The sequence below is a fragment of the Paenibacillus sp. YAF4_2 genome, from assembly GCF_052113225.1.
GTDB lineage: Bacteria > Bacillota > Bacilli > Paenibacillales > Paenibacillaceae > Pristimantibacillus.
In genome coordinates this window covers 402,165-517,507 of the sequence record NZ_JBFRCT010000004.1, presented here as the reverse complement: position 1 = coordinate 517,507, position 115,343 = coordinate 402,165, and the positions used below count along the sequence as shown (strand labels likewise).

General features: G+C 47.0%; 105 protein-coding genes and 1 pseudogene (2 of these 106 cut by a window edge). 86 read left to right on the top strand and 20 right to left on the bottom strand.

Going from position 1 to position 115,343, the window contains the following annotated elements:
* The 7 genes in view from AB4Y93_RS12810 to atzF are tightly spaced (at most 45 nt apart) and all read left to right on the top strand, a layout consistent with a single transcriptional unit that may run on beyond the window.
* Positions 1-997, top strand: partial view of an ABC transporter substrate-binding protein gene (locus AB4Y93_RS12810; protein WP_441892459.1) — the 3' portion only. It extends 29 nt beyond the left edge of the window; the window shows 997 of its 1,026 coding nt (coding positions 30-1,026); its start codon lies off the left edge, out of view; the stop codon is at positions 995-997.
* A gap of 45 nt (positions 998-1,042) precedes the next feature.
* Positions 1,043-1,828, top strand: coding sequence for an ABC transporter ATP-binding protein (locus tag AB4Y93_RS12805; protein WP_441892457.1), 786 nt, complete (start codon positions 1,043-1,045; stop codon positions 1,826-1,828).
* Entirely contained in the window at positions 1,825-2,577 is a 753-nt protein-coding gene (locus AB4Y93_RS12800; RefSeq protein WP_441892455.1) for an ABC transporter permease, read from the top strand. Before AB4Y93_RS12805 ends, AB4Y93_RS12800 begins: the two co-directional genes overlap by 4 nt.
* Entirely contained in the window at positions 2,574-3,641 is a 1,068-nt protein-coding gene (locus AB4Y93_RS12795; RefSeq protein WP_441892453.1) for a ring-opening amidohydrolase, read from the top strand. The genes AB4Y93_RS12800 and AB4Y93_RS12795 overlap by 4 nt, the downstream gene beginning before the upstream one ends.
* A 29-nt stretch (positions 3,642-3,670) precedes the next feature.
* Complete coding sequence (locus tag AB4Y93_RS12790; RefSeq protein ID WP_441892451.1) at positions 3,671-4,102, top strand: cupin domain-containing protein; 432 nt, start codon at positions 3,671-3,673, stop codon at positions 4,100-4,102.
* Positions 4,103-4,119: 17 nt separating this feature from the next.
* Positions 4,120-5,736, top strand: a complete 1,617-nt coding sequence (locus AB4Y93_RS12785; protein ID WP_441892449.1) for a PucR family transcriptional regulator — start codon at positions 4,120-4,122, stop codon at positions 5,734-5,736.
* A 17-nt stretch (positions 5,737-5,753) separates the two neighbouring features.
* Positions 5,754-7,505, top strand: a complete 1,752-nt coding sequence (gene atzF, locus AB4Y93_RS12780) for an allophanate hydrolase (RefSeq protein ID WP_441892447.1) — start codon at positions 5,754-5,756, stop codon at positions 7,503-7,505.
* Between the two features lie 45 nt (positions 7,506-7,550).
* Here atzF and AB4Y93_RS12775 read toward each other — a convergent pair whose 3' ends face one another.
* Positions 7,551-8,477 (bottom strand): ketopantoate reductase family protein, encoded by a 927-nt coding sequence (locus AB4Y93_RS12775; RefSeq protein ID WP_441892445.1) that lies wholly within the window; start codon positions 8,475-8,477, stop codon positions 7,551-7,553.
* A gap of 157 nt (positions 8,478-8,634) precedes the next feature.
* Between AB4Y93_RS12775 and AB4Y93_RS12770 the strand changes: the two genes are divergently transcribed.
* Positions 8,635-9,195 (top strand): TetR/AcrR family transcriptional regulator, encoded by a 561-nt coding sequence (locus AB4Y93_RS12770; RefSeq protein WP_441892443.1) that lies wholly within the window; start codon positions 8,635-8,637, stop codon positions 9,193-9,195.
* Positions 9,196-9,560: 365 nt separating this feature from the next.
* On the top strand, positions 9,561-9,881 hold the full coding sequence (locus tag AB4Y93_RS12765; RefSeq protein ID WP_441892441.1) for an FAD-dependent oxidoreductase: 321 nt from the start codon (positions 9,561-9,563) through the stop codon (positions 9,879-9,881).
* Between the two features lie 73 nt (positions 9,882-9,954).
* Here the strand turns inward: AB4Y93_RS12765 and AB4Y93_RS12760 are convergent, their stop codons facing one another.
* A complete protein-coding gene (locus AB4Y93_RS12760) occupies positions 9,955-11,157 on the bottom strand; it encodes an ROK family protein (protein WP_441892439.1) in 1,203 nt (400 codons plus the stop codon).
* A gap of 225 nt (positions 11,158-11,382) precedes the next feature.
* Here AB4Y93_RS12760 and AB4Y93_RS12755 point away from each other — a divergent pair, with 225 nt between their 5' ends.
* The 8 genes from AB4Y93_RS12755 to AB4Y93_RS12720 all read left to right on the top strand — a co-directional run bounded on the left by AB4Y93_RS12755 (position 11,383) and on the right by AB4Y93_RS12720 (position 16,019).
* Entirely contained in the window at positions 11,383-12,012 is a 630-nt protein-coding gene (locus tag AB4Y93_RS12755) for a chromate transporter (RefSeq protein WP_441892437.1), read from the top strand.
* An 18-nt stretch (positions 12,013-12,030) separates the two neighbouring features.
* Positions 12,031-12,570, top strand: a complete 540-nt coding sequence (locus AB4Y93_RS12750; RefSeq protein WP_441892435.1) for a chromate transporter — start codon at positions 12,031-12,033, stop codon at positions 12,568-12,570.
* 128 nt (positions 12,571-12,698) lie between these two features.
* On the top strand, positions 12,699-12,902 hold the full coding sequence (locus tag AB4Y93_RS12745; protein ID WP_167279001.1) for a zinc ribbon domain-containing protein: 204 nt from the start codon (positions 12,699-12,701) through the stop codon (positions 12,900-12,902).
* 26 nt (positions 12,903-12,928) lie between these two features.
* Positions 12,929-13,573, top strand: coding sequence for a uridine kinase family protein (locus AB4Y93_RS12740; protein ID WP_441892433.1), 645 nt, complete (start codon positions 12,929-12,931; stop codon positions 13,571-13,573).
* A 32-nt stretch (positions 13,574-13,605) separates the two neighbouring features.
* Positions 13,606-13,767, top strand: a complete 162-nt coding sequence (locus AB4Y93_RS12735; RefSeq protein WP_441892431.1) for a hypothetical protein — start codon at positions 13,606-13,608, stop codon at positions 13,765-13,767.
* A 171-nt stretch (positions 13,768-13,938) separates the two neighbouring features.
* Complete coding sequence (locus AB4Y93_RS12730) at positions 13,939-14,820, top strand: SDR family oxidoreductase (RefSeq protein WP_441892429.1); 882 nt, start codon at positions 13,939-13,941, stop codon at positions 14,818-14,820.
* A gap of 40 nt (positions 14,821-14,860) precedes the next feature.
* Complete coding sequence (locus tag AB4Y93_RS12725; protein ID WP_441892427.1) at positions 14,861-15,454, top strand: TetR/AcrR family transcriptional regulator; 594 nt, start codon at positions 14,861-14,863, stop codon at positions 15,452-15,454.
* Positions 15,455-15,467: 13 nt separating this feature from the next.
* Positions 15,468-16,019, top strand: coding sequence for a hypothetical protein (locus tag AB4Y93_RS12720; RefSeq protein WP_441892425.1), 552 nt, complete (start codon positions 15,468-15,470; stop codon positions 16,017-16,019).
* Positions 16,020-16,081: 62 nt separating this feature from the next.
* Here the strand turns inward: AB4Y93_RS12720 and AB4Y93_RS12715 are convergent, their stop codons facing one another.
* Entirely contained in the window at positions 16,082-16,531 is a 450-nt protein-coding gene (locus tag AB4Y93_RS12715) for an SRPBCC family protein (protein WP_441892423.1), read from the bottom strand.
* Positions 16,532-16,696: 165 nt separating this feature from the next.
* Between AB4Y93_RS12715 and AB4Y93_RS12710 the strand changes: the two genes are divergently transcribed.
* The 7 genes from AB4Y93_RS12710 (at position 16,697) to AB4Y93_RS12680 (ending at position 24,099) form a co-directional block, all read left to right on the top strand.
* A complete protein-coding gene (locus tag AB4Y93_RS12710) occupies positions 16,697-17,512 on the top strand; it encodes a DUF6597 domain-containing transcriptional factor (RefSeq protein ID WP_441892421.1) in 816 nt (271 codons plus the stop codon).
* A gap of 238 nt (positions 17,513-17,750) precedes the next feature.
* Entirely contained in the window at positions 17,751-18,488 is a 738-nt protein-coding gene (gene pyrH, locus AB4Y93_RS12705) for a UMP kinase (RefSeq protein WP_441892419.1), read from the top strand.
* A gap of 64 nt (positions 18,489-18,552) precedes the next feature.
* Positions 18,553-19,524, top strand: a complete 972-nt coding sequence (argC, locus tag AB4Y93_RS12700) for an N-acetyl-gamma-glutamyl-phosphate reductase (RefSeq protein WP_441892417.1) — start codon at positions 18,553-18,555, stop codon at positions 19,522-19,524.
* A gap of 69 nt (positions 19,525-19,593) precedes the next feature.
* Positions 19,594-22,191, top strand: a complete 2,598-nt coding sequence (locus tag AB4Y93_RS12695; RefSeq protein WP_441892415.1) for a hypothetical protein — start codon at positions 19,594-19,596, stop codon at positions 22,189-22,191.
* Positions 22,192-22,323: 132 nt separating this feature from the next.
* The gene (locus AB4Y93_RS12690; RefSeq protein WP_028552076.1) at positions 22,324-22,656 is read left to right on the top strand and encodes a winged helix-turn-helix transcriptional regulator; all 333 of its coding nucleotides are present in this window, start codon (positions 22,324-22,326) and stop codon (positions 22,654-22,656) included.
* 239 nt (positions 22,657-22,895) lie between these two features.
* Positions 22,896-23,618, top strand: a complete 723-nt coding sequence (locus AB4Y93_RS12685; protein ID WP_441892413.1) for an NAD(P)-dependent oxidoreductase — start codon at positions 22,896-22,898, stop codon at positions 23,616-23,618.
* Positions 23,619-23,637: 19 nt separating this feature from the next.
* Entirely contained in the window at positions 23,638-24,099 is a 462-nt protein-coding gene (locus AB4Y93_RS12680; protein ID WP_441892411.1) for a DUF2269 family protein, read from the top strand.
* Between the two features lie 157 nt (positions 24,100-24,256).
* On the opposite strand, the gene AB4Y93_RS12675 is transcribed toward AB4Y93_RS12680, so the two are convergent.
* A complete protein-coding gene (locus tag AB4Y93_RS12675; protein ID WP_441892409.1) occupies positions 24,257-25,000 on the bottom strand; it encodes an MBL fold metallo-hydrolase in 744 nt (247 codons plus the stop codon).
* 104 nt (positions 25,001-25,104) lie between these two features.
* Between AB4Y93_RS12675 and AB4Y93_RS12670 the strand changes: the two genes are divergently transcribed.
* On the top strand, positions 25,105-25,980 hold the full coding sequence (locus AB4Y93_RS12670; protein ID WP_441892407.1) for a LysR family transcriptional regulator: 876 nt from the start codon (positions 25,105-25,107) through the stop codon (positions 25,978-25,980).
* 56 nt (positions 25,981-26,036) lie between these two features.
* On the opposite strand, the gene AB4Y93_RS12665 is transcribed toward AB4Y93_RS12670, so the two are convergent.
* Entirely contained in the window at positions 26,037-26,246 is a 210-nt protein-coding gene (locus AB4Y93_RS12665; protein WP_441892405.1) for an H-type small acid-soluble spore protein, read from the bottom strand.
* Positions 26,247-26,452: 206 nt separating this feature from the next.
* Here AB4Y93_RS12665 and AB4Y93_RS12660 point away from each other — a divergent pair, with 206 nt between their 5' ends.
* From AB4Y93_RS12660 to AB4Y93_RS12650, 3 genes are all read left to right on the top strand, one after another.
* Positions 26,453-27,091, top strand: coding sequence for a hypothetical protein (locus tag AB4Y93_RS12660; protein WP_441892403.1), 639 nt, complete (start codon positions 26,453-26,455; stop codon positions 27,089-27,091).
* Between the two features lie 65 nt (positions 27,092-27,156).
* On the top strand, positions 27,157-28,269 hold the full coding sequence (locus tag AB4Y93_RS12655) for an MBL fold metallo-hydrolase (protein ID WP_441892401.1): 1,113 nt from the start codon (positions 27,157-27,159) through the stop codon (positions 28,267-28,269).
* A gap of 109 nt (positions 28,270-28,378) precedes the next feature.
* Positions 28,379-28,792: an organic hydroperoxide resistance protein gene (locus AB4Y93_RS12650; RefSeq protein WP_441892399.1), complete on the top strand. Its 414-nt coding sequence runs from the start codon at positions 28,379-28,381 to the stop codon at positions 28,790-28,792.
* Positions 28,793-29,259: 467 nt separating this feature from the next.
* Here the strand turns inward: AB4Y93_RS12650 and AB4Y93_RS12645 are convergent, their stop codons facing one another.
* The 3 genes from AB4Y93_RS12645 to AB4Y93_RS12635 all read right to left on the bottom strand — a co-directional run bounded on the left by AB4Y93_RS12645 (position 29,260) and on the right by AB4Y93_RS12635 (position 30,796).
* Positions 29,260-29,706, bottom strand: coding sequence for a hypothetical protein (locus AB4Y93_RS12645; protein ID WP_441892397.1), 447 nt, complete (start codon positions 29,704-29,706; stop codon positions 29,260-29,262).
* 200 nt (positions 29,707-29,906) lie between these two features.
* Positions 29,907-30,425: an SRPBCC family protein gene (locus tag AB4Y93_RS12640; protein ID WP_441892563.1), complete on the bottom strand. Its 519-nt coding sequence runs from the start codon at positions 30,423-30,425 to the stop codon at positions 29,907-29,909.
* Positions 30,422-30,796: an ArsR/SmtB family transcription factor gene (locus AB4Y93_RS12635; protein WP_441892395.1), complete on the bottom strand. Its 375-nt coding sequence runs from the start codon at positions 30,794-30,796 to the stop codon at positions 30,422-30,424. The genes AB4Y93_RS12640 and AB4Y93_RS12635 overlap by 4 nt, the downstream gene beginning before the upstream one ends.
* Positions 30,797-30,947: 151 nt before the next feature.
* On the opposite strand from AB4Y93_RS12635, the gene AB4Y93_RS12630 reads away from it, so the two are divergent.
* From AB4Y93_RS12630 to AB4Y93_RS12600, 7 genes are all read left to right on the top strand, one after another.
* Complete coding sequence (locus AB4Y93_RS12630) at positions 30,948-31,196, top strand: hypothetical protein (protein ID WP_441892393.1); 249 nt, start codon at positions 30,948-30,950, stop codon at positions 31,194-31,196.
* A gap of 552 nt (positions 31,197-31,748) precedes the next feature.
* Entirely contained in the window at positions 31,749-37,676 is a 5,928-nt protein-coding gene (locus AB4Y93_RS12625; RefSeq protein ID WP_441892391.1) for a rhamnogalacturonan lyase family protein, read from the top strand.
* 156 nt (positions 37,677-37,832) lie between these two features.
* Positions 37,833-38,519 carry a phosphatase PAP2 family protein gene (locus tag AB4Y93_RS12620; protein ID WP_441892389.1) on the top strand — a complete coding sequence of 229 codons (687 nt, stop codon included), beginning with the start codon at positions 37,833-37,835 and terminating at the stop codon, positions 38,517-38,519.
* 204 nt (positions 38,520-38,723) lie between these two features.
* A complete protein-coding gene (locus AB4Y93_RS12615; RefSeq protein ID WP_441892387.1) occupies positions 38,724-40,226 on the top strand; it encodes an FTR1 family iron permease in 1,503 nt (500 codons plus the stop codon).
* A 48-nt stretch (positions 40,227-40,274) separates the two neighbouring features.
* The gene (gene efeO / locus AB4Y93_RS12610) at positions 40,275-41,465 is read left to right on the top strand and encodes an iron uptake system protein EfeO (protein WP_441892385.1); all 1,191 of its coding nucleotides are present in this window, start codon (positions 40,275-40,277) and stop codon (positions 41,463-41,465) included.
* 21 nt (positions 41,466-41,486) lie between these two features.
* Positions 41,487-42,734 (top strand): iron uptake transporter deferrochelatase/peroxidase subunit, encoded by a 1,248-nt coding sequence (gene efeB / locus AB4Y93_RS12605; RefSeq protein ID WP_441892383.1) that lies wholly within the window; start codon positions 41,487-41,489, stop codon positions 42,732-42,734.
* A gap of 376 nt (positions 42,735-43,110) precedes the next feature.
* A complete protein-coding gene (locus AB4Y93_RS12600) occupies positions 43,111-44,898 on the top strand; it encodes an ABC transporter substrate-binding protein (RefSeq protein ID WP_441892381.1) in 1,788 nt (595 codons plus the stop codon).
* A gap of 56 nt (positions 44,899-44,954) precedes the next feature.
* On the opposite strand, the gene AB4Y93_RS12595 is transcribed toward AB4Y93_RS12600, so the two are convergent.
* From AB4Y93_RS12595 to AB4Y93_RS12585, 3 genes are all read right to left on the bottom strand, one after another.
* On the bottom strand, positions 44,955-45,419 hold the full coding sequence (locus AB4Y93_RS12595; protein WP_441892379.1) for a hypothetical protein: 465 nt from the start codon (positions 45,417-45,419) through the stop codon (positions 44,955-44,957).
* Positions 45,416-46,039, bottom strand: coding sequence for a hypothetical protein (locus AB4Y93_RS12590; RefSeq protein ID WP_441892377.1), 624 nt, complete (start codon positions 46,037-46,039; stop codon positions 45,416-45,418). The genes AB4Y93_RS12595 and AB4Y93_RS12590 overlap by 4 nt, the downstream gene beginning before the upstream one ends.
* Before the next feature lie 158 nt (positions 46,040-46,197).
* On the bottom strand, positions 46,198-46,950 hold the full coding sequence (locus tag AB4Y93_RS12585; RefSeq protein ID WP_441892375.1) for a hypothetical protein: 753 nt from the start codon (positions 46,948-46,950) through the stop codon (positions 46,198-46,200).
* 352 nt (positions 46,951-47,302) lie between these two features.
* On the opposite strand from AB4Y93_RS12585, the gene AB4Y93_RS12580 reads away from it, so the two are divergent.
* From AB4Y93_RS12580 to AB4Y93_RS12560, 5 genes are all read left to right on the top strand, one after another.
* The gene (locus AB4Y93_RS12580; protein ID WP_441892373.1) at positions 47,303-52,336 is read left to right on the top strand and encodes an S-layer homology domain-containing protein; all 5,034 of its coding nucleotides are present in this window, start codon (positions 47,303-47,305) and stop codon (positions 52,334-52,336) included.
* Between the two features lie 511 nt (positions 52,337-52,847).
* Positions 52,848-53,579: a hypothetical protein gene (locus AB4Y93_RS12575; RefSeq protein WP_441892372.1), complete on the top strand. Its 732-nt coding sequence runs from the start codon at positions 52,848-52,850 to the stop codon at positions 53,577-53,579.
* 12 nt (positions 53,580-53,591) lie between these two features.
* The gene (locus tag AB4Y93_RS12570) at positions 53,592-55,280 is read left to right on the top strand and encodes a VWA domain-containing protein (RefSeq protein WP_441892370.1); all 1,689 of its coding nucleotides are present in this window, start codon (positions 53,592-53,594) and stop codon (positions 55,278-55,280) included.
* A 21-nt stretch (positions 55,281-55,301) separates the two neighbouring features.
* A complete protein-coding gene (locus AB4Y93_RS12565) occupies positions 55,302-56,441 on the top strand; it encodes a toxic anion resistance protein (RefSeq protein ID WP_441892368.1) in 1,140 nt (379 codons plus the stop codon).
* Between the two features lie 365 nt (positions 56,442-56,806).
* The gene (locus AB4Y93_RS12560) at positions 56,807-57,421 is read left to right on the top strand and encodes a DUF1345 domain-containing protein (protein ID WP_441892366.1); all 615 of its coding nucleotides are present in this window, start codon (positions 56,807-56,809) and stop codon (positions 57,419-57,421) included.
* A 228-nt stretch (positions 57,422-57,649) separates the two neighbouring features.
* Here the strand turns inward: AB4Y93_RS12560 and AB4Y93_RS12555 are convergent, their stop codons facing one another.
* Entirely contained in the window at positions 57,650-58,384 is a 735-nt protein-coding gene (locus AB4Y93_RS12555; RefSeq protein ID WP_441892364.1) for an SDR family oxidoreductase, read from the bottom strand.
* 284 nt (positions 58,385-58,668) lie between these two features.
* On the opposite strand from AB4Y93_RS12555, the gene AB4Y93_RS12550 reads away from it, so the two are divergent.
* From AB4Y93_RS12550 to AB4Y93_RS12515, 8 genes and pseudogenes are all read left to right on the top strand, one after another.
* The gene (locus AB4Y93_RS12550) at positions 58,669-59,052 is read left to right on the top strand and encodes a MerR family transcriptional regulator (protein WP_441892362.1); all 384 of its coding nucleotides are present in this window, start codon (positions 58,669-58,671) and stop codon (positions 59,050-59,052) included.
* Positions 59,053-59,300: 248 nt separating this feature from the next.
* Entirely contained in the window at positions 59,301-59,624 is a 324-nt protein-coding gene (locus AB4Y93_RS12545) for a glycoside hydrolase family 95-like protein (RefSeq protein ID WP_441892360.1), read from the top strand.
* A 360-nt stretch (positions 59,625-59,984) separates the two neighbouring features.
* Positions 59,985-60,968 (top strand): ABC transporter permease, encoded by a 984-nt coding sequence (locus tag AB4Y93_RS12540; RefSeq protein WP_057304609.1) that lies wholly within the window; start codon positions 59,985-59,987, stop codon positions 60,966-60,968.
* Positions 60,969-60,983: 15 nt separating this feature from the next.
* Positions 60,984-61,865, top strand: a complete 882-nt coding sequence (locus AB4Y93_RS12535; RefSeq protein WP_441892357.1) for a carbohydrate ABC transporter permease — start codon at positions 60,984-60,986, stop codon at positions 61,863-61,865.
* A 62-nt stretch (positions 61,866-61,927) separates the two neighbouring features.
* The gene (locus AB4Y93_RS12530; protein ID WP_441892355.1) at positions 61,928-63,493 is read left to right on the top strand and encodes an extracellular solute-binding protein; all 1,566 of its coding nucleotides are present in this window, start codon (positions 61,928-61,930) and stop codon (positions 63,491-63,493) included.
* Between the two features lie 95 nt (positions 63,494-63,588).
* Positions 63,589-63,696, top strand: a pseudogene (locus AB4Y93_RS12525) (glycoside hydrolase N-terminal domain-containing protein); the annotation flags it as partial.
* A gap of 186 nt (positions 63,697-63,882) precedes the next feature.
* Positions 63,883-65,655 carry a histidine kinase gene (locus AB4Y93_RS12520; RefSeq protein WP_441892561.1) on the top strand — a complete coding sequence of 591 codons (1,773 nt, stop codon included), beginning with the start codon at positions 63,883-63,885 and terminating at the stop codon, positions 65,653-65,655.
* Positions 65,603-66,343, top strand: a complete 741-nt coding sequence (locus AB4Y93_RS12515) for a response regulator transcription factor (protein WP_028554791.1) — start codon at positions 65,603-65,605, stop codon at positions 66,341-66,343. The genes AB4Y93_RS12520 and AB4Y93_RS12515 overlap by 53 nt, the downstream gene beginning before the upstream one ends.
* Positions 66,344-66,450: 107 nt before the next feature.
* On the opposite strand, the gene AB4Y93_RS12510 is transcribed toward AB4Y93_RS12515, so the two are convergent.
* Entirely contained in the window at positions 66,451-67,203 is a 753-nt protein-coding gene (locus AB4Y93_RS12510) for a helix-turn-helix domain-containing protein (protein ID WP_441892559.1), read from the bottom strand.
* 228 nt (positions 67,204-67,431) lie between these two features.
* On the opposite strand from AB4Y93_RS12510, the gene AB4Y93_RS12505 reads away from it, so the two are divergent.
* Positions 67,432-70,527 (top strand): glycoside hydrolase family 2 TIM barrel-domain containing protein, encoded by a 3,096-nt coding sequence (locus AB4Y93_RS12505; protein ID WP_441892353.1) that lies wholly within the window; start codon positions 67,432-67,434, stop codon positions 70,525-70,527.
* A gap of 374 nt (positions 70,528-70,901) precedes the next feature.
* Entirely contained in the window at positions 70,902-71,282 is a 381-nt protein-coding gene (locus AB4Y93_RS12500) for a hypothetical protein (RefSeq protein WP_441892351.1), read from the top strand.
* 419 nt (positions 71,283-71,701) lie between these two features.
* Here AB4Y93_RS12500 and AB4Y93_RS12495 read toward each other — a convergent pair whose 3' ends face one another.
* Positions 71,702-72,943, bottom strand: coding sequence for an MFS transporter (locus AB4Y93_RS12495; protein ID WP_441892349.1), 1,242 nt, complete (start codon positions 72,941-72,943; stop codon positions 71,702-71,704).
* A 67-nt stretch (positions 72,944-73,010) separates the two neighbouring features.
* The gene (locus AB4Y93_RS12490; protein ID WP_441892347.1) at positions 73,011-74,144 is read right to left on the bottom strand and encodes a winged helix-turn-helix domain-containing protein; all 1,134 of its coding nucleotides are present in this window, start codon (positions 74,142-74,144) and stop codon (positions 73,011-73,013) included.
* 550 nt (positions 74,145-74,694) lie between these two features.
* On the opposite strand from AB4Y93_RS12490, the gene AB4Y93_RS12485 reads away from it, so the two are divergent.
* The 8 genes from AB4Y93_RS12485 (at position 74,695) to ybaK (ending at position 84,562) form a co-directional block, all read left to right on the top strand.
* The gene (locus AB4Y93_RS12485) at positions 74,695-75,264 is read left to right on the top strand and encodes a dihydrofolate reductase family protein (RefSeq protein ID WP_441892345.1); all 570 of its coding nucleotides are present in this window, start codon (positions 74,695-74,697) and stop codon (positions 75,262-75,264) included.
* Between the two features lie 241 nt (positions 75,265-75,505).
* Positions 75,506-76,462: a carbohydrate ABC transporter permease gene (locus tag AB4Y93_RS12480; RefSeq protein ID WP_441892341.1), complete on the top strand. Its 957-nt coding sequence runs from the start codon at positions 75,506-75,508 to the stop codon at positions 76,460-76,462.
* Positions 76,462-77,301 carry a carbohydrate ABC transporter permease gene (locus AB4Y93_RS12475; RefSeq protein WP_441892338.1) on the top strand — a complete coding sequence of 280 codons (840 nt, stop codon included), beginning with the start codon at positions 76,462-76,464 and terminating at the stop codon, positions 77,299-77,301. Before AB4Y93_RS12480 ends, AB4Y93_RS12475 begins: the two co-directional genes overlap by 1 nt.
* 75 nt (positions 77,302-77,376) lie before the next feature.
* Positions 77,377-79,128: a sensor histidine kinase gene (locus AB4Y93_RS12470; protein ID WP_441892336.1), complete on the top strand. Its 1,752-nt coding sequence runs from the start codon at positions 77,377-77,379 to the stop codon at positions 79,126-79,128.
* Positions 79,106-80,377 carry a response regulator transcription factor gene (locus AB4Y93_RS12465; protein ID WP_441892334.1) on the top strand — a complete coding sequence of 424 codons (1,272 nt, stop codon included), beginning with the start codon at positions 79,106-79,108 and terminating at the stop codon, positions 80,375-80,377. Before AB4Y93_RS12470 ends, AB4Y93_RS12465 begins: the two co-directional genes overlap by 23 nt.
* A gap of 113 nt (positions 80,378-80,490) precedes the next feature.
* Positions 80,491-81,843, top strand: a complete 1,353-nt coding sequence (locus AB4Y93_RS12460; protein WP_441892332.1) for an ABC transporter substrate-binding protein — start codon at positions 80,491-80,493, stop codon at positions 81,841-81,843.
* 90 nt (positions 81,844-81,933) lie between these two features.
* A complete protein-coding gene (locus tag AB4Y93_RS12455; protein ID WP_441892330.1) occupies positions 81,934-84,006 on the top strand; it encodes a glycosyl hydrolase 115 family protein in 2,073 nt (690 codons plus the stop codon).
* An 82-nt stretch (positions 84,007-84,088) separates the two neighbouring features.
* Positions 84,089-84,562: a Cys-tRNA(Pro) deacylase gene (ybaK, locus tag AB4Y93_RS12450; protein ID WP_441892328.1), complete on the top strand. Its 474-nt coding sequence runs from the start codon at positions 84,089-84,091 to the stop codon at positions 84,560-84,562.
* A gap of 40 nt (positions 84,563-84,602) precedes the next feature.
* Here ybaK and AB4Y93_RS12445 read toward each other — a convergent pair whose 3' ends face one another.
* The gene (locus AB4Y93_RS12445; protein ID WP_441892326.1) at positions 84,603-85,025 is read right to left on the bottom strand and encodes a GNAT family N-acetyltransferase; all 423 of its coding nucleotides are present in this window, start codon (positions 85,023-85,025) and stop codon (positions 84,603-84,605) included.
* A 149-nt stretch (positions 85,026-85,174) separates the two neighbouring features.
* Between AB4Y93_RS12445 and AB4Y93_RS12440 the strand changes: the two genes are divergently transcribed.
* From AB4Y93_RS12440 to AB4Y93_RS12335, 22 genes are all read left to right on the top strand, one after another.
* Positions 85,175-85,981: an alpha/beta fold hydrolase gene (locus tag AB4Y93_RS12440; protein WP_441892324.1), complete on the top strand. Its 807-nt coding sequence runs from the start codon at positions 85,175-85,177 to the stop codon at positions 85,979-85,981.
* A gap of 25 nt (positions 85,982-86,006) precedes the next feature.
* Positions 86,007-86,441, top strand: a complete 435-nt coding sequence (locus AB4Y93_RS12435; RefSeq protein WP_441892322.1) for a YciI family protein — start codon at positions 86,007-86,009, stop codon at positions 86,439-86,441.
* Positions 86,438-87,700 (top strand): RNA polymerase sigma factor, encoded by a 1,263-nt coding sequence (locus AB4Y93_RS12430; protein WP_441892320.1) that lies wholly within the window; start codon positions 86,438-86,440, stop codon positions 87,698-87,700. Before AB4Y93_RS12435 ends, AB4Y93_RS12430 begins: the two co-directional genes overlap by 4 nt.
* Before the next feature lie 5 nt (positions 87,701-87,705).
* Positions 87,706-88,131, top strand: coding sequence for a YciI family protein (locus AB4Y93_RS12425; RefSeq protein ID WP_441892318.1), 426 nt, complete (start codon positions 87,706-87,708; stop codon positions 88,129-88,131).
* A gap of 87 nt (positions 88,132-88,218) precedes the next feature.
* Positions 88,219-88,593: a VOC family protein gene (locus AB4Y93_RS12420; RefSeq protein ID WP_441892316.1), complete on the top strand. Its 375-nt coding sequence runs from the start codon at positions 88,219-88,221 to the stop codon at positions 88,591-88,593.
* 121 nt (positions 88,594-88,714) lie between these two features.
* The gene (locus AB4Y93_RS12415; RefSeq protein WP_441892315.1) at positions 88,715-89,158 is read left to right on the top strand and encodes a hypothetical protein; all 444 of its coding nucleotides are present in this window, start codon (positions 88,715-88,717) and stop codon (positions 89,156-89,158) included.
* A gap of 85 nt (positions 89,159-89,243) precedes the next feature.
* Positions 89,244-89,708, top strand: a complete 465-nt coding sequence (locus tag AB4Y93_RS12410; RefSeq protein ID WP_441892313.1) for a hypothetical protein — start codon at positions 89,244-89,246, stop codon at positions 89,706-89,708.
* 434 nt (positions 89,709-90,142) lie between these two features.
* A complete protein-coding gene (locus tag AB4Y93_RS12405; protein WP_441892311.1) occupies positions 90,143-91,684 on the top strand; it encodes a spore germination protein in 1,542 nt (513 codons plus the stop codon).
* A 16-nt stretch (positions 91,685-91,700) separates the two neighbouring features.
* Positions 91,701-92,882 carry a Ger(x)C family spore germination protein gene (locus tag AB4Y93_RS12400; RefSeq protein WP_441892309.1) on the top strand — a complete coding sequence of 394 codons (1,182 nt, stop codon included), beginning with the start codon at positions 91,701-91,703 and terminating at the stop codon, positions 92,880-92,882.
* Between the two features lie 20 nt (positions 92,883-92,902).
* Positions 92,903-93,127: a hypothetical protein gene (locus tag AB4Y93_RS12395; RefSeq protein ID WP_441892307.1), complete on the top strand. Its 225-nt coding sequence runs from the start codon at positions 92,903-92,905 to the stop codon at positions 93,125-93,127.
* Positions 93,128-93,141: 14 nt separating this feature from the next.
* The gene (locus AB4Y93_RS12390) at positions 93,142-94,281 is read left to right on the top strand and encodes a GerAB/ArcD/ProY family transporter (RefSeq protein WP_441892305.1); all 1,140 of its coding nucleotides are present in this window, start codon (positions 93,142-93,144) and stop codon (positions 94,279-94,281) included.
* Between the two features lie 104 nt (positions 94,282-94,385).
* Entirely contained in the window at positions 94,386-95,177 is a 792-nt protein-coding gene (locus AB4Y93_RS12385; RefSeq protein ID WP_441892303.1) for an NUDIX hydrolase, read from the top strand.
* Positions 95,178-95,257: 80 nt separating this feature from the next.
* Positions 95,258-96,184 (top strand): hypothetical protein, encoded by a 927-nt coding sequence (locus AB4Y93_RS12380; protein ID WP_441892301.1) that lies wholly within the window; start codon positions 95,258-95,260, stop codon positions 96,182-96,184.
* Positions 96,185-96,204: 20 nt separating this feature from the next.
* A complete protein-coding gene (locus AB4Y93_RS12375; protein ID WP_441892299.1) occupies positions 96,205-97,710 on the top strand; it encodes a nicotinate phosphoribosyltransferase in 1,506 nt (501 codons plus the stop codon).
* On the top strand, positions 97,707-98,339 hold the full coding sequence (gene nadD / locus AB4Y93_RS12370) for a nicotinate-nucleotide adenylyltransferase (RefSeq protein WP_441892297.1): 633 nt from the start codon (positions 97,707-97,709) through the stop codon (positions 98,337-98,339). Before AB4Y93_RS12375 ends, nadD begins: the two co-directional genes overlap by 4 nt.
* Positions 98,340-98,364: 25 nt before the next feature.
* Positions 98,365-99,204 carry an ammonia-dependent NAD(+) synthetase gene (gene nadE / locus AB4Y93_RS12365; RefSeq protein ID WP_441892295.1) on the top strand — a complete coding sequence of 280 codons (840 nt, stop codon included), beginning with the start codon at positions 98,365-98,367 and terminating at the stop codon, positions 99,202-99,204.
* 183 nt (positions 99,205-99,387) lie between these two features.
* On the top strand, positions 99,388-100,443 hold the full coding sequence (locus AB4Y93_RS12360) for a LacI family DNA-binding transcriptional regulator (protein ID WP_441892291.1): 1,056 nt from the start codon (positions 99,388-99,390) through the stop codon (positions 100,441-100,443).
* A gap of 269 nt (positions 100,444-100,712) precedes the next feature.
* Positions 100,713-103,466: a beta-galactosidase gene (locus tag AB4Y93_RS12355; protein WP_441892289.1), complete on the top strand. Its 2,754-nt coding sequence runs from the start codon at positions 100,713-100,715 to the stop codon at positions 103,464-103,466.
* A gap of 274 nt (positions 103,467-103,740) precedes the next feature.
* Positions 103,741-104,646, top strand: coding sequence for an ABC transporter permease (locus AB4Y93_RS12350; RefSeq protein WP_441892557.1), 906 nt, complete (start codon positions 103,741-103,743; stop codon positions 104,644-104,646).
* Positions 104,647-104,657: 11 nt separating this feature from the next.
* Positions 104,658-105,572 (top strand): carbohydrate ABC transporter permease, encoded by a 915-nt coding sequence (locus AB4Y93_RS12345; RefSeq protein ID WP_441892287.1) that lies wholly within the window; start codon positions 104,658-104,660, stop codon positions 105,570-105,572.
* 73 nt (positions 105,573-105,645) lie between these two features.
* Positions 105,646-107,262 (top strand): DUF3502 domain-containing protein, encoded by a 1,617-nt coding sequence (locus AB4Y93_RS12340; RefSeq protein ID WP_441892285.1) that lies wholly within the window; start codon positions 105,646-105,648, stop codon positions 107,260-107,262.
* 338 nt (positions 107,263-107,600) lie between these two features.
* Entirely contained in the window at positions 107,601-108,023 is a 423-nt protein-coding gene (locus tag AB4Y93_RS12335; protein ID WP_441892283.1) for a universal stress protein, read from the top strand.
* A 51-nt stretch (positions 108,024-108,074) separates the two neighbouring features.
* Here the strand turns inward: AB4Y93_RS12335 and AB4Y93_RS12330 are convergent, their stop codons facing one another.
* On the bottom strand, positions 108,075-108,869 hold the full coding sequence (locus AB4Y93_RS12330) for a Nif3-like dinuclear metal center hexameric protein (protein WP_441892281.1): 795 nt from the start codon (positions 108,867-108,869) through the stop codon (positions 108,075-108,077).
* A 54-nt stretch (positions 108,870-108,923) separates the two neighbouring features.
* Positions 108,924-109,520, bottom strand: coding sequence for a YdeI/OmpD-associated family protein (locus tag AB4Y93_RS12325; RefSeq protein ID WP_441892279.1), 597 nt, complete (start codon positions 109,518-109,520; stop codon positions 108,924-108,926).
* A gap of 141 nt (positions 109,521-109,661) precedes the next feature.
* On the opposite strand from AB4Y93_RS12325, the gene AB4Y93_RS12320 reads away from it, so the two are divergent.
* The gene (locus AB4Y93_RS12320) at positions 109,662-110,063 is read left to right on the top strand and encodes a hypothetical protein (RefSeq protein WP_441892277.1); all 402 of its coding nucleotides are present in this window, start codon (positions 109,662-109,664) and stop codon (positions 110,061-110,063) included.
* A 129-nt stretch (positions 110,064-110,192) separates the two neighbouring features.
* Entirely contained in the window at positions 110,193-111,443 is a 1,251-nt protein-coding gene (gene hmpA, locus AB4Y93_RS12315; protein WP_441892275.1) for an NO-inducible flavohemoprotein, read from the top strand.
* A gap of 11 nt (positions 111,444-111,454) precedes the next feature.
* Here the strand turns inward: hmpA and AB4Y93_RS12310 are convergent, their stop codons facing one another.
* On the bottom strand, positions 111,455-111,958 hold the full coding sequence (locus AB4Y93_RS12310) for a Crp/Fnr family transcriptional regulator (RefSeq protein ID WP_441892273.1): 504 nt from the start codon (positions 111,956-111,958) through the stop codon (positions 111,455-111,457).
* Positions 111,959-112,104: 146 nt separating this feature from the next.
* Here AB4Y93_RS12310 and AB4Y93_RS12305 point away from each other — a divergent pair, with 146 nt between their 5' ends.
* From AB4Y93_RS12305 to AB4Y93_RS12295, 3 genes are read left to right on the top strand one after another with little or no spacing between them, the layout of a single operon-like run.
* The gene (locus AB4Y93_RS12305) at positions 112,105-112,674 is read left to right on the top strand and encodes a nucleotidyltransferase family protein (protein WP_441892271.1); all 570 of its coding nucleotides are present in this window, start codon (positions 112,105-112,107) and stop codon (positions 112,672-112,674) included.
* Positions 112,658-113,239 (top strand): histidine phosphatase family protein, encoded by a 582-nt coding sequence (locus AB4Y93_RS12300; RefSeq protein ID WP_441892269.1) that lies wholly within the window; start codon positions 112,658-112,660, stop codon positions 113,237-113,239. The genes AB4Y93_RS12305 and AB4Y93_RS12300 overlap by 17 nt, the downstream gene beginning before the upstream one ends.
* 16 nt (positions 113,240-113,255) lie before the next feature.
* Positions 113,256-113,702 (top strand): NUDIX hydrolase, encoded by a 447-nt coding sequence (locus tag AB4Y93_RS12295; RefSeq protein WP_441892267.1) that lies wholly within the window; start codon positions 113,256-113,258, stop codon positions 113,700-113,702.
* A 70-nt stretch (positions 113,703-113,772) separates the two neighbouring features.
* Here AB4Y93_RS12295 and AB4Y93_RS12290 read toward each other — a convergent pair whose 3' ends face one another.
* Positions 113,773-114,222 (bottom strand): MarR family winged helix-turn-helix transcriptional regulator, encoded by a 450-nt coding sequence (locus AB4Y93_RS12290; RefSeq protein ID WP_441892265.1) that lies wholly within the window; start codon positions 114,220-114,222, stop codon positions 113,773-113,775.
* Positions 114,223-114,341: 119 nt separating this feature from the next.
* On the opposite strand from AB4Y93_RS12290, the gene AB4Y93_RS12285 reads away from it, so the two are divergent.
* A protein-coding gene (locus AB4Y93_RS12285) for a UDP-glucose dehydrogenase family protein (RefSeq protein WP_441892263.1) crosses the window boundary here: on the top strand, positions 114,342-115,343 show its 5' portion. Its footprint extends 357 nt past the window's final position; 1,002 of the gene's 1,359 nt are visible here — the first part of the coding sequence; it begins with the start codon at positions 114,342-114,344; the stop codon falls past the right edge of the window.

Below are 115,343 nucleotides of genomic sequence, written 5' to 3'. Positions count from 1 at the left end.
CGTTCTAGCGGCTCTGATGTTTGTTGTGACGGCTTGTGGTTCCAATCCCAAAACCAGCACCAACTCAAATACGGTCTCTTCTAACTCGGCAGCAGGAGACACAAAGAAACTGAAAAAAGTCGTGCTGCGGCTGAAATGGATTCATCAAGCGCAATTTGCTGGCTATTACGCAGCGGTAGAGAAAGGCTTTTATAAGGAAGCAGGCTTGGATGTCGAAATTAGGCCGGGTGGAGCGGATTTCCCTTCTGTTCAGATGGTCGCTTCGGGAAGTGAGCAGTTCGGCGTAACTGGCGCGGATCAAATTCTGATGGCTCGGGAGAAAGGCGTACCGGTTAAAGCAGTGTCGGCGGTATACCGCAAAACGCCATTTGTATTATTTAGCCTCAAGGACTCAGGCATTACGAAAATGGAAGACCTTGCCGGCCAAAAGGTAGGCGTGAAGCTTGGCGGCAATGAAGAGCTGACCTTCCGAGCGATGGTCAAAAGTGCAGGCATAAATGCCAAATCGATTGATGAAATGCCTGTGAAATATGATATGAGCCCGCTGCTCAGCGGCCAAGTCAAAGCATGGCCAGGTTATGTTATCAATGAGGTGCTGGCCGTTCAAGAGCAAGGCCATGAGGTGAACATTATTCAGCCTGGCGACTATGACATTAATTTTTATGCAGATACGTTATTTACGACGGAGTCATTGATTAAGAAGGATCCTGAAATGGTGAAAAGCTTCGTTGAAGCTTCAATGAAGGGTTGGGAATATGCGATCGCTAACCCGGAGGAAGCAGCCGGGTTTGGTCTGAAGTACGGCGATAAGCTGGACCTCGACCATGAGGTAGCTATGATGAAAGCAAGTATTTCGCTGCTGGAGCCGGATAAACTGCCGCTTGGCAAGATGGATGCCGAGGCTTGGGATGTTTTGCAAAAAAGCTTAATTGATTTGAAGTTTCTGAAGAAAGAGCAAGATCTGGATAAAGTGTTTACGAATGACTATATCGAATAGGGAGTGATTGATGTGCAAGCGACGGTTAGTGAATTGAGGAATGGAATGGCAAAGCAAGATCATACATCGGTTTCTTCGATGAACGAAATCGCGGTTACATTAAAAAATTGCTCCCTTTCGTTCGGAGATGTTCCCGTACTGAACAATGTTTCCTTGGACATCTATAACAATGAGTTTGTTTCCATCCTCGGTCCAAGCGGCTGCGGGAAGTCCACACTGCTGCGCTTGATGCTTAATCTCCTTCAGCCCAATGCTGGAGGGGAGGTTAAGCTGGCATCAAAGGATCTGTCGATTGGGATGGTGTTTCAAAAGCCGGTTTTGATGCCTTGGCTTACGGCCATTCAGAATATTGCGCTGCCGCTGACGATCGGAGAGAAGCGCTTCTCGAAGAGTGAAGCCCGGGACAAAGCGGAGGGGGCGCTGCAGCTGGTTGGACTGCAGGACTTTAAGAGTCATTTTCCCCATCAATTAAGCGGCGGCATGCAGCAGCGTATCGCCATCGCGCGGGCGCTTGCCGCTGATCCGGCAGTGCTCTTGATGGATGAGCCATTTGGTGCATTAGATGAATTTACGAGAGAGAAGTTGAATTTCGAGCTGCTGCGGCTGTGGGAAAGCCCGGATACAAGCTTAAGCACGGTCGTGATGGTCACCCATTCGATTCAAGAATCGGTCATTATGTCGAACAGAATCGTTATGATGTCGCCAAGGCCAGCAGGCGTGGATGCGATTATTCCCGTTCCGCTTCCTGCTCACCGTGAAGTAGGGATGGAGGAACTACCAGAGTACCATCATACCGTTAATGAATTAAGAAAGAGGGTCAAGCACTTATGATTAATAAAATAAAAAGCAGCATGTACCCTATCAGCTTTGCGCTTGGCTTTATTATTTTGTGGGAGTTGGCCGTTCGTTTGTTCAATGTCCCTGTTTATTTGCTGCCTGCTCCATCGGCTGTCCTTGCGGTTATTGACGGATCACTGTCGTCCCATATGCTCGTCACATTAATGGAGGCATTAGTAGGTTTTGTTCTCGCTAATATTTTGGGGATGGTAACGGCCGTTATTTTCGTTCACTCCAAGTCCATTGAGAAGGGAGTTTTCCCGCTCGCCATTGCGCTCAAGACGACTCCACTCGTCGCGCTGGCTCCGCTGTTGGTCGTTTGGATGGGCACCGGCTATTCCTCGAAGGTTGTTGCATCAATGCTCATTTGCTTTTTCCCGATTCTCGTCAACAGCGTTAAAGGATTGAAAGCAATAGAGCATGAAGCTTGGGAGCTGTTCTCGACTTATAAAGGCACAAAAGCAGAAATTTTCTGGAAGCTGCGCCTGCCGACGAGCTTGCCTTACGTGTTTTCGGCTTTGAAAATATCCTCGTCACTCGCCATTGTCGGAGCTATTGTGGGGGAATTTGTTGGAGCAAACAAAGGGCTTGGTTATGTCGTACTCGTGTCCTCCTATCATATGGATACACCAATTATGTTCTCAGCGATAATTGCTTCGGCAGTATGCGGGCTGCTGCTTTTCTGGGGCATTAGCTTGCTGGAGAAGAAAGTCGTATTTTGGCAAAGGGCGGATGATCTATGATGAAATGTTCAGTTATTAAAGTACCGGCTCGTTCTCCGAATGATACGGCTGCGCTGCAGCGCTATATTGATGAGTCGCTAATTAATCCAAAGGATGTTGTAGCCGTACTGGGCAAAACAGAGGGAAACGGCTGCGTTAATGATTTTACCCGGGGCTTTGCAGTTCTGGCTCTGAAAAATTTGTTCGCTTCTTATAAAGAAGCAACTGCTGAGCCGGTCTCGTACATTATGTCCGGAGGGACAGAGGGGATATTAAGCCCTCATTTCTCGGTGATTTCACGGAGTGAATCCGTTAACGATGCAATCAAGCAGGAGCAGCTTTCATTAGCGATTGGCGTAGCAAAAACACCTGATTTCAAGCCCGAGGAGCTTGGGCGTCTCGCTCAAGTTGATCAAGTGGCGGAGGCTGTTCGCAGGGCAATGGACGGGGCTGGCATCCATGATGCTGCCGATGTTCATTTTGTTCAAATTAAATGTCCGCTGCTGACAGCGGAGCAAGTGCAGGAAGCGAATCTGAGAGGCGCCTCCACTGTAACGGAGGATACTTACAAGTCAATGGGCTATTCTCGTGGAGCATCGGCGCTTGGTGCAGCCGTAGCGCTTGGAGAGATTGAGCGGGAGCGATTGCAGGATACGGATATTTGCCATTCGTGGGAGCTTTACAGCCATGTGGCATCTACGTCGGCTGGCAGCGAACTCGCCTATTGCGAGGTTATCGTATTCGGCAACTCCGCTTATGCGGAAGGGCCATATTTTATCGATCACGATGTTATGAAGGATGCCATTGACGCGGGGGCGTTGAAGCGGATTTTGGAAAAATACCCGGACGCCGAAATGGTGCAGGTGCTTGCTAAGGCTGAGGCTGATCCGACTGGATATATAAGAGGCCAGCGGCATACGATGCTCGATGACTCGGACATTAATCATACCCGTCATGCCCGTGCTGTCGTCGGAGGCGTCCTTGCTTCCGTATGCGGCGATCCAATGATCTACGTATCTGGTGGAGCGGAGCATCAAGGTCCGGCGGGCGGCGGTCCGGTAGCGGTTGTTTTTCGGCGTAACTAACAAATAGCGAATGATAGGAGACTGATCATATGGCAATTGCAAATGAGACAGAGGTTATTGTAGGAGAGCAAATGGAATGGGGGTTAATGCCTGACCATATTCATTTGTATCACAGGGAAATCGTATCTGCGGCGCAAGCAGATAAGCTGGGAATCCGTTCGAGCTCGATTCTTTGGGAGAAAATCGGTGTCGGCGGGCAAGTGCTGCCCCATTACCACGACGTCGCTGAGATCATTTATATTTCCGTTGGAAAAGTAAAGCTGCTATGCAACGGCGAGTGGAAAAGCTACAAAGCAGGCGATACGTTTCATGTACCAGCAGGGGTCATTCATTCCGTAGCGAACGATGATGATCAGCCGTCTGAACAAATCAGCATTTTCCTCCCGGTGGAGGAGAACGTGCCTGCCAACTCGTTTTTCAATACAACTCTCGTGGAAGATGTTTATTCCATTAAGAAATAGAATAGCGGGGTAACGCCATGGCGACTAACAATCAGGCAAGCTTCACATGCGGAGACATATTGCTAATACCCGACTTCAAAGAAGCAGTCGTACTAGCCGGTGCCGGCGGCATGCATCGGAGCATTAACCGGGTCAATGTCATGGAAGTGCCTGATGTCATCGATTGGGTGAGACCGGGGGAATTTCTCATTACGAGCGGTTTCCCGTTCCGGGATCAACCGGAGGCAATAGCGGACATTATTCCGCAGCTGGTTGAAAAAGGTGTTGCCGCGCTTGGTATTAAGACGAAGCGGTTTATTGAGGAGATTCCAAAGCGGGCGCTTGAGCTGGCGGACCGGCTTGCTTTTCCCGTGTTCGAGCTTCCGGCTACGACCGTGTTCTCGGATGTTGTCCGCGACATTATGGAGCGAGTGCTGGTGACCGAGGTGAGGGAGCTTTCATTGCTGCAAAGCCGCTTCCAAAAGCTGTCCCAGCAGCTCCTATATGGCAATGGGATTGAAGAGTTTTTGCAAACGCTGGATGGCATGCTGAATAATCCGATCGTGCTGCTGGACGATTCGGATCAGCTGTTTCTATCCCCGCAGGCAGGTCGGCTGGAGCAAGCGGCGAATGTTGAGCTCTGGTCGCATCTGCGGATGGAGACAAATCTTGGCGTCAGCTTTATATCTTTAGGTGACCGTCGTATCCGGGTATACGTCTCTGAGGTGAATGATAAGCAGCATGAAAAGTGCTTGCTTATTTTGCTGGAATGGAATCAGGAACATTCCATCGTCGATCAATTGACGATAGATCGGGTCGGCATTCTCGTCGGTTTGGAAATGATTAATGCAAACGCTCGGAGAGAGGTTGAATTAAAATATATCGATCAGTTTCTTCAGGATTGGATCTCTGGGCGGATCGTAGCGATGGAGGATTTGAAACTCAGGGCAGAAGCATCAGGCAGCCAGTTAGAGGATCAGCAGCAGCTCTTCGTAGCGCTTGTGCGCTGGCTGAATGGAAAACCTGCAGTTAAGCAGCTGCAGCAGGTAGTCAAAAGGCTTCGGTCCAAGTCGCTTCGCGAAGGGCTGCAGGTTACGATTGCGGAGGGAGAATTGATCTTTCTTATTCCGATTTCCGCGCAGTTATCGAAACAGACGGCACTTGACCGGGTTGCGGCAGACCTGAGATCGATTATTGGTTCTTCGAATGCGTTCTCGCTTTGTATCGGTAATGTTGCCAGCCGGCCTGACCTGGTGTCGGAAAGCTACGAAGAAGCTAAAAAAATTCATCACATCAGCACGATCTGCAACTATGAAGAGCCCTTTGTGGATATTAAACGGCTTGGAGCTTTTCAACTGTTATATCACCTGCCGTATTCTGAGGCAGTTACTGACTATCGGAATCAGTATATCGTTCCGTTGCTTGAATACGATCGAAAACATCAATCCCAGCTGTATGAAACGATCCGCGTTTATTTTAAATATAACCGAAATGTAAAAAAGACGTCTGCAGAGCTAATTACGCATTACAACACCGTTTCTTATCGGGTGGAAAGAGTATGCGAGCTGCTTGGTATTAACGTTGACGACGGCGACGATATTTTTCAACTGTATCTAGCAGTTAAGCTAAACGAGATGCGGCCGGTAGTGCTATGAGATAAAGGAGGCAGGTCATGAGTGAATCAGGCATTCCGTTCGAGCTGACCATCGAGCGGCTTCGAGACTTGTACGCAAGTGGTGCGCTTATGCCTGAGGCTGTTATTGCCGAAATTATGGAGCGCGTTCAGGCAGATGTAGACATGAATATTTGGATTACGCCACCGGCAATGGATAATATCCAGCCCTATTTGGACCGGCTTAAGGGGATGGACCCGGAAAGCTATCCGTTATGGGGTATTCCGTTTGCAGTTAAAGATAATATCGATGTGGCACAAATCCCGACGACGGCTGCATGCCCTGCATTTGCCTATACGCCGCAAGAGCATGCAACTGTTGTGCAACGAATGATAGATGCAGGGGCGATTCCGCTTGGCAAAACGAATCTGGATCAGTTTGCGACCGGACTCGTTGGTGTCCGCAGCCCGTATGGCGAGACGCATAATGCGCTACGTCCCGAGCTGATTAGCGGTGGCTCCAGTTCAGGCTCTGCGGTCGCCGTTGCGCGCGGTCACGCAGCTTTTGCCTTTGGGACAGATACCGCCGGCTCCGGCCGGGTTCCGGCAGCGCTGAATAATCTGGTCGGCTATAAGCCGAGCCTTGGGGCATGGCCGATCAAAGGCGTTGTTCCGGCTTGCGCCAGCCTCGATTGTGTTAATGTATTTGCCCATTCCCTTTCGGATGCACTAGTTGTAGATGAGCTTGCACGTGGTGTCGATGAGACTGATCCATGGTCACGCAGCATAGAGGGTAAGGCGTCGAAGCTCCCGCACAAAGTTTTATTGCCAAGCGTCAAGCCACAGTTCTATGGACCTTATGCGGCAGAGTATGAAGAAGCTTGGGATGCAGCAGTTGAGAAGATAACAAAGCTTGAAGTCGCTGTCGAATATATCGATTATGACGTATTCTTCCGGGTTGCGGCGTTGTTATATGATGGGCCGTGGGTCGCGGAGCGCTGGGCGAGCTTGGAGCCGTTTGTGACGGCTAATCCCGGAATGACGTATGAGACGACAGAGCAGATTTTAAGGTCGGGAGCTTCTGAAAAGCAAAGCGCAGCTTCTGTATTTAAAGCTATGCACCAATTGCAACAGTACAAGCTTGATACAAAGAAACTGCTTGAGCAGGCTGTAATGGTGATGCCAACCTGCGGAGGCACATGGACGCGCGAGCAGGTGGGGGCCGATCCGATACGTACAAACTCGGATATGGGACGTTACACGAATCATTGTAATTTGCTTGATTTATGTGCAGTTGCAATTCCCGCAGGCTTTGCCGATGAGAAGCTTCCGTTTGGCCTTACACTGTTCGCGCTTGCCGAAGAGGAGGCACTCATCGCAGGTGCTGCGGAGCTATTTCTTACGGGAGAATTTGTGCAGGCAGCGCCAGAGCAAGCAATGGTTTCTGTTGCTGTATGCGGACTTCATATGCGCGGATTTCCGCTGGAAAAGCAAATGCTGGAGCATAGCGCCCATTTTGTTCGTGAGGCGTCTACTGCCGCAAAATATCAAATGGTGAGATTGCCGACCGTTCCGGCTAAACCTGGTTTGATCAAAAAGGGGCGAGGCGGGCATTCCATTCAACTGGAAGTATGGGAAATGCCGAAGGCAGCTTTTGGTGCATTCACAGCCCTTATCCCATCACCGCTCGGGATCGGGAAGGTCGAGCTAGAGGATGGCACCGAAATTCCCGGATTTATTTGTGAAGGGTATGCGGAGCATACAGCCGAAGATATTACCGCTTCGGGCGGATGGCGTTATATAACTATTTAGAGCAAGGAAGGCTGCCGTCACATGATGACGGCAGCCTTGTTTTTTCTACCCAACAAACTTAGACATCGCTTGCTTCTCCATTTCGTCCCAATGGGGAGTAGCGACATTGGTTTGGCTTTTCAGCTTATTGAAGGACTCGAACAAAGCGGCAATTTCATGAAAAGAGCCATCTATCAATTTCATAAATGGTAATTTATGAATCATTTTTAGACCATAATAAACGATCTGCTTATGCTTTCGTACAAGGTTGACCTGACTAGCAGGTGTAATCGTGTAGTTCAGCTTTTCTAAAAGCTTGAATCCTTCGTCCATCATGTCTACTGCAAGCTTCAATCGTTTTTTGTCCCTCGATACTTGATTTAAATCGCCGTCGTTGAGAAAACTAACCGAGTTCAAGGCAACGATCGTAACGATATGGCTTTTAAGCCAAGCATCTATATCCTCATGATAAGCCAGTTTATATTTAACATTCTTAAATGCGTTCTCTAGGATAGGCTTTATGGAGATCTCCCCGTGTAAGCTGCCTAATACCATTTGCCCGCCCCCTCGGATGCAGATGATGCGTCCGCTTTCTTCCCGAAGTCCACCGCTAAGCTGAAAGCCATAAACGACGTTTTTCTTCATTTTTGCCTGAAGTATATCCTGCATCCCTAATGGATCTGCATTATTACCCACCATAACGATATTGGAAGACTGATTCTCAGCTAGAATAGGCAGAACGGTTGGGAAATCATTATATTTCATAACGACAAAAATAAGATCATAGAGATCATCGGCTGCAAGCTCACGAATGACGTTTACTTCATCAACCGTGTTGCGTCGCTGGAAGTAATGGCGAATGACAATCCCTTTCGTCTCCAACTGCTCAGCTCTTTTGCCTCTTGCCAGAACAGTAACCTCATTCCCGCCACGCACCAAAACATGAGCAAGATAGCTGCCTAGAACGCCAGCGCCGTAAACCAATATTCTCATCGCCTTATCTCCTTTATTCAACATTCGTTGTTTTTCGATCATGTATTGAATAAAATCAGAATAGCAGTCGCTTGAGCAGCCAGCAATCGCTAGATACATTGGTTTTGTTGGTTTTTCAACAGACTGTACAGGTTTGTTCAATAAAGGAGAGCTCTCTGTGGATAGAAGAATTAGAAAAAACCAATCCGCCATCATGAATGCATTAATGCAGCTGATCGCGGAGAAGGATTTCGAGAAAATAACGATTAATGAAATTGCGGAGCGGGCCGACGTTAATCGAGGCACTGTTTATTCACATTACTCGGATAAATACGATTTATTAGATAAGTGCATAGAGAATCAACTGATTCATTTGATGGAGAGCTGCTATTCCGCAGATGCGGCAGGCCCTTACCCAACGAAAGCACCGTTACTCCTTACGATCAAAGAAATTGAAAAGAATGCTCTAATGTATAAGACTTTGTTAAGCATTAAAGAGGTTCCGTCCTTCCGCGTTCATCTAAGCAGCATGATAAATAAGCAGATCATGGAGCATATGAAGGATAACGAATTAAGCTTAGATGAACTGGATAAATTGATATACGCGCAATTCATGAGTTCGGCAATTGTTGGGGTAATCGAATGGTGGTTCACCCAATCCATGCCTTGTTCTGCGGAAGAATTGACGGAACGGTTATGGTCTCTTCTAGAGATGAACCGGATGATTCTGAGCCCCTAACACTTGGAACGGCATTCCAATTCAATATATTGTTTTTTTATCGGACAGTTGTTCATTGGAAATCGAAGTTATTCACAAAGTTACACACATATCAACCATTACCTATATGGGATGTAATGTACTATTCACAATTATTATCCACATATCCACAGGCTTCATTATCCACAATAGGTGAAAAACAAGAGGAACAATATGTTGAATACCATGCTTTTTTTCAGCCCATTAAATATCACTTCCGCCTCCAAAAGAAAGCGTGTACAATTAGTTGCAACTAATTGGAGCGACTAGTAACGGGATAACGGGAGGACCGCTATGAAGGCAAAAAGGCTATTTTTTCCGATGAGGCTGAAGTTCGTTATTCTATTATGCGGTTCATTACAGCACCTTTCCTGATCAGCGGCATTATGACCTATTATCATTCTTGGATTGAGGGAGATGGAGCTTATGATATCCCTTACCGGAGCCTTCTTCCGAAGCAGATCGAGAACTTATTGGTAGGGGGAAGATGCATCTCCACCTCTCATGAAGCACTGGGTACAACCCGCTTGTCCCCAAGCTGTATGGCTACGGGACAGGCGGCAGGAACCGCAGCGGCAATGGCTTTCCAGCAAGACATTACCCCGCGGGATGTCAGCATCCCAGCACTTCAAGCAAGACTTAGAGAGCAAGGCGCCATACTTAACTAATAATAAGCTTTATAATTTAAAAACCCGGAATCTCGCGTAATGGCGAAGTTCCGGGTTTTTTTCATGAATAGGCTTAACCTTCAAAATTCAATTTCTCCCTGATGAGAAGGGCTGCCCCAGTTGCTACGGCATCCTCTCTTAGAGCTCCCTTGGAGAAGAGTGGTGTGTACTCTGGGTAGTAATAAGTATTTTGCAGGGCAGTTTCAATAGCTGTTTGATAGAACTGTTCATGAGAACTGATCATGGTCCCGCCTAAAATGATGGTTTCGGGATGAAAGGTGTTAATCAGATTGGCTAATCCAATACCAAGATGCTTTGCTGCTGTTAGAAACAGCTCAAGCACATGCGAATTGCCATGAGATAACTCTCTTAATAATTCGTCGTACGGAATAACTTCTGATTCGCCGCGGTACGCGGATTTCATCCCTTCTTCTTTTAATCTCTCATCGGTCAGGGCTTTCTTCTCAAGCGCTAGGAGAGAGGCAAAAGCTTCAAGAGYGCCGCTATTGCCACTTTCCTGCAGTCTTGGTCCATCCGCTTGTATGATCATTTGACCAATAGACCCTTCCATATCGACGGAACCATGAATGATGCGTCCGTGAGACATCATGGCAGACCGCAGACTGACACCAACGTGTACATAGAGCATATGCTGAAGCTTTTCCTGGCGTAAAGCCCAATGTTCCCCGATAAGTGCCGTATTGGCCCCGTTATCCAAAGAAGCTGGAATGCCGCACGCATCCTCAATCATTTGGCAAATAGGAACATTAATCCAGCCTTGAGCACGGAAGTGCAGCGGCTTTAAGATCACACCTCCGGTTCGGTCGAGTGGGCCAACTGCGCCGATGCCAATTCCGATAATTTGCTTGTGTGATAAATCATGATCCTTGAGCAACGCGTTGATCTGCTGAGCCGTATGTGTGACGAACCTTTCGGGTGTCATGTCCTCGTCCATCCGCCACCTGACAAATGACTTTGCATTCATCTGCATATCGAATAAGCCAAGTGAGGAGTAAAACCGTGATATCTCAATGCCAATGATATAGCCATAATCCGGATTAATCTCGAATAATATCGGTTTTCTGCCGCCAGTTGAAGAGCCACGGCCAGATTCTCTAATGATCCCATCGGAAGCCAGCTCTTCCAGCAAACGATTCATGGAGCTGGTCTTGATCGAGAAGAACGATAAAAGATTGGCTTTCGAAACAATGCCCCGATTGGCGATATATTGATAAAGCATTTTTTTGGACGTTGCTTTAGCGTGAGGAGTTTCCATTTCATTATCCCAACTTAACCTATTGAATTTGATAGATTCTATATAGCCATCTTAGCGTAAGCCATAACGAGTTACAACTGATAAAGCAGGCATTTTGCAAGATAAGAACAACCAATGATGATCATAAAAACGTTTGATAATGAAAATTAGGCAAACTTTCTTCCAAATTGGAAAAAAGCATGTATAATGAGGGTAGTGATGGTGGTACGGCTAGGGGGAAATACAATGGTAAACGAAAAAATGTGGATGTTAGTCCGGATGTTTTTAGTATTCCTACGCATTGGTCCATCTACGTTTGGCGGCGGTTACGCAATGATTCCGGTTATCGAAAAAGAAATTGTTACGAAGCGGGGCTGGTTACCGCAGTCCGAAATGGGGAACTTGATTACGATCGCGGGATCGGCTCCGGGCGGAGTCGGCATTAATGCCGCTGCTTTTATTGGATATCGGGTAGGGGGTATTCCTGGCGCCGTTGCGGCTGTAATGGGAATAACGATGCCCACGTTCATCATTGTCTGTGTGCTGAGTCTGTTCTATTCGTTATTTGAGCATCAGGTGAAGGTGGCCGCAGCTCTTAAAGGAATACATGGCGCTGTTATCGCCTTAATTATTCTTGCCGCTTACAAGATGGCAAAAACCGCTTTGTTTGATTGGACCACGAAGGCTGTATTCGCTGCCGCGCTTTTATTGCTGCTGTTTACCTCTGTGGACCAGTTAATTGTAATGTTAGGCGGAATCGGAATTGGGATTGTTGCCGTAGTGACCAAAGAAAGACGGGGTCATAAAGCAAAGACCGAGAAGGGTGAAGAGACGAAGGATGCTCATGGGCTAAGCTACCCTGAATACTATATTTAAGTAATGGAGGGATTAGTAATGGCATCCCTGTTTGAAATCTTTCTTGTTTTTATCAAAATCGGGATTGTATCTTTTGGCGGTGGTTATTCTGTCCTCTCCTTGATGGAGAAAGAGACGAGCGCTCATAGCTGGCTGGCGGACGGGAAGTTCCAGGAACTTGTCTCTGTTGCAGGGACGGCACCGGGGCCGATTGCAACGAATGCAGCTACACTCATCGGATACGAAGCGAATGGTCTTAGTGGAGCGATAGCGGCAACCCTTGGCATTGTATTGCCTTCGCTGCTCATAATCATTCTTGTTGCTGCGATAAGCTTCAGATTATTTGACAATAAGATAGTAAAGTCATCTCTCTATGGACTTCGCCCTGTAATTACAGGGGTAATCGCGTATTCGGCCATACATTTCGGGTTCTTATCCCATCAATCCTCCCTTTTGACTTGGCAGACGGTAGCTACTCTGATTATTTGTGCAGGAGCATTGCTTGCGGTTATCAAATATAAGCTGCATCCTATTATGGTGATTCTCGCTTCGGGAGTTGCTGGAATTGTATTATTTTAATAATTAGAAATGGCTGTTCCCAATAAGGGGGCAGCCATTTGTCATGTATGCAGGAATAATTTTTTTGCAACCTTCCAAGTATTGGGAGCGTATGGAGGATATATCATTAGTTAAGGAGTGAAATATTTATGAGTGAAAAAGGTTGTATCAAATGCGGAAGCCAGGATGCAAGGACAAAAGAAGTAGCGATGACCGGCACAGGTCTATCCAAGATGTTTGATATTCAGCACAATCAATTTCTCGTTGTATACTGCGCAAACTGCGGGTATTCGGAATTTTACAATAAAGAAGCGTCGGCGGGCTCGAACATTCTTGATTTCTTTTTCGGTTGAGAGGTTGGCGGGCAATGGAGGGCAACATGGAGAAGGTACTACAAGATATTGCAGACTGGATAAGCGGTGAAAATCGAAGAATCATTATTGGGATTTCGGGTCACGGTGCCTCTGGGAAAACGACGTTTGCCCACAATCTTATGAAGCTTCTAGGGCAAACTGCTGTGAACTATATCAATACCGACCCTTATATTATTGGCTCTCATCTTAGGAAGTACGCGTTTATCGACTTCGAATATAACAATGAACATTATCATGATAAAATGACGGCTTGCCATCCTGCTGCTCATCAGCATTTCGCTTTAGAGAGAGACATTCATATGATAAGAGATGGACTGGATCTCTATACAATCGGTACGAATTTTACCAAGAGCACGTTAATATCCTCACAAAACAAGATAAATATTGTGGAGGGTATGAGCGTTGCTTTTACCGATCCTAATCTGTACGATCTAAAAATTTACTTATATACGGATGGTGAAACGGAGCTGGCACGAAGGGGCATACGCGATGTTTCTGAAAGAGGAACTGATATGAGCTATCTAAGGAAATCTCATGCACAGCGTAGAGCTCAATATGATTTATTTATGCATCCTTATCATCAGAATTTCGATATCGTGATAAAAAATTCGAATGAAGATTATATCCTTGAGAATATAAATAAAGGTTAAATACGAGCAAGGAAGAGAGGAGGGCCGTACACATGGAAACGTTTGGAAGAGGGTGTCTCTGGCTCATTCTTGGCGCTGTAGGTCTGCTGGTGCTCGCCTTTATTACCCAGAGTTCGTTTCATATTCCCTGGTTCATATTTATCCTAATTGTGATTCTTGTCTTTTGGATGGCTTCAAAGAAAAGTAAAAAATAAATCAGTAGTACTAATGCAGGGAGCCAATCCGTTAATGGATTGGCTCCCTTTGTTCTCAGGTGTATAGGTGTACAAGCTTTCCAATTAAGCTGTTTACTTTTTCCATGACTTGGTATATGATCGAGTTAATAAATGAATGAATCGTTCATTCATTACAAAGGAGCACTGACAATGGAAACGAAAAGCTGGTCAGTAAAAGGTAAATACGTCATCATAACGGGGGCAACTAGTGGAATCGGTCTAGCTGCGGCAAAAGAGCTTGCGAAGCGAGGAGCCATTTTGGGAATTATCGCCCGCAACCCAGCGAAGGCGGAAGCGACAGTGGCGGTATTAAAGGCGGTGGCAGAAGATGCTAGGGTGGATGTTTTCCATGCCGATATGACTTCGCAGCAGTCCATTCACGATGTGGCGAAGGCCATTCAGAACAGCTGGCCGAGGCTGGATGTTCTGATCAATAATGCAGGCGCAATGTTCGTTAAGTATCTGACTACCGAAGATGGGATCGAGATGACGTGGGCGGTTAACCATCTGGCTCCTTTCCTGCTGACTAAGCTGCTGATGAACAAGTTAGAGGAAAGCGGCAATGGACGCATTATTACGACCGCCTCCCATGGGCACAAGATGGCGAGAAACGGTATCGGATTCGATGACCTGAACGGCCGGAAAAACTATCGCTTTCCGCATCTCTTGATGGGTGGCCCCAATTACCGTTATGGTGAAACCAAGCTTGCCAATATCATGTTCACAGCAGAATTAGGAAGGCGATTGGAGGGTACCGGTGTTTCTGCGGCCTGCTTCGACCCAGGACTTGTGGCGACGAACTTCAATCAGGACAACGGTGCTTTGGCTCGCATGACGATGTCGGTCATGAAGCGGTTTTCGCGTACACCGGAGAAAGGGGCCGAGACATTGGTATGGCTCGCAGACTCTGATGAAATGTCTTTATCAAGCGGGTCTTATTACAAAGATATGCAGCGCATCGTTCCTTCCAATCAGGCACAGGCTCCGGTCGCTGCGAAACGGTTATGGGAAATGAGTGAGAATCAACTATAATATTGGTATAAAGAAGCCGATCGGAAAGGAAGAAACGTCAATGAAGCAAGTACAGGATCAGAAGGCAGAAGCTGCAGCTGATGACCGAAGGGAACGTATTAAGAAAGCAGCTTTGAAAGTTTTCGCTAAGCGGGGGCTGCAGGCAACAAAGATGAGTATGATTGCTGAAGAAGCCGGCGTCAGCCAAGGATTGTCTTACCGGTATTTTAGCTCTAAAGAAGAGCTCTTCTCAATCCTTGTGCAAGAAGCACTCGACGAAGCGGAGACATCCTTGGCGGATGTCTCGCGGCTGCCGGGTTCGCCAAAGGAGCGATTAAGAGCATTCACGTTGACCATGCTGGATGAAAGCCACAAGAGCTACTTCATGCTTCTGCGATACGCACAAATCGAGGAAGATGTGCCGGAGCAGACGAAGCAAATCTTAGCGAGCCATTCTCCCGACCGGACAATCGGGCAACTGGTCCCATTGTTCCAGCAAGGACAGCAGGCAGGCGAGTTCAGTGAAGGTCAGCCGGATAAGCTGCTGTTCTTCTACTTGTCTGTCATAACCGGACTGATGTTACAAGATGTTCCCGGTATCCATAGCGATTGGCAGAACGATGTAGATCGGTTAATGAAGCTGATTTTGAAGTGAAAGGTTGGTCATCTTGAATAACATCATCAAGAAAAGATATTATGTAGCCTTTCTAATTTTGCTGTGTCTTGGATTTTCAATGAAGTATATGAATAAGTATCATATTGATAATGACAACATATCCATTCAATCAAGTTTGAAAGATGAGCTAAACAGAGGGTCTGTGGATGAACTCAACCCTAAACTTAAAGAGACTGTACGATTAGGAGAGTCTAGTTCCTACATTGCTTTATTTCAGCTCGAAAATAATGAAATAGGCTATTCGCAAATGATTAAAGGGTTAAACGGAAAGTTTAAGTTTGAACGAGCAGGATCTGGCACTAATATAGTATCCTATGAAAACATTCATACGAATAAAGGTGACTATGGAATATTGGTTGGTCACAATCCAGATCAAAAAATCAACCATATCTTAGCAAAGCTAATTAATGAAGAATTCGAGTTTAATGCAGATGTTTCTAAAGATCGATTATTCGTGAAGTACGAGAAGCTGCCAAGTAAGCTGAAAGATGCTTCCCCTGCTGAGTTAACGTTTTATGATGAGAATAATAAAGTCATTCAATAATGAATTGGATATATAACAATGGCTGCCCCCAAACCTGGGAGCAGCCATTTATTCGTTCATCACTACCAGCCGAAATCGAGCGTTTTCCCCGTCTCCGTGTACGTCTTGATGTTGCTGAGCATCATCCACCAGTGTTCCTTGGCATTAGCAAAAGAAGGGTGGTCTAACGTCCATTGATCATTGAGAAGTGTAAGCTTGGTGCATGTGCCTACCGTCTCCAGAGCGAAGGTCACTCGTGACTCAAGCTCGGCATGGTTCTCCCTATAAGATGGACCCGGATGTTCTAGATAGCTCAGCACTTTACCCGGATCAGCTTGAAGGATGGTGCCGTATACGTGTACGGTATCAGCGCCGTCATTACCGGGACCGATATATTCGAAGGAAGCTCCCGACTCTAAGGTCGAGTTTAATACGGTGCCAAAGAAGGTGCTCCGAGTGCCCTCCGGGCTGACAATTGTCTGCCAGACCTGCTCGGGAGTGGCGTTGATATAAAATTCATACTTTAGTTCCATGCTTGCTTTTCCTCCTTAAATTCGCTTGTTCTTTTTTACATATTTGTCAGGCTTGCTCTAGGTTGTATGGTAAACTCATTATAAATCTAGCTTTTTGAACCGTATTGTAAAAACGCGACAGGGCGGTGCCCTTGAATATGGGTTCTTCAGGACTGGAGTGAAAAAATGAATCAACCACAAGCTCGTCCCAGTATGGGTGTTTTGGGACTTCATGGAGCCGGAGACCGATTCCGACTGGAGCGTTACTCGGCGTCGGATGCACTGTCCCCTTTTATTAAGCATTACTGGATCGTTCAGTGGAATCTGGATGGAGATGCTCCCTATCATCAGCATGTTGTGCCTAATCCTTGTGCCAATCTGGTGGTTGAAAAGGACAAGACCTTGTTTTACGGACCTGGCAAAGAGCGGTTTTCCTACCTGCTTGAGGGAAGCGGGATTGTCTTCGGCGTCAAGTTTCAGCCGGGAGGGCTGTATCCCTTTGTAAACAGGGAGCTGTCCGAGTTGACGGGCAAACCGCTCGAGGTTGAGGCTATATTTGGGATCAAAGGCTCTGTATTGGAAGAGCTTGTGTTAGTCCAGCCAGATGATTTGCAGAAGATTCAGGTGATGGAACGTTTATTTCTTGCTAAGCTGCCGCTCTATGACGACAATATTACGCTGGTGAACCAGGTTATTGATTTTATAGCTGATACTCGGGAAATATCCAAGGTAGAACAGGTTGCCCTCAAGTTCGATATGAACATCCGGCGGCTTCAGCGTCTGTTCTCCAAATACGTTGGTGTTAACCCAAAATCGGTCATCCGATTGTTCCGGCTGCAGAATGCAGCAGAGGCGATGGATCTTGGACAGATGCAGGATCTAGTCTGGTTGTCTGCAGAGCTTGGGTATCATGATCAGGCGCATTTCAGCAAAGACTTCAAGGCAGTAATAGGCAAGTCGCCGGAGCAGTATTTGGCGGGGATGCTTAGGGATGATTCATGAATGAAGTTTCAAGATTAGAGCTGCCTAATCAAAATATTGCATTTATTTAAATGCAGCAGTTGCACAATCCTTTGACCGGGTATAAAATAAGCCGATGGAAAAAATATGAAGGGGTGAGAATATGAGAAGAAAACGGTGGAAAGACGTTCAGTCAGCTGTAACAACTCATATTTTCATTTCATTTAAACACTAAAGCATTTATTGCTTTAGTGTTTTTTATTTGACGGAGGTGTGGAGCTTGGTCAGGTATAGAAGAGTTCTTATTAAGCTAAGTGGCGGGGCTGTTGCGGGGAATTCGGAGTTTGGTTTCGAGCCGGAACGATTGGATCATATTGCAAATGAGATTATGTCCGTGGTGAATTTAGGTGTTGAGGTAACGCTGGTTATTGGCGGAGGCAACATCTTCCGTGGCAATATGGCGGAAAGCTGGGGGATAGACAGAGCGGAGGCTGACAACATAGGGACGCTCGCTACGGTAATTAACAGCTTGATGCTTCGTGGCGTTCTTAAAGCCAAGACCAATAAAGAAGTTCGTGTCATGACAGCAATACCCACTACATCAGTTGCAGAGCCTTATATCCGACTAAGGGCGATTCATCATCTGGAAAAGGGCTACATTGTTATTTTTGCAGGAGGCAACGGGCAGCCCTACGTGACAACAGACTACCCTTCCGTTCAAAGGGCAATTGAGGTGAATTGTGAAGCACTGTTAGTCGCTAAGCAAGGTGTTGACGGTGTTCTTAATGCAGATCCTAGGACCAACCAAGAGGTGAGAAAATTCAAATCGCTTCACTACAATGATGTTCTGAATCATAACTTGAAGGTCATGGATCAGTCTGCTTTTATACTAGCCAGAGACTACAACCTTCCGATGCATGTGTTTAACTTTGATAAGCCGGGGTCTATGAAAGAGATCTGTGAAGGGATAAATAACGGAACGATCATTAGTGGAGAATCGGCATTAGAATTGGAATGAATGGATTGTATATAAATACTACGTAACGTATAATTATTCATTATATGTCGCGGAGGTATTTTTCATGAAAGTATTTGTAGATGGCCAATATGGAACAACGGGATTAAAGATACATGAAAGACTTATTGCGCGAAAAGATATCGAGCTGCTATCCATTTCGGAGGAGCATAAAAAGAATCCTGAGATAAGAGTTAAGCTAATGAATGAAGCGGATATTGTGTTCTTTTGTTTGCCTGACGAGGCTGCACGAGAGGCTCTGACACTTATTACGAATCCGAATACCCGTGTTATTGATAGCAGTACGGCATTTCGTACTAATGATGCGTGGACGTATGGCTTGCCGGAATTATCTGCGTTCCAAAGAGAGAAAATCGCCAATGCTAGCCGTGTGTCTGTGCCAGGCTGTCATGCTACAGCATTTGTGCTGGCGGTTCAGCCCCTTGTTGAGAAGGGAATCCTGCCGCGAGACTATCCAGTCAGCTCCCACTCTTTAACGGGTTATAGCGGTGGGGGCAAGGCATTAATTGAACAACATGAGACAGCGAGCTTTGGAGATGGGAACAATAGCAGCCTGAAGCATCCACAGCACTACAGTCTAAACCTTAATCATAAGCATCTGCCCGAGATGAAAAAATTTACGGATCTAGCGTTCGAGCCTGTATTTCTTCCGACGGTTTGCGATTTCTATAATGGAATGGTTGTAACGGTTCCTCTGGTTACCCGTCAGCTTAATAATCAGCCTAGCCTTAAAGAAATACATACTGTTCTCACTAACTATTATCAAGGAGAAACATTCGTAAGGGTTGTCCCACTTGAGGATACAAAAGGATTTTCCCAACATGCTCTTGACCCGACACTCTGCAACGGGACCAATGCTGCTGAAATTTTTGTCCTGGGGAATGACGAGCAAGTGCTCCTGGCATGCAGACTAGACAATCTTGGAAAAGGATCGTCAGGAGCAGCCATTCAATGTATGAACATCATGTTGGGACTTGATGAGGGAGTTGGGCTTTGTTCAATTCTAGGACATTGCTAGAGGATTGAAAAATAGTCCAGACAAGTTGTGTGCCATAATCATATGTTGAATTAATAGGGGGGTGGAATTATGGGTGAACAAGGGCAAACGGGATTAACGGGATTAACGGGACTGACAGGTCCTCAAGGCCCCCCTGGACCACAAGGCATACAAGGACTTACTGGACTTACTGGTCTGACGGGAGCAACGGGGTTAACCGGCCCTACTGGTTTGACTGGCCCTGCTGGTCCTCCGGGTCCTTCGCAATTGTTAATCAATCAGACGGCATTTGTCGATCCCACATATGGAAATAATGCAACCGCCGTACTCGACGATGAAACGAAGCCATGGCAGACAGCAGCCGCGGCAGTGGCGGTTGCTCCTGCAGGTACGAGGATCGTTGTACGTCCTGGATTATATACGGAGACGAATTTGGCTAAAGACGGAATCATGTGGGAATTTGAGAAGGGCGCTGTTGTAACAGCTGTAGGGAATTTATTTGATGATCTAGGGGCTGCGATTAATTTTGATGTGATTGGATCGGGGCAGTTTCTAACCAATGAAGCAACAGCTGCCGGCAGTTCCATTCTTAGAAGCACAGGCGCGAGCACAATCCATTTTGCTTGTGAATCTATGAGTGATACGGTGGGCAATACAATCAATCTCTCGGGAGGCGGCAATTACAACGTCGACGTCCAGGAGAGTATAACGAACGGCTTCATCGGAGGTTCCGCGCTTATAATTTCAAGCGGAACCTTGTTTATGACTGCTTTTGAAATTACGAATAATACCGACGGGACTGATGATCTCGTCCTATTTACGGGAACAGAAATGATTAGCGTAAATCTTGAGGTCCAGATGCTTACTAGTGGGGGCAGAGCTGTTTTGGTGGACAACAGCGCTTCTGCTCAATCGACGGTCATCACTATGCGAACACGAATTATTCAGGCAAATTTCGGGTTAATTTTAGATGTTACTCCTATTTTCGCCGGTAACTTCATCAGCTACTCCATAGGTTTGGTTGGCGGTTCTCAAGGGGTATCTATCCAGGGCGGTTTGGTTAGCTTGAATTCTTATATACTGGTAGTCGCTAATTCCCCGGCTCCAGCACTTTTATTGGGTGGCACTACAATCTTTACAGGCAGTTTTGATCGTATATTTAGTCAAGATAGTTGTATTTTAATGCAAAACGGAGAAGCCGTTATTCAAGCCAAATCTTTGAACACCTTTATGACGGCAAGCACAGCTATCGATCTCCAAAATGGGCAAATGCGGTTGCAGGCGGATCTTATTTCCAGCCAAGCAGGCTGCATTCAAGTAACCGGAGGCAACCATAAGTTAACGGTCATGCAGATGTCTACAAATGGATCAACAGTCCCTGCTGTTCGCGTGGCCAACAATGGCTTCTTATTTATGAATTTTCAGGAAATTTTCGGCTCAGTCAACGGTCTTATTACGGTCGACAGCGGCGGTAATTTGAACATGATCGGAGATCGAATTACCACAAACCCTAACGGTGGCGGATTACTCACAGCTTTGTTGATCATGGATGGTCAAGTCGATGCTAACGTAAATGTGATCTCTGCATTTGGAACCTGCATTCATCTTTCAGGCGGCCTCAATCCTAACCTGCGATGCTACGTGGACGCATTGGTTAGCAATATAGACCCCGTATTTATAGGCACAAGTGTTATTCTTCAAGAAACAGGAAATGCCAACATTCGATTTAATCGAATGGATGCTTCATTTTCATCACAGATGATACAAGTAACAAACGGAAATATGGACATCGAAGGAGAGCTGATTTCCAATACGTTTACTCCCTCTACGGGAATTGTGGTTTCGGGAGGAACCTTTAACGGCAACATTAATAGAATCCTGATGGGCACCCGTGCATTGGAGGCGAGCTCTGGCCTCGTTACACTCACTTTTGGTGAGATTATGGTGTTTCAGCCTATCGTTGAGCGTATAATTGTAAATCTCAGAGATAATGTTATAGCCCAAGTTAATGGTGCTGTTATTCAAGGTGGTACAGACTATACCGGTATTTTGGTTTCAGATTCAGCTTCCATCGAGGCGCATATCAATGAAATAAGAGTTGGGGGGACATGCTTTCAATATCATTCAACAGCAGTTTCCAACCTTTTCTTCGATCGGATTTCCGTTCTTGGCGGTGTAACGATACCGGACACAGCAGCTATATTCGCAACTACAGGTACTTTGAGAGTAAAAGGAAGCCGAATTGAAAATGAAACCGGACTTAGCACTGGAATTGGTATTCTCCTTACAACTGAAGCCAACTTTATTGCGGATATTGATTTTATTCGCTCTTCGAACAATGGACTACGTACCTCCAGCACAGGTAGAGTTCAATTATATTCCGATGAGGTGGAATCGGATGTAGAAACGATTAATATAAACAATCTACCTATTGGTAACAATGCGGATTACACGTTCAAAGGTTTATACCGGACCTTTTCCTCAACCATCATAATCGACAGCCCGGAACCACCTGCCGTACTACGCTTAATCAATACCACGCTTATTAGCAATTTTTTTCCTTCCATATCCTCTACAGTTCCAGCATTAGTCAAAAATTACGGCATTCTTACTGCCACCATTCCTGCGGACGCTAATGTATCTTTTCTGTTCCCAGGTTCCGTAAATATTGATCCCTCAGTTAATTGAATTTACTAACGCATAGGTACGTTCATAGCCTTCTTTAGAAATTTTGTTGACCGGATTGCGAAAAACCTGTAAATTTTTGTTAAGTGCACTTTGAGGCATGAACTTACTCAAAGGTAAGGGGATGATTTAGTAATGATTCATCAGCTTGAATGTCCGGTGGAGACAATCATTCATGTTCTCGGCGGCAAATGGAAACCAATGATATTATGGCAATTGATACAATCCAATAAGCGATTTAACGATCTGGAAAAGCTTATACCTGATGTATCGCAAAAAATGCTTTCACAACATCTGCGGGACCTGGAACGAGAGGGCATAATCGATAGAACGGTCTACCCCACCGTCCCTCCAAAAGTAGAATACTCTCTTAGCGAATATGGCAAAACATTGATTCCTGTAGCAGAAGTCATGTGTGCTTGGGGAGAAAACCATAATAAACGGAAATATGAAGAATCTGCTTCTTAAAATAGGTTCCATTCATTTATAAACTTATTCAAGCGTTCCTAACAAAAGCTGCCATGGGATTTGACCTGGCAGCTTTTTTTTATTTACATTCAGCAATTCCTATCCCTTCCTGTTTAAAGCTTACCTTTAAGTAAGTACCCTACTTTAAAGTGGGTTCTTATCAAGATTTGGAAACGATGCTACGCTTAAGTCAATCCAAAGATGAAATATCGGGAGCATTTATAAAAGGAGGAAGAATGATGAAAATTATTGTTTTCGGAGCAACGGGAAATACAGGGAGAAGAGCGCTGGAGCAAGGGGGTAAAATGGGGCATGAAATGACAGCTTTCGTGCGAAACGTTGAGAAGTTTTATGAACAGCAAGGCGAGCGGTCCTTACATCATGTGAAGGTTGTCGTGGACGATATCCTAAACCCAGTAAGCGTCGGCGAGGCACTCTCGGAACAAGATGCCGTTATTATTGCTGCCGGCCATGCAGGTCAAGGAGATGAGTTCGTTCGTCTCGTCGATAACATTATAAGCCAATGTGAAATCAACCCTAATTTTTCCGGGAGAGTATGGGTAATGGGAGGTGCCGGTCTGCTGGATATTCCATATACGGACCTCATTGGCAACAATCTGCCCGGCTTCCCGCCCGCATATAAAGATCACAACCGTAATTTTGATCGACTCCTGCGGTCTAAGCTCGATTGGTCCATTATGTGCCCAGGAACGATGATCGATTCGATAGAGCCTCTGGCATCGGTTCATCTGCATGTGACAACAGAAACCTTGCCTCTATCCATTCCAAAGACGATTAAGGAATTTTCCGAGGCCGAAATAGCGGGTTACTTGTTCAGCCGGCTTCAGGAGCTGGATGTTGCTTATAATGATGTCGTGAAATGCATGCTGGACCATATCGAGCTCGAAGGACCTTTTAAGAGAAAAAGAGTCGGTCTCGCCTATCAAAGCGATTTCCGGTGAGCTAAGGAGCAAGAAGGGGATGATTAGTTTGTTTGGATGGCTTCTCGTTTTTCATGTATTGGCCTCAATCGCGTTAATCGGTCCCGCTGTCGTGGTACCCTTCATTCGAAGGACCGCTAGAACCGCCGACCAGTTGCGCTTTGCTTTTGATGTAACAAACAAGCTTGCCATCCTGCCTAAAATTGGCGGAACCGTCCTTATTATTACGGGGGTTTGGCTTATGATCATAACCAAGATGGGGTTGTCCCAAATGTGGTTAAATATATCGATCCTTTTATCGCTGCTCATGGTCGCTATAATCGAAGGATTGATCGGGCCGCGCATGAAAAAGATCATGGAGATTGTGGCTATAAGTCAAAGCAAAGGGGATGAATTACCCGCCGAACTTGGCCGATTGATGAAAAAGATCATACCGATCGAGACGGCGTCCCAGCTGCTGATGATTGCCATAATCGTGCTGATGGTCCTTAAGCCATTCTAAAAACAGCCTCACCGTTAGAATTCGCAATACAAATAGGTCTCAATAAAACAGCGGTTGTCTAGGACTTTGTTTTCTTGTCCATAGCTGCCGCTGTTTCTATTTTTACTTATTTTTTGATATCCGACCTAGTCTAAACCTGTCTTTTACTCATAACCATTCAGCTGTACGCCAGTTGCTCTATACGATATTTAACGTTTTCCTCGCAAAGCCCCCCGTGATAACAGATCACGCTTTGAATATCATAAGGAAGGAATTTTTTAATCGATGATTTTGCCAAAACCGCATCTACGCAATTGTCGGGTTCCACAAAACATCCGTTATCAATCATCATGGCGTCTCCAGCAATAAGAAGCTTGTGCTGCTTCAAGTAAAGGCTGATATGTCCGGGGGTATGACCCGGTGTATGAATGACTTCGATCCCGCCGAAGAGAGGGAGCTCCTCTTTGTCAGTTACTATTTGATCCACTTTTGCCGTCGGCGGCTGTTTCAATAAATGAAGGATTGCATCTCGTCTTTCAGAAGGCAGTTCGGCGGGGAGTGCAGCGCGAAACTGGTCGATGAATACGGGGGTAATCTTTAGATGAGGCCTCTCCCCCTGAATATAAGGTTTTTCCTCTTCGGTGGAGAGTACGTCGATCTTATGCGGGAAAGCGTTCAGAAGCTCCGTCAGTCCTCCGATATGGTCCAAATCATGGTGGGTTAAAATGATTTTTTTGAGATTATTAAAGGGGACTCCTGCTTGAGCCATGGCTTCTTGAAATAAGGGCAGCCGGAATGGAATTCCGACGTCGATCAAGACGGCCTCCTGATTATCCCAAATCAGCACGGGATGCAGCACTTCCTGTATGCCTCGAAAATTCGTATCGATATCAATCGTCTTTAAGTTCACTGTCGTTTTCATCTTCATCATCTCCTTTGCTCTAGCTTACGCTTGAACATTCATAACGTCTAATTTATTATAATAATAATTATCATGAATTAAACTAATGAATTGGGGGGATTACTTTGGAGCTTACTCAGCTCGATTATTTTCTTACGGTCGTTCGGTTTCAACATGTGACGAAGGCCTCCGAAGTTTTGGCGATTACGCAGCCGGCTTTGAGCCATTCTATATCCAAATTGGAGGAAGAGTTGGGGGTGCCGCTATTCGAACGAAGAGGGAGAAATATTCAGGTAACCCGTTATGGGCGAATGTTTGCTGAATCGGTGGAACGCGCGTTGTCCGAGTTGGAGAAGGGGAAGCAAGCGCTTGAAGAACAAGCTAATCCCGATTCCGGCGTTATCCGTGTCGCTTATCTGAATATACTTGGCGCAGAGCTCATACCCAAGCTTATTCGCGGGTTTCGTGAGCGGCACCCGAAGATCCGTTTCGAATTGGTACAGGGGAATCATACCTTCATCAGCGGGAATATGGAAAGCGGTGAAAGTGATCTTATGATTTCATCCGCCAGGCTTGAATCAGACGATTATGAATGGATACCGATGGTGAAGGCACCCTTGTATGTTGTGGTTTCTCCAACTCATCGACTTGCGCAGCAGGAGGCAGTCGAATTCATGGAATTGACCGGCGAACCGTTTATCGAAGTGAAACATTACTGCGGGCTTAAGTCGACACTGGAAAGCTGCTACAGCCAGGTTGGCTTTACACCGGCAGTTGCATACGAAGCGGAGGACTTGATGACAGTGGCAGGTTTTGTGGCTGCCGGACTCGGGTTATCGATTCTTCCCAAAACGAGCGGATTAATGCTGGAAGGTTTGGTGTGGCTGCCTATTAAAGATGAAGGAAGCATTTGTGAAATCGGCCTTGTGAAGAGACAGGATAGATTTCTGGCGCCAGCAGCGAAACGTTTTTCGGAGTATGTGAAGGCAGTCTTTCTCTGAATTTAAAGGAACAAAAAGACAGCTAATCTGATGATTAGCTGCCGTTTCGGGTCGTCTCACATTAATGGTGTATCAAACACGTCGTTGAATTCTTCCGCCAACACGTCGACCGGGACTGTCTGCTCTTCGTCTGGCCTGTCTAGCGGATGAATTCTAGCCGTACCAGCTCCCAGGTTGACATGTTCAATAAACACAGGAACACCAAAGTACGACACGATTATCACATCCGGAGATTCGGCAATCTCCTTCGCTCTGTACGCTTCCACGTTGTCATCACCTCTTGTAAAGTGTTTACAGAGGCCTTGTTGTTTATCCAAGTGCGCGGATAAGTTGATAAATGGCTATGAACGGTTATTAGACTGGAAAGATATTGAACTACATGATTTTATCCAAACGCTGAGGCGGTTCAATGGATTTCGTTGTTAAGATGGAATTTGCAAAAATCATTAGGTGTAAGTAGAGGTGAGGGGACATGTTGCACACAGGATCAGTTATTGCGCTCTTAATGATTCAAAACGTTTATATTTTAATGATGAAACCAGAATATCGATCAAAGCTAATTGGATTTAATTTAGTTGCAGGAACCATGTCGATCTTTATGGCTATTATTTATTATTGGAATTCTTATAGACCAAGGACAGGTCCAGTTGGAAATGGTCCAAATCATGATTTGATTTGGACGAATTTTCTTGTCATGACCATAACCGGAGGATGCTTTATCCTTGTTGGTATTCTCGGCTTTGTCATCACAAGAAAAGTCCATTCCATACCAAAAGGCTATTATTTAGGAGCCGTTATAACAGTACTTCTAATAAGTCTATTAGGCCCATTAATAACAAATCATAAAGACACTTACATATCAGCAGAAGAAGCTGAAAGTATAGCGCTTAATCAAGCTAGAGTGGATGGCTATAACGATGTGACGATTTGGAACCTGTTTGATGCGGAGACAAGTACGGCAAATATATTTTCCACAGAAAAAAACAAAGCTATTAAGGTGTGGAAGGTATATCTGGATGCTGCCGGGCATCCAGACAATCTGAATACTCCCACAATTATTTATTACATCGATCTTAAAGATGGTTCAATCGTGTCGAGTGTAAAGAGTTAGCTGAATGAGGTATGATTAAAGGGTTCCTGTTGTTATAAGCATTCGAAGATAAGAAGGTGATGTCTATGCTGGCCATTTTAATTCTGATTGGTGCCATTGCAGTGATCGTTATTGCGGCGATGCTCGTCCTGCGCTTTAACCCCGTGTTTGGGGGCAGGCCTTGTGAGGATACACAAGCACGTATGCACCGTTCCTCCCATTATGAGAGAGGAAAGTTTGTAAATATGATACCGACTTCGATGCAAATGTCGACGCGCGACAGTCTTTTGGTCCTTAGGGAGTTCGTCTTCGGGAAGCCAGGCAGTAAGCCGGAGAAGACAGTAGCGATTAAGTCGATTAATCCTAGATCATTGCAACAACAGGGAGATCCCGGTGCTAAGGTCACTTGGTTCGGGCATTCAGCGCTGCTCCTAGAGCTGGATGGAAAGCGGTTGCTGCTGGATCCAATGTTCGGACGCGCACCGTCTCCCTTTCCGTGGATCGGAGGGAAGCGATTCAGCGACAAACTGCCGATCGACATTGAGAGTCTGCCTGCTATTGATGCCGTTATATTTTCTCATGATCACTACGATCATTTGGATTACGGCTCGGTGAAACGATTGAAGGACAAGGTTGGCCGGTTTTTCGTACCGCTTGGCGTAGCTGCTCATCTCGAGCGCTGGGGCGTTGCCGCTGATAGGATTGAGGAGTTCAATTGGTGGGAAGAAATCGTCTGGGAAGGGATTGTATTGGCCTCTACACCAGCACGTCACTTTTCTGGAAGAGGGCTGACGGACCGCAATAGTACCCTATGGTGCTCATGGGTCATTCTTGGCAGAGAAGCGCGGATATTTTTCAGCGGAGACAGCGGTTATGGGCCGCACTTCCAACAGATCGGGGACAAATATGGGCCATTCGATCTCACACTGATGGAATGTGGGCAGTACGATGAGCGTTGGCAGGCCATCCACATGCTGCCAGAAGAGACGGTGCAGGCGCATCTCGATGTGAAAGGGAAGGTTATGATCCCCATTCATTGGGGAGCTTTCAAGCTGGCGCTCCATGATTGGCGTGATCCGGTGGAGCGTGCCGTGAAGTCGGCCAGAGAGCGGAGCACCAAGATCGCCACTCCGCGAATCGGAGAGCCCGTCATAATAGGAGCTGAGCCATATCCCTCTATTGCTTGGTGGCGCGAGTAGAGCAGGCAGCTGATCATTCTGATCGGCTGCCTTTTTCATTTATAGAAAAATGGGTAATTATATTCTAGGAAGCAAACACTAGCGCAAGGAAAGAGAGGGATTACGAATAATGAAAGAGCTTTATAAGACAAGTGTTAAGGCGGTTGGAGGCCGTAACGGCAGGCTGGAATCGGATGATGGCCAGCTTGCTATTAATGTGCTGCACCCGAAGGAGCTGGGAGGGCCGGGAGGGGCGACCAATCCGGAGCAGCTGTTTGCTGGAGGATTTGCGGCATGCTTTGAGAGCGCGCTGAATCTTGTGTGCAGGGAAAGGAAAGTCAAACCGGACAGTACGTCAGTGACCGCTCATGTGACACTTGGCAAAGATGAAGAAGATCACTTCAAACTTGCTGTTACACTCGACATTTCCTTGGCCGGTGTGGAACAAGGTCAGGCTCGGGAGCTTGCAGAAGCAGCACATGAGGTGTGCCCGTACTCGAGGGCGACACGTGGCAATATTGATGTTCAATTAAACGTGGTGTAACCACTATCTTGATGATTAAAGCCCATCCGACAGCAAGATCGGATGGGCATTTTCATGACTGCATATTCATCTAATACTCAATAGCTTACCTTCTGAGTTTTTAGCGCACGGTATAGTTAACTTGGTTAACAAGTAGTCGAGTCCGACAGTGAGATAAAACAACCTCGAGACAGTTTAAGGTCCTCGGAGGACCTTAAACTGTCTCGAGGTTGTGATAACGACGCACTTAAGACCCCTTGAGGACCTTAAGTAGTTGAGAAACGAGCAAAACAGTCAGGAAACAATGCCCTGCCGCGGAGATAAGGTCCCTAAAGGACCTTAAACTGACCGGAAGTGGCGATAACGATGTACTTAAGGTCCCTAGAAGACCTTAAGTGGTCGTGAAACGAGCAAAACCTAGCAAGATGCAGCGTTTTGCGTATAGGTATGTAGAATATTGCAGTTCATCTAAAAATTCTATGCAATACTCATTTAATCATTTTTCTGATTTGAACTAATTCATTAATATAAAAATCAAGCTGCTGCTGCATGGAATCGGTTTGTCGGAATTGATCCAGCCCACTTCGTGATTCTGAGAAGGTTGCCTCTTCCAGTGCTCGAAGGGCAATGCCTGCACCTATGGCTTGTATGCCATCTCCTAAGGTAGAGATAATTGCGCCAATGTAGCCTAACCGGGCAGCAATAAGATCCATGGATTCACCATTCTGATTGCTGCTATCGTCATTATTATTCTTGTTGTTCTCGTTGTTCTCGTTGTTCTCGTTGTTCTCGTTGTTCTCGTTGTTCTTGTTGTTCTTGTTGTTCTTGTTGTTCTTGTTATTCTTGTCGTTCATGTTGCTCTTGTTGTTCATGTTGTTCTTGTTGTTCATGTTGTTCTTGTTATTCTTGTTGTTCATGTTGCTCTTGTTGTTCATGGATCACGTTCACCCCGCACTGGAGATTGATCTCTTCCCTGGTAACAGCCTATGCATCATAAGTTGTCAGGGTATGGGCGTGAATGTTTTGACGAATTCTAGAAGCACAGAAAAAGGGTAGCCCGAGGCACAATGTCATTAAGTTAAGCCTTAACTTAATGACATTGGCCCGAGGCAACCCTTTTTTCTATTTTCTGCTATTATTTCACTTCGCTCAAACGCTCTTCCAGACGATCCCATGTTTCGGTAATGCCTTGCAGCATACCCATTTCCATAACGGTCTTGAGAGCTTCGCCCGACGCATACTCTGCGCGGTTGATCAGCTTTGTGGTACCGTCGCCTAGATCAACGAACTCGATAACGATATCGGTTGTAGGCAGTTCTTGATTAATATTGCCATCCGCATCGGAGAAGTAATCCGTGTAACTGAAGCTGTTTGGCTCATCGATTTCTTTATAAACACCTTTGCCCCAGGACTCCATACCGTAGAAATCGCCTTGGCTCTCATCCATACATTTCATGCAGTAGTGCCAGATGCCGCCTGGACGGAAGTCGATTGTACAAACCGGCACTTCCCAGCCTCTAGGACCCCACCATTGCTTCAGATGCTCAGGCTCTTTGAACATCTTGAACACGAGCTCACGAGGCGCCCCGAATATACGCTCAAGCACCAGTACATTTTCGTTCTCCACTCTTGAAACCATAGCGTTCGTCATTATAATTCCTCCTCATTATTTTTCGGTTGTTGTGATTGTTCCTTACTTTGCAGCTCCCGCAGGTAATTCTCCAGGTTGTCGTAACGTTCTTCCATGATGCGGCTGAAGGAGTTGACCCACGAATCCATAGCATGGAAGGGCTCGGGCCGCAGCTTGTAGATCCGGCGATTGGCTTCAGCCTTCACTTCTACAATGCCGCTTTCGCTAAGTACCTTCAGATGCTTGGAAGCTTGGGGCTGCCTCATCCCTAAGCGATCGGCTATTTCTCCTACCGTCAGGGGACCTTCACGCAATAGCTCGACTATATGCATACGATTTGGTTCGGCTAAAGCGCTCAGCGTCGTCATTTCCATGCCTGGATTATTCCCTGACATGCCCTTCACCTCTTTAAGTGTTAGTGTCGCCTGTTGTTGTTTTAAATATACACCATAAGGAATATTCCTGTAAAGGAATATTTAAAACTAATTTTTGTATGCAACAAAATCTAACAGGTACCCGTTAACAAGATAAAGAGGAGGGCATAGGATGAGAAAGCTGCTTCTTACTGCACTGGCGCTGTTGTGCCTGATGACGATTGTAGCCGCTTGTAGCCAAAAGTCAGAGGTGCCTGAACAATCCAACCTCAATCTTCAGATTAGTAAATCTGAACCTGATGGACGGAGTTACACGGTTTATAAGAAGATCGAAGATAACGATACGGTAGAGCAGTCCAAGTACGGAAAAGTGTCTAAGAAAGATACCAAGAAGCTGCTTTCGATTCTGGAAACGCATTAAAACTCTTCCTATACATACCCCGTATCCCGTAAAATAAACAAAAGCACTTGATACAATTGAATGAAATCGATGCTAAAATCTGTATCTCCCAAAGGGAGAAAAAGCAGATCTTCGTTTTCTCCTGTCGCCTCCGGCTTGGATGAAGAATTCAGGAGACATACGGCGTGGAGAACTAAAGAACGACCAGCCATACATCGATGTTTAAGGCAGCTGATCTCACGGATTAGCTGCCTTTTTGTTCAACCACTGATTTTTGATGAAAAATAGCTGATTTTTACATAGGAACTATTTTCTGAAAGCGATATCATCTTGTGTGAGTCAATTACATGGTAATGACTACCAAGCTTGTCAGTACTCGAAAGGAGGAAGGGGATCAATAACAGAGGAAGGCAGAAGTCAGCAAACCGATTGCTGGCATCAGCTGGAACGGTAGTTTTGAAAGCGGTTGCAATACAAAGGAATCTTGTAAAGCATCTCTAGATACTACTGACGAACTTAAAATTAGGAAGCGGGGATATCCATTATATGCGAATAAATAGAAGACCATTGTATATGTCATTGCTGGCCTTCGTGCTTCTCTGTACGACATTACTGCCGGGCATGCAGTTTGGTGCTCAGCAGGCTCATGCAAGTGCTGAAGAGCCAATCGTGAAAAAATTCGATTTTGGCACAGCTTCAAGTCCGGTTAAGGACGGCTATACGAAAGTGCATGAATCGCTGCTTTATACAGCAGAGACTGGCTATGGCCTGAAGCAGGCGGTAGCGTCCCGTAACCGTTCGGGCGGCGATGAGCTGACGAATGATTTTATACTTGGTACAGCTTATACCTTCCTTGCAGATCTTCCTAATGGTGAATATGACGTTACCGCCTATTCCGGAGATTTGCTCACAGGCACCAGTACAACAAAAACAACGATTGCTCTCGAAGGGATAACTGCAGGGACGATTTCCAGCAGACAAGCGGTTACCTCTGTTACATACCAGACGACGGTTAGTGATGGACAATTGACAGTAGACGTTACCGGAACTGGCGCGGGCGGCTATTTAAATGGTCTTGTCATTGAAGAGGTAGTTGAAGCAGCACCGGCTGCTCCGGCTTCACTTGCAGTGACTGGTCTGACCTCCTCCAGCGTGACACTAGCATGGAACAGTGTTGATGGAGCAGCGCAATATTCGGTATATCGTGCAAGCGGTACGGATAGCGAGCCAACACTTCTTAGCCAAACAACGGAAACAACTTATTCGGATACAACCGTTGCGGTAGGCAGCGGCTATACCTATTACGTATCCGCAACTGGCGCAAGTGGACTGGAATCCGAGCTTAGCGCACCGGCTTCAGTTAGCGAAGTTCCGGCTCCGCAGCCTCCAGCAGCACCGACGGGTGTGGCGGTGGATGAAGTGAAAGCCGATTCCGTGAAGCTGAGCTGGAATGTTGCCGAAGGCGCAGCCAACTACAAGGTACTCCGTTCCGAGGATGCAGCGGGACCGTTTGCCGAGATCGGGCAATCGACCAGCCCTTCTTATATGGACACGACTGCCGATACTTCGAAGCGCTATTATTATCAGATCATTGCGGTGAATGATGCAGGCGAATCTACGGCTTCCAGTACGGTATCGAGCACGGTTTATGTTCCGCCAGTTGAGCTCTCTGAAGGCGGGGTTCAGCGGTTTGACTTCGGCCCAGGAGAACTGGCTGACGGTTATATTCGTGTAGCAGCTTCTACGAAGTATTCGACATCGCAGAAATATGGTTTTACCGATCCAACGAAAGTAACAGCAGTAGACCGCAGCACAACGGATCCGATTAAATCGGATTTCGCTCAGGTGCAGGATACATCGTTTAACGTGGATCTGCCAAACGGTGACTACACCGTGTCGCTTGTTGCCGGTGATGCAGAAGGGGCAACCGACATCGCGATTAAGGTAGAAAATATCCAGAAAGTGCAGCAGACAGCTAAGACAGCAGGCCAATACCTGGAGATGGAATTCCCGATTGCGCTGGTTGACGGTCAATTAAATTTCGACTTCACAGGCACGGCTGCAAAAATCAATGCTATCGTGATTACGAAACAGAATGATCGTCAGCCGGGAGAGATTCCAACCGTCTATATTGCCGGTGACTCGACGGTACAGACTTACGATCCTTATTGGGAGCCGCAAGCCGGCTGGGGCCAAATGCTGCCTCGCTTCTTCAATAATGATGTAGCTATCGTAAACAATGCGATTGGCGGACGCAGCACGAAGAACTTCATTACTGAGGGCCGTCTCGACGAGATTTTGCGTGCGATTAAACCAGGTGATTATTTCCTCGTTCAATTCGGTCACAACGATGCGACGATCAGCATCCCTGACCGGTACGCATCTCCGGCGGATTATAAGAGCTTTCTGGAGAACTATTATATTGAAGGCGCTATCCAACGCGGAGCGACTCCTATTCTTGTGACCCCGATGGGTCGCCGTGACTTTAATGCGGAGACTGGCAGGTTCAACGTCAGCTTCCCGGAATACGTTCAGGCGATGAAGGAAGCGGCAGCAGATAAAGATGTTGCTGTGGTCGACCTTAGTGCACTCAGTGTTGCCTATTACAATTCCATTGGGTTTGAAGCTACAGCATCGGTATTCCTCTATGCCGATCCGGGTATCTATCAGGCTTTCCCGAACGGTTCGGCGGATAATACACACTTCCAGGAATACGGTGCGATTCAGCTTGCCCGCCTGCTGGCAGGAGGTATTCAGCAGCTGGATCTGCCGCTTGCACAAGCCGTGAAGGAAATTGAGCTTCCGGCGGATGTGCCGGCGAAGCTGACAGGCTTGATCGCAGGCAGCGTCAGCAATGCGGGTGCAGTTCTGAAATGGAATGCAGATGAGACAGCGGATATTTACAAGGTGTACCGCAAGCTGGCATCGGACCCCGAATCGGCTTATAAAATGGTAGGTTCAGCGACGGTTCCTACGTTCACAATGGGCGGTATGGCAGAAGGACAGAAGTATACTATCCGTGTAACAGCGGTTAATGGCCGGGGTGAATCCACACCTTCTGATGAGGTCACCATTTCGACCAAGTCGGCCAAATACCGGTATGATTTTGGCCCAGTTGGTGCGCCGGTTGCAGATGGTTATTCAGAGGTGACGCGCAGCGTCTTGTATACACCAGAGAGAGGTTACGGCTTAACGGACAGCACCGGGATGATCGACCGCGACCGCGGCTCAGCTACCGATGCTTTGCGTCGTGACTTTGTTGCTTACTTCGCGAATTCGTATGAGTTCAAAGTCGATCTTCCGAACGGCTATTATTCGGTGAAGACCTACACAGGCGACTGGATTGGTTCTATCAAAACGAATGTGGCTATTGAAGGCAAGGACTACGGCACGGTATCTTCCGGCAAGGAAAATATTGCCGAGAAAGTATACAACAACATCGCGGTGAAAGACGGCCAGATGAACCTCGTATTCAGCGGTCAAACGGCACATTTGAATGGCCTTGAGATTACGCCGATTTTACTTGCTCCAGCTGGACTAAAGCTTGATGAGCTCCAGCTTGCAACGGATCCGGTCGAAGTGCAGCTGTCGTGGACAGCGGCAGAAAGTGCAGCAACTTACCGTGTATACCGCAAATCTGCGGATGCAAGCAATGCTGAGCTTCTTGGAGAAGTAACGGGCACGACCTTCCGCGATACAACAGGAGATGTCGGGCAGCAATATGGTTACACCGTTACGGCTGTAGACAGCGCTGGCTTTGAATCGGTTGCTTCGAATGAACTTACGATCTCTACAATCGATCCAAGTGTACCGCTTGCTCCAGTTCCGCAGGATCTGAGTGTGGCTACGATCAGCAAGAATAGCGTAACGATTGTCTGGACCGGTTCGCCGGAGGCACGTGCTTATAATGTCTATCGTGCTTCGAAAGCAAACGGAGAGTTCAAGCTGATTGGCAAAACAAAAGAGCCCTCTTACACGGATTCTAACGTATTAACGACGGTTCCTTACTATTACAAAGCAGCGTCGGTTAACGCAGGCGGGATATCCGCTCAATCGGATGTACTGGTGACTGAAGCAGTAACAACGCTGTACCGCAGCATGGAGTATTTGGACCGCGCACCGGTTGCGGTTAAACAAACAGACGGTGTCTATATCGGCTGGCGTATGCTTGGCCTTGATCCGGATACGATCGCTTTTAACGTATACCGCGATGGAGTGAAGCTGAATGCGGCACCTATTACGGGCAGCACGAATTACCTTGATGCCGAGGGAACTAACCAGGCTCAATACCGCATTACGTTAATAATTAACGGCATTGAAAGACCAGCCACGAAAGCGTTTGGCGTATGGCAGCAGCAATATTTGTCTATTCCTTTGCAAAAGCCTGCCGATGCCTATACAAAAGACGGTCAGCCGTATACGTATAGCGCAGGTGATGGAAGTGTTGGTGATCTGGACGGCGATGGTCAATATGAGTATGTCATGCTGTGGTCGCCCTCGAACGCCAAGGACAATTCGCAGGCTGGATATACAGGTATCGTCTATATGGATGCTTACAAAATGGATGGCACACGTTTATGGCGTATTAACCTTGGTCCAAACATTCGTGCCGGGGCGCACTATTCGCCGTTTATGGTTTATGATCTGGACGGTGACGGCAAAGCAGAGGTTGTGCTGAAGACAGCGGATGGCACAATCGACGGACAGGGCAAAGTGATTGGCGATGCCTCCAAGGATAACCGCAACAGCTCGGGTTATGTGCTTCTAGGTGATGAATTCCTGACGGTGTTTAATGGCAAGACGGGCGGAGCAGTATCGACTGTCAGCTATGATCCTCCTCGCGGCGATGTTGGCGCATGGGGCGACACGTATGGCAACCGGGTCGACCGCTTCCTCGCTTCAGTCGCTTATCTGGACGGAGAGCATCCAAGTGTGATTTTCAGCCGTGGCTATTATACACGTACCGTGATCGTTGCTTACGATTTCAAAGACGGTAAGCTGACGAAGCGTTGGAAGTTTGATACGAACGATGAAGGCAATGGCAGCTATGTGGCGCAAGGTAACCATAATATGTCGGTCGGTGATGTTGACCAGGATGGCAAGGATGAAATTCTGTTTGGTGCACTTGCTATCGACGACAATGGCGAAGTTCTGTACAGTACGGGATTAGGACATGGCGATGCGATGCATTTTGGCGATCTTGATCCAACCCGCCCGGGTCTTGAGGTGTTTGGCGTACATGAGCATACGGATGCGGACTATGGCCTCGAAATGCATGATGCTGCTACCGGCGATATCGTCTGGGGCATTCACACTGGTATCGATACGGGACGGGGACTGTCCGCAGATCTGGACCCTAATCATCCAGGTGAAGAAATGTGGGCATCCACCATTACGAATGAACAGCAGATTCAGCTTACCGGTCTTTACAGTGCACAAGGCGAGATGATCAGCACGAATATTCCTGCTTCAACAAACAATGCGATTTGGTGGGATGCCGATCCGCTGAGAGAGCTGCTTGATCATCAGTGGGATCCGGTTGTGAAAGCAGGTACGGGTAAAATCGACAAATGGAATTACGAGACTCAAACAACTGAAAATCTGCTGACAGCAGAAGGTACGTTATCCAATAACTCGACTAAAGGTAATCCTTCTCTGCAAGCTGACTTGTTTGGTGATTGGCGTGAAGAGGTCGTATGGCGTTCGGCGGATAGCTCAGAGCTGCGCATCTATACGACAACGGACCTTACTGATTTGCGCATTCGGACACTGATGCAGGATCCCGTCTACCGCCTTGGTGTCGCTTGGCAGAACAGCGGCTACAACCAGCCTCCACATACAAGCTTCTTCCTTGGTGCTGGCATGGAAATGCCAGCTGCTCCACGAATTCAGTACACAGCACCGCAGCCCGAAGAGAATGCAATGGGTGTCCCAGGCAAGCCTGTGCTCTCGAGCGACAACGGCTACGATACGGGTTTGCTGGACGGCAGCTACAAGATTACGATGAACATGTGGTACGGCTACAACGGTACGACTTACAAGCTTTATGAGAACGGCGTTCTGATTGATACGAAAAAGCTGACTGACAACTCGCCTACTGCCCAAACGGCTGCTGCTGCTGTCAGTGGCAAGGCGAACGGTACGTACACGTATACTTGTGAGTTGATCAATTCGTTTGGTACAACGGCATGTTCGCCGCTTACCGTTACAGTGAAGGATGCTTCACCGGGTAAACCAGTTCTGTCGAATGACAATTGGGATAATAACGGCGACTATAAAGTAACGATGAACATGTGGTGGGGAACGAACGCCACGGCCTACAAGCTTTATGAGAATGGCATTCTGATCGATACCCAGTCGCTGACGGCGAAAACGCCAAACGCCCAATCTTCGGTTACGAACATCACGGGACGCGCGAAGGGGACATACGAATACCGTGTGGAGTTAATTAATGATGCAGGTGTAACCGAAAGTACAGTGATGAAAGTAACAGTGAAATAAATTTTAAATTGGCTGCCAGATTACGTCTGGCAGCTTTTTTTTCGTTATGACATACAGTATTGCTCTGAGTTCATAACACTTAGGCTTTTGGATAATTTTAATAACTTGGATTACAATAAGACAGTAACGAGTTGCACAAGAGCAGGGAGCAGTGGCATGAGAATTAAGAATGGGCAGAACCTTGTTTTATTTCGATCATTTATTTTTACTATCGTTGTTCTGATTTTCTTTTTTTGGATTGCGCAATTAATTAAGGCTCAACGAATAGTTGCTTTTGATAAGCATTTGTCAGATGCAATCCAAGGTCTGCGTTCCAGTGGGCTTACCTTCTGGATGAAGGGATTTACGAACTTTGGTTCAGGCTTGTATGTCAGCATTATTATTGTCATCTTTGCGGTGGGGCTTGCTGTTATAGGCTATCGAAGAGAACTAATATTTTACCTCGGTGTAATAGGCTGTTCCCTTCTGTTGAATCTTTCGCTCAAGGGGATTTTTCACCGGGCAAGACCAGATATTCATCGGATTATCGATGCTTCAGGCTTTAGCTTTCCAAGCGGGCACTCCATGTCGGCCTTTACGCTATACGGGATTACGATTTATTTCATATGGAAGCATTTGAAGTATGGCTGGCTGCGAATAGGTGTTATTCTGGCTGGAATTGCGATTGTACTGATGATTGGAATCAGCAGAATATATCTTGGGGTTCATTACCCAAGCGATGTGATCGGTGGTTATTTGGTAAGTGCGGCTTGGATGTCCATTAGTATCGCGTTATATGAACGATTTTTAGAAAAAAGATGGATGTCTAAAAAAATGCGGCAGCGAAGTGAGAATAAATCCTGAAAACGTTCTTAGCGTTATAAAAGGGTTCTCTAAAATCATGTTCTGAGCATCAGCTTAAACATGATTCCTAGAGGACTTTTTGTGCTGTGAAAAGGATAGGATATCCCATTGACACTCCATATCAATGTAACTATAATAAATACTTGGGTTGAGATTCATTATCATTATCAATTATTTTATTAAAGTGTGAGCAAAGGGGCTGTCATGATGACTAACGAGAAACGGTGGAAGGTAAACAGTTCACTCACTGTGATCCGTGTAGTCTTTATGATTGCCCTTCTTTTATGCAGCTGCAGCCCTGCTTTCGCGGCGGCTCAAGACGATGCCAATGGGGATGCTGTTGCAGCAGCTGTCTCGAATACGGAGCACATGGTTACCGAGCTTAACGTTGGAGATATGGAACTGGCTTCCAAAGATTTTGCGCTTGTGAAGAAATGGTGGAGTACGAACAAGAACGAGGTTAAGCAGGATTCTTTGGATATGTCCTTGGAAATCGATCGTCAGATCGCAAGCTTATCCCTGGCTTTCCTTAACAAAGATTTGAAGCAAGCATCCGAAGTTGCCGGAACGCTTCATTTCTCATTACGCAATTACTCGGACGGTGCTTACACGGACAATACGGGCAAGAGCGAAATGACGTTAAGTACATATATTATGAAGCTTAGACAAGCCGGCGATCTCATGAAAAAGCAAGCATGGCCTGAAGCCCGCAATGAAGTAAAGCTGCTGCAAAGTCAATGGCTGTCCATCGAAGGGGATGTCGTCAGTCAGTCACAGGCCAAATACAATAACGCCGAGCGTGACTTGGTTCTCATGGATGCTTATCTGTCCAGTCCGGAGAAGCAAGACCAGGCTTTTTCTATAGCAAACCGATTGATCGAATCCTTGACGCCTCTAGTTGATGCACAATATTCCTGGTGGGATGCGGCATTAATTCCGCTTCGTGAAGGTCTGGAAGGTTTATTAGTTGTAGGAACGCTGCTCATGTATGCCAAAAAGTCGGAGTCCGTTGCTGCCAAACGCTGGGTTATTGGCGGATCGGCTGCAGCCCTTCTTGTATGTGTGGCTGTAGGCTTTATCGTCACTGTGTTGTTATCGTCCAGTGCGTTTGGCCATAACAATTCGCTTATCAACGGTTGGACCGGTGTCCTGGCGAGCGTTATGCTCCTGTATGTCAGCTACTGGCTGCACCGCAATTCCGATGTCAAACGTTGGAATAAGTTTTTACAGTCGAAGAGCACCGAAGCGCTCACGAGCGGCCGCATGATATCCATTGCACTGCTTGCCTTTTTCGCGATTGTGCGTGAAGGCTTGGAGACCGTTATTTTCCTTGTTGGAATGGTGGGCAAAATGCCTGGTACGGAGCTGGCAATCGGAATAGCGGCAGGCTTTGGTATTCTGGCCTTATGTGCAGTTGTTATGGTGAAGGCGGGAACGCGGCTGCCTGTTCGGCCAGTATTCCTGGTATCAAGCATTATCGTCTTTTATCTGTGCTTTAAGTTTATGGGTTCGGGAATTCACAGCTTGCAAATGGCGGGAATCATTCCTTCCACCGTACAAGATTACTTGCCTGAGCGTATGACGTTAAGTATATATCCTTCTTGGTACAGCACCTTGCCGCAATTATTGTTCCTGATCATTGCCGTTGCTGTTGTATTGCTTCAAAAGCTGTCCAGTCAACGCATAAGAAATAGTAAAGCTGTTTAAATCAAAGGCCATACAGATAAATGGTCCAAACAATGGGGGAAACCAGAAGTGAAAAAAACAGTTACAATCGCAGGGTTATTCGTAGCGTCCGCTTTAGCTCTTAGTGCATGTGGAAACAACAACAATGAAGCTTCGAACAATACTGCAGCAACTAACGCGGCGGCAACTAACGCGCAGCAAAGCGACGCTCCAGCTGGCGGCAATAGCGCCATTAAAGACGGAACCGTTAAGCTGCAAGAGCTTACAACACAACTGCAAGCTGCAATAGACAAGCAAGATACGGAGCAAGTGAAAACGCTGGGCAAATCGATCAACGATGCGTGGCTGTCCTATGAGAACGCCGTACGCCAAACATTCCCACTCGAATATACAGATGTTGAGAAATATGAAATGCCGATCTTCTCAGCTTCGGCTTATGATAAAATAGATTTTGTTGTGCTGAAAGACACTGCAGCTAAACTGCAAGAGGCATTAACGACGCTTCTTAACGCGAAAGAAACAACAGGCAGCACTTCAGAGCTGCTGACGAAAGCCGTGGCTAATTACAAAACTTATGTTGAAGAGCAAACAGCCCAATTGACAGATCAAACGAAAGCTTTCGTTGATGCTGTGAAAGCAGGCAATGCTGATCAAGCGAAGCTGGAATATGCGAAAGCACGTGTATTCTATGAAGCCATCGAGCCAATCGCGGAAAGCTTCGGCGAACTCGATCCGAAGATCGATGCTCGTATCGGTGACGTAGAAGATCCGGCAACTTGGACAGGTTTCCATAGAATCGAAAAAGCCCTGTGGGTTGATAATTCCCTCGCAGGCATGGATGTTATTGCTGACCAGTTGTTGAAAGATACGCAAGACTTACAGGCGCAAGCGAAATCGTATGAGCTTGATGCTAAAACGGTTGTTGCCGGAGCAATGGAACTGCTGAACGAAGCGGCTACTTCGAAGATTACAGGGGAAGAGGAAATTTACTCCCACCTAGATCTGGTCGATTTTGCTGCTAACGTTGATGGTTCGAAAACGGTGTACCTGGCTATTATTCCAGCACTTAACGAGAAAAATCCTGATCTGGGCAATCAGCTTGATCAAGCGTTCCAACAACTGGAGCAAACCTTGCTTACTCATCAATCGAATGGACAATACGTAACTTACGATAAATTGACAACAGACGAAATCCGTACGATCAGCGATCAATTAAGCCAACTTTCTAACTTGATGTCGCAAACAGCCAGCATTTTGTAAAAGGATAAGGAGGAAGACGGCATGAGTGGAAGTCCCAATCAACCGAAAAACGAAGGATTATCGAGACGTGATTTTCTGAAACTAACAACGTCCGTCGGACTCGGATTAGCGATCGGGGCTACGGGAATGGCCACTATCGAGAAAGCGATCGCTCCGGCATCAACGGCGGCAGCAGATAGCACTCCCGAAGATGACGCCATCTCCATGTACGGTGAACATCAAGCAGGTATATTAACGCCACAGCAGACGTACATGTACTTGGCCAGCTTCCGAATTACGACGACTAATAAAGCGGATGTCATTCGCTTGTTTAAAGACTGGACGAAATTCAGCGATTTAAGTACTTCCGGGGGAACGATGAAGACGGGTGATAACCCGCTGCTTCCTCCTTCGGATACGGGGGAGACGGTGGATCTGTCGGCCTCGAGACTGACGATTACGCACGGATTTGGTCCCACTTTCTTCAGCCAGGACGGGAAGGATCGTTTTGGTATAGCTAGTAAGAAGCCGTTATATTTGAAGGATATTCCCCGAATGCCTAGAGAAAATCTAGATCCTTCCATGTCAGGCGGGGATGTATGCATTCAAGTATGCGCGGAAGACCAACAGGTGGCCTTCCATGCCGTACGTAACTTTATTCGCCTGGCAACAGGCTACGCCACAGTGAATTGGCTGCAAGAGGGCTTCATCAGCGGGAAGGCTGGAACGACACCTCGCAATCTGTTTGGTTTCAAGGATGGTACCGCGAACAAACTGCATGACAATGCGGAAGGATACGATAAGGTTGTATGGGCCGATAGAGACGAACCGGCATGGATGAAGGGCGGCAGCTATATGGCATATCGTAAAGTACGTATGCTGCTGGAAGTATGGGATCGCTCCTCCTTATCTGACCAAGAGGCAACATTCGGCAGGTACAAGGAATCAGGTGCCGGGTTTGGTAAGAAAGGCGAATTCGATACGGTCGACCCGTCGCAGATGCCAGTAAGCTCTCATGTGGCGATTGCCAAACAATCGAAGCAGCTTATTCACCGCAGAGGGTACTCTTATACGGATGCGGTTGATCCGAGAACCGGCAACGTAAACGCTGGACTGCTGTTTATCGGTTTTACACGTAATCCTGACGAGCAGCTTATTCCGATGCTTAAGCTTATGCAAAGCCAAGATAAGCTTAATGAGTACACCTCTCATATCGCTAGCGGGATGTTCGCATGCCCGGGGGGACTTAAAGAAGGTCAATATATGGGACAAAGTATATTGGAATCATAATTTAAATGTTATCCAGGAGCTGGACGATCATCGTCCAGCTCCTTTTTATTTGCGAATATCCTTTTTATTCCACCTTTGAGGCCTCATGAGGTGGAGAAGTCGCAATAGGAATGACTCTCGGCGTGATTCTTGCATTTTATCATCATGTTTGACATAAAGTCCTGAACGGATCGCTTTATTCATTTCGGCTTGGCGCATTTTGTAGAGCAGCTCGGTGGTGTGGTAATTATGGTACGGCATATGAACATCCCCTTTTGATCGAGGTCCGTGTACCTCATATCGTGTTATTGATTTCATTATGCAGGTGAAAGAAAGAGGTAAAAAGTGTAGAATATGCTCAATAGATTTCCCCTTTTATGCGAGGTGAGGAATAACGATGTTAACGATCGAACGTTACTTGACGCTGTACGGGCGGTTTGCAAGTGAGCTTGGCGCGGGTGCAGCGGCGGAGGCGTCCCTTGTGCAAGTGGCTGAAGCGCTGTATTGTACGGAACGTAATGCCAAGCTTGTTCTCCGCAAACTGTCAGAGGAAGGCTTCATTGAGTGGAAGGCAGGACGAGGCAGGGGCAACCGCTCGCATATTACATTCCGGGAAGACCGGGAGAAGCTGCTTCTCGACCTGTCACGGCAATATGCAGAAGACGGCGAATATAACAAGGCTTTTCATCTTCTTCAAACCTTTGGGGAAGGGACTGCTGCGAATGAAAAATTTATGGATTGGATGAGCGATAGCTTTGGCTTCCACAAGCAGTTGGGGAAAGAGGCCGATGTGCTTCGGCTGCCGATTACGAGGGTTATTATGACGCTGGATCCGGCGGAATGTGTTTTCTCGTTTGATTCCCATGTGATTCAGCAGATCTTTGACAAGCTTGTTGTACTGGAGGAGAATACGGGACGGATCTTGCCGGGAATAGCCCATGATTGGGAGTGTAATGAAGACGCCACGACGTGGACCTTTCACTTAAGGAAAGGGGTATTATTCCATGATGGAACGGAGTTAACTGCTTCAGATGTTGTCTATACGATAGAACGCCTAAGAAACGGGAAGTTCAATAGCTGGATTATGCGATCGCTTGGTAAAGTCGAAGCGGTATCCGATCGGATTGTTCGTTTTAAGCTCGATAAACCGAACTGGTTATTTCTCAAATACGCCTGCTCGAACGTAATGGCGATCCTGCCCTCCGGGCTGCTGGGACAAGGTGAGGAAGTGTTCTGGAAGAAGCCTGTTGGAACAGGTCCTTTCCAGATTGAAGAGTGGACCGGCGGAAGATTGCTGCTTGGAGCGAACTTGCATTATTTTCAAGGACGTCCTCATCTTGATCAAGTCGAGATTGTACCTGTGCCGCAGCATGAGGCGCTTATGGAACGAATGGTTACCTGGCAGCAGCTGATCTGTGATCCAAAGCAGCAGGCGGTTACGGTGGAGAACGGCTGGATCAAGCTTGAATCCAAGAACGTCTGCACCAGTATGCTCAGCTGGAACATGCAAAGGCAAGGGCCTCAGCAGTCGGAGCTGTTCCGAAGCCTAGTAGATCAGCTGCTTGACCGGAAGCTTATGATTCAAGAGCTGGGAGGTTACCGGCATTTTCCAGCGAATGGATTTTTTCCGGTGTCAGCAGATCCATCGACCTCATTAACGCAGCATATTCCGTTTTCTCCGGAGGAGCTGCGGAAGCAGGTTATGGATAATGAATTTGATCAAGCACCGATTACGTTATGTGCGCATACGGCTCATTCGGCTGATGCCTATTGGATCCAGAAGCAGTGTATGGAGTATGGCATTGAGGTAAAGGTTCGTATTGAAGGGCCGGAGACGATTCATAGTGTTCTTGACGAAGTAGATCTCACGTTTCATTCGCTCGTATTTCCGGAGGATGAAGTCAGCTTAATCGAGAGCTGTGAACAGGATAATAGTTTCTTGAAAAGACTAATGACGCCAGAGCTGTCCGTCTGGACATTCGAGAGATTTGATGAGGCGCTCGCTTGTGAAAATTCGCTAGACCGAATGGCTATCTATGCCGATATTGAAAGTAGACTTCGCGGGGAGTACCAGGTCTTATTCCTTCTTCATAACCGATTTTATACCGACTATCACCAAACGCTAAAAGGCGTTCGGATCAATTCGCTCGGATGGATTGATTTCAAACACATTTGGCGTGCCTAACAATTAGCATGATTAACAGCCTGCATCCAACAGGCTTTTTTGTATGCAATCAGCAGCTATTCGGCTGAGGCAGGAGCAAGACCGACCGATAAGGCACGGCTTCCCCACATGACTTTTTGTACAGCATCAGCTTGAAAGTCCTGGCACTGCACAATGACGGTAACGTCTGACTTATGCTTGTCTGGCTGCCGTCTGTTTTTTTTCTTAGAGAGAATGGCATGTATTCCGAATCCCAGACTAAAGCCAATAAAGGCGGCGATAATTCCCCAGATGACCGGACCCCACGTCCATTTAAACCCCAGGCAGGTTCCAATGACAGACAGTGCTGTAGCGCATGCAATGCCAATCTCAATTCCCTTGGAATGAGAGCTCTCCAATATAGGCTGATTGGATTGAAAAGCTTGTGACTCCTTGTCCATGCATACGACTAGCAGCTGCTCTCTGGCGATTCCTATACTCTCTAACCGACACAGCGCATACTCAAGTTCAATGGAATAGTGGAAGCTGCCAATGATAATCATATTTTTTCACCTGAATGGCTAAAGATTTGTACAGCGGAGGAATGGTAACGATCACGCAAATACTGGCGTTGCTCCAGGTTGAAGAGCAAATTATGCTCTTTCGCTTTGATGTAGGCATGATAAATAGATCCTCCCATAACAGAAGGTATAAATAACAGCCAGTGCATTCGTAAAACAGCGATAGATTCGGTTAATCTGCCGGTAAGGAGATCGATTAGTGATACATGAACATGAGACAGCGAGAGATACATCCACCACCAGAACATCGCATAGAAGGCAAGTCCGATCCGATGGTTATACAGTTGACCCATACCGGGGAAAAACAAGGAGAACACGGCTGCAACGATAGGGCTCTTTGGCTGGATATACTGCACTTCTGATGCATAAATCTTCAGACTAGGCAGCGGTTCGTCCTCAAGCTTTGCGATTTGGTAAAGCTTATTCTGATATATCGCAGAACGGTAGCTATCCCACATAACGATGAAAAAAATAATGATATACCCAAGCACCCACTGGGGAGCCAAGATTGCTCTGGCCTGCTCGAACTTCCCGCAAAAACTGTAGATGATTGCCTCGTTGATATGGCCAAGCGTATTGAATATAACCTCTGATAAAGTCAATAAAGTTCCTCTCAAATACTGGTTCAGGAGAAAATGACCAAAGCCGGGGAAAGCAGCCGACCACCAAAGGACCATGTACGGACTACGTTTATACAGAGAAGTGATGCCAAATAGGCTTAACTTGGCCCTAGGCCGACGAGATGGGTTCATATAGTTCATTAGCATTCCTTTCCAGCAACAATGCGATAAATGCTGCCTAATAGTTGAATTATAATGATTTGCAGCAGAATCAACAGAATCACGGACCACATACTCGCAGCGTATAAAATGTCTTGTCGGATTAGCCACAGGTAACCACAGCCCAGTAAGCCAATTACTATTGTTTTCCACATCCAGTTGCCCCGCAAGGAAATTAACCATGCAAAGAAGACGGAGTCTATATGGACGATTAGCGTTGCGAATGCAAGGTTGTCTCTGGAAGGGTCCTCGAACCAGCCTGGTTGAAATACAATCTGATGAAAAAAGATCAAATAGATAGCTATGGCGGATCCCTGCAAGGAAACATTAATGATATACAGCAAGATCAACTGGAACAGGTAAGGGAGTTTTGAATGGCATAGTTTGTGCCAGAGCCACTTACCTATCGAGAGCAGCAGAATTATACCGATGCCTGTATAGATGACTTTCCACCAATGATGCTCGAAAATGCCTAAATGAATAAAGGTTAGTTCAATTCCCATAAAGCCCGCTGCAATGATCAGAATCCAGCCGAAGCTAATGCCGTAGACTGCTACCAAAGTGCACGTGGACGGAACAATAAAGCCATTAGATACGATAGCACCTAAGGCGCTGTCATAAAACGGATCCTTGAGCAGACCGGGGTGATAGGTATAGCTGTTGAAAATAATGAATATGATCAGCTCGAAAATATAAATAGTCCCGGCAACACAAATATAATAGGGGATGATCATGGAACTTCGAGCTTTAACCCAGGAAAAAATAAAGAATACAATACTGGCTATTGTAAGGAGCAGATAAGGGACATAAGAAGGGATAAGATCAACTCCTAAAGCAAGGTGTAGACTTATTTTTCCAATCGCATCCAAATTTATTCCATTGATATTCTCTTGAGGGCTGAAGATAGTATGATGACGATCACATCAAATTCTTTATCCGTCTATTGGAAGTGGGGAAAAGCAGAAATAGTGAAAGAATTGTGTTCATTCCTCCACTATCAACCTCCTTTGGGAGCTCTATAATAGGAGTTGCCTGAATAAATGAAAGCGCATTCTACCTGTGGAATGGCTTGAGGGAGGAATCTAATTGCGTGCATCTAAGTTAACTAGACAGAGCATCAAAGGTATTTCAATCACTATGGTGTTGATCATTCTGATCAGTATAATCAGTACAATCGTTCCCCAAACAACCTTTGCATCTACTGGTGCAGGGACAACGTATTATGTTGATTCAGTGGGAGGAGACGACACAAGCGATGGTCTAAGTGCGGATACAGCTTGGAGGTCGCTGACAAAAGTAAGTGCCACGACATTTCAGCCTGGTGACCGAATTTTGCTTAAAGCCGGAAGTGAGTGGACGGGAGAGCAGCTGCATCCGCTTGGCTCAGGTGCTGAAGGAAGCCCGATAACGATGGATATGTACGGCGGAGCGGCTCCACTGCCGAAGCTTAACGGCGCCGGAGTTATTGACTCTGTTGTCGAGTTCTATAACCAGCAGTATTGGGACATTAACAATCTCGAAATTACGAATACAGCAGCTGGAGCACCTAATGATCCTTCCAAATTAGCGGATCTTAGGGGCATGCATGTGACCGGTAGAGACGCCGGAGTGCTGAAGCATTTCTATATCCGTGGTGTGAATGTGCATGATGTGACCGGGTGGAATATGTGGATCAGCGGAAGCACGGCTGATGATGAGCCGGGAAGCGGGATTTACCACGGCTCAGGCTGGGACGGCTCCAAACGGACCGGCGGCATCCTGTTCGAAACGCTGAAGCCAGGTGAAACGCCTGTTCCAACGAAGTTTGATGATGTGGTGATCGAGGACAGCAAGTTCCAGAATAACTCGTTTGGCGGCGTTATTTTCAAGCAGTATGAAGGTGATGTGCACTGGGCGTCCCGGGATGACGGCAAGAATCATTCCTCGCCTACAGATCCGCTTGGCCAATGGTACGATCCGGAATGGTACCCGCATACGAACATTACGATCCGTGACAATTACTTCAGCCAATATGACTCGAATTTTGCCTGTGACACCATCTACCTAACAAGTGTGAAGGACGCATTGGTTGAACATAACGTTTCGGCCGGTGCCGGTACAAGCGCAATTGAGATGTACTACACCGACAATATTACGGTTCAGTACAACGAGGTATACGACACGCTAGCGAAAGCAGGCGGCGCCGATTCCAACGCGATCGATCCGGATAAGGAATCAACGAACATTCTTATTCAATACAACTATATTCACAATACAGGCGACGGCATTCTGCTGTGCGGCTTCGTCTTTGGTACAGCAACAGTCCGTTATAACATTATTCAAGACGCGGCTCCGGCCAAACGTTTCTTGAATCCGCATGGTGACAAAGGAACGCAGCTGGTCTATAGCAACATTTTCTACAACACACAAGCTGGATCAAATGTGACGTTCGTCAATTCCTCCGGTGGCAGCGCGTATTTGAATGACTCGGATTACGCCGTGAAGATGTTCAATAATATTTTCTATAACGCGGCAGGCGGTCCTGTTAAACCAGTAACAATCGCATCAGGTACCGGTGTGACTTACGATCACAACCTGTACTTTGGGCAAAATGTAATCCCTGCGGCAAACGAAGCGCATGCGATTGTTGGGGATCCGAAGTTTGTTGGCCCGATCCCAACGACACGAGGGGATGCTTCGACTGGTCCGATTCTTGATTTCACCGGCTTCAAGCTGCAGCCAGGCTCTTTGGCAATCGGCAACGCTCTGGATGAGATCGGCATGAACCTGAGTAATTCGACGATGCTCATTACAGATAACGGCGGCAAAGATTTTGCCGGTGCAGTTCTGTATAACGGCAAGCCTGATATTGGAGCTTTCGAATATTACGGTGATGTGAACAGCGGAACAGAATCTATCACTGGTCAAGTGAAGGATGCTGCAGGCACGATGATTGATGGAGCAGAAGTGAGTCTGACGGCAGGCGGTACGAAATATTCTGCACTAACGAACACAAGTGGATTCTACAGCATTCCGGATGTACCTGTTGGTACGGATTATACGGTTACAGGCAGTAAGGAGTTTTATACGACTGCCGCGGCCGAGCATGTTATCGTTGCTGCCGGGGACACCACGTCGGGTGTAGATTTGACCGTTGTTTCGACGAATCCGACCGGAACGATTGAAGGTACGGTTAAAGATACGTCAAATGTATCGAATCCCCCAGCCATAGCGGGAGCGGAAGTACGCATCAGCAATGGCGCTGCGGTGTATGAGACGGTAATAACAGATGCATCAGGCTATTTCTCGCTAGGCAATCTGCCTGTGAAATCAGGCTATACGGTGACGGTATCAAAGCCGGGCTATCAGTCATGGACGGTTACGGCGAAAGCCGGGTCTCCGCTGGAAGTGAAGCCGGGCATTACCTTAACACTCGCGGATGTCTATTTATCGCCGGGCAAACCGGCTGCGGTCATTGATGACAACTTTGATTCCAGCGCAACAGGGACAGCTCCAGCAGGCTGGACGGTTGCAGCAACGGTTGCCGGCGGCAGCGTGGCCGTGGCTGAAAGTCCAAGCGCGACGAACAAGAGCGTGCTGATTTCTCAGCCGACAGCCGGTAAGAACGGCAATAAAACATCGCTTTATAAAGCTTTGGACAATTTGAGCGGTATCGTTACCGTCGAGTATTCGCTCAGCAAGAGCAATACGAATCAATATTTCACCGTACCAATGATATATGGCGATAACTCTTCGCATATGGCGGCAGCTGTAGGGATGGACAGTACGGGCATTTTGTACAAGGATAACGGATCTTCCGGTACAGCCCATGTTGTACAGCCATATACGGCCAACACCTGGTATGATTTCAAGCTGGTACTGAATACAATCAGCAAGAAGTTTGATATGTACATTGATGGAGTTAAGAAGGTTGATCAAGGCAGCTTCCGATTTGCCGATTCCACCACGAATTATTTGACGGGCATCGATTTTAACTCCAATTATAATGTGACGGGTTCTGTGAATGTGGATAATGTGAGAATCAGTACGGGGATCGCTTATCCGAAGAATGATGCGGAGCTGGCCGATCTTCAAGTCAGTACAGGAACTTTGACGAAGGTCGATCCAACGAATTATGTCATGGATGTACCTAATAGTGTAAGTCAGATTACACTGACTCCGACGGCAGACAGTGAATTCGTTAAAGAGATTACCGTGAATGGCAATACGGTAGTGAGTGGCGAAGCATCGCCAAGCCTGTTTCTTGTAGACGGGGAAAATGTTATCCCTGTTGTGGTTACTGCGGAAGACGGTGTAACAACGGTTACCTACTATGTGACTATTAACCGCATTTCGGGTGATATTGACAGCACCTTGCAAAGTCTGACGGTAAGTAAAGGTACTCTTGCCCCGGCTTTCTCAGAGAATGTCACTGAGTATACGGTCAGCGTACCGTACAGTGTAAACCAAATTTCTCTTACACCTACAGCTAGTGCGTCAAAGGCTACTCTGAAGCTAAATGATGTCAGTACGCCAAATGGTGCGCCTTCAGCGAATGTACCGCTTCAAGTAGGTGCAAATACGATTACAATAAATGTTGCGTCTGCTGACGGAACAAACTACCAGGATTATACGGTAGTCGTGACCAGAGAAGCTGGGTCAGCACCAGAGCTGACGGCTGTCACGGTTACGGGGACAATCCCTTCGTTAACCGCTGGCGGTACCGGATATGATTTAAGCCAGTTAACCGTTAACGGGATGGACCAATACAATGATCCGTTTACCTTGAACGGCCAGTCTATCACTTGGGCGGTAGCTTCAGGAGACGCCTACGCGAGTGTATCCGGAAGCACGCTGACTCCGATCAGTGCGGGAGGCGGCACCATTACAGCAACTGTAAATGGCGTGACCAGCAGTCCGGTGTCATTCACCATCACGGCAGCCGATAACACCGGCGGCGGTGGTAATGGCGGCGGCAATACAGGCAGCAATAGCGGCAGTACTGGGGGTAGCAGTAATGTGAACCAGGGAACGGTTTCGCTAACGGCTAATGATCAGGGCACTGCAACACTATCGGATTCCGATTTCACAGCAGCCTTGCATTCCGCGACGACCGATCCTTCAGGCCATAAGGCGGTTACGATTAAGTTTGCGGGTGGAACGAATCAGAGTGCAGGTTTGACAATCCCGGTTTCCTTGCTGAAGACAGCTGACTACACGTATGATATCCTGCTTCAAACAAGCTCGGGAACAGTCCGCTTACAGTCAACGATGCTGAGCACAGCAGATCTTCAATCAGGTACAGTTGAGCTTCGTTTGACACAGGAAAATGACAAGAATGGTCATCCTGTTATTGACCTCTCGCTTGTGAGGGACGGCAGTGTTATTCCTTGGAGCAACCTAGATGCGCCTGTGACGGTTAGCATTCCGTACAAGCCAACAGCGGAGGAGCTTAAAGCACCGGATCACATCGCAGTCTTCTATATTGATCCGCAAGGCAACCGCATTCCGGTGCCAAACGGACATTATGATGACAAGGCCGGTCAAGTGATCTTTACGACCAAGCATTTCAGCCAATATGCGGTTCAGTTTAATGTAGTTAGCTTCGATGATTTGTCCAGTGCAGCTTGGGCTAGCGAGGCTATTGATATCCTTGCGGCCAAAGGCGTTATCCAAGGCAAATCGGAAGGGATCTTTGATCCGCAAAGCAGTATTACACGCGCGGAGTTTATTACGCTTTTGATGCGCACGTTGGAACTGCCACAAACCGCAGCCCCGGCAGGCTTCAGCGATGTAAGCGAGTCAGCTTACTATTACAATGCGCTGGCTAGCGCCAAGCTCTACGGAATTGTTACAGGTACAGGCGTTAACCGTTTCGAACCAAATAAGCAGATCACTAGAGAAGATACGTTTGTCATGACAGCACGAGCATTGCAAACCGTACAGCTGCTATCAACGTCCACCGACGGTGATGCATCCCAGTTCAAGGACACCGGCGATATCGCAGGCTACGCACAAGACAGTATCGCCAAGCTTGCAGCAGCGGGAATTGTTCAAAGAGATGCCTCAGGCATCCATCCTAAATCCAATCTGACTCGCGCAGAAGCAGCGGTCATGATCTACCGCATTCTTTCCAGGTAAGTAACTTTAAATACAGTTGTCGGCAAATAAGACCCTCGGAGGGTCTTATTTGCTTTAATTGCTCTACTACTGCTATCAATAAAACCCCCTCAGGGTCTTATTATTCTTAAGAATAGGGATTTCCATGGCCATATCACCTGTTCATTGGAAAATAAGATCCTGAGAGGGACTTATCCACGATGGGTCGTCTAATTCTTGAGCAATAAGATCCTGACAGGGTCTTATTGCTTTTAAGAAAGGCACAAAGAACAATCCTCATTCTGCAAGCCTTTAGACCGGTCAAGATCGGTAACTTGGGTAACTAACCCAAAGCGATTTTCCTGAAATCGGAAACGTCAGCTGCATCACACGCGTATATGCCCAATAATGGCTATTGATGCAAGTTTTTAAAACGCTAGACGAGTTTACTAGGATTTCAACTTATATCCATAAATTACTCGCCCCAGGATTTAACATTATTGTACAATGATAATGAGATATGAGTATTCTTTTGGCAGAGGGGGTTCAATGCGTGACAAGATACATAAAGCTGCTTGGTTTGACACTTGGTGTCGTAGCGTTAAATACTGTCGTTTTCTCCCGCGGTTTTATCGGGATCGAGATTGGCGACAATGCGCTTTCTTCGGCAATCGGCGTAACATTTCTCGTCGCCAGCGCCATCACGCTGACCTATGGGTGTTACTTTCTCCTATTTAAAGCCCCGGTATCTCTGCCGGTGAAGGAGATTAAGACGCATGACGATTATATTGAGGCATTATCTCGCTTCAGGCGTACTAAGGTTTTAGAAGAAGATATCGGTTTGGCTTTGCGTCAACTGGAACGAATGCAGAAGAAAAAAAACATGCTGCTCGAGGTCTTGAAACAGCGATTCGATCCCGCGGAATTGAGCTATAAGAAGTTTTCTTCCGTCATTTACGAAGTGGAGAAGCTCTTCTACCTGAACGTCAGAAGCATCCTCAATCGGCTGCATACGTTCGACGCGTCGGAGTTCGAAAGCATCTCGGGCCAGAAGCCGTCGTCATTATCGCAGGAGCTGCTGCAAGCCAGAAAGAACGTGTACAGCGAATACCTTTCCTTCACCAAGCAATCGCTGGGCACGAACGAGGAAATCTTGTTAAAGCTGGATCAGCTCATGCTGGAGATCTCCCGCTTGGATAGTTTGGAGCCAGGCGACATCGATAGCATGCCTTGCATGCTGGAAATCGACACGTTGATCAAACAAACCCAATACTACAAGAATTAAGAGGTGGCCTGGATGCAAAGAAAGAGTAAGTTTTTGTTGATCTCTATTGTTCTTCTAGCGGTCGTCTTCGGGCTTGTTTATGCCGGGGTAACCTTGACCTCCAATCTGGGCAAATCGAAAGCGGAGGTGACGGTAGAGAATGCTGGGGATCGTTTGAGCAAGCTGTTCAAAAAAATTTCCCCGACTACCGAAACACCCGTTAAAGGCCAGATCGACCTGGACCCCGTCGATGTCGCTGCGTCCTTGCCCGACATCAGCAAGTTTCCCGTCACGGTCAACAATACGAACGACAATTTCGTCGAGATTTTCTCGTCAACGGAAAAGTCGGGAACGGGCGTCGACGGATGGCTGACGGACGTGGCAACCGAGTTTAACAAAGCGAATATAACCGTGAACGGAAAACCCGCGTCGGTCAAGATTCGCAATATCGCCTCGGGCACGGCCGCGGACTATATCAAATCCGGCAAGTACGTCCCCGATGCGTTCACCCCTTCAAATGAACTATGGGGCGAAATGGTTCAGGCAAGCGGGGTTAAAGCGCAGCTCGTGACCAAACGTTTAGTTGGCAATGTTCCCGGAATCGTCATCGCCAAAGCGAAGTACGACGCCATGATCGACAAGTACGGCTCCGTTAATATCCAATCCGTCACGGAAGCCATTGCAAATAACGAGCTTTCCATGGGGTATACCGACCCCTTCGCAAGCTCTACGGGCTTAAATTTCCTAGTAACTGCACTTCATACCTTCGATAATACGAATATATTGAGCGATAAGGCGGTACAAGAGTTCGAAAATTTCCAGTCCAATGTGCCGTTTATCGCCTCCACGACCATTCAGATGCGTGATGCAGCCAAGTCAGGCGCCCTGGACGGATTCGTCCTTGAATACCAGACGTACGTCAACGCCGCGGATTTGAAGAGCGGGTACGTATTTACGCCGTTTGGGTTCAGACACGATAGTCCGCTCTACGCATTAGGTGATCTGCCGCAGGAGAAGCTGGATATTCTCAAGAAATTTGCGGAGTTCGTGACGCAAGATAAGTATATGAAAACCGCGGAGGAAAAAGGATTTAACGGCCTTGATACCTACAATTCGGAACTTGCTCCCGTGGATGGCGACCTGCTTATATCCGCTCAGAAGGTATGGAAAGAGAAGAAGAATGGCAGTAAGCCGATCACGGCAGTTTTCGTCACCGACGTTTCCGGCAGCATGGATGGCGAGCCAATTAATCGTTTGAAAGAGTCACTCTTGAAAGGGCAGAAATACTTAGGCAGAGATAACAGCATCGGTCTCGTCTCGTATTCGGACGGTGTCACCATTAAGCTGCCGATCGCCAAATACGACACGAATCAGCAGTCCTTGTTCGTTGGAGCTGTGAATAGTCTGCAGTCCGGTGGTGGGACGGCCACCTTCGATGGGATTGTCGTAGCGCTGAAGCTCCTCGAAGATCAATTGGCCATCGACCCGAACACCAAGCCGATCATCTTCGTCCTAAGCGACGGCGAGACGAACCAAGGCTATACGCTGCAGGACATCAAGGGATTAATCGAGACGTATAAGATTCCGATCTACACGATCGGCTACAACGCTAATATTCAAGCGCTGCAGAATATCTCCAGCATCAACGAAGCGGCCAGCATTAACGCAGATACGGACGATGTCGTGTACAAGATCGGCAATCTATTCAATGTGCAAATGTAAACAATCCGAGGGGGAATTTCAATGGCATTTTCGATGAATGTATCTAATCCAGAGGAGCTGACGGCCGAGATCGAGCCTACTATACGGCCATTACCGGAGGAAGTGGCTAAGCTGAAAGAAGAAGCAGATTCGAACGTCGAGATGATTATGGCGATGGATGTCGAGTCCCTGGACCAGCGCAAAGAGATTCTTCAATCGATCGATGCCTACGGTCTGAACACCATGAAACGATCTTCCGACAAAAACACGCTGCTGCAGGTATCGGTCGGCAATCTTGCGAAATCGGGTGATGAGGGAGGACCGGTTGCGAAGGGACTGGCCGAATTGCACACGCAGCTGAAAGATCTGGATCCGAGCATGATCGACTTTGCCAAGAAGGGATTTCTCGGCAAATTATTCAATCCGCTGCGGTCGTACTTCCTTAAGTTCGAGAAGGCCGATGATGTGATTGCCGATATTGTGGTGTCGCTGGATAAAGGCGGTGCCGTGCTCAGAAACGACAATACGACGCTGGAGCTCGAACAGCATGATATCCGAAAGCTAACCAAAACGCTCAAGAAGGAAATTCAGCTCGGGATGCTCATGGACGAATCCATCGAAGCCCAGATCGAAGCGGCTAAAAGGAACGGTGAGGACCCCGAGAAGATTAAGTTCATAACCGAGGAAATCCTGTTCCCGATGCGCCAGCGCGTCATGGATTTACAGCAAATGCTGGTCGTCAATCAGCAGGGGATCTTGGCATACGAGGTCGTCATCCGCAATAATAAGGAGCTCATTCGCGGCGTGGACCGAGCGAAGACGGTCACGATCTCTGCCTTGAAAATCGCCGTTACGGTGGCGAGTGCCTTGTATAATCAAGGCATCGTTCTCAAGAAAATCGAACTTTTGAATCAGACCACTACGAACCTAATCGCCGGTACATCCCGAATGCTCAAGGACCAGGGAGTCGCCATTCAACAGCAAGCTATAGAAGCCACGGTCTCGGTCGATACCTTGAAACAAGCTTTTGCAGACGTGCTGTCCGCGTTCGATTCGATCAGCTCGTACAAACAGCAAGCTCTTCCGAAAATGAGGGAAACCATCAACCAGTTCAGGACATTGGCCGACGATGGCGAGAAGCATATTTTGCGGCTTGAGAAAGGCAATGCTTTGGGGCTATAAGATGCGTTGGATTCCGTAGTCATGTCCATAGAGTACCTGAATAGAGAACAGTTCCAACAGATAAGCGACCGTATCGGTCGCTTTTGTTTTCTGTCGTTTAAGAAGGCATTGGATTCGTTCCTTATCGTATCGTCTATACTCGAAGGGACATGGCGGATCTTCTGCAACTGGCCTGAGGTAGCTTTAAGCTCTAACTGAAACTTTATTTCAAAAAACACGACAGCAGCCGATAGGTAATCGGCTGCTGTTTGTGTTGAAGTAACGGGCAGGATCGTTGAAACATAGTATTCTTTATAAGACTAAACAACTCATCTTAAAAATACGAATATGATGGGGAATTACGAGTAAGAAGGGGATAAAAGCGAGTGAAACGACATTCGTCGAGATGGGGATATTTTACTATTATTATTGTGATATGTATCTTACTAAGTTATCTACCAGAAAAACTGACTGTTTTGCAGAGTTGGACATTGCCGGTCCTTGCTGTTTCCATGCTTGTAACCCTCATCATTCCCATTTTAAGGCGACACCACGAGTGGATAAGAACATTCGCGATCATTACAAACAGCATGGTGATGCTAGGGCTTATCAGTAGTGTCGTTATCCTCTTGCACCAACTTTTTACACATGTTGCAAGTGCAAGTGAGTTATTCGGAAGTGCATTGGTACTTTGGGTGACCAATATATTCGTGTTTTCTGTCTGGTACTGGGAAATCGATCGTGGCGGACCAAATGCGAGAAATGAACAAGAAGAACGGGTTCCAGATTTTCTTTTCCCGCAAATGACTCGTGAGGATTTGAAAACCTGGAGACCAGCTTTTTTTGATTATTTGTTTCTGGCCTTTAACACAAACACCGCGTTTAGCCCAACAGATACACTTGTGTTGTCGAAAAAGGCCAAAGTTCTAATGATGATGCAGGCATCCATCTCATTCGTAATTGTAGCGGTACTGGCGGCGCGGGCGATTAACATCGCATAATCATTCAAATAACTCGACAGCAGCCGGAATAATCGGCTGCTGTTTTTGCTGAAGGGCAGGTTAGTTTAATAAATGATATCGAAAATATCACCAAAGAACCGTTTTATCCTCGGGGAACAAGAAATGCATGGTGAATAATAGGTTCCCAATCGGCAAAGTCGATTGGGAACCTATTATTTCTTTACTATTCTACGGATTCACGATCATCAAGCCGCACCTCCTAATGTATTACCACGGTATCACTCCGGTTTCATCAAAGAAACTGCCGGTGGAACCATCGTTGGGAAGGGTGGCGAGTTTCACGACAATAGAAGCGCCCTGTTCAACGGTACGATACCCTGTATGTCCATTCAAATCCGTAGCTGTGTACCCTGGATCTGCTGAATTTATCTTAATCGCCGTATCTTTTAATTCTCTGGCAAACAAAACAGTCAGAGCATTGACAGCCGTTTTAGAACTCATGTAGGCGAGTACATTTACTCCGTATTTTTCAGCATCGGATTTCGGGTCATTATTCAAGGTCAAGGAAGCCAAGCCACTTGAAAGATTAACAATTCTGCCAATAGGCGATTTTTTAATCAAGGGAAGCATTACCTTAGTCACAGAGAACATCCCGAAAACATTGGTCTCATAAGTATCCCTTAAAACGGTCAATTCCAGTTGACTCGGAGGCAGACCTCTATCCAAGTTCACACCGGCATTATTGATTAGAACATCAAGCGAACCATACTGATCTTCAATTCGTTTAGCGGCAGATTGAATTGTGTCTAGGTTTGTAACGTCAAGCGTAATTGCCTCGGCATCTATATTCTCGTTCTTCAGTGAAGCTGCTGCTTCTTGCCCTTTAAATTGATCTCTTGAACCGATCAAAATAGTGAATCCTAGCTTGCCCAATTGTCTAGCACTCTCGAAACCGATACCTTTATTTCCTCCTGTTATTAGAACAGTCTTCGAAGTATTCATGATGATTACGCCTCCTGTATGAATGAAATTTGATTCTTTTAAAGCTTAAATGTTAAAGTGTACTTGAAGTCAATTTTTTTTATAAAATGTATACAATCTAAGTAAACACTGAACCAACCAAGGTGTCTTCTCTCCTTGTACATTAGAGTTTAATTCTACTTTCAAGTACTTTGAGAAGTACTTAGACATTGTCAAATGCATGCCACGGTTCAATTGACTGTCGTTGCTAACTCTGTGTGTTATTGAAGTGTACTTTAACTCTGGAATGGAGGAGTTACTAAACTATGATAAGTATAAGAGAAGTCACCGAATTGACCGGTCTGTCAGCTCCCACACTTCGATACTATGAAAGCGAGGGGTTGATTCCTTATGTTAAGCGCGATGAAAGTGGAAGACGCTTATATGATCACGAAGCTCTAGAGTGCATCCGGTATGTCACTCTACTTAAAACAACAGGTATGCCAATTTCACAAATTCGGAAGTATGTATGTTTGTATAAGGAAGGAAACTCCACAATTTCTGTGCGTAAGTCGATGTTGACTAATCACAAAGAAGAGATTGAGAATAAAATGAAAGAACTTTACTCTAATTTAGACAAAATAAACTATAAACTGGCATTATACGATATTCTTGAAAGTCAAATGAACAATACAACAATAAAAATTTGAAAATGAGGGACTAGTAAAGAAGTCATTGTAGTGAGCTTGAACAAACTAGGACGATAGCTCAATATACAAAGAAAACAGCGTTTAGTGATGGTGAAATGTATGACGCGGCAGAATTAGAAGTGCTATTTAAAGGCTTCTCTGATTAGCTGGGTTATGTAGTATGTTACGCTAAACGAGGGACGGGAGACATTAGCTCAACAAAGACAGTACGGCAGCTCACATATGATGAGCTGCCGTTTTCTCAACTAATGGGCAGTTTACTGCAACTAATGGTGCTGCTTCAGATTCATGCGGACGAGCTTCATCTGCTCCCGGCACTTCCGGCAGCTTGGTCAACGGGCTACGTTCAAGGGCTGCGCGCTAGAGGCGGCTATACGGTCGACTTGGAATGGAAGGACGGCAGTCTGACGAAGGCCGTAATTGCCTCTACTGCCAGTGGACCATACTGTATCCGAAGCTCGATCAGTTGTTCGATTACAGTGGAAGGGAAACCGGTCGAATCCGAGAGGCCGGCCGGCCTTCTCCGCTTTCATGCGGATGCCGGCGTCGTCTACACCGTGCTTCCGGATTGAAACGATTGCTTGCGTCAACGCCAATGCCCAAGCAGGGAAAAGTGAAATAAAACCGCTTGTCGCTGCAGTTTAATCCGTGATCAAAGCAGAACTAGGCCGTACTAGCAATGGCCGGTAGATGACCCTCGGAATTCGTCAATTCGTCGGGGGTCATCTATTTTTTGTCCAGAAACGGAAGCGTACGAGGGACGATATCGCCGCGTTCTATGCGGATAGCAAACCGATTTGAACGGCGGCAACGGGATGCTATTGTCCGGGCACCTTGCCATCCGATCTTCAAAAATGACAACGCTTTCTTAAGAATGTTGGCTTTCGACGCTCTGATTCGAAGAGTACACTGAAAACAAAGGAGGAGCAGATATGGAGTTGGATACACGCGTAACCGGAATTAAGGGAAAAACAGAACAGCGAACGCAGTTTTGGAAGCGGTTTAAAAAACAAAAAACGCTGCACCTGTTCGTTGGGCTCGGCATGATATTTTTGCTTGTCTTCGCCTATACGCCGATGTTCGGCATTCTAATGGCATTTAAGCAGTATTCCATCTCTACCGGAATTAAGGGTATTTTTACAAGCGAATGGGTGGGATTAAAGCATTTCAAGGAGTTCTTTAATGACTATCAGTTTGGAACAATCGTTCGAAATACGCTGGCATTGAGTCTGCTAAAAATCCTTTTTGCTTTTCCGGCTCCCATATTGCTGGCCATTCTATTAAGCGAAGTAAAAAATTTGAAGTTTAAGCGTTTTGTCCAAACGATCAGCTATTTGCCCCATTTCATCTCGTGGGTTGTCGTCGCAGGCATCGCTTTCGCCTTCCTGTCGACGGATATCGGGATGGTCAATAAAGCGCTTCTAGGGCTAGGTATAATCGACAAGCCGCTTGACATATTGACGAACCCCAACTATTTCTGGGGACTGGCGACTGGAAGTGCCGTCTGGAAGGAGATGGGCTGGTGGACGATTATCTTCCTGGCCGCCATAGCGGGCATTAACCCGTCATTATACGAAGCCGCGCAGATCGACGGAGCGGGCCGCTTGGCTCGAATTCGCCATATTACGTTCCCTGGAATGAAAGGAACGATCGTCGTTGTACTTATTCTGACGATTGGAAGCATTCTGGGCGGAGGACTGGTGGGCTCCAACTTCGAGCAGGCGTTTCTGTTCGGCAACAGCATCAACAATCCGACCTCGGAGATCGTGCAAACTTATGCGTTTAAGGTCGGATTAAGAGACGGGAGATTTTCCTATGCGGCAGCGATTGATTTGATCCAGTCCGTCATTTCCGTCATCCTGATTTTCTCCAGCAACTACATTGCCAAACGCACTTCGGGATCAAGTCTATTCTAGGAAAGGGGAGCGTGCATGCAGCTCAGCCAAAAACAAAAAGATCGTATCATGGACGCTATGATTTATGCATTACTAGCCATTCTGACGTTATCGATGCTTTATCCGTTCTATTACGTCCTGATTCTTTCCTTCAATAAAGGAACCGATTCGCTTCTTGGGGGCGTCTATCTATGGCCAAGGACCTTTTCCTTTGAAAATTACGCGCGATTTTTGGATGACCCCCACTGGTACCGTGCTTTTTTGGTCACGATTATGAGAACGCTTGCTGGAACCGTCCTAGGCGTCCTTTTTACCTGTTTGGTTGCTTATGGACTGTCTCACCGCGATCTTCTGTTTCGCAAAGGTTATTTCACGGTCATTATATTCGCGATGTACTTTTCCGGCGGTTTGATACCGTATTACGTCGTTCTGCGCTCACTGGGGCTGCTGAACACGTTTGGTGTCTATGTCATTCCTTCCATGTTAAGTACGTTTTTTCTGCTGATAGCCATTTCGTTCTTTCAGGAAATTCCGAGTGAACTCAAGGAGTCGGCTTACATGGACGGGGCTACCGAGCTCGTTATTTTCTACCGGATCATCCTTCCCGTCTCTATGCCGCTGATCGCAACCATGTCGCTTTTCTTGGGGGTTGGTCAATGGAACTCTTGGCTGGATTCCGCTTACTTCGTGCAGTCGGAAGGTCTGAGGACGCTCGCTTTCCGGATGATGGAGGTTATCAACAAGAGCAATGCGCCGATGGACGCTATAGCCGTTGCGAACAGCGCTTCAGCGGGCGTCACCAGCTATTCGCTTCAGGTAGCGGCTATGGTTATATCTATCGCGCCTATCGTGTGCGTCTATCCGTTCCTCCAGAGGTTTTTCATTCAAGGCATTATGCTGGGTTCCGTGAAGGGTTGATTTTGTTGGCAGATATTAAAGCGTTTGCTTTAATATAAACATCACTTGTTGGAGGGGTTATTTTGAAAAGAAACAAAGGGAAGAAGGCACTGCTCTTATCGCTCATCCTAATGATGACGATAGCGCTGATGTCCGCATGCGGAAATAGCAACGATGGTCAAGTCAATAACTCGGTGGGGAGCGAACCGCCCGCCAAAAGCAACGAGGTGAAGGAGCTATCCCTGTTTATCGATGCCTCCTGGTATCCGGTGAAGGAGTGGAAGGGGTCGGTTGCCGAGAAAATTACCGAAAAGACGGGAATCAAGCTGAAAGTGACAGTAGCCACGGACGACAAGCAGCTTCCGCTCATGATCGCGTCCGGCGATCTCCCGGATCTGGTTTTTACTAACGCGAACATCGAACGGATGTCCGATTCGAAGCTTTCTTATCCTTGGAACGAGCTGATCGAGAAATACGCGCCTGACTTTAAGATCGATCCGATACGAATTGCGATCCACACGATGGATGACGGCAATTTCTATACGGTGCGCAACTCCTTCGCGACGCAGGAGGAAATGGCGCAGAACAAATACTCGGTCGGCAGCGACGGCAACCCGGGTATCGCGGTGCGCGAGGATATTCTGCAAGAGCTCGGCAATCCGCCAATAGACACCATTGACGACTTTATGAAGGTTTTGGGCATGGTCAAAGAAAAATATCCGGACATGATCCCTCTGATCATGGACAAAGATTGGATCGAGCAATACTTCCTGACGCAGTTCGGCGTCGAGGGCCTTCTGGACGGCTGGTATGAGCGGGACGGAAAAGTGGACTATGCGATCAGACAGCCGGAAATGCTGGATTTCTTCAAGTTTATGAACCGTCTGTACCGCGAAGGGGACATTCTGGCGGAGAACTTCGCCTATACGAACGATCAGATCGACGATCAGTATGCGACCAGCGGGAAGGCATTCGCGCATATGCATACGGTCAGCATAGCAGACTCGGACAATATCAAGGTCAAAAACGCCGGCGGTTCGTATACGTTCCAAATGCTGCCTAGCTCCATTTCGAAAGATGCGAAAGCGGTCAGCTCCGGACTGGGCTTTGCAGGTACGTTTATCACGAAGAAAAACAAGGATCCGGAGGCGTCGATCAAGTTCCTTCAATATCTGGCGAGCGACGAAGGCAAAAAGTTAACGATGTTCGGCGTCGAGGGCGAGCATTGGACCTGGAACGACGAAGGGTATCCGAATTTGAAATACGATCCGTCCGACGCCGATTTCGTCAACAGCAACGGAATCAAATGGTGGTACCTGTACAACGACGGCGTTACGGAAGGCATGTTGAGCTACGTACCGGGAGCGCAGAAGACGAAAGCGTTGATGGAAAGAAAGGCGTTCACGGTTTACAAGCCGGAGCTCGGCTTGATTCAGCTGCAGCCGGATTCGGACGAGAAGACGATCAAAACGAAGATCGACGAGATGATCAAAAACGAGAAGGTTAAAATCTACTTGGCGAAGTCGGAGGAAGAAGCCGTGGCAAACTACGAGAGCATGGTGAAGAACGCCGAGAAGATCGGTCTGGATCGCTTGGTGGATTGGGCTAACCAAACCTATCAGAAGAAGAAGGATTTGTTTAAAAAATAAGACTGGGTCCGTCAGGAGCGCTGCGCGTTCCTGACGGACTTTGCACGCTATATTGCAGGTGAAGGCAAATGGGAGAACGGAATGGCGGGAAAATGATGAAGCTGGAGTACGATTCGCCCGGTACGGCATGGAAAGAGGCTCTTCCGATTGGCAACGGACGGCTGGGAGCAATGGTGTTCGGAGCAGCGGAAACGGAAAGAATCTAGATCAACGAGGAGACGTTGTGGTCGGGGGCGCCGCAAGATTATAACCGGCCGGACGCGGGGCAATAACCGGGGTTTGCGGAATTGCAAATCTGGAAGGGATGCGCCTCTATCGGAATTCTTTAGTGCATGATATGTTAACGATATATGGATTCCGCATCGGAGGGAAACGCCGCCTTGAGCATCATGCGCAAAATCGTGCTTGGTTACGTGATTATGATCTTTATCCCTGTTCTGGCATTCGGTTATCACTATTACACGCAAATCTACGGCAACCTGACGCAACAATTCGTGGAGAGCAGGCAGAAAATCCTGGAGCAGGCTTACGCCAATCTGAAAACGGATTTCGCCCGAATTCAGTCGGTCCACCGGGTGCTGCAATACAATCCATACTTGACCGATTATCTGGACGGCGTATACGAATCCGACGCGGACAGCATCTACGCACTGACCCGCTATATTCTCCCGCTGAACACGCAATCGATGTTCGCTAATCCGGAGATCGAATCCATCGTCATTTATAAGATGAAGGATCGGGTATTGCCCATCACCAATCTGTTTCGCGATCGGTCTATGCTGGATCCGCAAACGGAACAAACCGTCTCGTCTCTGAAAGCCGGACAGGGAAAATGGCTGCGCGCCGATCCCGCGGCGTCGGATCCGGACTTGATCTATTACCAGTACATTTACAATACGCAAATTACGGAGCGAATCGGCCTTCTTGAAATTCGGGTACGCAATAGTTTAATCCATAACTTCTATGCGGCCGCGGGTGTGGAAGGAAGTTGGAGGGCATTGCTGTTGTCCGGACAGGGCGATCCGTTGACGAACGAAGCGCCGGCGTTGGACAAGAAGACATTGCGTCTTCTGCGAGCGGATGACAGGAAATTTTTTATCAACCGGCAAACGATCGTCAATCAGCTGAAGCTCGAGCCGCTGGACGTTCGTGTCATCGTCACCGGTCAGGTGGGAGACGTATTCCGTTCCGTGAAGAAGAAGGAAATCATCTTGGTGACGATGATCGTGCTGCTGTTGATCGCTTTATCCATCGCCTATTACCTGCTGGCTTCGACAATTACCAAACGGATTCTTCGGTTGGCCCGGCATATGCGTACGCTGAACGACAATAACCTCAGGCAGCTGACGATCAAAAACGGCAAGTTCGAAAAGGATGAAATCGGCTTCCTGATCGTCACCTATAACGCGATGGTCCGGCGAATGGACGAGCTCATCAACAACGTCCACCGAGCTGAAATGCGCAACAAAGAAGCGGCATACCAGGTGCTGCAAGCGCAGATCAAGCCTCATTTCCTCTATAACACGCTCGAGACGATCCGCATGGTCGCCGAGGCTAACGACGACAAGGAAGTCGCCGATATTTCCTTCTGGTTCGGGAAACTGATGCGGTACAGCTTGTCGTCCGCGCGGGAAGAAACGGTTCTTGCGAAGGAAATCGAGATGGTTTCCTTTTATATGAACATCCACAAAATGAGGCTCCAAAGCAGGCTGACTTTTGAAATTCAAGTTGCGCTGGATGCCGAACGGCTGGCTTGTCCACGATTCCTTTTGCAGCCGCTTATCGAAAATGCGATCGTGCATGGAGCTTCCGCCGTCCTTCGACCCGTCCATATCTCGCTGCAGGCGACGGAAACGGAAAGCGAGATTACGATCGACGTTACCGACAGCGGCAACGGGATTACGCCGGAGAAGCTTCTCGCGCTTCGCGAACGGCTGTCCAGGCACGACGAGCCTAGAAAGGCAGAGGAGCGGGTCGGCGTAGGTTTGAAAAACGTCAACGAACGAGTCAAAAGCTTCTTCGGAGGAGAATCCCGACTGGAAATCCTCAGCGAGTCGGGCAAAGGAGCCTGCTTGCGCATTATCATCGTGAAAAGGAAGGTGGCGGACGTTGAAGATCTTGATCGTAGACGACGAACCTTTGATTCTGAAAGGGTTAGTTAAAATCGTCGAGGAAGTCGCGCCTGTCGGTTCCGACATTTGCTCGGCTCTCAATGCCCCGGAGGCATTAGAGACAATGAAGCGCTTTATGCCCGATGTGACGATAACGGATATCCATATGCCGGAGAAGAACGGATTCGAATTAATTCAGGAGGCCAGGCTTGAGGGGTTATGCGATCGATTTATTATCCTGACCGGCTATGACGAGTTCGACTATGTCCGTCAGGCCCTTCGCTCGGGCGTCGTAGATTACTTGCTGAAGCCTTTGGACAAAAAGGAAATCGCGTCCCTGCTGAGCCGCGTGAAGGAGGAGCTCCCCGCCGCATCGGATTCGGATTACAGTCGGCACGCCGAACGGATATTGGCCTATTTGCAAATGAACTATATGAACGATCTGTCCCTCGACCATCTTGCGGATCGCATGAGTCTGCATCCGAATTATATTAGCAGCTTGTTCAAGAAGGAGACGGGAGACACCCTCGTCAATTACTTGAATGCGTTACGAATCCGGGAAGCGCAAAAGCTGCTGAAAACGCAGCCTCATTCGACCGTTTGCGCGATCAGCCGGCAGGTCGGCTTCGATACCAAGCACTACTTCGCGAAGGTGTTCAAAAAATACACGGGAACGACTCCCGGCACCTACCGCGAAAATCAAGAAGAAATCGAACGTCATGAATCGCCTAATACCTGAAGGTTTTTTTCATTCGCGCTTCACAGGCGAACAACTTAACAATTCCTTGCTTCCTTTTCTGATTTTTTATTAAGCAAGATCCTCCTGCCCTTTGCTTAGTTTCTTGCTTATCTGTGGCGGTTACGGATATAACGTCCTGGAGGCATTCCTTCTGATTTCGTAAATTGCTTGGTAAAGGAATAAATATCCCCATAACCAAGACTAACGGCTACGTGTTTAATGGGGAGTCCGGAGAGGAGCATCATTTTGGCTTGTTTCATTAAATGTTCAATGTGGTACCGCTGAGGGGAAACTCCGGTTGTGGCTTTAAATAGCTTCCTGAAATTCTCATAGCCCATATTTACGGCTGCTGCGGCTTCCTTAATATCGTAATGGATATCATTGGCGCCGCCGATTAGTTGGCAAGCTTTTGAGATTTTATGATCATTGTGCTCTCTCTGAGTATGATGTACGCTGCCGTGCAAACGGATAATGAGTTCTTGAGCTTTCATCAGCAAATAGGGGAGCCTTTCATCTACAGCGGCTTTAAGAGAGTTCAGCAGGGAGGCAAATTCATTCAAAATATCGCTTGTATGTCGTGTCGGCTGAACCTCTTGGTCGGAATTTATGATGCCTAGCGTTTTGAGGTAATGATAGACAGGATAACCTATGCTGATATAAAACTCGATCCATTCCCCATTCGGCTCGATTTCGGTGGAGTGCATACGATCGGGCAAACGTTGTACCAGATCCCCTGCTTGCATTGTAATAACAGTGCCTTCATTTGAGATAAATCGTCCGTTGCCTTGCAGGACCAACAAACAGCTGTAATATCCGATCCTGAAGTCATTCTGGGAGCGCTCTGCCGTTCTTTTTCTCATAAAGCCGCATGACAAAATGCCCTGGTCGAAATCGTCTCCGATACACCGGTATACGACATCGTTTTCTTTTATAGCATCGAAATTCATATCGTCACCGCACCTACCAAAATGGATAAATGAATTACCAGACCTAACATTTTATATGAAAACTTGTCCTTATATTATAAGGGTATCGACTTTCATAGCACAACCAATTAAGACAATTTATGAGGGGGTTATTCGAAACGTATGAAGCTGAACAGAGACTGGGAGAATCCGCATGTCGCTCACAAGAACCGTCATCCCATGCATGAGCCGTATGGAATATACGAAACCGTGGAACAGGCGCTAAGCGGCGACCGGAGAGCGTCAAAATACGTAAAATGCTTAAACGGCACTTGGAAATTTAAAACGTTTTCATCTCCGGATGTAGTAACTGATGAGTTTTATCATCCTGCATATGACGTGTCCAAATGGGATGATATCCCTGTTCCTTCCAACTGGGAGTTGTTCGGATACGGGAAACCTATATACACTAATATTAAGTATCCCTTTGCGCGGAAGGGGGCGGACTCTCATCACGAAATTCAACTGAAGCAAGATGAATTTGTTTTGAATCCGCCTTATGTGCCGGAGGATAACCTCACCGGATGTTATGTCCTATCGTTCGAAATTCCTGAACATTTTAATGGCAGAGATTTGTTTATCGATTTTGCCGGTGTGGAATCCTGCTTTTATCTGTGGTTAAACGGGAAGTTCGTCGGTTATTCGCAGGACAGCAAGCTTAACGCTTCTTTTGATATTACCGATTACATCCAAACGGGGCAAAACCATTTGGCCGTTCAGGTGATGCGATTCGGAGCCGGTTCTTATCTGGAGGATCAGGACTACTGGCATCTATCGGGTATTTTCAGAGATGTTCTGATTTATGCAAAACCGCGAATGCGAATTCATGATTATAAAATCGAAACGCTTTTCCCGGGTGATTATGACAATGCCGAATTAGCCGTGACGGTTTATCCTAATAATCAAGCAAGCTGTTATGGGGAAGCTCACGTGCGTCTGTCTCTTTATGATCACGATCGAAAATTGGTTACGCAATTTGAGACGCCGAAGTTTGCGGATTTCAGATCCTACCTGCAAGACAACTATGTGGCGAAAGTCAAGCAAACCATTAAGAGTCCCCAATTGTGGAGCGACGAAATTCCTTACCTCTATAAATTGGTATTGGAAATGATCGACCCTGACGGAAATGTCGTTGACATCGAGAGTGCAAATGTCGGCTTCCGAGAAGTCAGCATCGATAACAAAGGGATATTGAAAATTAACGGCAAACGTCTCATCATTCGCGGAACCAACCTTCATGCATTTTGTCCCGAAACGGGGCGCGTGGTGTCAACGGAGTATATGAGTGAGCAGATCAAGATCATGAAATCGCTAAATATCAATGCGGTAAGAACGAGTCACTATCCGCATGCCGTCGAATGGTACGACCTTTGTGATGAACTGGGCATATATGTTGTGGATGAGGCCAATATTGAGACCCATGGCATCGGCGGCCAGCTCAGCGCATCTCCTGAATGGACGCATGCTTATATGGAACGTGCAGCACGGATGGTGTTGCGAGATAAGAATCATCCCTCGATCATTCTGTGGTCCTTGGGAAATGAGTCCGGTTACGGAGCGAACCATGCTGCCATGTACGGGTGGATGAAGGAATATGATAAAACAAGATATGTCCAGTATGAGTCCTTGAATCCTCCGGCCAATATCTCCGATATCCTGGCGCCCATGTATCCTCAGAAGGATTGGATCGTGGATTGCATGACGAGCAGCGAAGACTTGCGGCCGTTTATTATGTGTGAATATGCGTACGCGAAAAGCAACAGCAACGGGAATTTCAAGGAATTCTGGGACCTTATTCATAAATTCCCGCGGTTTCAGGGCGGCTTTATTTGGGATTTTCAGGATAAAGCACTTGCCTTGCATGATGAATCCGGGAACAAAAAATATGTTTATGGCGGCGCCTTCCAGGAAGAGATTATTGATTCCGCGCCCGATATGTGCCTGAACGGCATTGTATTTCCGGATTTAACGCCGAAACCGGCTGCCTATGAAATCAAAAATGTACAAGCTCCCGTCCAGATCGATTATTCTGAACGGCATTATGATGATAATAAAAGTTATCGAATTTATAATCATTATACGCATCGGGACTTAAGCCACCTGGACATCGGTTGGGAACTTGTTTGCGACGGGAAGGTTGTGGAAAACGGTACATTACCCCGATTACACACGCCGGCCGGAGCTATCGAAAGTCTTCAGGCACCATACGATCCAACCAAGGTCTCTAGGGAAGCGTTCCTGAATTTTTATGCTTATCTGAACGAGGATACCTATTATGCAAATAAGGGAACCTGTATCTATGCATGCCAGGTCGAGTTGAAAGATTCCGTATATGAAATACATACCGGGGATATTGAAAGCGGGAGCCTGGTATATGAAGAAGCTGCGGATCGAATTCATGTTTATAATGAAAATACGAACGTGGTCTTCTCGAAAGAAACGGCGGAGTTCATTTCTGTCAGATACAATAATCAAGACTACTTTAAGGGCGGAGCGAACAATTTCTATCGGCCACCAACGGGGATAGACGCAGGTGTGCCTGGTGAGACGCTAAACTATGCGGATGATTGGAGAAGCCTCGGACTGGACTCCGACCAGAAAGAGATCAAGCGTATCCGGGTATATGCGGCGCCTGCTTCCGTCATCATTCAGGTTCATGCTCTGTATCATGGATGCATTGAAACACGAACGGAGTATGCGATTGGCGGGAAAGGCATTGCAATTACTAACACGGTCGTGAATAATGCCAATGTCGATACCTTACCGAGAATCGGTCTGAGCTTTACCTTCCCTGCTGCCTGGAAGAGTATCAAATGGTATGGCCGCGGGCCATGGGAGAACTATGCGGACCGTAAATCGGCTGCCTTCGTCGGTATCTATGAAAGCTCCGTTGAAGAACAGCATGTTCCCTACATCGTGCCGGTTGAGTGCGGGGGCAAGGAAGATGTCCGTTATTTGTATGTGTCGGCGGATGACCGCAAGGTAAAAGTTACCTCGGCGGGTCACTTCCATTTTGACATCCATCAGTACAGCATCGGACAGTATGATAATGCCGCCTATGAGGACGAGCTTGGCACATCCGATTCTGTTTTCCTTCATATCGATTACAAACATGCAGGTCTTGGTGGAGATACTGGATGGACCAAAAATATTCACGATGAATATAAAATCGAAAAGGGCATCTATGTATACAAGATCACTTTAGAGATCGTGGATTGAATAGCAGATCCTCGAAAGCGAAGGATAGAAGTGAATTTTTGATAAAGGCACTGCCAAAGTCAGAGGTCTGTATTGATTAACGACGATTCATTGGCATTGGCTTCTAGTACATATGGAAGAGTGGGATATCCCACTTATCTTTCATGCCTACTGGGTCATAGGAGTTCAACGAGGGACGAGGAACGTTAGTTGAATAGCCAGATTGATGAAGCTGCCGGTGAAAGATCGGCAGCTTTTTTACGTTAAGTTACAGACAGAATAGGACAGCTATATAGATGGAACTTTTCTCGTGTAATAACGTCTAGTACATAACACATTCAGGGGATATTGGTTCAATTTGATTTTGCTTTACCTAAGAAAAAGGTGGTGGTTAGGTGATAAGGATTACTATGGTCATTAGTATAGCTCTAATTACTTTTCTAGCTGGTTGCGATTCACCTTCAAAAGTCGTTGACGACTATGATAATAGTCAGTTAAGTGCCAATTTCGGTGATAAAGAAGCCTATGAAATAGGAGCTAATGCGAAAGGAATGCCCATTTTTAAAGATCCTGAGATGGCATTACAACAAGCTCAAAACGATTATAAAAAAGGTTTTGATGCAACTAGGGTTGAGTTTAATTTAATGCCCATAAGTAATAAAAATTATAAAGACTATATGACATATGCTTGGCAACTTGAAACTAAAGATGAAACGGTTATAAAACAGGGTATATTGGTATCTAAGTTCCTTGATATTTATGAAAATAGTTTCTAATTGAATTGAACAGAGCACAGATCCTCCAACTCAACTAACGTAAGAACGATAGTTGAATAGTCAAAAGTGAATGAAGCTGCCGAAGTATGATCGGCAGCTTTCTTAAGTTAATGGGCAGTTTACAGCAACAAATCAATATACTTTTGCATCTTTACAAAGGAAAATTATCCATTTAGTTTCGATGAAGGTGGGGAACGCGTTTGAGAATGATATTATTAGTTTTGTTAGTGTCTTCAATCTACATAAGGTCTTAGTGAAACTGAACGGTGCTGCATTCGGTAAAGGGCGGCAGATTACTGTAATGACATTGTAGCAGAACACGTCAAATAACCTTCATCACTTGGTGAAGGCCTTTTGACGTTCATGATATCCATGCTCTAGACGTTGCTTGTTTGTATCTGGCCATATTACAAACCGATTTAAGCGCTGCGCGAAACCTCCGGCTTCCGGGCATCCGTCCTTCCCCACAGTTGCCAACGCAGCACAATTCCGACGAAACCAATTATTCCAACCGCGAGCCCGGCGATCAAGAATGTGCGGCTCACCCCCATGAGACCGATCAGCGCACCGCCGCTGAGCGGAGCGATGACGAAGATGACGCTAGTCAAGGATTCAAATATGCCGCTGACGCGGCCTACGGCTTCGGGTGGCGTTTCCTTCTGCAAAATGTAGTTCATGCCCGAGGAGGTAAAGCCGGTACCGATCCCTCCAATAAAGAATACCAGCAGCATGAGCCAAAGTGGACTTTCTTGCCGGAAAGCACCGGCTGCCGCGAACATCAGGCCGATCAGCGCCACGCCCCCTCCGAGCAGCAGTCCGTACGCCGTAAGCTCTTGGTACCGGCGAAGCCAAGTTACGCTCGCGAGTCCGCCAGCCCCGATCGCGGTCACGAGCCAACCCATCAACTCGGGTTGTTCTGGGGCAATCTCGCGGAAGAGAACGGCGAATTGGGCATCAATCATTTGGATGCCGGCCAGCCCGATCAAGCTGAAGAGAAGACTCATGCGCAGGATGCGGCTGTGCCAGAGAAGGCGCCATCCTTCACGCCATTCGCCCCGCAGCCCCCCCTTCTCCCTGATTGCGGATGCAGCGGCGGGTACGCGCCCATCGGCGGCGGGGACAAGCAGGAGCAAAAAGGCGGACACGACGTAGCAGCCTGCATTCACCGCCATACTGACGGAGGGGGTGAATGTAGACGCCAAGGAGGCGCCAAGCAAAGGCCCTAGTATTTTGGACAGCTGGAAGACGGCTCCGTTAAGAGAGGTTGCCTGCAAGAGCTGATCCTGTGCAACAACTGCCCGAGTCATCGATTGTTGTGCGGGATAGTGGAAGACGCGGGCGGTCGATCGGATTGCGATCAAGCCGAGCAGTAATCCCGCATTAGGGGCGAAGATGAGCATGACGGTTAATCCCGAGCGCAGGAGATCGGTGGCGATCATCAGGTTCCGTTTGTTCCAGCGATCAGCCAAAATGCCTGCCAGCTGGCTGAATGCAATGCCGGGCACGGCAAAACAAAGAGGCAGCAGCGCGATCGTCATCGCATCCGCCTTCCAGATGAAGCCGAGAAGAATCGTGACTGCCATAAAGTCGAAATAATCGCCGAAAGCCGAGAGGCCGTAGGCGGCGAACATTTTTGCGAACGAGCGGTTTTTTCTTAACATCGGAACGGCAAACCCCCTGATTGAAATCGTTATGATCCAATCGTAGCAGGGGAATGTCAGAGAATGATCAGAGATGCATTTTAAGTAAATGCTCCGTTCGAGGCAGCAGCTCTTCAAAGCGGTAACGGACAGCAAGCTGGTCCAGCTGCCGTTGATAGGCTAACCGATAAGTTTCGTCGCACTCGTGGATGGAGAGAAATCGCAGCATTGTATTTAAGCTAAAGAGCAGATGGGGGAGGAATTCCGTATGGCGGAGCGTCTCCAGCCCTTCATCCAATATAAGTCTCGCGGCGGGAATATCTCCTTGCCCGTATAGGAGCATTGCCATGGCCACGAGATAAGCTCCCCGCTCGCGCTTGATCGGATGACTTATCAGGAGCTCGTCGCATTCGCGTAGCTTGGCGTCCGCAGTCTCTAGTTTCCCCGTCCATATTGCCAGATAAGTCTCCTGCAGCAGAAAGACTGCCTTGAAGCTAGGGGAGTTGAGCCCTTCAATCTCCTGCCGGATCGCTTCGAGAACATTATGCGCATTATCCGGCTTGCCGGCTTCCGTATAGAGGTGAATGAGGCTTAGCTGCAAGTCATATCGCCATTCCAGTGTGTCGGCCTTGGCAAGAAGCTTTACGAAGTAAGGGAGCGTAGCTGCGGGCTCCGGTTGAATAAATGAGTGGATATATACGGCATACGTCAGCTTCTGCCAAAGGGAAATGTGGTCCAATGTTAGGAGCCATTCGAAATCACCGCGAATAAAACGGAGATAGGCGTCATTATAAGGGTCGCCCGGCAAGCTTAGAACCTCACGGTTCTCCGCCAGCAGTTGCATAGCTGCTCCCATGCCAAGGCCATGATACCTGGAAAACAAACGCTTCACGTCAAACGCGAACTCTTCGTCGAAGCACAGCGGATTATCTTTCGACTCGGGAGCGCGGCGCACGAGCTTGTAGCCCTGACCGCGGACGGTCTCCACGCGGAATAGATGGTTCCATCCGGTCAATTTTCTCCTAATGCGGTAGATGTGGTCGTCTACGGTCCGGTCGGTCGGGGCTTCCATCGGCCATACGGCATCAAGCAAAGCCTCCCGGGTGAACGAGCGTCCGGCATGCTCGTATAGAAATTGGAAGAGCACGAACTCCTTGGGCAGGAGATGAACACGTTCTCCCGCGTATACGACTTGATAAGTATCCGAATTGAAATGAATCATGTGAAACTCCCTGCCCTTTCATTACGCTTGCCAATACTTCTTTTCTTGATGATGGCATGGCGGTTCGGAGAAAGCAAGCGAACGTCTTCCTTCCATTGCAGATGGTATGTTGCGGCTGCAACTGGCGCTGCTGAACTGGCAGCTATCGCCCCATACATGAGTCAGGATGTAATTGACGATTGCTCACAAAAACGTTTTAGTGCGGGAAATGGTGGTGTAGCCGGATCTCCTCATTTATAAGTAAGTCTGCCATTGACGCATGTGCTAAAGAAATTATTGAACGAGAAGGTAAAGGGAAGTTGTTTTTATTGCCTCGGTCATGAGCAAGAATGCAAACGACGAGTGCGAAAAATGATTGTTAAAGGTCTGCTGCCGTTGTTATTGGAGTAAGAGCAGATTTGCGCAGCATTGTTGACTTCGAAGAAAATTCAGAATTTCCACTTGAACCTTACGTAACGTAATGATTTATAGTGATCGTAAGAGTAGGACGAACCACGGGCCTACTGCCAAAAATCGAATAACTAAATTCGAAATCGGAGGAGAAGCAAACATGAGAAAACTCGTATTGTTCATGCATGTATCATTGGACGGGTATGCGTCGGATTCGAACGGAGGACTAGATTGGATTCCGTACAACGAGGAATTAGAGAAATACGCCGAGGAGGTCGTAGCCGAAGTCGGCTCTCCCGTATACGGACGCACGACGTATCGAATGATGGAAAGCTACTGGCCCGCGGTGATGGACAATCCGAATGAGTCGAGGCACAGTCTAGAGCATGCCAAATGGCTGCAGGATGTTAAGAAGATCGTCATTTCCGGCTCGTTGGACAATGCGGAATGGAACAATACGATGCTGATCAAGGACAATATCGCAGAGGAAATCAAGGCGCTCAAGGAGCAGCCTGGCAAAAATCTCGTTATCTTCGGCAGTCCGGGGGCGGCGAAGACGCTGCTTGAGCTCGGCCTGATCGACGAATTCCTGCTGACGATTTGTCCGGTCATCTTGGGCGGCGGAAAATCGGCATTCCACGGCGACGGTGAGAAAATCAGGCTCAAGCTGCTGTCCAGCCGAACGCTCAAGTCGGGCATTATCGCCGCCCGCTATGAGTTGGAGAAATAGCCGTACCGTAATATCAATTAGTAGTGGTTGAGCAGATTAGTGCTCAACCATTTTGTTGTCCCCAGAAAGCTTACTCACTTGCGCAGTTTGCCACAGCTAGCTAGCACATGCACAGTTTTACCCCGGCTATTTATCGTTAAATAGTGAAAGAATCCGATTCATTGCTCTCCTTCAAGCATTCGGGACCCGATTCTATAATGAAATTACAGGTCCACAAGAATGAAAGATTGGAGTAACCCACATGAATAATGCTGCTGTAAAAGAAACTGCCGGTTCTGTGAAGCTGGATCAGGTCCAAAAAATTCGCTCGAAGCGTTGGGAGACCCCTGTCACCGGTTATCTGTTTCTATCGCCTTGGCTGATCGGCTTCCTGCTGCTGACGCTTGGCCCTATGATTATGTCCTTGTACTATTCCTTTACCGACTATTCATTACTTGCAGCCCCGAACTGGGTCGGCTTCGACAACTACAAGCAGATTTTCACCGATGATGATGTATTCCCGAAATCACTTAAAATTACGATTACCTTCGTGCTGCTGACGGTTCCGCTTCGCTTGATGTTTGCTTTATGTATCGCGATGCTGCTGAACCGCAAGATGAAGGGGATGTCGTTCTATCGTACGATGGTGTACTTCCCGTCGCTGATTGGTACAAGTATCGCGGTATCGATTCTGTGGAAAAACATTTTCAGCCGTAACGGTTTTATTAATGATTTCCTGGGGATATTCGGCATTAAAGGCCCGGCATGGATCGCTGATCCGAAGTATGCGCTTGGCACGCTCATTATATTGATGGTATGGCAGTTCGGCTCGTCGATGATCATATTCCTCGCCGGACTGAAGCAGATTCCGACTGATCTGTATGAAGCTTCATCGGTTGACGGAGCAGGCAAGTTCCGCCAGTTCATCTCGGTGACACTGCCGATGCTTTCGCCGATCATCCTGTTTAACGCGGTACAAACGATGATTAACACGTTCCAGATGTTCACGCAGTCATTCGTCATTACAAATGGTGGTCCGGTTAAATCGACCTTCGTCTACGTGATGTATCTATATGAAGAGGCCTTTACGAAGTTCCATATGGGTTATGCTTCCGCACTGGCTTGGATCCTGCTGATCCTAATCGGCTTGTTCGCTGCACTACTCTTTGGCACTTCGAAATATTGGGTGTTCTATGAGAACCAAGGAGGGAAGAAATAATGAAGTTATACAAACGTTCCTTTAATCATATTTCTCTCCTGATTGTCAGCCTGATTATGATGTATCCGATCTTCTGGTGGCTTGGTGCATCTCTAAAGACAAACGAGGAGATGGGCTCAGCGAATCTCTTCCCGAAGGTGCCGCATTGGGCGAACTTCTCGGACGGCTGGGTATCGACGCCAAACTTTACGTTTACCCATTTCTACCTCAATACGTTTGAACTGATCCTGGGCGTCCTGTTCACGAGTATTGTAGCCTGCAGTCTGGTTGCGTTTGCCTTTGCCCGTTTGGATTTTCCGCTTAGGAACTTGTGGTTCGGCATTATGCTTGTTACGCTGATGCTTCCGACTCAGGTTACGGTTGTGCCGCAGTACGTCATGTTCAGCAAATGGGGCTGGATTAACACCTACCTGCCGTTCTATATTCCTCATCTTCTCGCAGGCGGAATCGGGGGTCCGTTCTTCATCTACCTGCTTGTCCAGTTCATGCGTTCCGTACCGAAGGAGCTGGATGAAGCAGCCAAAATCGACGGATGCTCGTGGTTTGGCATCTACTGGCGTATTATGCTGCCGCTAGTGAAGCCGGCTCTCGTAACGGTTGCGATCTATTGCTTCCTGTGGAACTGGGATGATTTCTTTGGACAAATGCTATATATTAATAGCATTAATCATTACACCATCAACCTTGCCTTGAAGCTGTTTATTGACTCGCAGGGCTCCGTGCCTTGGGGACAATTACTGGCTATGTCACTTTGTTCGATTGTGCCGTCTGTCGTCATTTTCTTCCTGGCACAGCGTCATTTCGTCGAAGGGATGTCGGCAGGAGCACTCAAAGGATAATAGCCACTAATATATGGGAATTGAGCTGCGGTCAGTCGCAGCTCTCTTTGCATTCCAAGGCCGGGAGGAATAGTCTTGCGAACCAATCCGTTCAAGACCATGCGAATCGAGTTTGTATTCTTTTTTGGTTTTGCACTTATCGTTACCATCCTTGTCGCCATTGTTGTCTCCTTCAGCTACTATAATGGCTCAAAAGAAATTGCAGACAACACCTCCTATTACCAGCAAAAGGTGCTGGTGGAGATCCATAAGAAGCTGACGACCAATCTGAAGGATATTGAGCAGAGCTCCAATACGGCTTCGCTCAATTTTACCGATATGTATGAGGAGATGTCGGGCGGCAATAAATATGATCAGGTACGTGGACAAGCCAACATCAGGGCACAGCTCAACAACTTTGTATTTGGCATGCCGATTGTTCAATCCATCCATGTCTATTCGGATCTGACCCCTTCTTATAATGTACAGGAATTTGTTCAGTTTCTGCCGATGGACGGTATAGAGAAAGAAGCTTGGTACAAAGATTTGGTCAAATCGGATGAGGCATGGCTAAGTGAGCGGATTATCAAAACAAATACAGGTGATACGCCAGTTATCAGCTATGCACGCAAGGTATATAACCGGTTCAACAAGTCATTCGCGGTTATGGTCTTTAATGTCAGAGTGCCAGATTTCCAATCTCTCATTACAACCGAGGACAGCCGTTCTAACCTTGCACTGCTCGACTCGACAGGCAAACTGATTACCTATATCGGCAAAGCTGATTTCTTTACAAGTCATCAAACCGAAATTGAGGAGCAGCTGGAGCAGCAGACCTCCGGTGCCAAGCGGACCGGCGACGAGTTTCTTGTCTGGACCTCATCGCTGGATTCGAAGTGGTCACTGCTGGAGGTTACTTCCTGGAAGCAAATTACGGCAGGCAGTCTGAAGCAGACACGGACCATTCTGGCCTTTGGTATTGTAACGATCATTCTCATCCTGCTGCTTGCCGTCTTTTTGTCCCGTCAATTCATCAAGCCGATTGGACAACTGCTGAAAGCGATGAGCAACTTCTCTCTAAATAAGAAGAGTCCGCTGCCAACCGATTATAAGAATGAGTTCGGCACGCTTTTCCAAGGTTATGACAAGCTCATCTCGCGGATTGAGCAGCTGTACGAAACGCTGGAGGTGAAGCATGAGCAGCAGCGTGCAGCGGAGATTAAAGCTCTTCAAATGATGATAAACCCTCATTTTTTATATAACTCACTGGATCAGGTGAACTGGATGGCGATTGAAGCAGACCAGCCGCAGATCAGCAGCATGCTTTCGCATTTGGGGCAGTTTTTCCGCTTATCGTTAACGAATACGAATAGCCTTGTTCCCTTAACGGAGGAGCTGACTCATATTGAGAGCTACCTGCAATTCCAGAAGATCCGCTGGGAAGACCGGCTGTCTTACACGCTCGAGGTTCCGGAGGAAGCGGGCAAGCTGTACGTACCGAAAGTGATTTTACAGCCATTTGTAGAAAATGCCTTTGTGCATGGCTTTCACGGCAAACAGCATGCCTCACTAGTCATAACTGTCAGTGTCAGTAATGACCAGCTTCTTATCGCGATAAGGGATGACGGCCGGAAGCTGCGTGAGGATTGGCAGGAGAAGCGAAGTGCAAAAGGTGGATACGGGCTTCGTAATGTAAGGGAGAGGATCGAAGCTTTATTTGGCCATAAGTATGGATTTACACTTGGTAATTCGCCCGAAGGAGGTACGGAGGCGGTTATTCGTCTTCCGAGATTAGAGACGTTAAGGCAGAAAGGGGAACGGCAGCATGTGGAAGATAGTCATCATTGATGATGATTTTCAGGTCGTAAGAGGGCTTCGCAAAGCGATTCCTTGGGAGGAGCTCGATGCGGAGTTTGCCGGTGAAGCCATTGATGGGGAAGCTGGTCTTAAGCTGATTGAAGAAGTGAATCCGGATATCGTTCTGACGGATATCTATATGCCGGAGATGAACGGGATTCAGATGATAGAAAGCTTGAAGAGCAGAGGATTCACAGGCCGATTCGTTATTCTAAGCGGCTATAATGACTTCGAATATGCACGTACCGCTCTCCGGCTTGGAGTAGATGACTATTTGACGAAGCCGGTGACGGTTGATCAAATCCGTAAAGTGCTGGCTGAGACGATTCTTAAGCTTGAGGAAACTTATTTGCAGCGCCTGGAACAGACCGGTGAGCAGAACGTCCCGGCGGTGAACTGGAGGCAGGAGGAATGGACGGCGTCTATTCTGAACGGGTTGAGCCAGCCCGAGGAACTGCCGGCAGCGTTAGCGGAATGGCAGAGCAAGCAGTTCACCGTTATGGTTATCGAAGTCACGTGGACGGAACGGACCCGTAATATCTCGATTGCCGACTGGAATCTGTTCCGGTTCGCGGTGTCAAATATCAGTGAAGAGGTGCTTGGAGGAGAGTGGCAGACAGCAAGCTTTGTCTGGCTGTTCGGCAATTATGCGGCAGTTCTTCTGCGTTCGGAGCAAGGGACAGATGGACAATTGGCGGCTGCTTCTGCTGGACGGCTGGGCGGGATGATCATTAACAATCTGAAGAGTTATATCGGGCTGGATGCGCGGTTTGGTCTCGGCAGGACGAAGGACTCCTGGCATGAAATCAAGGCTTCCTGCGATGAAGCTTTGCAAGGGCTGCTTGAGGACCCGAATCAAGAACAGGAGGCAGAAGGCGAGGAAAGTGGAGGCAGTGAGCTCTCTTTCAACACCATTCATGAGAAGCACCGGAAAGCAGTCCAGTTCATGATCGAGTATGTCCATACTCATTATGCTGAGGATATTACACTAGAGCAGCTCGCTTCTCAGCTGTATATTTCGAAAAATTACTTGAATCAGTTGTTCAAAAAAGTGACAGGCGAGACGTTCACCAACTATGTTATCCGGGTGCGGATTGAGAAGGCTAAGGTGCTTTTGCTCGAAGGAAAACATCTGATCTACGAGGTATCGGAAATGGTTGGATACCAGAATGTTCCTTATTTCACTACATTATTTAAAAAGTATTGCGGCGTTACGCCAAGTGAACTTATGAAGCAGTAAACTGTAATAAATACTGAAAGTTTTGTGTTCATTACTCTTCTATACGGTGATTTTGACGGGTGGTAAGATTCATTTATAACCGCTAGCCCGTCTAGCGCAAGGGGGTCAAGATAGTGAAGAAGTCTACTAAAAAAGGGATTCTTGCAACCGCTTTAACTCTAATGATGGTTACATCTGCAGCTTGCGGCAACAATGGGGGTAACAACTCCAATAACGCGCCTGCTGACAGTGCTGCGCCAAGCAACGCTGCTGCCAGCAATAATGGCGGAGCGGCAAGCAGTGACGAACCGGTAACACTTACAGTTGCCTGGTGGGGTTCGCAAGCACGCCATGACGCAACACTGAAAGCACTTGATCAATACAAAGAGCTTCATCCGAACGTATCGTTCCAGACTCAATTCTCCGGCTGGGATGGTTACTATGACAAGCTGGCTGTTCAATACTCGGCGAAAAATGCACCGGATATTATCCAGATGGATGCTGCGTACGTGAATGATTACGCAGGCCGGAATCTGCTCGCGGACCTGAAGGATCTTAATGTAGCTGATATAGATACGGCTACTGTTGACGGTGGTAAAGTAAACGGTACCTTGTATGCGATGCCTCTTGGTGTGGCAGCGCTTGGTATGGTCTATGATAAGACAGTTGTAGAAAAGCTTGGTCTGACAGCTCCGACATTCGGTTGGAACTGGGATGAATTCTTCGCTTTTGGCGAAGCGGCTAAAGCGAAGCTTGGCAAAGACAAATATGTCTTCGTTGACCAAAGCGCTGACCTCGTTGACTACACTTCGTATCAATACAGTCAAGGCAAAGGATATATTTTCGATGCAGAAGGCAATTTGACCATTGATAAAGCGACTTGGATTGAATATATGACGAAGATGGGTGACCTTCGTAAGAAAGGCATTCTGACACCTGCTGACATCACGACAACGGATAAAGAGCTTGATCCACAGCTGGACAGTGTGATTAACGGCAACGCCGTTGCTCGCCATCTGTTCTCCAACCAAGTAAGTGCGATTGAAGCTTTGAAGCCGGGCGCATTTGGCTACGCCTCGATGCCAAAAGGAACAGAAGCGGGCGGCTGGCTCAAGCCTAGTATGTTCTGGAGTGTTAACGCACAATCCAAGCATCAGGCAGAAGCGATTCAATTCGTAGATTGGTTCATTAACAATGAAGAAGCAGGCAAGACGCTTGGTCTAACACGCGGTACACCAGTCAGCTCCAAAGTGGTTGCAGCGATTGAGCCGTCCTTCAGTGATGCAGATAAAGTATCCCTTGATTTCCTTGGTAAAGTAACACCGGATGCTCAGCCGTTTATTAACGATCCTAAAGGATGGGGCACATTCAAGAACGACTACAAGACGGTTGTTGAAAAGCTGCAATTCGACCAATCAACGCCGGATCAAGCGTATGATGAGCTGATGAAGGTAGGAGCGAAATATGCAGAAGAAGCGAAAAAATAAGCAATGAATGCAGAGAGGATTGGCCGATTCCATTGGCCGGTCCTCTTGGCTTTAAGGGGACCTTTTTACGGGGATGGGAGATGGAGAAAGATGCGTGAACGTTTAAGTGGGTTAACGATTAATGAGGCAACAGAATATGACATCCGTACGGGGTGGAATACCCCTGTTAAGCATGTCTGGAATATGATTAAGCGGGATCACGAGGCCGTATTTGGAGCTGCTCCTAAGCTGGGCAATAGTGCAAGTGTTGTAGTTCGTTATGCAGAAGAGGGAGATTCATGCCCGGCTTGGGCAGAGGGCTTTTGTTTTCAATTTGCAGATGGGGAAGAAGGATCTGTGCTGCATATTATCGGCAGGGATGAATTAGGAGTCATCTATGGTCTTCTTCATTACAGCCATACGGTGCTTGGCGTCGACCCGTTCTGGTTCTGGGCAGAGCTTCCACCTGCGAGACGTGATGCAATTGAAGTACCCGCTGTCCCGTATGAAAGCGTGAAGCCGAAGGTTCGCTACCGCGGCTGGTTCGTAAATGATGAGGTTTGTCTGATCGGCTGGAAGGAGCAGTATCCTCCAACGGAAGAAGTATGGGCGCCGGTATTTGAAGCCTTGCTCCGATGCGGCGGCAATATGGTTATTCCGGGTACCGATCTGCCCAAGACCGGCATCCATGCGAAGCTTGCTGCGGAGATGGGACTTTGGCTGACGCATCATCATGCAGAGCCGCTTGGTGCGGAAATGTTCCTGAGGGCTTTCCCAGGTAAACAGGCCAGCTACAAGGAGCACCCGGAATTATTTGAGCAGTTATGGCGTGAAGCGATTAAGCATCAGAAGAACGATAAGATTGTCTGGGTGCTGTCGTTCCGGGGACAAGGTGACAAGCCATTTTGGGAAAACGATCCGGCATTCGATACACCTGAGAAACGAGGGGAGCTGATCTCCTCCGTTGTACAGAAGCAGTATGACATGATCGCTGAACAAGTGGATCAGCCTGTCTGTTCCATGGCAATGTACGGGGAGATCGCAGAGCTGTACAAGCAGGGCCATATCCAAGTGCCAGATGGTGTTATTAAAATGTGGGCAGATAACGGCTACGGCAAAATGGTGTCACGAAGACATGGCAATCTGAATCTGCGTGTACCCGCGCTGCCGGAGATTGGGGATGAAGGGAAGAACGGTGTGTATTATCATGTGACGTTCCATGATCTGCAGGCATCCAATCATTTGACGTTATTCCCTTCACCTGCACAGCTTATCATTGATGAGCTTGGTGATGCCTTTGCCGCGGGGGCGAGCGAATATTTGCTCGTTAATTCAGGCAACATTTTGCCGCATCTGTTTACACTCGATTTATGTGCGAAGTTATGGCAAGACGGTGCAGCTGATGCTGATACGCAGCTTTATTCGTTTGTGGAACGCTTCTACTCCTCGGAGCAGGAGAGCATCATTCGGCTGTATCAGGATTATGCGGCGAATACGATCCAATACGGGCCTAATGCCGATGATCGTGCGGGAGATGAGTTCTATCATCATCCTGCCCGCATGATTGTGGGGCACTGGCTGCAGGGCAGGAAGGACACCGACAGCCGTCTGATTTGGGCGGCAGGAGCGGGAAGCTTCCTTGAGCAGGTCCGTTGGTTTAGACAGAAAGCGGAGCAGGCGATCCCTGGATGGGAGCAACTGTTAAAGCAAGGTTTAGCAGTGGCGGACCGATTAACGGATGTTGAGCATAATAGGCTTACCGTTCAACTGCTCGTACAGATTGAACTTCATCTGAGCGGATGCAAAGGACTTGCTTCTATCTGTTCGGCTTATGAGAGCTTTCATGCAGAGCAATATCCTCAGGCATTTATACATGCATCTAATGCTGTATGGAATTACAAGGCTGGACAAGCTGCACTGGATCGTGCGGCAACAGGGCAATGGGAGAACTTTTACCGTGCGGATTGGTTGACCAACATAGCCAATACCGTCGACCATTGTGAGACAGCTCGTAAATTCCTGCGTCTGCAAGGAGACAGCCCGGATATGTTCCTCTGGTACAAGGAATATCTGATGCCAGAGACTGAGAAGCATATCTACTTGGAAAATACACATCGCAATCCGCTGCCAGATGATGAGCTCGCAAGAATGTTAGAGGCAAAGTTCAACGGATCTACGAACTGAGAGAAGGAACCTTAGTTGGTTTCCGCCTCAATTCCTTGGTATAGTCAATCTATGACTATATGAAGGAATTGAGGTTTTTTTCATGTCTATCAAAACAAACGCCTGCCGTAAACTAGATTCGATGCGTATCTCCTACACCCTGCACGAGTACGAGTGGGATGAGGATCAGCTCGACGTCGATACCGTTGCTGCCAAGGTGGGCTTACCGCCCAGCCATTTATATAAGACATTAGTTTTAAGAGGAGATAAGACCGGAGTAATCGCTGCCTGCATCCCTGGAGATAAGGAACTCAACCTGAAGAATCTCGCGAAAGTGAGCGGCAATAAGAAGGTGGAGATGGTCGCGGTAAAAGAGATCGAGGCTCTTACCGGCTACATCCGTGGCGGAGTATCACCTCTTGGAATGAAGAAGAAGTATCCATTCTACTTGCAGGAATCTGTGCAGTCGATGGAGCTGGTCAGTATCAGCGCAGGTAAACGCGGATTACAGATCTTCCTCAGTGGAAACAATCTGGCAAAGGCTTCAGAAGGAAGATTAGTTAATATTGTGGATTAAAAAGGTTGAATGATCCTTAAAACGGTGGGAGCGATTCTTTTTAGAATCCTCCCTTGTTCCGCCGCATATAGATGCTTCTTTCTCTGAATCCAAGCGATTTCCAGAAAGCATAGCCCGTCTCGTTTCCATGCATCACTTCAATATCGATATCCTCTGTACTTAACCGCTCAAGCAKCATCTCGAAAGCCAGCTTGCCATATTTATTCCTCCTCTGATCACGACAGATGAAGAACTGTCTTACATACAAAGGCTTCTTAGTATGGTCTACTAAAGCATAGCCTATCATTTCGTCTTCCCTCTCAAACAGGTAGGCGTTATAATCTGTACGAATAAACTGCCGCATTCTGACTTTTAATTGTTCAATATTCATCGTATTATCATGACGCTCATCCTCAATAAGCTGCTTATTCAGCTCAGCCAGAAGCGCCAAATCTTCCTCCGTACCTACTCGCAACGTTAACATAAGAATCACCTCAATGAACCATTCGTGAAACGGAGAGATAACCCTGCAAAAACTTTTTTGAAATTCTTTTCATATCGATGTCGATCTTCTCTTTATTCGTTCGTTGTTATAGTAAGAAGCGCAAAAACAATCGTTAGGGGAGATACAAAATGAATACTGTAATGTCAAAGGACGGCACCAAGATTGCTTATGATAAAACCGGGCATGGTCCAGCGCTCATACTGGTAGCGGGGGCGTTCAGCTATCGGAAATTTCCGGGTCAGGTTGAACTGGCTCAAGCTTTGTCTAAGCAATACACAATCTACAACTATGACCGCCGTGGCCGCGGCGACAGCGGCGATGCCTCGTCCTATGCGATTGAACGTGAGATCGAGGACCTGAATGCCATAATCCAGGAAGCGGGTGGTTCCGCCTATGTCTGGGGTTTATCCTCCGGTGCGGTGCTTGCACTGCAGGCGGCAGCGAGTGGATCCAGCATTACGAAGCTTGCGCTGCATGAGCCGCCGTTTATTGTTCAAGCCTCGGATCCCAAACCGCCGAGTGATTTTACCGAATATGTCGAGAAGTTAATTGCTGCTGATCGGCGCGCCGAAGCCATTAAATATTTTATGACCAAGGGTATGGGGGCACCTTCCTTCGTTATTCCCTTAATGAGAATCATGCCGGGAGTGTGGTCGAGACTGATGGCTGTTGCACATACTTTGCCTTATGATGCGGCCTTGCTCAAAGGTTATGTGAGTGGTCAATCGCTGCCGCGGGAAAAATGGAAGGCCGTGACGATGCCAACGCTTGTGCTGGAAGGCACAGAGAGCCCGGCTACGCTGCGCCATGCTGCGCAGGAAACGGCTGAAGTACTGCCGAATGCCCAGCTCATCAGCAAGAAGGGGCTTGGACATACGAAGAAGCTGCACACCACGATGGTTTCACAGGAGCTTATGTCATTTTTCGCAGTCTAAAACATATAAACCAGGAGGAATAGATATGAGATTTATGATGATTGTAAAAGCAACAACGGATTCGGAAGCGGGCGTTCTGCCAAGCCAGGAGCTAATCGATGCAATGCAAAAATATAACGAAGAGCTGGTGAAAGCAGGTGTCCTGCTTGCTGCCGATGGATTGATGTCGAGTGCAAGTGGTATCCGGATATCGTATCCGGAGCCTGGAGGGAAGCCGAAGGTGGTGGATGGTCCGTTCACCGAAGCGAAAGAAATGATAGCGGGGTATACGCTCATCGAAGTGAAATCTAGAGAAGAGGCCATTGAGTGGGCGCTTCGTATGCCGGATCCTCATGGCTACGGACAAGGTGAGATTGAGCTTCGCCAAGTATTCGAGTTTGAGGAACTTATGGAAGATCCCGCATCACGAGCTAAGGAAGAAGCTCTTCGCAAGCAGGTAGATGAGCTTAAAAAGGCGTGAGCGCCTCCCGAACCCATCGCACCATTGATACGATCTGGCGTATGGAGTCGGCGAAGCTGATAGCCGGATTAGTACGGATGGTGAGAGATGTGGGGCTTGCAGAGGATTTGGCTCAAGATGCCCTGGTTATCGCACTTGATCGTTGGCCGGAGTCCGGCATCCCTGATAATCCGGGGGCCTGGCTCATGACCACGGCAAAGCGCCGGGCTATTGATTTGCTGCGGCGAAATAAGCTTCGTGATCAGAAATATGTCGAGATAGCCCGGGAAATAGATTTATATACGGAAGACGATATCGATCGTGCCTTAGATGGGGAGATCGAGGATGATCTCCTTCGCTTGATTTTTATGACCTGCCATCCGGTGATATCACAGGATGCCAGAGTTGCTCTAACGCTTCGCTTGTTATGCGGGCTGACGACCGATGAGATTGCGCGTTCTTTTCTAACGGCGGAATCAACGGTTGCCCAGCGGATTGTCCGGGCGAAAAGGACGTTAAATGCAGAGAAAGTCCCCTTTGAGGTACCAGTAGGCAAAGAGCTGGCGGAACGGTTATCCGCTGTGCTTGAGGTCATCTATCTCATGTTTAACGAAGGGTATTCCGCAACCTCCGGACAGAATTGGACACGTCCGCTGCTCTGCCAGGAAGCGCTTAGACTAGGACGTATCCTTGCCGCCATTGCACCAGGCGAACCGGAGGTTCATGGACTAGTTGCCTTAATGGAAATCCAATCTTCACGACTCCGAACACGGATTAATGCAAAAGGGGAACCTGTGCTTCTCATGGATCAGAACCGGGCGCAGTGGGATCAATTACTTATCCGCCGTGGGCTTACTGCCTTGGAACATGCGCGGAAGCTGGGACGAACGCTTGGTCCGTATGCGATACAGGCTTCCATCACGGCTTGCCATGCGGTGGCTCGTACCCCGTCCGATACGGAATGGATTCGAATTGCTGCCCTATATGAAGCACTGCTCAGAATAACGCCTTCACCTATTGTGGAGTTAAACCGTGCTGTCGCCATCGCCATGGCATTTGGTCCTGCCTATGGACTGCAGCTTGTCGATGAGTTGTACGGGGAGCCTTCGCTGCAAGGCTATCATCTGCTTCCAAGCGTTCGCGGTGATCTATTGGAGAAGCTGGGACGTTGGGGAGAAGCCCGTACCGAATTTGAACGCGCTGCCGCAATGACTCGTAATGAGCAGGAGCGAAGGTTATTGCAGAAACGGGCAGCAGCATGCATGCAGGAAGGAGGCTAGCCATTATGCGATATATACTCATGGTCAAGGCAAATGGATATACCGAGGCAAGAGTGAAACCAAGCGAGGAACATAACGCCGCCGTGCTTGCGTATCAGCACTCTCTGGCTGAGGCAGGTGTACTGCTTGCCGCCGAGGAGCTTCGGCCAAGCTCAGCAGGGTTCCGAATTACGTATGCAAAGGGCAGCGAAAAGCCGGAGGTTTTAGCGGGACCTTTTCCAATCGATCCGGCGCTTGTTGCGGAGTTTACGTTGATTAATGTCGACACGGAAGAAGAGGCACTCGACTGGGCTATGCGTATGCCGATTCCAGCAGAACGTGGTACATCCTATGCGATTGAACTTCGAAGGCTGGAGGATAAAAAGGAGAACTCGCGTGATCCGAAGCTGCTGACACTGGAGGCTGAATTAAAGGATTATCTTCGATTGTAGCTTCGAAGCTTATGAGCTTACGGTTGACGGGCAATTATGGTAGCATAGAGCTTGGCAATTACTCTAATATAGGGAGTGTTACAGGTAATGATTAATCAACTCGGGCAAGTGATGCTGTACGTGAATGACCAGGAGAAGGCAAAGGTATTCTGGACGGAGAAAGCAGGCTTTAAAGTGGTCGCAGAGGAAGAAGCAATGGGCCAGAAATGGATTGAGCTTGCTCCCGAAGGCGCACAGACATCGATCATTCTCCATGATAAAGAAGTAGTTGCCAAAATGTCGATGGGAGTAAACCTTGGCACGCCTTCGCTCATGTTCTTCTCCGACAAGCTGGATGAACTGTATAACGAATTCAAGAATAAGAACGTTAAAGTCGGAGAACTGGTAGAACTGCCTTTCGGACGAGTATTTAACTTTGCTGATGAGGAAGATAACTACTTCGCCGTGATGGAGAGAAAATAAATCAATGACAGGCTCTGATGATCATGTTGATCATCGGGGCTTTTTTATTTTTTGGAATAAGCAAGCAACTTCTGATCCCCCTATCACGTTTTAGGTGTAGGTGAGTAGGGGGGAATGACTGATGAAAATAGGCATGATTACTATACTGTTCATTGTTATATTGCTATCTGCCTGCGGTAACGGCAACGATACGAAAGGCGCCAACGATACTAATGGTGTAAGCATTACTCAAGGCACTGAAGATAAGCTAAAGCAATCAAACGACACGGTCACAAGCAGAGATGCAAGCTGGCCTTTTAATAAAATGATCAAATTTCAAGACAGAATTTATGTTGGGTCGGATGAAAAAGTAGAGTCGGTAGAGGGCAAGATTGGTTCGATCAAGCAGCTTCTAACGGAAGAGGTCTATCACGAGGATGATGAAACGTCCAACTACTATAAAGAGGGGACGGGGCTCTATCAAATAACGGGCGTTCCTGTAGATTCCGCCATTGCAGTCGAGGCGGCGCCAGGTCAGTATGTTAGAGCAGTACCTGTTCAGGACATGCTTGGAGGAGAAGAATGAGACTAGGCTGAAAATCAGATTGTTCTATATCTAGCTTTTAAGCCTACAGGTTTCTATCATCTCGCCATAGACGGCATAGGTGCCATTGTACAATAATACAGAGGATTCCACGGATCAGAATGGTGAGATGATGTCAGAGGAATATACGGTATCCATTGATCTGTCTGATCTAGAGAGCAATGTCGGGAAAGAACTGTACAACGATGGTACAAACAAGATTGTTGTCTTGTCCGTTGATAATACAGGTAATGCTAATTCAGGAGGATACCGAATTAGTTTTAGATCGAAGGGGACTTATTCTTTTACTGCGGAAATGTCAGCGAAGATGACTGCCACCTATAAGAATAAGTACTATGAGAGTTCGGTGTTTGGGACGGGTGGAATTAATTATAAAGATGGAGATGAATTTGCCTCCTTTTATATCTTCCCACATGAAGCCTATGATCAAGAAATAACGTTACAGGAAACAGGTACCGTACTGCTGACTGTAACGAATCTTTATAAAAATAGTTGGAGTCGGAAGTGGCCATTCCTAGCGTACATCCCCTAATCTGATAAGACCCTGACAGGGTCTTATTCCGAGTATTCAGGCTGCTTTTGGAATGGATAAGACCCTCGTAGGGTCTTATTGCCTTGCAACTGGTTAGATACAGCACGATATTCCGCGATTTCTCTCCAATAAGACCCTGTCAGGGTCTTATTCCGAATATTCAGGCTGCTTTTGGATTGGATAAGACCCTCGTAGGGTCTTATTGCCTTGCAACTGGTTAGATACCACACGACGATATTCCGCGATTTCTCTCTAATAAGTCCCTGCCAGGGTCTTATTTCCATAAACCTGCCAAACTCCCACCTTATATCAAATCACATATAGTGCTCTTATGTCAGCAATCTCACTAATCTCCTCGAAACAGCAAGTTTAACCCCCCTTGAAGTATGGTCATAATGGGAAGGATAGACATTCATCCAGGGGGTTGCTTACTTATGTCTCGGAAAAATCGTTCAAGCTCCAATGACAACAATATGATGCCCGAGTACGCCGATATCCCCATTGATCCTACGGTTGAACTTAATTTACATCGGCTGAAGCATGATCTTGGCGGCAGCGACGATCTGATTATGCGGGAAATTCGTTATGATGGCATGAGGTTTGCGTCTGCAGCTGTCGTATATATCGATGGGCTGGCTAATGCGATGACGATTAATCAATATATTTTTGATGTATTGGACTATTCCTTATCTAATCATCGTACGGAACATCCCTCTGCTGTTGATGCCGCCGTTTTGGCGAAAAAACTGCTGAACGGGATGGGGGCGATCAGCACCGTAACCGAGATGGGCACTCTCTATAAAAATTTGCTGTCCGGTCAAGCTATTATTTTGCTTGCAGGGCATAAACTCGCATACAGTGCGGACATTCGCGAATGGAAGGGCCGTGACGTTACGGAGTCGACGAACCAGACTTCCATTCGAGGTCCCCGGGAAAGCTTCACCGAGACACTCCGCACCAATACATCGCTCATCAGACGGAAAATAAAAGATCCAAGACTATGGCTCGAGACCGTCACGATTGGCCAAGTAACGAAAACAGATGTGACCTTGATGTATTTGAACGGAGTGGTCAAGCCATCAGTTCTTCAAGAGGTCCGCTCGAGGCTTAGCAAGATCGAGATCGATGGTATTCTGGACAGCGGATATATCGAAGAGCTGATCGAGGATGACAGATGGTCTTTGTTTCCGACGATATTTAATACAGAACTCCCAGACAATGTTGCAGGTCAACTGTTGGAAGGGAGAGTAGCTGTTATGGTTGAGGGGACGCCTAACGTCCTAATTGTGCCGACACAGCTTGTAACCTTCTTCCAATCAACCGAGGATTATTACCAGCGTACGTTTTATGCGAGTTTGCTTCGTTTTCTCCGGTTCGGCAGCGTCTTTATCTCGTTGTTGTTTCCGTCACTGTATATCGCAATAACAACTTTTCACCGCGATATGCTGCCGGCATCACTTCTCATTTCCTTAGCCGCCCAGCGGGAAGGCGTACCGTTTCCGGCGTTTATTGAAGCGCTCATTATGGAGATTACGTTTGAGATATTAAGAGAGGCAGGCCTGCGTATGCCACGTGCGATTGGTCAGGCGGTATCGGTTGTTGGTACGCTCGTAATCGGTCAAGCAGCGGTAGAAGCAGGTATTGTATCCGCTGCAATGGTTATTGTTGTATCCATTACAGCGATTTCTACATTTACACTCCCAGCTTACAGCATGTCAATACCGGTTCGTATTCTTCGTTTTGTGTTTATGGGTGTAGCGGCAAGCTTTGGCTTGTTTGGTATCATCATGAGCTTCTTCGTTCTTATGCTGCATCTATGCGCCTTGCACTCCTTTGGGGAGCCATTCATGTCTCCGCTGGCTCCGTACAAACAAGCAGACATGCAGGACGCTTTGTTCCGGCTGCCAAGATGGCTCATGTTCCGGAGGCCGAACACTTCCGCGGGAGCCGGCTCCAGCAGAATCCGCAAGCGTTAAGGGAGGCGTAACCATCATGTTCTACAAACTTGCTATTTCGATGCTGTGCCTTCTCATGCTTTCTGGATGCTGGAGCAGACGGGAACTGAATGAGCTTCTGATTGTTCTGGGCGTAGGTGTGGATTGGGAGGACGGGCATTATCTCGTATCCTATCAGGTTGTAAATCCAAGCGAGATTTCCAATCAGAAAAAAGCGGGAGACCGTCCGCCGAGCACTCTATTTCAGGGAAGAGGAAGAACGCTGTTTGAGGCAGCCAGATCGGTTACGGCCGAGGCACCGCGTAAAGTCTATATGGGGCATTTGCAGATGTATGTCATTGGAGAAGAAGCTGCAAGAAGGGGCATCAAGGAACTTGTAGACAGCGCTGCCCGCGATAATGAAACGCGGCTGGATTTTAATTTCATTGTGGCGAAAGGGACAAAAGCGGAGGACGTACTAAAGCTCTATACACCGGTAGAGAAGCTGCCCAGCTACAGTATGCAGCAGTCGCTCAAAACGTCAGAAAAGAATTGGGCACCCACAATTGCTGTGACACTTGATGAGGCGTTAAATAAGCTGTCCGTGCAGGGAGATGAGCTAGCTTTGACCGGGATACGGGTGATCGGGAGCCCCGATGTAGGGGAAACCAAGCAAAATGTAGAAACATTTATGCCGCCCAGCCGATTCCGCTATTCCGGCATAGCTGCGTTCAAGGAAGATAAGCTGATTGGCTGGCTGAATGAAAAGGAGAGCAAAGGTTATACCGATATTACGAATAATTTGGATAGTACTTCGATCGCTCTGGCATGTGGAGATAAGCGATTTTTAGGGGTAGAAGTGAGCTCCTCTGATTCCAAAATAAAAACAAAGGTTGTTGACGGTAACCCGGAGGTTGAAATATCCATCCGAACGGAGGGGAATATCGTCGAGAGGACATGTACGGATATTGATTTATCCGATCCTAAGACGATCGAGCGTCTGCAGAAAGAAACCAAACAAAGCATTTTAGCTAACGTTGAAGCTGCTGTTGCAAGGGCCAAGGAGATCAAGTCAGACATTTTTGGCTTTGGTGTTCAGCTCGGGAAAGAGCATGCCGCCTTTTGGAAACAGATTCAAGACCAGTGGAGTGATGAATATTTTCCGCAGCTTAAGGTGGACTACAAGATTGAAATGTATATTCGGAAGACCGGTACAACAGAGAATAGTACGATCAGATAAGGAAAGGGGAGCGGCATTAGATGGCGGCAATATTGGCTATTCTGGCATTAGCAGCAGGAACCTTCTGGCTGGAGGCACCAGGACTGATTCGCCAGCGCTATTACAAGGAACTCGTAATATTCCTTGTGCTGCTTCTTATAGGCAGTGCTTTGTATGGCACTCTTATGCTTCAAGTTAAGCTCCCTAATCCATTTATGATGATCAAGTGGATGTACAGCTGGGTCGGGCAGCTAAAATTATCTTAGAGGGGAGGCCAGGCATGTCTACATATATGAACAGCAAAATATCGGTCAGGCAGTTTATGATCTTAATTATGGTTGGGACAATAGGGGACTCAATTCTGATCATGCCGACTATTACAGCTGGTTCGTCCAAACAGGATGCCTGGCTCTCCATGCTGCTTGCCTTTATCGGAGGACTTGCTGCAGGAGGATTATTTGGAGCGATTGCCAATCAGCTTCAGCGGATCAGTCTCTATGAAGCGATCCGGCAAAGGCTGGGGGTATGGTTTGGGGGCTTCATTTTCCTACTATTCCTGTTTCCTTCGTTTATGTGCATCTTGACACTCTTTAGTGAGATGAGCCAATTTATGACGACGCAATTAATGCCGGAGACACCGGTAATTGCGATTATTATCCTTTTTGCAGCGGTTATTATTATTGCCTATCGTTATGGCATTGAAGCTTACGCAAGAATGGGAGAGCTGTTGTTCCCGGTCTTTATGGGGCTGTTTCTGCTTTTGGTTGTTTTTCTGCTGCCACAAATAAAATGGACAAATTTACACCCTATTATGGCAACAGGTATGCTTCCCATTATAAATGGATCCTTGCCTGCCTTCGCATCCGGTTTTGTCGAAATGGCAGTGCTGCTTATGCTAGTTCCCTATGTTGCAGGCAGCAGTAGGCTGACGAGGCCAATCCTGACTGGCTTTGCTGTAGGCGGAATGGTATTATTTCTCGTCGTTCTTCTCAGCATTCTTGTGCTTGGACCTAATCTCATGCAAAGCAAATATTATCCGACCTTTGTTCTCGCTCAGAAGATTACGATCGGACATTTTTTAGAACGAATCGAAGCCATCATGGCCTTTTTGTGGATCATAACCGTGTTCTACAAAACACTGATTCACTTCTTCACTGTAACGACAGGCCTCGCGCAGGTGTTTAGGCTCCAGGAGAGCAAGATGCTGACCATTCCCCTTGGCATGATTCTGCTCGTCTTAACGGTTGTAGGCACGCCTAATATCGTCGTTTACAATGAGATTCTGCAGCTATATTATCCATGGTTTGACATGACATTCTTTCTAGTACTACCGCTGATTATTCTGTGTCTCTTGCTTGCAGTTAAGCCAAAACAGCAGAAGAAGCAACAGCAACAGCAGGAGCAGCAACAACAAAATTAGGCGAAATTTTTTCCAAAAAACTCTTGTTCTTGGCGCGTGAGCATGTTAATATGGGTCTATAAATAATAAAACATGAAATATGAAATATTATCGAGGTGACCCAAATGGCACGCTACAATTCCGAAGAAGAAGTTCTTGCCCATTACGATCCGAAGAAATATCGGACACCAGATGGCTATACAAGTGATATTGCCGTATTTACAATCATTAGCGAGCCAATCGCTCCCAATAAACCGCCAAAGAGGATACTTAAGCTGATGCTGATTCGCCGGGCTCAGCTTGATGGTGAAGGAAACCCGAATATTGAAGGTGGGAAATGGGCACTGCCAGGAGGGTTTATCGATCCTGAAGAAATTGCCTATGAAGCAGCAAAGCGTGAGTTATCGGAGGAGACGGGAGTTGAGGGCATTCACATCCAACACTACGGTGTCTATGATAAGCTTGGCCGAGATAAGAGAGGCTGGATTATATCCAACGCCCATTACGCCATCGTTCCGGAAGATTATCTGGAGAAACGCAAAGCGGCGGATGATGCTGAGGATGTTGCCTTGTTCACGATCGAGGAGCTCAAGGAGCTGAATCTGGCCTTTGACCACCGTGAAGTCATCCAGGATGCGTACAAAATAATTCGTCAGCATATGCTGCTCTCTACGGTTGCACGCAACTTCCTGCCGCAAGAATTTACATTAAGTGAATTACAAAGCGTGCTCCTGACTGTCACGGACAGCCCAAAGGTTGCAAAATATTCGACGTTCCGCAATCGTGCAGAAAGACTCCCATTCATCGAAGTTGTGAGGACAGATGGCGAGACAAAAACTACATCAAGAAACTCCAAGCGGCCATCAAATTTATACCGGTTCAAAGAAGGTGAACCACTGGAGTCCATCTACTTCTAAGGGTATTGTCACAATACCTGTTCTTTTTAGAAATAATATTTCATAAATCATGAAATAAGGAATAAAAGGGAGGTTCTTAAATGACGACAAATAATCTGATTACTACTCCGTTTGAACGGCTGTTCCAAGTGCAGGAGATTGGCGGAATAAGCTCCATCACCATTAATGATGTGCTGGCTCAAGCGGCTGAAGAGCGGCTTACACCAGCAAGCGAAGATACCGATCGGAGCCTGCTGCTGGTCATCGATCAGCAGAACAGCTTCATTGAAGGCGGGGATTTAGGCGTACCTGGCTCCGTACAAGACACTGTTCGACTTGGGAAATTTACGTATAAAAATTTGCATAAAATCACACAAATAGCACTGACTAAAGATGTTCATACGCCGCTGCAAATTTTCCATCCTTGCTGGTGGAAGGATCGAAAGGGGCAGCATCCGAAGCCTGTTGAGACGGTCATTACAGTTGAGTCGGTTATAAGTGGAGAATGGACACCCGTCTTCTCGCCGGAAGAGAGCCTAGCTTATCTTCATGAGCTGAAGCGCGGCGGGAAGCGGGAGCTCCGAATTTGGCCGTATCATTGCCTTGAAGGAACAAGCGGCGTGGGATTCGAAAGTCAATTCATGAATCTGGTCTACTTCCATACTGGAACAAGAAGAAGCACACCGGTTATTTTGGCGAAAGGGCAGGATCCTTTAAGTGAGATGTACGGCGCGTTCTATCGGGAGGATGGTGTAGCAAGTGAAGCCAATCGAGCTTTCCTCGATGGTATGCTTGCATACAGCAACATTTATATTGCAGGTCAGGCGTTATCACACTGCGTACTCGATACTTTGAAGCATGTCCTGGAGCATCATGCGGCGAACCGGACTTTTACGAGCAGCATTCATCTTCTAACGGATTGCTCGAGCCCGATTCCGGGCACTGAACAACTGACGGAAGCTGCAATTAAAGAGTTAGTTAATCAATACGGCATTCAGCTTGTGGAAGCAGAAGGCTTGAACATATAACAAAGCGGAGGTAATGGGAGATGGAGAACAAGAAGGTTACTACAAAGCAGTATGCGGACGACAGCCTCGCTCTGCATACCGATCTATACCAGGTCAATATGGTGGAGACATACTGGGCAGAGGGGATGAGTGAGCGGAAAGCGGTGTTTGAACTCTTTTTCCGTAAGCTGCCTTTCGGAAATGGGTATGCCATATTCGCTGGACTGCAGAAAATCATTGAATTTGTGCAGAGCTTTGAATTTTTGGCATCCGATATCGCTTATTTGAAGGATGAGCTTGGTTATGAGGAGGATTTCCTAGATTACCTTGGGCAGCTTCGTTTCAACGGTAAAATAACCGCGATGCGTGAAGGGGAGCTCGTATTTGGTAATGAAGCGATTCTCCGTGTGGAAGGAACGCTGGCGGAAGCCCAGTTTATTGAAACTGCGCTGCTTAATATCGTTAATTATCAGACTCTGATTGCAACAAAAGCATCCAGAATCCGCAATGTGATAGGAGAAGACGCGCCGCTGCTCGAGTTCGGAACACGCCGTGCCCATGAGATGGACGCTGCACTGTGGGGTTCGAGAGCTGCGATTATTGGCGGCTGCGATGCGACATCAAATGTACGCTGCGGCAAGCTGTTTGGCGCAAAAGTATCGGGTACCCATGCACATGCCATGGTGCAGGCGATGCTGGATGAATATGAAGCCTTTCTCCGGTACGCGAGACGCCAGAAGCAGATGAACCGCAAATGTGTGTTCTTAATTGATACGTACGATACGCTTAAATCGGGTATTCATAACGCCATTCGAGTTGTGAAGGAGCTTGATATTAAAGACTTGTTCGAAGGTGTTCGGCTTGATTCGGGCGACCTCGCCTATCTGTCGAAGGAAGTTCGCAAGCTGCTTGATAAAGCGGGCTTCAAGCAGACGAGAATCTACGCGTCGAATGATCTCGATGAATATACGATTATGAATCTTCAATCGCAAGGGGCTGTTATTGATGCATGGGGAATTGGTACAAAGCTCATTACCGCGTATGATCAGCCCGCTTTAGGTGCAGTCTATAAAATTGTGGCGATTGAAGATGAAACTGGAAATATGGTCGATACGATCAAAATTTCGGGTAATCCAGAGAAAGTGACAACACCAGGCATTAAGAAGCTGTACCGGATTATTAATCTGGTGAATCAACGTTCGGAGGGCGATTATATCGCACTGGAGGACGAGAAGCCGCAGGAGGAAGGACGTCTGAAGATGTTCCATCCTGTCTACACTTATATCAGCAAATTCGTGACGAATTATGAGGCGAGGGAGCTTCATGCGGATATTTTCGTAGATGGCAAGCTGGTCTACGAGCTGCCGCAGCTGTACGAGGTGCAGGCTTATGCGAAGGGGAATCTGGGACTTCTGTGGGACGAATACAAGCGTAATCAGAATCCGGAGGCTTATCCGGTTGATCTAAGCCAGCGCTGCTGGGATAACAAAATGAATCTCATTCATGCGATGAAGGAGAAGGCGGAAGGAGTGGCAAAAGCCCAATGACAGTGAGCAAAGCCCCGCGGAAAATCGGCATTTACGGCTCATCGTTTGACCCGATTACGAATGTCCATTTATGGACAGCTTCGACAGTGGCACATCGTAAAAGCTTGGATCTCGTTATTTTTCTTCCTTCCTCAAGCATGAGGCATGACAAGAAGACAAGTACAACCGATGAGCATCGGGTGAACATGATTAACCTCGCGATCGGCGACAATCCGAAGTTCGTTATGGATCCGTATGAGCTGAATGTACTAGCTGGCATGCAGTATACGTTCCATACGATGCGGCATTTTCGTGAGAAATACCCGGAGGATGAGCTCTATTTTATTATGGGAGCCGACCTTCTGGTCGATATATCGGAGGGCAAATGGTCGCATGAGAAGGAATTGATTGAGGAAAATAAGTTTATCATAATGGCACGTAATGGCATTGATATGACGGAAGCAATATCCCGTTCGCCATTGCTCCGTAATCATGATGATGGCCGTTTCCAACTAATGAGCAAAGGGCTAGCGATGGAGATCAGCTCGACCTATATCCGGGATGAGTTCGGACGAGGCGGGGAGCCAAGATATTTGCTGCCGGATGCTTGTTATGACTATATTAAGAAGAATGGTTTGTACCGCAATTAACCAAAAATGAAGGAGGCGCATGGTGATGACCTTGCAGCAGCAGATTATAGATAAATTGGGTGTAAAGGCACAAATTGATGCACAGGAAGAGATTCGCAGAACGATTAATTTCATAAAGGACTACATGGTGTTCGCGCGAAAAGAGGCGCTTGTTTTGGGTATTTCGGGCGGACAGGATTCGACACTTGCCGGCAAGCTCTGCCAGATGGCTGTCGATGAATTGAACGATGAATCGGGAGAAAAGACCTACCGATTTATCCCTGTCCGCTTGCCTTATGGCAATCAGAAGGATGAACAGGATGCGCAGGATGCGATTGCTTTTATTGGTGCGAATGGCTTCATCACAATCAATATTAAAGCAGCAGTAGATGCGGGAACGGCGGAATATGAAGCACGGACAGGGAAGGAATTAAGCGACTTTACGAAGGGTAATCGGAAGGCCAGAGAGCGGATGATTGCGCAGTTTGAGATCGCTGCGGAAGAGAATGGACTGGTCATTGGAACAGATCATGCGGCCGAGGCGATTACTGGCTTTTACACGAAATTTGGCGACGGTGCGGCGGATCTGACTCCACTCTACCGATTGAACAAACGGCAAGGAAGACAACTCCTCAAGGAACTTGGCTGCCCGGAGCATCTCTACCTGAAGACACCTACTGCCGACCTGGAGGAAAATAAGCCGCAGCTCGCGGATGAAGTAGCGCTGGGCGTGACGTACGACGATATCGACGACTACTTGGAGGGCAAGGAAATCGCAGAGGAGGACCGTCAAAAGATCGAAAATTGGTACACGCGTACGATTCATAAACGGGAGCAGCCGGTAACAGTATTTGATGATTGGTGGAAGGCTATTGCTGATAAATAAGAGGGTAAAAACGAGGTCTGTCCCAGTTAATGGGGCAGGCCTTTTTGTTAGGAATAAGGGGATTTAATATATAGTCCATTCATACTAAATGAAAATAATTGTAAGAGATTGTTTTTATTTTCTGAAATATCTGCTATTCTACTGTTGATCTTGATCAGCTAATGGATTGGGGAGTGAATCATTTTGAAACCGGTTACAGTGTATGATATTGCCAAGGAAGCTAATGTATCGGTTGCAACGGTGTCTCGCGTTTTGAACAACACCGCCCCTGTAAAAAAGTCTACGAGAGATCGCGTTGTAGAATTGATGAACAAGTACCAGTTTCAGCCTAATGCATTAGCTCGAAGTTTGTCGAAAAAGGAAACAGGGATGATTGGCATTATTTTGCCGGACATTACGAATCCTTTCTTTCCGGCTGTACTTGCCGGGCTTGAGCAGGAGGCGAGGAGCAAAGGTTACACGTTCTTTCTATGCGATACGGTGTCGACGAACGGGGATTCGAAGGAGCAGTATGAACGTGAATCACAATATCTCAGCCTGCTGATTGAGAAGCAGGTAGACGGTATTGTTATGATTGGCGGTCGGATTAATCTAGCGAGGCCTAGTGAAAGCATGGTAACCGAAGTGGTTGATATAAGCAAACGTGTGCCAACCCTGCTTATTAACGGTCATTTGCCAGGTCAGAATATCCATTCGATCTGTGTGGACGAACGCGAGGGAGGGGAGCTCGCTACGCAGCATCTGATTGACCTTGGTCATAGGGATATTGGATTCATCGGCGGCTACCAGAGCATGGCGAACTCGATTCATCGTGTACAAGGCTTTGTGAAGACGATGGAGAAGAATGGGCTTAAGGTACGCAAGGAATGGATTCTTGATGGCGGCTTTTCCGTTGAGAAGGGGAAGTTGTTTATGAATCATCTGCTTAGTTTGCCGCAGCGGCCTACTGCGTTATTTTGCGCGAATGATCTCGTAGCCATCGGTGCTCTTAAGGCAGCCTATAATGCTGGTCTTCGCGTGCCGGAAGACTTATCTTTAGTTGGCTTTGACGATGTTCCATATGCGTCGAACAGCATACCCGAACTAACAACGGTCTCTCTTAAATGCTATGACGTAGGTAAGTCAGCAGCCGAACATTTGCACAAGATGATTACGAAAAATAAGGTAAGCAGGAAGACCAAGATCAGGCCGGAGCTTATAATAAGAGAATCAACAGCCCCTCCAAAAGGACTAAATTGAAGTTCTAGAAAAATATTTCAAAAAACTAATTGACAACGCTTTCAATTGTGATTTATTATCAAGGTGTCAAGTAATCCACTGTCCGAACCAAAAATGAAACCCGTTTCAATGTAACCGGCTATCATCATATTTCCCCAAAGAATGCACGTAAGAATACCGTAATCAAAAACAATTATTGTTTTGTCGGATCTAATGTGTATTTTATTTTAACCAAAAATGAAACGGGTTTCATGAAACGGGATACATAGCAATAGATCGGGGGTTATCTCATGAGCTTAGATACACAGGCAATATCGGCTGTTCAATTCGAAGCTAGTGCAGTACGCATACATGGAGAGCCGAGGTTCTTACTTAGCGCATCGCTCTTTTATTTCCGAATTCCAAGGAAGCTGTGGAAGGAAAGAATGGAACAGCTGAAGGCTTATGGCTACAACAGTATCGATGTATATTTCCCTTGGAACTACCACGAGCTGAGAGAAGGCGAATGGGATTTCGCAGAAGAGCGGGATGTTGAAGCTTTCTTGTCCGCTGCAAGCGATGCAGGACTTTGGGTAATCGCTAGACCGGGACCATACATTTGCTCGGAGTGGGATGGCGGTGCGCTGCCAGCGTACCTACAAGCTCAAGGAATTGACATTCGCCAGAATGATCCGGTGTTTCTCAGTCGAGTAGCCGCTTGGTTCGACCGCATTATGCCTCTTCTAAAAGCTTATCAAGCCGGCGAAGGCGGAACCGTTATAGCGGTTCAACTCGATAATGAGCTGGACTTCTACGATTGCAAGGATCCAAAAGGTTATATCGGCGCCTTACGTGATTTGACCCTAAGCCATGGCATTACAGTTCCGCTGTTCGCATGTGCTGGTCAAGGAGGTTTGCTGCAGGCAACTGGAATTGCAGAAGGTGTTGCTCCAACCTGCAACTTTTACCCGGATAACCGTGATCCTGAATTCGAGCAGAAGGTTCTTCATTACGGAGGAATCATGGAGGAGCTGGGGTATCCGCTGCTCGTTACGGAGACGAACCGAGCGCATTACCTGCTTCGCCGCTTGATGGGATGTGGTGCCAAGCTTCTTGGTCCTTATCTTCAGGTATCAGGCACGGACTTCGGATTCACGAATGCGACGAATAACTGGGGTAAGCCGCTTGCTTTCATGACATCCGATTATGACTTCGGAGGAATGATTTCGCCGGAAGGACATATTCGGGACGAAGCTTATGAGGGACGGCTGCTTGGCCGACTGATTGAGACTTATGGAAGAAAGCTGGCTGAGGCAAAAGCAGTTGGAGCAGTTGGAGAGCTTCGCGATAACATCGCTGGCCCTTATGCATTGGAATTGAAGGATGGCGGTAAATTGTTATTCTTCACCAATCTGGATGACCAGGATAAGCTGATTACTCATGGTGATGGTGGCTGCTTTACCCTACGTGGTGGAAGCTCACTTGCATTACCGTTGCAGCTTCCGCTCACAAGTTGGGGAATGGAAGGAACGCTGGAGCAATCGACGGCCGAACTGTACTTCGCAAAATCTGCTGCAGGCAAGCTGAGTCTCGCATTCCATACAGAAGGTGCAGGACAAATTCAGCTAAGTATTGAGGCAGTTGATGTGGAAGCAGAGGGATGTTTGGTTGAGCAGCAGGACGGCCAACTCATTATCAGCTTCAATGGTGAGACGGATGCGGTATGCCGCGTGAAAGATAATACAGGTAGTCTTTTGACGGTAGTCATACAAGATAGATCTAAAGCGCTTTATATGGTTGAAATGGATGAAGAAGGGTTAACAATTCTTGATTCACTGGAGAGCAATCTGGTGAAGGAAGAGCAAGCAGTTACAAACTGGCTGCTTAGCAGCTTTGATGCAGCAGAGCCAATGACATCTACAGAGGCCCGGCAGTCGAGCGAGCATGCTTCATACTTGGAGCAAAACGGGATTTATCGAGGTTACGCATGGTATGAGGCATTGGTTCCAGCACATAGTGAGAGCGAAGTGCAAGGGGTACTCGTTAAGAACGGCAGTGATGTCCTATCGCTTTATGCGGATGGCACTTACCTAGGGACGATCGTACCGGGCGGCAGCAGCAGCTATCTTCCATTATTGGGAGAGCTGGAGCGAGGAAAGCTGCTTGCACGGACTGAGATATGGGGCCACTCGAACTTTGATGATTCCAGATTGCCATGCTTACGGCTTCATGCAATGAAAGGGCTTACAGGAATGTCGCTTGTAACGAAGCAACATGATCTCAGCCGCAATTGGAGTGTGTATCGGGCAACGGATCGCATCCTGCGAGAGGAGCTCACGGCCGAAGTCGACCGGAAGTTATGGCCGGTTGTGAACTTAGGTGGCTGGTTATCACCAGATCATCCGGCATTTGAATATTACCGGAAGAGCTTTATTCCGGGAGACAAAGCAAACAGCTGGACGCTTTATTTTGAAGGAATGCAATCGACGGCTCAGGTTTATGTAGACGGTAGATTCGCAGGAGATGTTAATCCGTTTGATCCTTATCTTGATCTGTCACCGTACCTAACGGCTGGACAGACGGCGGAAATAGCGATATTCCTTGAGAGAGTTATCGGTCTTCCTCCAGGAAGAAGAGCGATCATGTACGAAGGTATCCAAGCATCGAATTGGACCATCAGCGGAGCAGAAGAGCCAGAGCTTCTGGCACATGCCGAAGCAACACGGACGCAGGGACTTGAGGTCGAGCTGCCGCTGCAACTAGAGCCGGGTCAAACGGCTTGGCTGTATGGAGCGGTATCGAATGCAGAGAACGGTGCCGGCTGGCGTGCAAATGTTTCAGGCTCAGGCCTTAAGCTGACCGTGTTTTTCGAAGGACATCTTGTTGGACGGATTTGGACACCTTCCCAGGAAGGACGGCCAGTCTTAACCGGAGGCAATCCCCATTCTGTATATCTGCCAGGTGTATGGTTCGATAAGAAGGAAGGCGAGATTGCAATCTTCTTGGAAGCAGTCGATCAAGCTGGACCTTGCAAGCTGGAAGCGATAACGCTTCAATCGGTCTAGTCAGAATTAAAAGTCAATGCTTACGAAGTAAGAATCGCTACAAATGGCCAATCATTGGCTATTTGTGTAGCAATTCTTTGGATGATGCTTACGAAGTAAGAATTTCCACGAAAAAGCGTGTGGAAATTCTTAAGTCAATGCTTACGAAGTAAGAATCGCTACAAATGGCCCAGATTGGCCATTTGTGTAGCAATTCTTTTGAGGAGGGACTCAAATGGAAAAGGTTTTACAACCAGCTGTCCAGGCTAAGCCGATTAAGGAAAGCTCCGGCAGGATGAAACGATTTTGGAACAATAAAACACTGCTCCTAATGTGTTTGCCGGCAATTGCATTTTTCATCGTCTTCGCATATCTGCCGATGCCAGGCGTGTATCTCGCCTTCATTCGGTACAATTACGCTGATGGAATTTTCAAAAGCCCGTTTGTTGCCTTCGACAACTTCCGCTTCCTCGTTATGAACGGCGACCTGTGGCGGCTGACCTTTAATACCGTAGCGTATAATCTTGCTTTTATTTTGCTGGGGAACGTCCTTCAAATATTCGTAGCCATCCTGCTTAACGAGCTGCGAAAAAAATGGTTTAAAAAAGTGGCTCAAACGTTGCTGTTCCTTCCGCACTTTATCTCAGCTGTACTGATCGGACTGATTGCTTACAACATTCTCAGCTATGACTACGGTCTGCTGAACCATATACTTGGATCTCTTGGTATGGATCCAGTTAAGGTTTACTCCAATACTCATGTATGGCCGTTCATTATCGTAATAACCTACCTGTGGCAAACAACAGGTTATGGCTCTATCGTATACTTCGCAACCATCATGGGTCTTGATGGTGAGATTATTGAGGCCTCTGAAATCGATGGTGCAAACGCTTTCCAACGGATTATCTACATCGTTATTCCATGGCTCAAGCCAACCTTCATTATCTTACTGCTCTTCTCGCTTGGCGGGATTATGAAAGGGAACTTCGGTTTGTTTTACAACTTGGTTGGAGCAAACAATACGGCACTGTACGCGTCGACTGATATTATCGAAACTTATGTATTCCGTTCACTTATGACGAACTTCAACTTCTCTATCGGTAGTGCAGTAAGCTTATATCAATCGGTGTTTGGCTTCGTTATTGTTATAACGGCCAACTGGCTCGTTAAGAAGACGTCGCCAGAAAACTCGTTATTCTAGGGGGTGCTGTCATGGAAGAAAATATTGCAGAATCCAGAAGCATTCGGACAGATGCGAGCGAACTCATTGTCAGAACATTTGGTTATGTAGTCATTTCGCTCTTTGCGCTTTGCTGTTTGCTGCCGTTCCTTCTCATCTTGGGTACATCGTTTACCGCTGAGTCGGCAATTAAGAAATTTGGCTTTAACTTCTGGCCGAAGGAATTTAGTACCTTTGCTTACAAAATCGTTTTTGAGAATCCCGATATCATCGTCGGTTCTTATATCGTAACGATTGCTCTTACCGTGGTAGGTACCGCAATTGGTTTGTTCATCGTAGCGATGACCGGTTATGCGCTGCAACGTCCAGACTTTGGTTACCGCAATGGGATCTCGTTCTTCATCTACTTCACAACTTTGTTCTCTGGAGGTCTTGTTCCGTTCTACCTGCTAGTTACTCATTATTTAAGCCTGAAGGATAATTACCTGGCCGTACTGCTGCCAGGGCTACTAAGTCCATTCCTGATTATTATGATGAAAAGCTTCGTCCGTTCCATCCCGCATGCCATAACGGAATCTGCGAAGATCGACGGTGCCGGAGACTTCACCATATTCATTCGCTTGATCTTGCCGATGACAACTCCAGCACTTGCAACAATTGGTCTGTTTATCGCGCTGGGGTACTGGAATGAATGGTATAACTCCATGTTGTTCCTATCAACGAATATGGAGTACCGTCCACTGCAGCTGTTTTTATACAATGTGGTGACCAGCGCCGATTTCGTTCGTAACTCAGCTGCAGCCTCCAATGTCACGCTGCGGGATGTTCCGCTTGAGTCTATGAAAATGGCAACGGCCGTTGTAGCAACTGGACCTGTAATCATGTTCTATCCATTCGTACAGCGTTACTTCATTAAAGGTATTACGGTTGGCGCTGTTAAAGGCTGATGTGCCGAAGGCTGAAGAGGCCTCTTCACATAACGGGCAAAGCCCAATATTGAAAAACAAAGGGGAGAATTGCATGTTTAAGAAAAGTTCTGCAATCTTGCTGTCTATTTTGATGGCTTCCAGCTTGGCAGCCTGCTCCAGTAATAACAACAAAGATAACAAACCAGCAGAAACAGCAAAAGCAAGCAATAACGCTGGCACTAATGCTACTGCATCAACGAATACTGGTGGAGACACAGCAATTGATACATCGAAGTTTGTAAAGATTAAATATCTCGTACTGGGCAACAAGCCAACTAACGGTCAGTTTGATAAAGTAATGGCTGAAGTTAACAAACTCATGAAAGAAAAAATCAATGCCGAGCTGGAATGGCAATGGATTGAATGGACGGACTGGCAAACGAAATACAACCTTGCGCTTGCTTCCGGTGAACCAATCGACCTGATTACAATCGGTACAGACTGGCTTGATACTTGGGGTAACGCGCAACGCGGTGCCTTCATGAATATCGATGACCTTCTGCCTAAATATGCTCCGCAGACATGGAATTCCGTTCCGGAAGATGCTTGGGCTCAAAGTAAATACAATGGTAAAATTGTTCTGATCCCAGAAAACGCTTACACACAATGGGTTAACCATGGCTTCTTCTACCGCGGCGACTGGGCGAAAGAAGCAGGCATCACTGAGCCAATCAAAGACTGGGATGGCATTGGCAAATACCTGCAATACATCAAAGACAACAAACCTGATGTAATTCCTTGGGACGCTGTTTCAGGAGTAAGTACATTTGGTGGATTTGATACTTCTTACACGGATAACCTTGAGCTGCCTATCTCGACAGGATACCTGCCAGTATTTACAGCGAAATCATTCGATGAGAAATATACAGTTAACAGCCCTGTCTTCGAAGATACAATGGTGAAGTACGCAACAATGATGAAAGATTGGGCCGATAAGGGCTTCTGGCGTGAAGACGTACTGAACAACAAAAATGATACTCGTGCTTCACTTCGTGCCGGCCTGACTGGTATGGACCAGCATCATACGCAAACGTTTGGTACGCTTCGCGTCCAAATGGATAAAGACCAACCAGGATCGGATCTGCAAATGTTCCCATTTGCACGTCAGGGCGGTAAAAACCTGACTGAGCTGTCGATCACTCATGGCGGTACTTCTGTTGGTGCAAACAGCAAGAACCCTGAGCGCGCTCTGATGGCATACGACCTGATTCGTAACGATGAGCAAATCTACCATCTGATCAACTATGGTATTGAAGGCGTTCAATATGAAGTTGTAGACGGCAAACGTCAACAGCCAGCAGGCTATGATGCAACAAGAGACGACTTCTATGCAGACTTCTGGGGCGGCCGTAACGACAAATTGGAAATTCCAAGCGTAACCGTATGGGATCAACTCGAAAGCACATTGTATGCTGAGTATGACAAAATCAAAAAACCTTACCCTTACGGTCAATTCGTATTCGACAAAACTCCGGTTGAAGCTGAGTTGACAGCGATTACGCAAGTAACGGGCGAGATGGGCCCAGCTATTGCTTATGGTAAAGCAGGCGATCCAGTTAAAGCGGTTGAGCAATTCCGCAGCAAGCTGAAAACAGCTGGCTACGACAAAGTTCTTGCTGAGCTGCAAAAACAAATGGATGCTTACAAAACACAAATGGGTGGAAAATAATTCGTACAGTAAGCCAGGATCGGACGTCTAACGTCTGCTCCTGGCTTTTTACTATTTAAAGAAAGAGACATTATTCAGCAGGGTTAAATATCAACTTGGCTAGCTGTATCTTCTAGATAGTAAATATCCTTCCAACTCGTTATTATATGGAAAAATTACCCATAAATAGAATAACGAATATACATTCGCTTATAAAGAAGGTTTTTGTGTTTCTACGCTAACGTTAACGTTGACGTTAGTATTGATGAGGAGTATGCTAAAGATGTCATCCATGTTTGAAGCAGCACAGAAGTGGGTATTAAAAGGGTAGAGAGTGCATTTTGAAGGAGGCATTTGTTATGTATAATCATTTACTAGTTCCCGTTGATGGATCGGAGCAGGCGAGTAAAGCACTTGATCAAGCTATTCGTTTAGTGAAGGTGATTGGCTCACATAGTTCGTTGTCCGTTCTTCATGTAATGGGACGTGTTACTATAAACCAGCCTTTTATTTATTTTGATTTAGGCCAAGCTCTGGATGAGGAAGAGAACGCGGTTCTCGCTGAAGCGGCTAACAAGCTGAAGGATTCAGGCGTTACCTATAATTTGTTGAGAGCGGAAGGAGATCCAGCAATCTTGATTTGTCGGACGGCGAAGGAAAGAGGATGTGATCTGATCATTATGGGCAGCCGTGGTGTTGGACTCATGTCCGAGATTCTGCTCGGAAGCGTCAGTCATGCCGTATCTCAGCATTCCCATTGCCCCGTCTTGCTTGTAAAATAAATGATTGATTTTAGAAAAAGCTGCCCAAGGGCAGCTTTTTTGTTAAATTCTTTAAACAATCTTGAAGATAGGATTGATGGAAATAAACTCTACAGGTACATCCGGATACTTATGCCGTAGTTCTTCGCTTAAAGCACGCATGCCAGGTGCTTCGCTCTCGGCGTGACCAAGGGTGAGCAGAGCTTTATTAGCACCTTGATGAGCAGCATCTCGGATATATTCTGGCGTCTCCCATTCGGGTCCTTCGCCAACGATAAGCAGGTCAAGATTATGCTGACGCATCAATGGAATTGCCGTGGAGGCGCCTCCCCGATAACCAACCAAAATGCCTGCACGGCTGCATGGAGTGGAGAGGTCACCGGTAATACGCAGGAAGGGCGTGCCCAGCTTTTGTTTGACATGTGTTGCAATGTCGCTTACCGTCATGGACGAGAACTCGAGAACTGCTGCAATAGGCAGCATCTCAACTAGATTGGCCTCCCATTCTAATGCTGCAAGCAATCCCGTCATGATGATATCGGGTTGCTTCTGATGGCAATAATCATGATAACGGAAGATCGCCATTCCACTGTCCTCGATCAACCGCTGCTTTTGCAAAAAGATTGGGTCATGCTCTACGAGCTTGTCATCATGACGATGGCTATAGGAAAGAGGTTCATGAGTGATGAGGAGATTAGCTCCCTTTGTTATGGCTTTCTCTATAACTTGCTGAGTTGGCATAAAAGAAACAGCAATGCCGCGCACTTCAGTATCAAGTTGGCCGGCCATTAGAATATCCACAGTATTATTAATTGTAGGAACTGATGAGCACAATTCATCAATAACGTTCTGAATCGTTAACGGCATAAACGAGATCACTTCCTTTGTTGGGTATAAAAAGGCGCCTTCGGACGAAGGCGTCTATTTGCTGCTTGGGTATATTTTTTCACCCTTCTCGAGCATTTCAATGAATTGATTAATTTTTTTCACTCGTGTCTCTTGCTTTTTAACGTTATGAATTCGGAATAAAATGGCATACCTATTCTGCTTGTCCAATGTATCAAAAAACTGCTGCGCTTTCTCATTACGTGCTAATTCAAGGGCGAAATCTTCTGGAATGGCTGCATTAGACTGCGATTCGTACGCTTTATCCCATAGTCCATTTTGCTTGGCTGCTTCAATGGCCTTGAGGCCGCTAGGTTGCATTTTGCCGGCGGCAATTAGGCTTTCGGTTTTATCTTTATTAACCTTGGACCATATACTTTTCGGTCCTCTTGGTGAAAACCGTTGAATCCAGCTTTCTTCATCAAACGTTTTTTTATGGCTGTCAATCCACCCGTAGCATAAAGAAATATCGAGCGCCTCATGGTAAGTGACGGATGGTCGGGCGGCATTCTTTTTGGATATCTGCAGCCAGATACCGGTTGACTGATCATGATGGCTTGCAAGCCACTCTTCGAAAGCCGATTGATCCGGGAAGAAGAGAACAGGAAGTTCTATTTTGCTCAGCTTGGACATCCCCTTTATGCCTTTTTTCTATACCATTATAGCACTGGCTTATAGATGGAATAAATCTTTAACTGAGAACATTTAAATATTGCGGTGCAAAGTGGAAGCTTCTATTATGAGGGCTATACATCTAATAGACGAGGTTACAACATGAGAAGCAGATGGCTATCACGTATTACGGCTGCAATTTATATTATCGATTTATTAGGTATTATTGCTACGCTTTGTTTTGTTTTCTTCAATGACTGTGAATATGGTTTTGAGCTTCGTTTTGTAATTGTTTTTATTTATTTCTTCATTTTCTTGAGTCTCTATCTCATCGCCATAAAATTTATTAATCTAAGGAATTACAGCTGGCTGGTGATCAGGAAAAGCCTGATAAGGTGTTTAGGGATTCTTCTCGTAATCTGTATTTCGAAATATTTGTTTAAATATGGTCTTGAGCCAATAAAAGCTTCAAAATTGGATTTTTTGTTTTTTTCGGGTCCACTAGGGAAGGCCACAGCTTATTTATTTGTGGATGCAGCGGTACAGAGAAGCAGGACTGGATAAATATTATAGTCCAATAACAGCCGAACTTCACAGATCGTTCCGATTTACTGTGACTAGAATCACATCCGTAAGGCTTCATTACTCGCTATACTTGGAACATAACAGGTTCAAGAAAGCGAGGAGAGCTTCATGCTAAGTGAAAAAACGATCTCCATTATAAAATCGACAATACCGGTGCTTGAGGTTCACGGAGTGGCGATTACGAAACGTTTCTATCAATTATTGTTTGCGAATCATCCCGAGCTTATGAATGTATTTAATCATGCGAATCAAAGACAGGGCAAACAGCAGGCGGCGCTTGCGAATGCGGTTTACGCGGCAGCCCAATATATAGACAAACTTGAGACAATCCTTCCAGCTGTAAAGCAGATCGCACATAAACACCGCAGTCTTGGCGTTACGGCAGACCAATACCCGATTGTTGGGCAAAATCTGCTTCAAGCCATTAAAGAGGTGCTTGGTGATGCCGCAACTGACGAAATCATTCATGCATGGGCTGAAGCGTATGGCGTGATCGCTAGTGTGTTCATTAGTGTGGAAGAGGAGATGTACCAAGAAGCCGAGCAGCAGCAGGGAGGCTGGGCAGGTTATCGGGCATTCCGGGTGGAACGTAAAGTACAGGAGAGCAGCGTTATTGCTTCTTTCTATTTAGTTCCGCAGGACGGTGGATCTATCGCCTCGTTTAAGCCAGGGCAATATGTCAGCGTGAAGATGGATATTCCGGGTGAAAAAAATACCCACATCCGTCAATACAGTCTGTCGGATGCGCCGGGTAAACCTTATTACCGGATATCGGTCAAAAGGGAAGATACATTGCCAAGCAAGCCTGCCGGGGTGGTCTCTGTGTATCTGCATGAAAAAGTGAAGGAAGGCGAGGTGCTTTGGTTGTCAGCACCTGCTGGAGATTTCACGCTTGCTCTAGAAGAGACTCGTCCAGTCGTCTTGATCAGCGGGGGAGTAGGCTTAACGCCAATGGTCAGCATGCTTAATACGCTTGCGGATACTAAAGCCAGCCGCCAAGTTACCTTTATACATGCTGCGTTGAACGGTGAATTCCATGCGATGAAACAGCAGGTCGAGGAGACTGTAAGCCGTATGTCAGGTGCATCCGTTCATTGGTGTTATGAGAAACCAACGGCTACTGATAGAGAGCTTGATGCCTTTGACCAGGAAGGCTATATCGACTTGCCATGGCTGCAAAAAGTGATTCCGAATAAAGACGCTGTCTTCTACTTCTGCGGACCGGTTCCTTTTATGGCTCATATTAACCGGCTGCTTATTCAGTGGAATATTCCTGCAGAACATATTCATTATGAATTCTTTGGTCCGTCTGGCAGCCTTGATCAACCTTCAGAGCAAGCGGCTGTGCCTCAGCAATAGTCATCACCAAATCAGCATTCTTTCTGGGCACGCAGCAGCCGGTTTATCGTCTCTCGACGCATGCCAATAAACTGTCCGATCTCATCTTGAGTCAGAACATCGGTCAGCACAGCTGGAGAGATATAATGTTCAAACCAAGCTTGCAGCTTTCGAAGCTTGTCAGCGGGTGCAATCGAGGTCAATTGGTCGATCCTCTGCTGCATCATGCGTAGCTTATCCTGCAGCTGCAAGGCGATGGAGCGATATCTGTCGGGATGCTGCTCCAGCTCCCGATACCATGCAGCGGCAGGGATCATATCGACTTCGCAGGTAACAAGGGCGGTCGCGGTACCGAAATAAGGGTTAGGGCTAATAAGGGAATGATGCGGAATGATTTCATCCGGAACGATGATGTTCACGAGAATTTGTGAGCCGTCCGGGTGGATACGTACAATTTTGAGCAGTCCGCTTCGCAGATGGAACAGCGGTCCTGAATCCCCTTGCAGGAATAATGTCTCGCCTTTATGTAAAATCATTGAGCCTCCATAAATACAAGCGAAGCCCGAATGACCGAGGCTTCGTTTTTTTGTCTTCATTATACGATAGTTTGCAATTTGATGTTGCATTGCCTTCCAGTTATTGTATCCTAAGAAAGAACCTATGTTCGATAAGGAGGGGCATGATGCGAAAGGTAGAAACGGAACTGGACATTATTCAACTCGTGATGGAGGATGAGTGGATGATGTCTGTTTTACATACAGCAAAGTCACTGAATCTGCCCGATTGGTGGGTTTGTGCAGGCTTTGTACGGTCGAAGGTGTGGGATTATCTGCACGGTTATACGGAGTGGTCTCCTTTGGCGGATGTTGATTTGATCTACTACGATCTTTCCAATCAGGATGAAGCCGTGGAGAAGCTGTACGAGCAGCAATTAAGAAGCTTGATGCCTGATGTTCCATGGTCGGTAAAAAATGAAGCGAGAATGCATCTTATCAACGATATTCCACCTTTCTCGTCAGCTGTAGATGCGATGTCCAAGTTTCCGGAGGTTGTCACCGCATTAGGCCTAGCCTTGGATGAACAGAATCAGGTTGTTTTATCTGCACCATGGGGGATCGAAGATTTGCTGCATTTTGCTGTCCGCCCAACGCCTCATTTTGCAGACAAGCCAGAACTTATGAAGAGATACGAAGAGCGGCTTATGAAGAAAAACTGGAAGAGCAGGTGGTGGAAGGTTGAAATCATTCGATAACATGGAGACACAGATTTACTTGGTGAGGCATGCGCATTCCAGTTATACAGCCGATGAGCTTAACAGGCCTTTATCTTCATCAGGTGAAGAGGCAGCTCTACAAGCTGCGGATCTATTGAAGGATGAACAGATCACGACGATTTACTCCAGTCCGTATAAAAGGGCGATCCAGACGGTAGAACCTTTAGCAGCCCGGAACGGTATAGCGATACATATTGAAGAAGGATTCAGAGAGCGATTATTATCCGATAAGCACCTTGAGGACTTCAATCATGCCATTACGAAAGTATGGGAGGAAGAAGCCTTTTCTTGGCCGGGCGGTGAGTCGAACCTTGTTGCGCAGCAAAGAGGTGTACAAGCTCTCGAGAAGATTTTACAGGAGCATCAAGGTCAGAAAATTGCGATTGGTACACATGGCAACATCATGGTGTTAATCATGAACGCTCTTAATAATAAATATGGTTTCGAATTTTGGAAACAGCTGAACATGCCGGATATCTATAAACTCAGCTTTAATGGGTTCGCACTTCATCATGTAGAACGGATTTGGAAGTCATCTAAATAGAGGGGCGTGATGATAGGTGAGTAATCTGCTGCAAGTCAGAGTGACGGGAGTCTTAATAGAAGAGAAACGCATACTATTAGTGAAGCAAAGAGTATCTGACATCCGTTCATGGTCATTACCTGGAGGGCGTGTAGAGCAAGGGGAGACGCTGGAAGAAGCCATTGTCCGGGAGCTTGAAGAAGAAACTGGATTAAAGACACGAATCATTAAGCTGCTTTACCTTTGTGATAAACCCGATGCCTCGCCGTCGCTTTTGCATATTACTTTTTTGCTGGAGAGAGTGGGTGGGGAGCTGCGTCTTCCTTCGAATGAATTTGACCTTAACCCGATTAAAGATGTAGCATTTGTTCCAATTATTGAACTCACTGAATACGGTTTCTCCGAAATCTTTGAGCAGCTTGTCCAAGACGGGTTTCCTGAAGCTGGAAGCTACCAAGGATTGAAGAGTAATATTGGTTTGTAAATCGAAGTCATACTCTATCAAAAATCTTAATAATATGTAACTAAGAGAGGGATGTCCCTCTCTTTTCATTCTAATCTCGTTCATTATAGTAGTTGTAGGCTTTCGACAATAAGTCAGCAAGATTCCGGCTTTGTTCTTCCCCTAAGTGGTCAATGAGACCACCAAGATGCTCGTTAAACAGCTCGTCTGCTTCTTTAGCAATTTCCTCACCTTTAGGGGTCAATTCGATTCCTACGGATCGCCGGTCATCAGGATCTACCGTTCGTTCGACAAGCCCATCTGCGATTAGCTTCTTAATAAGCTGAGTGACAGTTGGTGTTGTGACAAGCAGTTTTTTGCTAATTTCGGACACCTTGATTTTGGGATTTCCCTCATCTGTATTCGCCATGATACAAAACAATAGACGCAGCTCACTCCGGTTCAGTCCTCTTACCGATTTCTGCCTCCACTCCGCTTTGGCGAAGCGGGTAAAAGAACTTTTCAGCTGTTGTATGATCTCTTGTTGGTTGTCTTTGTCCATACTTACTCCTATTCCTCAGTTGTTAATTGTTAATACTTGAAATATATCATAATTCTCATTATTATTATAGTTAAGTTGGTAAACTAAATATTTATCACCAAAATAATGGGGTGAAAACGATGGTTAACGTAGGAGTAATGGGTACAGGTTACGTTGGACTTGTTCATGGCGCTGTACTTTCCAGTTATGGATTCCGAGTTACCTGCATGGACGTAGATGAGCCTAAGATCGAGCGTCTAAACCAAGGCATTTCACCGATCTACGAGCCAGGGCTTGAAGAGCTTCTGCATGATGGTTTGGAAAAGGGGACCTTATCCTTTACTACAAGCGCGCAGCAAGTCGTTCAATCCAGTGATGTCCTGTTTATAGCTGTTGGAACGCCTGCAAAAGAAGACGGCAGTGCGGATCTTTCTTATGTCTGGGAAGTTGTGCAGCAGATCGGTAAATATATAAACGGTTATAAAGTAATCGTCAGCAAATCGACGATGCCGGTTGGAACAAGCAGAAGCATTGCCTTATATCTCGACGGTATTCTTAGAGGTACTTCCTACCGGGTTGATGTTGCATCGAATCCGGAATTTCTAAGACAAGGCAAGGCAGTCAGTGATTCGTTAGCGCCATCACGTGTTGTTATTGGAACGGAAAGCGAAGAAGCGAAGGAGCTGCTGAAGGCCGTCTACGCTACTCATCTTGAGCAGGATGTCCCTTTTCTATTCACGAACTGGGAAAGCTCCGAGATGATTAAATATGCGTCCAATTCCTTCCTTGCGGTGAAAATTTCTTTTATAAATGAATTGGCTCTTTTATCCGAGAAGGTTGGCGCGAGAATTCAAGATATTGCGACGGGCATGGGGATGGATGACCGCATCTCGCCGCATTTCCTGCAGGCAGGCCCCGGTTACGGAGGCAGCTGCTTCCCGAAAGATACGCAAGCAATCGTGGATGTCGGCAGGAAGAACGGCGAGGAGCTTTACGTAGTGCGTGCGGCGATTGCTGCAAATGATAAGCAAAAGGCGAAAATGGTCTCCAAGATCGAAGAGGTGCTGTCATTCGATGGAACCTTGAAGGGAAGAATCATTGCGGTATGGGGGCTTGCCTTTAAGCCGGAAACAGATGATATC

What these genes read in the sequence shown, in the direction of transcription:
- AB4Y93_RS12805 (WP_441892457.1), top strand. Translation starts at nt 1,043, where the DNA reads ATGGCAAAGCAAGATCATACATCGGTTTCTTCGATGAACGAAATCGCG.
- AB4Y93_RS12800 (WP_441892455.1), top strand. Translation starts at nt 1,825, where the DNA reads ATGATTAATAAAATAAAAAGCAGCATGTACCCTATCAGCTTTGCGCTT.
- AB4Y93_RS12795 (WP_441892453.1), top strand. Translation starts at nt 2,574, where the DNA reads ATGATGAAATGTTCAGTTATTAAAGTACCGGCTCGTTCTCCGAATGAT.
- AB4Y93_RS12790 (WP_441892451.1), top strand. Translation starts at nt 3,671, where the DNA reads ATGGCAATTGCAAATGAGACAGAGGTTATTGTAGGAGAGCAAATGGAA.
- AB4Y93_RS12785 (WP_441892449.1), top strand. Translation starts at nt 4,120, where the DNA reads ATGGCGACTAACAATCAGGCAAGCTTCACATGCGGAGACATATTGCTA.
- atzF (WP_441892447.1), top strand. Translation starts at nt 5,754, where the DNA reads ATGAGTGAATCAGGCATTCCGTTCGAGCTGACCATCGAGCGGCTTCGA.
- AB4Y93_RS12775 (WP_441892445.1), bottom strand. Translation starts at nt 8,477, where the DNA reads ATGAGAATATTGGTTTACGGCGCTGGCGTTCTAGGCAGCTATCTTGCT.
- AB4Y93_RS12765 (WP_441892441.1), top strand. Translation starts at nt 9,561, where the DNA reads ATGCGGTTCATTACAGCACCTTTCCTGATCAGCGGCATTATGACCTAT.
- AB4Y93_RS12755 (WP_441892437.1), top strand. Translation starts at nt 11,383, where the DNA reads ATGGTAAACGAAAAAATGTGGATGTTAGTCCGGATGTTTTTAGTATTC.
- AB4Y93_RS12750 (WP_441892435.1), top strand. Translation starts at nt 12,031, where the DNA reads ATGGCATCCCTGTTTGAAATCTTTCTTGTTTTTATCAAAATCGGGATT.
- AB4Y93_RS12745 (WP_167279001.1), top strand. Translation starts at nt 12,699, where the DNA reads ATGAGTGAAAAAGGTTGTATCAAATGCGGAAGCCAGGATGCAAGGACA.
- AB4Y93_RS12740 (WP_441892433.1), top strand. Translation starts at nt 12,929, where the DNA reads ATGGAGAAGGTACTACAAGATATTGCAGACTGGATAAGCGGTGAAAAT.
- AB4Y93_RS12735 (WP_441892431.1), top strand. Translation starts at nt 13,606, where the DNA reads ATGGAAACGTTTGGAAGAGGGTGTCTCTGGCTCATTCTTGGCGCTGTA.
- AB4Y93_RS12730 (WP_441892429.1), top strand. Translation starts at nt 13,939, where the DNA reads ATGGAAACGAAAAGCTGGTCAGTAAAAGGTAAATACGTCATCATAACG.
- AB4Y93_RS12725 (WP_441892427.1), top strand. Translation starts at nt 14,861, where the DNA reads ATGAAGCAAGTACAGGATCAGAAGGCAGAAGCTGCAGCTGATGACCGA.
- AB4Y93_RS12715 (WP_441892423.1), bottom strand. Translation starts at nt 16,531, where the DNA reads ATGGAACTAAAGTATGAATTTTATATCAACGCCACTCCCGAGCAGGTC.
- AB4Y93_RS12710 (WP_441892421.1), top strand. Translation starts at nt 16,697, where the DNA reads ATGAATCAACCACAAGCTCGTCCCAGTATGGGTGTTTTGGGACTTCAT.
- argC (WP_441892417.1), top strand. Translation starts at nt 18,553, where the DNA reads ATGAAAGTATTTGTAGATGGCCAATATGGAACAACGGGATTAAAGATA.
- AB4Y93_RS12695 (WP_441892415.1), top strand. Translation starts at nt 19,594, where the DNA reads ATGGGTGAACAAGGGCAAACGGGATTAACGGGATTAACGGGACTGACA.
- AB4Y93_RS12690 (WP_028552076.1), top strand. Translation starts at nt 22,324, where the DNA reads ATGATTCATCAGCTTGAATGTCCGGTGGAGACAATCATTCATGTTCTC.
- AB4Y93_RS12685 (WP_441892413.1), top strand. Translation starts at nt 22,896, where the DNA reads ATGAAAATTATTGTTTTCGGAGCAACGGGAAATACAGGGAGAAGAGCG.
- AB4Y93_RS12680 (WP_441892411.1), top strand. Translation starts at nt 23,638, where the DNA reads ATGATTAGTTTGTTTGGATGGCTTCTCGTTTTTCATGTATTGGCCTCA.
- AB4Y93_RS12675 (WP_441892409.1), bottom strand. Translation starts at nt 25,000, where the DNA reads ATGAAAACGACAGTGAACTTAAAGACGATTGATATCGATACGAATTTT.
- AB4Y93_RS12660 (WP_441892403.1), top strand. Translation starts at nt 26,453, where the DNA reads ATGTTGCACACAGGATCAGTTATTGCGCTCTTAATGATTCAAAACGTT.
- AB4Y93_RS12655 (WP_441892401.1), top strand. Translation starts at nt 27,157, where the DNA reads ATGCTGGCCATTTTAATTCTGATTGGTGCCATTGCAGTGATCGTTATT.
- AB4Y93_RS12650 (WP_441892399.1), top strand. Translation starts at nt 28,379, where the DNA reads ATGAAAGAGCTTTATAAGACAAGTGTTAAGGCGGTTGGAGGCCGTAAC.
- AB4Y93_RS12645 (WP_441892397.1), bottom strand. Translation starts at nt 29,706, where the DNA reads ATGAACAACAAGAGCAACATGAACAACAAGAATAACAAGAACAACATG.
- AB4Y93_RS12635 (WP_441892395.1), bottom strand. Translation starts at nt 30,796, where the DNA reads ATGTCAGGGAATAATCCAGGCATGGAAATGACGACGCTGAGCGCTTTA.
- AB4Y93_RS12630 (WP_441892393.1), top strand. Translation starts at nt 30,948, where the DNA reads ATGAGAAAGCTGCTTCTTACTGCACTGGCGCTGTTGTGCCTGATGACG.
- AB4Y93_RS12625 (WP_441892391.1), top strand. Translation starts at nt 31,749, where the DNA reads ATGTCATTGCTGGCCTTCGTGCTTCTCTGTACGACATTACTGCCGGGC.
- AB4Y93_RS12620 (WP_441892389.1), top strand. Translation starts at nt 37,833, where the DNA reads ATGAGAATTAAGAATGGGCAGAACCTTGTTTTATTTCGATCATTTATT.
- AB4Y93_RS12615 (WP_441892387.1), top strand. Translation starts at nt 38,724, where the DNA reads ATGATGACTAACGAGAAACGGTGGAAGGTAAACAGTTCACTCACTGTG.
- efeB (WP_441892383.1), top strand. Translation starts at nt 41,487, where the DNA reads ATGAGTGGAAGTCCCAATCAACCGAAAAACGAAGGATTATCGAGACGT.
- AB4Y93_RS12600 (WP_441892381.1), top strand. Translation starts at nt 43,111, where the DNA reads ATGTTAACGATCGAACGTTACTTGACGCTGTACGGGCGGTTTGCAAGT.
- AB4Y93_RS12595 (WP_441892379.1), bottom strand. Translation starts at nt 45,419, where the DNA reads ATGATTATCATTGGCAGCTTCCACTATTCCATTGAACTTGAGTATGCG.
- AB4Y93_RS12585 (WP_441892375.1), bottom strand. Translation starts at nt 46,950, where the DNA reads ATGATCATCCCCTATTATATTTGTGTTGCCGGGACTATTTATATTTTC.
- AB4Y93_RS12570 (WP_441892370.1), top strand. Translation starts at nt 53,592, where the DNA reads ATGCAAAGAAAGAGTAAGTTTTTGTTGATCTCTATTGTTCTTCTAGCG.
- AB4Y93_RS12565 (WP_441892368.1), top strand. Translation starts at nt 55,302, where the DNA reads ATGGCATTTTCGATGAATGTATCTAATCCAGAGGAGCTGACGGCCGAG.
- AB4Y93_RS12555 (WP_441892364.1), bottom strand. Translation starts at nt 58,384, where the DNA reads ATGAATACTTCGAAGACTGTTCTAATAACAGGAGGAAATAAAGGTATC.
- AB4Y93_RS12550 (WP_441892362.1), top strand. Translation starts at nt 58,669, where the DNA reads ATGATAAGTATAAGAGAAGTCACCGAATTGACCGGTCTGTCAGCTCCC.
- AB4Y93_RS12545 (WP_441892360.1), top strand. Translation starts at nt 59,301, where the DNA reads ATGGGCAGTTTACTGCAACTAATGGTGCTGCTTCAGATTCATGCGGAC.
- AB4Y93_RS12540 (WP_057304609.1), top strand. Translation starts at nt 59,985, where the DNA reads ATGGAGTTGGATACACGCGTAACCGGAATTAAGGGAAAAACAGAACAG.
- AB4Y93_RS12535 (WP_441892357.1), top strand. Translation starts at nt 60,984, where the DNA reads ATGCAGCTCAGCCAAAAACAAAAAGATCGTATCATGGACGCTATGATT.
- AB4Y93_RS12520 (WP_441892561.1), top strand. Translation starts at nt 63,883, where the DNA reads ATGCGCAAAATCGTGCTTGGTTACGTGATTATGATCTTTATCCCTGTT.
- AB4Y93_RS12510 (WP_441892559.1), bottom strand. Translation starts at nt 67,203, where the DNA reads ATGAGAAAAAGAACGGCAGAGCGCTCCCAGAATGACTTCAGGATCGGA.
- AB4Y93_RS12505 (WP_441892353.1), top strand. Translation starts at nt 67,432, where the DNA reads ATGAAGCTGAACAGAGACTGGGAGAATCCGCATGTCGCTCACAAGAAC.
- AB4Y93_RS12495 (WP_441892349.1), bottom strand. Translation starts at nt 72,943, where the DNA reads ATGTTAAGAAAAAACCGCTCGTTCGCAAAAATGTTCGCCGCCTACGGC.
- AB4Y93_RS12490 (WP_441892347.1), bottom strand. Translation starts at nt 74,144, where the DNA reads ATGATTCATTTCAATTCGGATACTTATCAAGTCGTATACGCGGGAGAA.
- AB4Y93_RS12485 (WP_441892345.1), top strand. Translation starts at nt 74,695, where the DNA reads ATGAGAAAACTCGTATTGTTCATGCATGTATCATTGGACGGGTATGCG.
- AB4Y93_RS12480 (WP_441892341.1), top strand. Translation starts at nt 75,506, where the DNA reads ATGAATAATGCTGCTGTAAAAGAAACTGCCGGTTCTGTGAAGCTGGAT.
- AB4Y93_RS12475 (WP_441892338.1), top strand. Translation starts at nt 76,462, where the DNA reads ATGAAGTTATACAAACGTTCCTTTAATCATATTTCTCTCCTGATTGTC.
- AB4Y93_RS12465 (WP_441892334.1), top strand. Translation starts at nt 79,106, where the DNA reads ATGTGGAAGATAGTCATCATTGATGATGATTTTCAGGTCGTAAGAGGG.
- AB4Y93_RS12455 (WP_441892330.1), top strand. Translation starts at nt 81,934, where the DNA reads ATGCGTGAACGTTTAAGTGGGTTAACGATTAATGAGGCAACAGAATAT.
- ybaK (WP_441892328.1), top strand. Translation starts at nt 84,089, where the DNA reads ATGTCTATCAAAACAAACGCCTGCCGTAAACTAGATTCGATGCGTATC.
- AB4Y93_RS12440 (WP_441892324.1), top strand. Translation starts at nt 85,175, where the DNA reads ATGAATACTGTAATGTCAAAGGACGGCACCAAGATTGCTTATGATAAA.
- AB4Y93_RS12435 (WP_441892322.1), top strand. Translation starts at nt 86,007, where the DNA reads ATGAGATTTATGATGATTGTAAAAGCAACAACGGATTCGGAAGCGGGC.
- AB4Y93_RS12425 (WP_441892318.1), top strand. Translation starts at nt 87,706, where the DNA reads ATGCGATATATACTCATGGTCAAGGCAAATGGATATACCGAGGCAAGA.
- AB4Y93_RS12420 (WP_441892316.1), top strand. Translation starts at nt 88,219, where the DNA reads ATGATTAATCAACTCGGGCAAGTGATGCTGTACGTGAATGACCAGGAG.
- AB4Y93_RS12415 (WP_441892315.1), top strand. Translation starts at nt 88,715, where the DNA reads ATGAAAATAGGCATGATTACTATACTGTTCATTGTTATATTGCTATCT.
- AB4Y93_RS12405 (WP_441892311.1), top strand. Translation starts at nt 90,143, where the DNA reads ATGTCTCGGAAAAATCGTTCAAGCTCCAATGACAACAATATGATGCCC.
- AB4Y93_RS12400 (WP_441892309.1), top strand. Translation starts at nt 91,701, where the DNA reads ATGTTCTACAAACTTGCTATTTCGATGCTGTGCCTTCTCATGCTTTCT.
- AB4Y93_RS12395 (WP_441892307.1), top strand. Translation starts at nt 92,903, where the DNA reads ATGGCGGCAATATTGGCTATTCTGGCATTAGCAGCAGGAACCTTCTGG.
- AB4Y93_RS12390 (WP_441892305.1), top strand. Translation starts at nt 93,142, where the DNA reads ATGTCTACATATATGAACAGCAAAATATCGGTCAGGCAGTTTATGATC.
- AB4Y93_RS12385 (WP_441892303.1), top strand. Translation starts at nt 94,386, where the DNA reads ATGGCACGCTACAATTCCGAAGAAGAAGTTCTTGCCCATTACGATCCG.
- AB4Y93_RS12380 (WP_441892301.1), top strand. Translation starts at nt 95,258, where the DNA reads ATGACGACAAATAATCTGATTACTACTCCGTTTGAACGGCTGTTCCAA.
- AB4Y93_RS12375 (WP_441892299.1), top strand. Translation starts at nt 96,205, where the DNA reads ATGGAGAACAAGAAGGTTACTACAAAGCAGTATGCGGACGACAGCCTC.
- nadD (WP_441892297.1), top strand. Translation starts at nt 97,707, where the DNA reads ATGACAGTGAGCAAAGCCCCGCGGAAAATCGGCATTTACGGCTCATCG.
- nadE (WP_441892295.1), top strand. Translation starts at nt 98,365, where the DNA reads ATGACCTTGCAGCAGCAGATTATAGATAAATTGGGTGTAAAGGCACAA.
- AB4Y93_RS12355 (WP_441892289.1), top strand. Translation starts at nt 100,713, where the DNA reads ATGAGCTTAGATACACAGGCAATATCGGCTGTTCAATTCGAAGCTAGT.
- AB4Y93_RS12350 (WP_441892557.1), top strand. Translation starts at nt 103,741, where the DNA reads ATGAAACGATTTTGGAACAATAAAACACTGCTCCTAATGTGTTTGCCG.
- AB4Y93_RS12345 (WP_441892287.1), top strand. Translation starts at nt 104,658, where the DNA reads ATGGAAGAAAATATTGCAGAATCCAGAAGCATTCGGACAGATGCGAGC.
- AB4Y93_RS12340 (WP_441892285.1), top strand. Translation starts at nt 105,646, where the DNA reads ATGTTTAAGAAAAGTTCTGCAATCTTGCTGTCTATTTTGATGGCTTCC.
- AB4Y93_RS12335 (WP_441892283.1), top strand. Translation starts at nt 107,601, where the DNA reads ATGTATAATCATTTACTAGTTCCCGTTGATGGATCGGAGCAGGCGAGT.
- AB4Y93_RS12330 (WP_441892281.1), bottom strand. Translation starts at nt 108,869, where the DNA reads ATGCCGTTAACGATTCAGAACGTTATTGATGAATTGTGCTCATCAGTT.
- AB4Y93_RS12325 (WP_441892279.1), bottom strand. Translation starts at nt 109,520, where the DNA reads ATGTCCAAGCTGAGCAAAATAGAACTTCCTGTTCTCTTCTTCCCGGAT.
- AB4Y93_RS12320 (WP_441892277.1), top strand. Translation starts at nt 109,662, where the DNA reads ATGAGAAGCAGATGGCTATCACGTATTACGGCTGCAATTTATATTATC.
- hmpA (WP_441892275.1), top strand. Translation starts at nt 110,193, where the DNA reads ATGCTAAGTGAAAAAACGATCTCCATTATAAAATCGACAATACCGGTG.
- AB4Y93_RS12310 (WP_441892273.1), bottom strand. Translation starts at nt 111,958, where the DNA reads ATGATTTTACATAAAGGCGAGACATTATTCCTGCAAGGGGATTCAGGA.
- AB4Y93_RS12305 (WP_441892271.1), top strand. Translation starts at nt 112,105, where the DNA reads ATGCGAAAGGTAGAAACGGAACTGGACATTATTCAACTCGTGATGGAG.
- AB4Y93_RS12290 (WP_441892265.1), bottom strand. Translation starts at nt 114,222, where the DNA reads ATGGACAAAGACAACCAACAAGAGATCATACAACAGCTGAAAAGTTCT.